Source organism: Suilimivivens sp. (assembly GCF_037359455.1).
In the GTDB taxonomy this organism is placed as follows: Bacteria; Bacillota; Clostridia; order Lachnospirales; family Lachnospiraceae; genus Suilimivivens; species Suilimivivens aceti.
The window spans coordinates 1-115,343 of record NZ_JAXXXI010000045.1 but is presented as its reverse complement, the minus strand read 5'-3'; the positions used below and the strand labels follow the sequence as shown (position 1 = coordinate 115,343).

Below are 115,343 nucleotides of genomic sequence, written 5' to 3'. Positions count from 1 at the left end.
AGAAGATATTGTCTATGCCCTGGATGCCATCCAGAATCCAATGAGCCTGTACGAGCCTGTTTTTACCGATGGTGGGGATACCCTTTATGTCATGGATCAGATCAGTGACAAGAAGAATAAAGAAGAGAACTGGGTGGAACATCTTTCCTTAAGTGAAGCCATGAAGCATCTGAATAAACGGGAAAATGAGATCATCTCCCTGCGTTTTTTTGAAGGAAAAACCCAGATGGAAGTGGCCGGCATGATCGGCATTTCTCAGGCGCAGGTGAGCCGCCTTGAGAAAAATGCCTTAAAGACCATGAAAAACTATCTGACTGCCTGAATCAGTTCCTTTTTCAGACGCTTCATAATTTTCTTCTCCAGCCTGGAAATATAAGACTGGGAAATACCAAGCATTTCAGCCACCTCCTTCTGGGTCAGCTCCTTCCCGGAAGGATCGCTTAAGCCAAACCTTAAATTAATGATCGTCTTTTCCCTGTCAGACAGCTTATCTACCGCTTTCAATAAAAGCTTTCGCTCCACCTCTGTTTCAATATCCCGGTAGATCACATCCTCATCCGTTCCAAGAATATCTGACAAAAGCAGTTCATTCCCATCCCAGTCCACATTCAGGGGCTCATCAATCGAAACCTCCAGCTTCGTCTTATTGTTTCTCCGGAGGTACATCAGAATCTCATTTTCAATACATCTTGACGCGTAGGTTGCCAGTTTGATATTTTTCTGCGGATTAAACGTATTGATGGATTTGATCAGGCCGATCGTACCAATGGAGATCAGATCCTCCACACCCACCCCGGTATTATCAAACTTCTTTGCAATATAAACAACAAGTCTTAAATTATGCTCGATCAGAATTGATTTGGCTTCATCCTCATACTCCGTGCCAAGGTCACTGATCACTGCATTCTCCTTATCCGCCTCAAGAGGCGGTGGCAGCACCTCACTTCCTCCGATATAGTGTACATCTCCCTGCCTTCCTGTAAGAAATCCTGCTTCTCTCCGATATATCTTAAACTGGAATCTTCCTGGCATTGCAACCTTAAAAACCATAACTGCTCCTCCTATAAAAACCACTGCTGTGGCAAAATCATCTGATATTTCTTCCTTCCGGACACACGCTCTCTGCACACGGCAATCATCACCTGCTTAAGGCGTCTTCTGCCCGTTTCCTCCTCCAGCTGTATTTCTTCTATTTCATAGGCATCCAGCATTCCTCTTTCTGTTCCTATACTGTGAAAGGGAATGATCCTGTATTTCTCAGGTCTTTTGCAGTGGCTCATTTTTTCAAAGCACACCTCATCCAGTACTGCCACCGGCTTTCTGCTGACGGGCTCAATCAGCCCGTTCCCGGTATCGATCAGTCCTGTTATGGCGAAATTCCCGTCATCCCCGGGAAGCCATACCCTGCAGAAATGTGTCTGCATTTTTCTCTGCTTCCAGTCCTGCAAAAAAGCCGCAAGTCCATATATTGCCATGCCCGAAAGCATAAGCAGATCTCCCTGTACTCTTATGCTGTTTTCCAGGAGAAGACGCTTTACAAGCAGCATGCCCCCACCCATGAAAAATGCAAAGGTGAAATAAAGCAGCAGCCCTGTAAGCAGTTCTTTTCCTTTCTGAAAAGGTGCTGTGATCTTCAGCATGAGCAGTGCTGTGATCACTTTTACAAAGATCCCGGAAAGCAGGCTTCCTGGCAGGCACAGGGTAATACAGTACATCCCTGCTCCTGCCGCTGCCCCGCCCATGACCCGAAAAAAAGTGGTAGATTTCCTAAGGGTCTTAAGGATCAGTCTCAGGATCAGAAAATCAGGCACCAGATTATGTAGAAAGATACTGTCAAGATACAGAACTTTTTGCAAGTGTCACCTCTCTTTCCATGGCACTTCATCATTATAATCATTCTGAAGTCCGGATTTTGTCAAAATCCGGACTTCACTCCCATAACTCATCGCAAAAGGAGCCGGGAAACATGTCCGTTTCTGCAAACGGTACACATTCTCCGGCTCCTTTATTCCTTTCCGTGATCACATACTGTAAAAGCTTCTGGCTGCCTTCACAAGCATTCTGATATCCTTCGTTCCTGCTGTTTCCACGCTGGAATGCATGGCAAGCTGTGCCAGCCCGATATCCACACAGGGAATGGAAACCTGTCCTGCAGAAATATTACCAAGAGTAGAGCCACCGGCAATATCAGAACGGTTACAGTATACACTGACAGGCACATCGGCATCCCTGCATACCCTTCTCATGACAGCTTCCGAATATGCATCCGTGGTATATTTCTGCCCTCCATGATACTTGATCACAATGCCTCCATTCAGATATGGCCTGTTTCCCGGATCTGCCTTTTCCGGGTGAGCCGGATGCATGGCATGGGCATTGTCTGCGGAGATCATGAAGCTGTCGGCAAGAAGCTGCAGATAAGTGCTTTCAGAAGGATCATACTCTTCACTGATCCGCCGCAGGGTATCCCTCAGAAATGTAGAAGCTGCACCCTGCTTGGTAAGGCTTCCCACCTCCTCATTATCAAAAAGCGCATAAACATTTATATAATCCTTACTATCACCCTTCAGAAACCCCTTAAGGCTTCCATATGCACAGGCAAGATCATCCAGTCTTGGAGAAATGATCAGTTCCTTCGAAGCTCCTGCAAGTCTTCCTTTTTCCCTGACATATAAGAACAATTCCTTCCCAAGAATATCTTCCCTCTTCACGCCGGCATACTGTGCCACCTTGTCCATCAGGATATCGCCAGCCTTCTTTTCCTTTCCTTCCTCTACGGCAAGAAGCGGCTGCAGATCAGTCTGGGGATTATAGGTCAGCTTGTCATTCATGCCACGGTTCATATGAATAGCCACATTGGGGATCACAAGCAGATCCTCATCCACATTCACTGTTTTGGAAAGAAGCTGATCCTCTTTCTGATAGACAATCCTTCCAGCTACAGAAAGACACCTGTCTAACCACGTGGCATGGATCATGCCTCCATATGGCTCCACATTCAGTCTGACATAACCGCCCTCGGTCTTCATCTCCCCTTCACATTTTACCTTAAAGGTGGGAGAATCACTGTGAGATGCCATAATGTGGAAGCCCTTTGGTTTCCCCTCCGGCAGGGTAAATGCTATCAGAGAGGAACCATTCCGCTTCACATAATACCGGTTTTGTTCCGGATCCTTTCTTAATCTTTCTGTAAGACCATAGCCTTCCTTTTCCGAAAGTCCGACAAAGCCTTTCTTCTGCAGGCGCTTCTCTACATTTTCTACAGCATGGAAACAGCTCATGCTCTCTTCTATAAAGGTAAGGCACTCCTGTGCCTCTTTTAATTCTTCCTCATTCATACTCTTTCTCCCATAATAATTGATAAGAGCTGTATATCTGATGATATACAGCTCCTGTGCTTACTTATCTCTTTTATTTCTTCTGCAGGAATCCTGGAATATCTAACGGCTTGTTCTCTACCTTGCTTCTGATATCACCGGGATTGATGATTCCCTGTGCCGGCTTTCTTACAGGTGTCTGTACCTGTCCCTGCATGGGATTCTCAGCCGGAGCTGTGAAAGGTCTGCTCTTCAGATTCACATTCGGGGTAACCGGCTTCACATATTTATTTGCGTAGGTTCCCATATTGGACATTGTCTTGTTATTAGGCAGTGTCTCATCAACCAGACCAGTCGCAATAACAGTAACCTTGCAGGAATCTGTCTTGCTTGCATCATACATGGCACCAAAGATAATATTCACATCATCTCCTGCAAGCTCCTGAACATAGCTTGCTGCATCGGATGCATCTGCCAAGGTAATATCTCCGGATACATTAATGATCACATGGGTAGCACCGGAAATAGTTGTCTCAAGCAGCGGGCTCTCTACTGCCATCTTGACAGCTTCGCTTGCCTTATCATCTCCCTTGCCTTCACCAATACCGATGTGGGCAATACCCTTGTCCTTCATAACTGTCTGCACATCCGCAAAGTCCAGATTGATAACAGCAGGAACATTGATCAGGTCTGTAATACCCTGCACTGCCTGCTGAAGCACCTCATCTGCCTTCTTAAGGGCATCCGGCATGGTTGTCCGTCTGTCTACGATCTCAAGAAGCTTGTCATTGGGAATGATGATCAGTGTATCTACATTATCTTTAATTCTCTCAATACCACTTATGGCATTGACCATACGTGCCTTTGCTTCGAAACGGAAGGGCTTGGTAACAACGCCTACAGTAAGGATACCCATATCCTTGGCAAGCTTGGCCACTACCGGTGCTGCACCGGTTCCGGTTCCGCCTCCCATACCACAGGTTACAAATACCATATCTGCACCCTTCAGCGCTGCGGATATCTCTTCGCTGCTCTCCTCAGCTGCCTTCTCACCGATCTCAGGCTTGGCTCCTGCACCAAGTCCTTTGGTCAGCTTCTCGCCGATCTGCAGGAGCTTTGGTGCCTTGCAAAGCTGTAAGGCCTGCTTATCGGTGTTGATCCCGATAAATTCTACTCCTGTAATATTCTCTTCTACCATTCTATTAACAGCGTTATTGCCTGCACCGCCTACACCGACTACAATAATGCGGGCAGCAGACTCAGCGTCGTTTGTCTTAATCTCCAGCAAGGTGCTTCCTCCTTCATCATTCCCTAAAAACTCATATAGATTATCATATAATTTTTCCAGTGATTAATCAACCACTAATTTCAGTTTTTCATAAACTTTTTAAAGCCTGTACGTTCTTTTATTCTGTCTTAGAATCCGGCTCAAAAGTTATCGTTTTCGTCTCTTCTGTATAGTTTTCCATGCGCAGTGTTCCACTCTTTCCGGTCAGCTCCGGCAGGATATACTGTAGCTCCATCACCTTTTCCTCCAGATTGCCGCTGTTACCAAAAGCTGCCTTTACATTTTCAAAATAAAGGGTCAGGGAGTTGTCCGAACCAAAGAAAATCCGGTCTACTATAAGATTATATTTGTTCACAAGCTGGGTTATGCTTAAAATCTCACTGAAAATCTCAGGATTTTCCACAGGAAGTGCCTGATAAAGAACCACATGGTCAAATGTAAGTCCCGTGACCATGGGAATACCCTTTGTTTTTTCAGGAGAGCTTTCCACTACGATCCCATCCTTATCAAAGTACAGATATCTGTCCAAATACTCCACATATCCGGCCAGTGCCTTTTCATAAACTTCTATTTTTACCGTATGAGGATCCAGAACAGAAACGTCCATTTTTTCTACAAACGGAATCCCCTCTATGCTCTTATCCCTGTACTTCAGTGACAGGATCAGGGAATTATTCCCATACCTTCCGCTCATGACCATATTCATGATCTCTTCATTGCTGTAATGGACATTACCCTCCACATAAACATTGGTAACCGTATAATTGGCCGTGATATACCAATAGGCTGCTGCCGTAATGCCGGCAAGCAGGACAAGAACCACAAGCAGAATGATCCCCCATACCGGGAAGCTGCCCTTCTCTCTTTTCCGCTTTTTCGGCTTTTTCCCTGCCTCACCCTCCAGTACACGGAATCTTGGCAGGGACATTGTTGTCATAGGTATATTCGCTTTTTTCTGCTGTTTTCTTTTCTTCGTGACTTTTCCTGCCATAATCCTATCCACACACAATATTGATTCCCAGATCCTGCAGATCTCTGCAGATATCCTCATAGCCTCTTTCTATAAAGTGCCTGCCTGTCACTGTAGTTTCCCCCTGTGCCATACAGCCTGCGATCACAAGTCCTGCACCGCCCCGCAGCTCTCCTGCATTTACCAGGCATCCCCGCAGATTTTCCACACCACAGATTCCTGCCATATCACCTTCCGTCCGGATACAGGCTCCCATTTTGCAAAGCTCACTTGCTATCCGGAAACGGTCTTCAAAGATCTTCTCTTCTATTACACTTTTTCCTTCTGCCTTTGACAGAACTGCCATCAGGGGCGACTGCAGATCTGTGGGAAAGCCAGGATATACTTCTGTCCGGATACAGGAAACCGGCTTTTTCACAGGATCTGTCATCACTGTGATCCCCTCTCTGGTGATCATGACCTCTGCTCCCATTTCCCTGGCCAGCCAGATCACGCAGTTCATCTGCATGGCAGGTGCTTCTCTTAAGAAAACATGACCACCGGCTCCAAGGGCTGCCAGCAGATACGTACCTGCCACGATCCGGTCTGCCGGCACCCGGAAACGGGTTCCATGCAGCTTTCTGCCACCTTCGATCAGGATCACACATCCACCGGCACCCTCGATCATGGCGCCGCTTTTACATAAAAACTGACAAAGTGCAACGATCTCCGGCTCTCTGGCTGCATTCTGCAGCACCGTGATCCCCCTTGCCATAACAGCTGTCAATATCACGTTTTCTGTTGCTCCCACACTCGGAAAAGGAAGCGTGATCACATTCCCTGTGAGGTTCCCGGCTCTTGCTGTAAATGCCCCGTCCTTCTCCTCAATATCCACTCCCATTCTGGCCAGCGCTTTCAGATGAATATCAATAGGACGTCTTCCTATCACACATCCCCCGGGATATTCCATGGTAACCTCATGGAATCTTCCAAGCATGGCGCCAAGAAGCATCAGGGACGAGCGCATCCCCGTAACTGATTCCCCTTCCATCATCTCCTTGGATACGTCTCTTGCATCAATCAAAAGTGTACGATCTGCTCTGCTTACCCGGCAGCCGATCTTCTCAAGGAGTTTCTGCATACGGAATACATCCGATATCCTGGGACAATTTTCAATAATACTGATATCTTCTATTAAAAGTGCGGCTGCCATAACCGGCAATACCGCATTTTTAGATCCCTGTATTTTTGTCTCCCCGAAAAGAGCATTTCCTCCTCTTATATGAACAGCATCCAAATTTCATCCACCCTTTGCAGATTAGACCTATTCTACTATATGCTCTTTTTCAGGAAAAGTGTCTGTACGCCTTTACAGATCCTTCAGCTTGATTCCTTTGCCTACACTCAGGACAAGTCCCATTTCGATCAGAAGGAACAGAACTGAGGAGCCTCCGTAGCTGATAAACGGAAGTGAAATACCGGTATTGGGGATCGTATTGGTAACAACAGCAATATTCAGGATCACCTGGATCGCAATATGTCCCATCACACCAACGACCAGCATCGCACCAAACAGATCCGGCGCATTATTGGCAATGACCATAAATCTCCAGATCAGCAGGATGAAAAGCACGATAACAGTAGTCGCACCAAACAGCCCCAGTTCTTCACAGATGATAGAAAAGATCATATCATTCTGTGCCTCCGGAAGAAAGCCAAGCTTCTGCATACTCTGTCCAAGTCCCTTTCCCCAGATACCCCCTGATCCAATGGCATAAAGTGCCTGCAGAGTCTGGAAGCCCTTGCCATCTGCATAGGCCTCCGGATCTAACCACGCCAGAATACGTCCTCCACGGAAGCTCATGTTATCTGAGCTGGCTGCATTAACGATCAGGAATACAACGAGTGCCGCTGCTGCTGCACCCGCCAGACCGATCAGGATAAATTTCTTATAATCCGGACTGGACACGAATACCATCAGTACCGCAATCCCGAAAATGATAATCGCAGAACTCAGGTTTTTGGTGATCAGATATACTTCACCACAAATCGGCAGTGGGGCTGCCAGCATGATCATAAAGCCCTTGGTCGTCCGTATCCCCTTGCCGATCTTGCACACAAGACTTGCCAGGAACAGGATCATGGCAAGCTTTGCCACCTCCGCAGGCTGCAGGGACATTCCTGCAATACGGATCCACCTCTTGGCACCGTTTGCCTCGTAGCCAAGGGGCGTCAGTACCAGCAGGATCATAAATGCCGACACCAGATAGCCAAGGGTAGCAAACCGTTCCCAGAAATGGTAGGGAATACTGGCAACAATTACCATCAGAACCAGTCCCATGAGCGTTGCCACAAGCTGCTTTTTCAGATAATAAGCGGAATCCCCAAAGTCCATGTTGGCTTCATAGGAACTGGTAGAATACAGCATGATCAGACCAAAGCCCAGCAAAAACAGCACTATAAACAACAGTGTATAATCAAAAAATGATTCCTGCTGCCCTTTTTTTCTTCTTCCAGCGTTTCTATCTGCCACTTAGCTTATTCTCCTATTTTATTCACAAGCTCTTTAAAAATCTTACCTCTTACCTCATAATTGGGGAACATACCCCAGCTTGCGCAGGCAGGGGACAGCAGCACAGCATCTCCCGGCTCTGCCTGTTGTCTGCAAACCTCAAATGCCTCCTCAAAGGTATCCGCCAGAATGATATTCTCCACGCCGTGTTTCTTTGCACACGCTGCTATCTTATCCCTTGTCTGACCGATCAGTACAAGTGCCTTGACTTTACCGTCAAAGGCCTCGATCCATTCATCGTATTCGCTCTGTTTATCATAGCCGCCGCCAATCAGCACTGTTGGCTTTGTCATGGCACGGATTCCCTGAATGGCCGCATCCGGGTTAGTACCCTTGGAATCGTTATAATAATCTACGCCTTCTTTGGCTGCCACGAATTCGATCCGGTGCTCTACCGCATGGAAATTTCTTACGGTATCCAGGATCACATCCATGGGAACCTTCATGGCACGGCTGATCACAATCGCTGCCATGACATTTTCCACATTACAGATCCCCACAAGGTTCAGCTCATGGATATTCAGAAGCTTCTCTTCTGCTCCGTTTTCCTTAAGGTAAATATCCTCCCCTTTCAGGTAAATGCCTTCCGGGAGTTCTCTTCTGGATGAAAAATAAACCACCTTTGCCGGACATTTTTCACCAAAGGCTCTGGTATAACCATCCTCATAGTTCAGCACACAGACCTGATCCTTTGTCTGGTTCATGGCTATCTTCTCTTTGGTTTCCACATAGCATTCCATGGTATGGTGTCTGTTCAGGTGATCCGGTGTAATGTTCAGGATTGCTGACACCTCCGGTGCAAAGGTCTTTGTCGTTTCCAGCTGGAAGCTGCTGATCTCTGCTACTGTCACAGATTTCTCTGTCGTGGAAAGCACCTCTGTGGTAAAGGGATTTCCGATATTTCCCACTATAAATACAGAATCATAATATGCCTTCATAATATCCCCTGTCAGGGTCGTTGTGGTCGTCTTGCCATTGGTGCCTGTAATGGCAACGATCTTTCCTTTGGCAAACTGACTTGCCAGCTCGATCTCACCGATCACCGGTACATTTTTCTTCTGAAATTCTTCAACCAGAGGGGAATCAATGGGAACTCCGGGGCTGATCACCAGAAGATCTATCTTTTCCTTCATCTCCTCCGGCACTTCTCCGAGCACGATCCGGATTCCTTCTACTCCTTCCAGCTTCTTTCTGATCTCTTCTATATCCAGTTTATCATTTCCGTCAAACAAAACAGGTCTGGCTCCAACCTGTAAAAGCAGCCTGGCTGCACCAATTCCACTGATACCGGTTCCAATCACAAGAACCTCTTTATCCTGTAACTCCATTTTCATTTCCTTTCTTTTCTGTTCCTGTCCATTACGGATTATTATAATCCATTTTCCCCAAATAAGGAAGAATATTTTCAAAAAGCTGCCTGACCACCGGTGCTGCGATCTGTCCGCCATAATAGACTCCCTGTGGATTATGGATGATGGCAAGCGCAAGCACCTCAGGATCATCTGCCGGTGCAAAGCCAAGAAAAGATGCAATATATCTCCCGCTTCCTCTAGGCAGTGTCTGGCTGGTTGCCGTTTTACCGCCGACTCTTGCTCCTTCCACATAACCGTTCTTACCAGAGCCACTCTCCACCACCTGTTCCAGGATCATCCGCATTGTAGCTGAGGTTTCTTCTGAAACTATATGTTCCGTCACCGGATAGGAGAAATTCTTTATTTGTGTCTTATCTTTATTCATGCTGCGCACCCCGAAATGAGGCGTGATCCGGTTTCCTCCATTTACAATGCTGCTCACCGTTGCGGCAAGCTGGATCGGTGTAATCTGAAAAGACTGTCCAAAGGATACGGTAGCCAGTTCCACAGCTTTCATATCCTCCTTTTTGTGCATGATCGTCCCTGCCTCTCCCGGCAGATCGATACCCGTTTTCTGCAATAGTCCAAACTGTTTAAAATAGTGATAATAACGGTCTACACCGATTCTTAGACCCACCGTAATAAAAACGGGATTACAACTGTTTTTTGTCCCATCAACGAACGTTTCTGATCCGTGACCGGTCGTCTTATGACACCTGATCCTCCGATCCTCTACCATAATATAACCAGGACAGAAAAAGGTATCCTCCACCGTTACTGCCCCTTCCTCCAGCCCTGCCGCAGCGGTGATGACCTTGAAGGTGGAACCGGGTTCATAAGTATCATTAATACAGCCATTCCGCCAGATTCCATTCAGGATCTCCTGCCTTTTTTCCTCTGATACACTTCCGTATTCCTCTCCAATCTCATAAGGGTGATTTAAGTCAAATTCCGGCACATCTGCCATGGCAAGGATCTCACCGTTCTTCGGATTCATCACAAGGATCGATACCCTGTCAGCTTCCTTTGTTTCCATTACCTGTCTGGCAAGCTGGTCTGCATAACTCTGAATATTCATATCAAGACTGATATAAAGATCATTTCCATCCACCGGCTCTACTCTGTTTTCCCCGGCTTCCTCGATCTCCACACCACCTGCATCCGTTACTGTCAGGATCGTGCCGTCAGTTCCCTTCAGGTAGTCTTCATATTTTACTTCAAGTCCGATGATCCCCTGATTGTCACCTCCTGTAAAGCCAAGCACCTTAGATGCCAGCTTTTCATATGGATAATATCTCTTATAATCTTCATCTACCTTCACACCATTAAGGTCATATTCCCGGATGCGGTCGCCCATTTCCTTATCTACATTGCTTTTGATCCTCTCTATGGAGGAATATTTTTCCACACGCCTTCTGACAGAATCAGCCGGCAGCTCCAGTTCCCTCGAAAGTACTTCTATCACCTTTTCAGGATCTGTAATCTGACTGTGGATCACAGAAATGGTGCACACTGTTTTATTGTCCGCAATGACCTTTCCACCAGCATCCAGAATCCTTCCCCTCGCTGCCTTGATGCTTCTTTCCCTTTCATGAAGCTCTCTTGCTTTTTCCGTATAATAAACGGAATCCGCCACCATCAGCCAGGTCAGCCTGCCAAGCAGCAGCAGAAAGATAAACAGGCAGGCAAAGAAAACTATAACGATCTTCTGCCGGTTAAAGGTCTTATTTTTCATTGTAGAAAACCTCATAGAAAAGGTATTATTATAATTTATTACCTGATCTATGAGGTTATTCCTCAGGTATGCTTTTGTTACTGCCCGGTATCTCCGGTATCACCTTCCGGATCTGCAGATGCTTCCGGGGACGGAGAGGCATCCGGCTCCTCTGCTTTCTCATCATAGCTGCCGCCAATGACTGCTCCGGTTACCGGATCTACCATATCACCGGTGTTGGGATCAACCGCATAACCCGTTGCAGGATCAATCGGGAAGGATTTCCATACTTCTTCCTTTTCTGTTTCTTCCTCTCCTTCGGTACCCGTGTCCTCACCGTTTTCTTCTCCGGTTCCTTCTTCTGTGGTGCCCCCGCCTTCTTCTGCCTCTTCTTCTGCTGCCGGTGCTGTCCGTATCTCGATCTGTAGCGCTTCCAGTTCTTCTCTTTCGCTGTCAGACAGCTCTTCTGTCATAAAGATTCCCATGTAAGGAAGAACCTCAGTCAGGATCCCTCTTACAATTCTTGTGGCAAACTTGGCATCATCCTGATACTGCACATTTGGTCTGTCTACCACAACATAAATAGCGATCTGCGGATCATCCGCCGGCGCATATCCCATAAAGGATACCACGTACTGTCCGTTTTTACGGGGCAGTGTCTCGGCTGTTCCTGTCTTACCGCCGATCATGTAGCCTGCCGGTCTTGCAGTTTTACCGGTACCATGCTCTCCTGTTACAACAGTATTGCAGTATTCCCTGATCATATCTGATGTATCTTCTGAGATCGTCTGCTTTAATACTCTTGGTTCAATATTCTGTACTGTAGCACCGGAAGGGCTTACGATCTTGCTGACCATGTGAGGTTCATAATAATATCCGCCATTGATCAGGGAGCAGAAGCCTGTGATCATCTGGATCATGGTCACATTAAAGGACTGTCCAAAGGTATTGGTCGCCATTTCCGTAGAGCCCATGGTATCCTTCGTATAAATCAGACTTGCTGTTCTTGCTTCTCCCTGAAGATCGATATTGGTCTTTAATCCAAAATTAAAAATATGCTGGAATTTAACAAAGGTATCGGTTCCCATTGCCTGTCCGATCTTCATCATGACCACGTTGCAGGATCTTTCAATTCCTTCCTGCACAGTCAGAAGACCATCACCATATCTGTTATGGCACCGGATCGGCCATCCACCAATTTCCAGACTTCCTTCACAGTTATAGGTCTCTGTTCCTGTGATCTTGCCGCTTTCCACTCCTGCCGCTACCGTAAAGGGCTTGGCTACAGATCCCGGCTCATAGGTGCTGCTGATACAGTAGTTCTTCCAGAGAGCATCCAGATGCTGGTACAGCATTTCCTCATCATCCAGTACATCCATATTCTCTTCTGTCAGGTACTCTCCGGTTTTATTTCCCTTCTCATCAAGTAACGGCATGCCCATAAGTGTGTCCGTATTTCTTGTATCATTCAGATCAAAATTCGGATAATTGGCCATGGCAAGGATCTCTCCGCTGTCCACCTTCATGATGATACAGCCTACATTTTCTGCGCCATTTCCCGGATGAAAATTATCCTTATATTCCTCATTGAATTTCAGCAGGTATTTCTCTACAATACTCTGGATGTTGGCATCTATGGTCGTCACCAGCGAATTGCCATCTTCTGCTGCGATCGTTTTTCTTTCCAGATCTGAGTCATCATTCAGGTAGCCATACTCTCTGCCCGGGATCCCGGAAAGAACATCATTGTAATATTCCTCCAATCCATAATTACCCCTGTTATCAGCTGTGGTAAATCCAATCACATCACAGGCAAGAGAATTGCCCGGATAAACCCTCTTATACTCTTCATCAAACCAGATTCCCTTGATCTGGGAACCCTCTTCATTCTGCATATCCAGGAAATCAGAGATCTCACTGTAGCTCAGACGCTTTGCCAGCACATGATACCTTGAGGTTTCCTTATTTTTTTCGATATAGTCCCTGATTGATGCCGTATCAATGCCAAATTCTCTCTGAAGAGCACTTAAGGTAGGTTCCAGGTACTCCTCTTTTTCCGATATGGCAACAGAATCCAGGATCACATTATAAACCTTTTCACTGGTAGCCAGCACACTTCCATTGGCATCCAGGATCGTTCCTCTTTTATAAGGGATCGTGGTACTGTCGTATCTCTGCTGGGACAGCACCTGCTTCTTATACTGTTCACCATTATCTCTGGAAATACGGTACAACTGGTAGAATAACCCGGCAAAAGCCAGCAGCACCGCAATAAACAGTACCACCAGCTTTTTCTGCATTTTAATTGTAAATTTACGATATGATTTTCCTCTTCCCATGAAGCTCCTGTTTAGTCGGGGATCTCTCCCTTCTGTATTACATAATCATTATCCTCACTGTTAAAGGCAATGATCTGACCTTCACCCGCATACTGCATTCCGAGCTCCTGAATCGCCTTCTGCTTCACCTCTTCCAGATTGGTGCTGCTGGAAATGCGGCTTAAACGCTCATCATTATCCAGCTTCAGGCTGTTCAGCTGGCTCTCCATGCGGGCAATATTCTTTACACTGTTTGTAATATCTGATTTCAGACTCAAATAACTGATCAGTACAAAGCCTACTGCCATCAGTGCCATGCCAAGGAAAAGCAGATAACCCACATTCATGTGCAGTGCCCGTTCCCGGTTGCGGCGTGTTGCATGATTTTTCCTGACAGGTCTGTTTCTCTCTGCAGGCACTGTCTGTAACTGTCTTGCGGTATTTCCATAAACGTACATACTGCTTTCAGCAGTACCACGATACACTCTCCCCGTATTCGGATTTCTTCTTCCGCCTGTTGCCATTTTTCCCCCCGTCGGCTCTGTCAGGAGCCTTTCCCCATTTAAGGCACAGCTCCTACGCCCTTTCAAAAATTCTCAGTTTTGCACTTTTCGCTCTTGAATTTCTCTCCAGTTCTTCCTCCCCCGGAAGAATCGGTTTATTCGTGATCACCTTTCCCTGGCTCACCTTCCCGCATACACAGACCGGAAATGATGGTGGACAGGTGCAGGGATTTTCTGCCTTTTTAAAAGCACTTTTTACAATGCGGTCTTCCAGAGAATGAAAGGTAATGATACAGAGCCTTCCTCCCGGATTTAAAAGCCCGATCAGCTCCTCCAGCGAATCCCGCAGCACCTCAAGTTCTTTATTGCATTCGATCCGGATCGCCTGATAGGTTCTCTTCGAAGGGTGTCCTCCTTCTGCCCTCATCTTCGCCGGGATCGCTGCTTTTATGATCTCATTGAGCTGCCCTGTGGTTTCAATGGGAGACTGCTGCCTCGCCGCCACGATATGCTTTGCTATGTTCTTGGCAAATTTATCTTCTCCATAGTCCCGGATCACCCGGAACAGCTCCATTTCGCTGTATCCATTGACAATATCTCTCGCTGTCAGAGTCTGACGCTTGTCCATCCTCATATCGAGCGGTGCATCATAGCGATAGGAGAATCCTCTCTCTTCTGTATCCAGCTGATAGGATGACACTCCAAGATCCAGCATCATGCCATCTATCTTCTCAATCTGCAGAGACTGCAGAATGCTCTTCGTGTTTCTGTAATTGCTTCTGACAATAATAACCCTGTCACCGAACTCCTTCAGTCTTTCTCCTGCAGCAGTGATTGCTGCTTCATCCTGATCAATACCAATCAGCTGTCCTCTGTCTGAAAGTCTGCTGGCAATTTCATAAGAATGTCCGCCACCTCCAAGAGTTCCATCTACATAAACGCCATCCGGTCTTATATTCAAACCGTCAATAGTTTCCTGAAGCAGGACGGAAGTATGATTAAATTTCATAGCCGTTTCTCCTATAACCCGATTCCAAGTTCTACCATGTGTGTGGAAATCTCGTCCATATCCTGATAAGTAACGGTGCCTTCCCATCTGTCCTTACTCCAGATTTCAATTCTGCTTCCCACACCGATCAGTACTGTATCTTTGGTGATGCCGGCAAAATCCCTAAGGACAGAAGGAAGCAGGATTCTTCCCTGCTTGTCCACTTCTACACTGGCTGCTCCTGCCAGGAAAAATCTGGTAAATTGTCTGACCTCTTTATCTATCATGGGCAGTGATCGAAGCTTCTCTGCAAAGACCTGCCACTCGGAATTGTCAAAAACGAACAGACAGCCATCCATCCCCTTTGTCACAACAAATTCATCTCCGAGAACCTCTCTGAATTTGGCGGGAATGATCAGTCTGCCTTTTGCATCTATTGTATGGTTGTACTCACCCATAAACATATGCATTCACCCGTCAGCCTAAAAATCTACCACTTCGCACCACTTCGATACACTTTAAACCACTTTCTACCACTTTTATGAACATTCTACCCCATTCAAGAGCATTATTCAATAGAAAAAAAGCAAAAATGTGATCCTGCCATATGCCGCAAAGCCGCATAAATACTGGGTTTTCAAGATATTGTGGCACAAAAAGAAGACAGCCACCACATGTGGTAGCTGCCTTCTTCCTGTTTCCAAAATTTTCTTAATTTTTCCTAAGTTTTTTCTTAAATGTTATAATGCCGGACTTTATGACCAGTCTGATTCCTAGACATTAAATCTAAACAGGATAACATCTCCATCTTTTACCACATAGTCCTTGCCTTCCATACCGACAAGTCCTTTCTCTCTCGCTGCTGCAAGGCTTCCCATTTCCAGCAGATCCTTGTAATTGACAACCTCTGCCTTGATAAAGCCTCTCTCAAAATCACTGTGGATCTTACCGGCTGCCTGAGGTGCCTTGGTACCCACTTTAATAGTCCATGCTCTTGTTTCATCCTCTCCTGCTGTCAGGAAGCTGTGCAGACCAAGCAGATGGTAGCTTGCCTTAATCAGCTTTTCAAGTCCGGATTCCTTTAAACCAAGATCTTCAAGGAACATGGCCTTCTCATCATCATCCAGTTCAGAGATCTCTTCCTCGATCTGCGCACAGATTACAAATACCTCACTGCCTGTTTCCTTCGCAAATTCTCGTACCTGTGCAACACCCTTATTGTCAGCACCGTCATTGGCAAGATCCTCTTCTGCCACATTAGCTGCAAAGATCACAGGCTTATAAGTGAGCAGATTGTAGGAAGCCAGCAGCGCCAGTTCATCCTCATCCTCTGTCTCATAGCTTCTTGCAAGCCTGCCTTCCTCCAAATGTGCCTTCAGTGACTCAAGGAGTGCTGCTTCCTTGGCGAGAGACTTGTCCATTCTCGCCTGCTTGCCTGTCTTGGCGATCCTTCTCTCCAGAATCTCAATATCAGAAAAGATCAGCTCCAGATTGATAGTTTCAATGTCACGGAGGGGATCAATGCTTCCGTCAACATGGATGACATTGGGATCCTCAAAGCATCTTACCACATGTACGATCGCATCCACTTCCCTGATGTTTGACAGGAACTGGTTGCCAAGTCCCTCACCCTTGCTGGCTCCCTTTACCAGTCCGGCAATATCTACGAATTCAATCACTGCAGGTGTTACCTTCTTGGAATGATACATGTCTCCAAGGAGCTTCAGTCTCTCATCCGGTACGGCTACAATTCCCACATTGGGGTCAATGGTACAGAACGGATAGTTTGCTGACTCTGCGCCTGCCTTGGTCAGTGAATTAAATAAAGTACTTTTTCCTACATTCGGTAAGCCGACGATTCCTAATTTCATATTTATCTTATCTCCTTTAAAAGTATTGATTTTACAAGCTTTTCATGCCTACGAATTATGCAGATGTTACAATTGGTGTTACATTTTTATAATAAATATAAGGATTTTTATAGAATTATATAACCTTCAACGCACCTGCTACAAGCTCAATTTCTTTGTGCTTTTCGTCCTCAGTGATATGGACATATAAATTCATGGTGATTCCGATATTAGAATGTCCCCATATCTTTTGAAGTGTCTTTGGCATCATACCTGCCTCAATACATCTTGTGGCGAATGTATGTCTGAGAACATGCATCGAAAATCTCTTAATGCCAACTTTATCGCAAAGCTTGAACAGCGCTGTATCATAAGTGCTGTTCTTTACCGGCTCTCCTTTTCTGCAAAGGAATACCTGATCTGCCCACTCCATAGGAATCACTTTTATCTTACTGTTTTTCTCTTTCTGAGCCTTCAGAATTCTAATTGCTTCATCTTCCTTAGCAAAGTCTAACATATTATAAAGAGTGATTCTAGTCTGATAAATCGTTGTAGTCTTGTACCCTTCATCTGCCATATCTGAAAAAATCTTCTGACAATGAATAGGTTTCACATCAACGAGAAGCATTTTCCCAATAACTTTGCTAATATTTCTATGATAGCGTTCTCGATAGTTACGTACCGTATTAGGTCGAACTGTTTTCTCTTTAATAGAAATCCAGTATTCAAACCAAGCATCCACCATCATGGTATTCGCCTCTGTTATACTGCTATGCTCATCTATATACTTTGCCTCATCAAGCCACTTCCTACATTCTTGCAGCTTTTTAAAACGCTTAACCCTCCTTTTGCCTAGCTTATCAACAAAACCTGCATTATATAAACCGTTTTTTTGCTGGGTAATACCCACACCCAGATCTTTACCTTTTAAATCTTTTCCCATAATAAGCCCCTTTCAAAAAAAGAAGCCTAAATACAGTACGAAATATTATACCATAGATAAGCTTCTTTGTGTTGCATTTTTTATTCAAGTTCTATGTTAGCCTCTAAGAACTGCTCAAACGCTCGCCTTTTCACTAATTTCTTTCGTCCAACATAGAGTACAAAAGGACAAGATGGTTTTCTCAGTAAATCTGCAATTCTATTTTGTCCTATATTACTTAATAAAGCAGCTTCATCTATAGTCAGAAGGATCTTCTCGCTAATTTTTATTTCTTCTTTATTCGCCATGTTGTTACCTCACTAATTTTAATTTTTAGATAACAGCTGCGATTTAGTTCTCCCATTTTTCTGTTTTACATTAAACAGCTTATACTATATATAGAAGGAGTTGATTTACATTGAGATACAGAAGCAGAACCGCTTCAAAAACCTGTTACATAAGATTCATTCTAAACTGGAAGATATGTTATTTTCCATTCTACAACACACACCAGACAGATTCATACCAAAATCCCTTATACGTTGGTTTGAGAAATACACCAACAAACGATTAGCACAACTGAAAAGCGATGTGATCCGTAAACGCTGGCAGACCATCGAATTAGAAAAGGCTGTTGATAATATCCATAAAAAGCAGCAGTCATAAAAATAAGAGGTTTCTCTTCTATATTATATAGTAGATTTACCTCTTTTTGTTTGAACATCTGTTCTCTTTATGTTATACTGTTATTGTGTAATTGAAAAGAAAGCAGGATGTGATTTTCCGAGTTATGCCCTCTAGTATTACGAAAGAGGGATGATGCCAATGAACACATTAGAAGTGCTTACTCTTTTATTAGTTGTTTTTGCGGCTCTATCTTACATAGATAACCATAACGACAAAAAGAAATAGCATCCTCCGACCAAAGTGAATGCTATTTCATAGTTGCAACTGAGGGCAAAATCGGATATTGCATCCGATTCGCTTTCTAAGTAGATTATACAATGGGGTGCTTGAGAAATCAAGTACCCTTTTTAATTGTCTTCTGTTTCATCTTGCATATAACGATTTTCATAAGATAATTCTGGCTTTAAGTCAACTTTCCATTCTATCAAGTCTTGTGGCTGACATTGTAAAAGCTGGCATATATCCTCTATCGTTTTTGTTGATACATCACCACTAGCGAATACTCTTCCTTTTTCTACATTCTCTGGCTTTTCATTGTATTCCTTTATTTTACGTTCAATATCCTCCCATGAATCACCACTACACATTTTCATTTTAGTATATATTCCTTGTGGAATTAAGCCTTTTTGCCTTATGATATATGTTGTTATTTTTTTGTCCTTTAACTTCTGCATCAGTTTATTGTAATTTATCATTAACATTTTTTCCATTCACTTTTGATTTGTGCAGGCATCAATATCTAAAATGCCACCTCACCTAAATTCGCAAATATTGGATAAAGAACGGTTAATTGGAGCATATACTACAACTTAGTCTTCCTAATATGGAAGATCACACCGCTCTTTGGATAAATCCATTCGTCCTTGACTGCGATGTCATAGAGTCCCGCTCTCTGAATACAGGCACCGGCATTGGCGCTGCTCTCCTTATTCAGATAAGAATACATCGCCACATCTATACCGTTTTTATATTTCAGCTTGATATGAGGTTCTCTGGTAGGATCCACCAGTGTGACTTCAAAAATGGAATTCCATACCCTGGGCATCTTGAAATAAATGCTTACCAGATGCTCGTTATCGACATCATTCCTGTCAAAATCGAGTTTGAACTTCAGAATAAATCCGTTACTCTTGCGCTCCACCTCGAACTTGGCATCCTCTTCGTTGTCTCCGCTGTTGTCGATACGTAAGATCGGCATGAACAGATCATTAATCACATTCCGTACTTTGTCTGCAGGAATACTGTTAATGAAGTCCACAGCTTCCGGCTCCACCACCAGATCCTCATTAAAAATACTCTTCGTGAAATCCGCATCGTGTCCGGTCTCGAGCAAACCTCCGTCCAAGCTCTTCTTGTCATAGGCAAACCCCAGGCAGATCATATCGCCGATATAATTTTCATCCACACCGCCCAGATATTTTACGTTAAATTTCAATTCCTCATCAATTAGATAGTATTTCCCGTCAGCGGCTCCCGGAAAACCGGCTTTCACATATTCCTCCGTAAGTTCCGGCTCCAAATTAATGGTGTAATCAAACATTTTCCGGATACGGGCACCTCTGGCACTGTCAAAATATTTCTCCATGTTGCTGGAAAGCATATCCACGGCATCCGCATCCTTCACCATGGATGTTATCGTGGATTTCAAAAATGTCTTCTTATCCTCATCACTGAAGGAATCCAGAATCTCCGGCTCACCCATCAGTGTCTTGGTGATCTGCTGGGAGGTTTCTCTGGCATAGGCATCCTGCGTCAACTTGTTATTCAGAATATCAAACAGCAGAAATGCTGCCAGCACACCGATCAGATTGCCTACGATATTGTCGATCAGATCATCAATGGTATAGCCGTTTTTCAACGCAAGATACGTATAGCCGACAAATACCAGCAACAGTGCAATTAATATAAGCACCATCGTGGCAGATAACGTGTCCATCACACTTTTTTTCTTCTTTTGTCTCTGATTATCCATGAATATCTCCTCTCGTAAATACACCCTCATAAATTGCAGGTCGTTTCCGGTAATATGCCCAGAACCGGTCACCATAATCGTAATGCCACCATTCCGACGGCAGGTTGGTAAAGCCTGCATCCGTCATGGCATAATAAAGCATACGCCGGTTATCCCGGATCTGCTCCTGCTCTGTGTTCTGCACATGTTCCGGTATCTCGAAATAGTCTGCGCACGTCTTGTCCGTAAAAGCATCGAATCCGCATCCCATGGGAAGTTCCCTGTTCTCCGGATCCAGAATCGTCAGGTCAATGGCTCCGCCCGTGGTATGTGCCGGAGGCACATTTTTGTCAGGAACCGGATCCGAAACAAACTTACAGATCACAGCTTTTCTCTCTGCTTCCGTTTTATTTTCCAGTGCGAAATCCCGAATGATATCCGCCGAGTATTTTTCAAAAAGTTCATGCTGCAGCTCAAACGGTCTCCAGGCATCCCAGATACGGAACCGGTAGCCCATGGGGAGATTGCCCGCTGCTGCACGTAATCTCTCATGCATTTCCTGCCGGACGAAACATTGTCTCTCGGCATGTTCCATTTTAAGCACCGGATACAACATTTTCACATCCCAGAGGTCATTGCTTTTTAATTCTATAAACGCAGAATCCGTGAATGCACTTTCCACATAGCGCTGTGGATCCGCAATCTTCGGTATCGGCCGCATTGTATCAGCCTCCTTTGACACTGTTTCATTCTTAATTATAATACCCCTTTCCCACCATAAATAGCAAGGGTACGATACATTTTCACAGCCCTCTTTATCCTTCAGATATTAATGCCTTCCCGATCACATCATATCTATCAGAATTAATCTGCTCCAGCAGGCATTTATATGGATCCTTCCAAACATGACAATCTTTCTGCCATACCGCCATGAGTCAATGATGCGTCTTCATGCAAATATTCAGACGGTCAATACTTTTACCATTTTTTCTACTTTTTTTGCATCCACCATTTCATATGCATTCTTTTGACCTGCGGCATAAGAAAAATCCACTTCCTGCTGTGAGGCAGTCACATCCACGCACCATTTTCGACAAGATGTATGTACCTGCTCCACTTTCGTATATTCCATCAAATCAATTACATTTTCGGCATTCACGCCGCTTCCTGCCAAAAATGTGATTTCGTTTCCATATTGGCTTTGCAACCATTGTAATTGTTTTCTTCCCGTCCATACATCCGGTGCACCACCACTGGTAAGAATCCGATCTGTACCAAGAGAGATCAAGGTTTCCACCGCATGCTCCTGCTGTACAACACAATCAAATGCCCGGTGAAATACTGCTTCTTTTCCCTTCTCATGAATAAGCGCAAGCATTTCTTTCGTCCGCATAACATCCAGCGTATGATCTGCTTTCAAAAAGCCAAAAGCAATCCCATCCGCCCCGTGATCCAAAAGCATGCGTGCATCCAAAAGCATGGTCTTATATTCTTCTTCCGAATAACAAAAGCCACCCCCTCTTGGCCGAACCATAGTCACAACAGAAATATCACATTGCTCCTTTGCGCAGAGCAAATTTGCAAGAGACGGAGTCAATCCGCCCAAATACAGCGCACTGTTAAGCTCCACACGATTCGCACCATTTTCCCAGGCTGTTTTCACATCTTCAAAGCTGCCACAGCAAATTTCCAGCAATCCTTTCAAAAGAACTCCTCCTTATATTCCTTTTATTTCTTTTCACTCACAATATCAACTTTACAGGTGAAATATCGATCTGTAAAGCATGTTTTCTCCTCCGGGAACAGCTGCTCGACTGAGTAAAAACACAAAAGCCATGTCACCGTACAGGACACCACTCTTATGTCCCATGCAGCGCATGGCCTTTGTGTGATATAAGATTTTAGAAGTTAGGTAATAAGCAATTTGATTTATAAGGCTGCCAGTGCCCTGCCAAGTGTCCTGCAGCTTGCGATCGCATCATCATCCGGGGTTTCCTGGCAGATCACGCCTTCGCCGCCTACAACAGCTGCGCCGGCTGCCTTGCATCTCTCTTCCCAGTCACGCATCCACTGGCCGTCTCCCCAGCCGTAGGAACCAAACAGGCCTACGCTCTTGCCGGCAAGGCTTCCTTCCAGTTCACACATGAAGGGCTCCATTTCCATTTCTTCCAGAACTTCTGCTCCCATGGCAGGGCATCCAAGGGCAAATCCCTTCATGCTCTGCAGATCGGCTGCGGATGCATCACTGACATTGATGATCTCTGCCTTGCTGCCGGCTTCCTGCACACCCTCTGCTACGGCTGCTGCCATAGCTGCTGTATTTCCACCCTGTGACCAGAATACGATTTTTACTGTTTCCATTGTTATGATTCTCCTCTCTTTTTTATGCCGGAACGATTCCAAGCGGTCTCTGATACAGCCTGATGATCTCCGGTATGCTGCGTCCTTCCTTCAGAAGACAAAGCAGATGATGTTCTGCAAAGGAATACCAGCGGAAGGTTCTCTGTTTCTGTGAAACATTATAGTACACCTTCCAGTACCCATTGCAGAGGTAACTGCCTCCCTTATGTAAGATAAAGCCTTCCACATCCTCTACCGGATATCCAAGCAGGATTCCCATTTCATGTGGAAAATCTTTCATACTCCTGCTGTAGGACTGGTATCTTCTGCGGAAACGGGCCAAAACCGCTGACAGGCTGATGCCCTCATGTCCTGCCCGCACACTGTCATAATCCGCTTTATACCCGGCCTTTACCAGCCATGCTTTTCTGTCCGGCTCTCCGAGCATCCTCTTCAGCCATTCCCGGTGATAAAGCAGGATAACCAGCCGTCCCTCTTCCTTCAGAAGAAGATACATACTGATGCTGCTGTCCTTCAGAAGCTCCCGTAACTGAAAAAGCTGTCCTTCAGGAATGATCAGCAGATTGGATACCTTAAGACCAGCGATCACAGGAGCACACTGTATGATCATCTGCACCTCCAGTCCCTCTGTTTCCATATGCTTTATCAGTTCCCATGTTTCTCTGCTCAATTCCTGCTCTCCCGAGTAAAAATTTCTCCACGGCTTTTAATAGTTAGTTTTGGCTAACTATTCTTTTCAGAAAACGGCCAGAACCTCTTCTGGCCGTCCTCATGAAAAGTATGTCGGGCATTAATGGTTTGGTTAGTTACCACTAACTATTCTATCTGCAAGACATCCTTTTGTCAACTAATATTTTCTTCTGTTTTTGATTTCTTCATAAAGCACCTTGTAATTCTCATATCTGACCCGGCTGATATCGCCTCTTTCAAGGGCATCCTTTACCCCGCAGACCGGCTCGCTGATATGGGAACAGCCTGTAAATTTACAGTATTTCTCATAAGGTGTAAATTCCGGATAAAACCCCTGTAGATCTTCCTTTTCCATCTCTCCAAGATTAAGGGATGTAAATCCCGGTGTATCAAAAATAAAGGTATCCTCGGAAAGTGCGAAGAGCTCTGCATGTCTCGTTGTATGCTTTCCTCTTTCAATCTTTCTGCTGATCTCGCCGGTTTCCATATTTGCCTGCGGATAAAGAGCATTAATGATCGTGGACTTGCCAACGCCACTTGGCCCTGCCACCACTGTGGTTTTGCCCTGCAGCCTCTCTCTGATCGTATCTATGCCTTCCTGCAGCTTTCCGCTGACAAAAAGCACTTCATAACCGCTTTTTCCATAAGCCTCGATCAGTTCCTGCTTTTCCTCTTCAGTGGCAATATCCTGCTTGTTAAAGCAGATCAGACAGGGAAGGGACTGCTCCTCCATGGTGATCAGAAAACGATCCAGAAGATTATAATTGGGATCCGGCTTCACGATAGCAAAGATCACAAGTGCCTGATCCACATTGGCGGATGCCGGACGGATCAGTGTGTTTTTCCTTGGCAGGATCTCTGTGATATTACCGATCATTTTTTCCACGTCCACCGGCACCATCTCTACCAGATCTCCTACAAGCGGCTTTTTCTGCTCCTTCCGGAATATTCCCTTGGCCTTGCATTCAAACAATCCTAATGCTGTATAAACATAATAGAAGCCTGCAATTCCTTTGACGATCTTTCCCTGCATGCCCTACTCCTGTACAAAGTTTACTGCACGGCGGATCTCTTTATTCTCTGTCGATCCTTCCGTGGTTGTGACACTGCCGTCCTCATTTGTGATCGTGGAACCTTCTATCGTGTTCTGATACTGGAAAAGAATATAACCGGTACTGGTCTTGATCCCGGTAATATTCTGCTGTGCAATAGGGAATGAAGATGTCTGCGTACTCATCAGCTGTGTCCCGTCATCTGCCATCAGTGTCACTGTCACCGTTGTTCCCGATTTGTAATTAGGATCCTCCGCACTGGTTGGCGGTGTAATACTGTCTGTAAAACGGTAGGTTGCCTGCGCAGGGCCTGCACTGACATGAATATCTACCCTGGTACCCGCATCTACATAGGTTCCTGCAGAATAGCTCTGATAGCATACAAGTCCAAGATAATCTGTGTTATTGTTCGTAACCTCTGTTACACTGCCAAGCTGGAGACCGGCTTCCACCAGAATACTCATGGCCTCATCTTCACTTTTTCCCATCACATCCGGTACTGAAATCTTGGCATTTTCAATGCCTGTACTGATGCAGATCGTAACTGTAGCCCCGGAAAAAGCTTTACTTCCCCCTTCCGGTGACTGGCTGATGACATTTCCCTTCTGGATATACTGGTCAGCTGCAGATGTCTTCGATACCTGGAAGCCCTTCTGCTCCAGATTGGAAACTGCCTCCGCCTCTGAAAGTCCGACTACCTTTGGAACCTCGATCCCTTCTGATCCTGCACTGACTGTCAGTACGATGTTGGTTCCTTCATCTACCATTTCCCCTGCATTCGCACTGGCCTTGATGACAATGCCCTGCGCATACTGGGTATTTTCTTCATACTGGATCTCAGGTGTGAGGTTTATATTGAGCAGGGCAACCTTTACATCATCAATGTTCTTTCCAACGACATCGATCATTTCTACCTGCTTCTTTTCCTCTGTCACCTCTTCTTCACTGTCCTGGCCTCCTGTATGGAACAGACCGATCGCCCGTCCTGCCAGAAAGAGTATGATACAGCCGATGATAACGGCTGCCACGATCGCAAGGATCGTAGTCAGTCTTTCCATACCAGAAGTGGTTTCTTCTTCCTCATCATCCTCTTCCAGCTCTTCATCAATTTCATAGTCCTCATCAGGTTCATACTTTCTCCTGCTGTGATAAACGTCCTCCCGCTCCTTCTTTGGCGGCTGGGGCTGTGGCTTTGGCTTACGCTTTACCTGCTTCTTGCCGGAAGGCTGCTGTTTTTTCTTCTGTCCGGAGGGCTGCTGTTTTTTCTGCACATTTCTGCGCACCTCCTCTTCCTTACGAAGATGCATGGCTTCCTCAATGGAAGCGCCGGACTGCTTCTTGATCTGTGAATAATCCTTATCTGAGATCATTCTTGTGGATGCTTCCTCATCTGCATTGACCTGCTTGACAAAATTTTCATCAGGAGTCATCAGGGAACGCTTCAGATCCGTGATCAGCTCACCCATGGACTGGTAACGTCTGTCCGGACTTTTCTGACAGCATTTGAATACGATCTGCTCTACACTGACAGGGATCTCTGGTACGAAATCTCTTGGAGAAGGCAGATCCTCCTGAATATGTTTAATGGCGATCGCCACTGTAGTTTCCCCGTTAAAGGGCACTCTGCCCGTCAGCATTTCAAAAATCGTGATTCCAAGGGAATAGATATCACTCCGTTCATCTGAATATCCACCTCTTGCCTGCTCCGGTGAGGTATAATGTACCGATCCCATCACATTGGAGGTAATAGTATTACTGGTTGCTGCCTTGGCAATACCAAAATCTGTTACCTTTACCTTGCCTTCCTTGGAGATCATAATATTCTGGGGTTTGATATCCCTGTGGATGATATGATTGTTATGGGCAGCTTCGATACCCATGCTCACCTGGATGGCAATACTGACTGCCTCCTTCACCGACAGTCTGGCCTTTTTCTCGATATACTTTTTGAGGGTGATCCCCTCTACAAGCTCCATGACAATATAATAAATACCGTCCTCTTCACCGACATCATATACATTCACGATATTGGGATGCATCAGGCCTGCTGCTGCCTGTGCTTCTATTCTGAATTTGGATACGAAATTGGCATTCTCACTGAATTCCTGCTTTAATACCTTCACTGCAATAAACCGGTTCAGCTTATGATCCTTTGCCTTGTAGACATCGGACATACCACCTGTACCGATCTTTTCCAGTATTTCGTATCTGTCTCCTATCATCATTCCTATCTTAATCATGTTTACCTCTCCATGCTTCGTGGGTCTTTAATCTTCGTTCTCTCTGGCGAACGCATCAATCAGAATTACCGCTATGTTATCTCTGCCGCCGTTCTGGTTGGCCGCATCGATCAGTCTCTCTGCTCTTTCCTCAATCGTACCCGGAGTCTTCAGTATCCTGCCGATCTCTTCATCCTCTAACATATTGGTCAGTCCGTCAGAGCACATAAGTATCAGATCTCCACTCTTCAGTTCTTCATGAAAGAAGTCAATCTCTATGGTATCTCTTGCACCAATTGCTCTGGTAATAATATTCTTATCCGGATGGTTTCTTGCTGCCTCTCTGTCAAGGCCTCCCATCCTGACCATTTCCTCCACCAGGGAATGATCCCTTGTAATCTGTCTTACTTCCTCATTAATGATATAAAGTCTGCTGTCACCTACATTTGCTACCTGCAGATATTTACCAAGAACGGTCGCTGCTACTACTGTAGTTCCCATACCATACAGGCTTTCATCTTCACGTGCTTTTCGTCTCACCTGATCATTGGCGATCCGGATTGCCCTGCTTAAAATACGGATGGGGCTCTGTTCAAAGCAGCCTTTGATCTCCCGTACCATGGTTTCCACTGTACACTTGGAAGCATAATCACCCGCCTGATGACCTCCCATACCATCTGCAACGATATAAACGTTCTTCAGGTTGCCTACAGCTTCATCTGATGAATATACAAAATCCTGATTCAATTTTCTTTTTCTGCCGATATCCGTTACAGAAAAGGACTTGATCACTTTCCTACCTCCTGTGGTGTCTCTTCTATATGTCTGCGCCGCAGCTGTCCGCAGGCACCATCAATATCTCTGCCCAGTTCTCTCCTAATTGTAGCATTATTTCCGGAGAGTTCAAGCGTCTTTTTAAACCGCAGAACGGCCTTCTCCTCTGACTGTACATAGTTTCTTTCCTTGATCGGGTTCACCGGGATCAGATTCACATGGCAGTTTAAGGGACTGATCAGGGCGATCAGTTCTCTGGCATCCTCCGGGGTATCATTCACCCCGCCTACCAGACTGTATTCAAAGGTAATCCGTCTTCCTGTCTGTTTAAAGTAATAGGCACAGGCCTCCATCAGCTCCTTTATGGAGTATTTATTAGCAATGGGCATAAGCTTTCTTCTCTTCTCATCTGTCGTCGCATGCAGGGAAAGTGCCAGTGTGATCTGCAGCTTTTCATCTGCAAGCTCCCTGATCTTTTCTACAATGCCACAGGTGGACACAGTCACATTTCTCTGACTGATGTTCAGTCCCTCTTCTGCTGTCAGAAGCTGCAGGAACCGGAGCAGATTGTTATAATTATCAAGAGGTTCCCCTGTTCCCATCACAACTACATTGGAAACCCTCTCACCTGTGATTCTCGTAATGGCATAGATCTGATCCAGCATCTCAGAGGGCAGGAGATTCCGCTCGAGGCCATCCAGGGTGGAAGCACAGAACCGGCATCCCATCCGGCACCCCACCTGTGAAGAAATGCAGACGCTGTTTCCATGCTTATAACGCATGAAAACGCTCTCTACTACATTGCCGTCAGGCAGTCCGAACAGATATTTCCTTGTTCCATCAATCTTTGAGATCTGTTCCCTGACGCAGATCAGGGAAGTATAGGTAAATCTCTCCCGGCATTTTTCCTTCAGTGCTGCCGGGATATTGGTCATTTCCTCATAATCCTCTGCCAGCTTCTGGTGCATCCACTGATATAGCTGTCCTGCCCTGAATTTCTTTTCTCCCATGGCTTCCATCTCAGCCGTCAGTTCCGGAAGTGTAAGTGACTTGATATCTGTTTTTTTCTCCGTTAAAAGACCTGACTGTTCCATCATGTCTGTTTATTCTCCTGTTTTTTCAGTCTGGCAATAAAAAAACCGTCCGTCTCATGTACTCCGGGAATAAGCTGTAACATGCCATCTTTTCCCTCTTCCTTCAGTACCTCTGGCAGATACGGGGAAAGGGATTCCAGCCCGAAAGGGAACTGCCTGGTAAGCCACACTGCATTTTCTTCATTTTCTCCCTGGTTGATGGTACAGGTACTGTAAAGAAGTATGCCGCCGGGCTTTACATAGGAAACGGCGTTTTTGAGGATCTCACGCTGCAGCGCCTTAAGGCTCTCAAGTCCCTCTTTTTTCGCATGATAGCGGATATCCGGCTTCTTTCCCATAATACCAAGTCCGGAGCAGGGAAGGTCTGCCAGTACCACGTCATAGACTTCTTTATCTTCCTCGCAGAAGATCCTGGCGTCTCCTTCTGAGACTTCCATATTCTGTATTTTCATTCTCTGCTGGTTTTCACGGATCAGTGCTGTCTTCTCCTCACTGATATCCCTGGAGACCACCAGTCCTGTCCCTTTCAGCTTCTGTGCTGCATGGATGCTCTTACCTCCCGGTGCTGCGCAGAGATCAAGGATCCTGTCACCCTCCCGGATCCCGGCACATTCACAAACCAGCATACTGCTCACATCCTGCACCTGGAACAAGCCTTCCTCAAAGCCAGGGAGTGCCAAAAGCCCTTCTGCTCCTTCGATACAGTACGCATAAGGTAAATAAGGATGTGCCGACATCTTACAGCCGGTCTTTTCAATGGCTGAGATCAGCCTTTCCTTTTCAGATGCAGAAAGATCCTCTTTCAGTCTGATCGTCACAGGCTTTGTCTGCAGAAATGCTTCCAGCATCCTTCGTGTCTTCTCTTCTCCCTGCTCTTTCAGAAGCTTTTCAACAAGCCATGCAGGCATGGAAAACTTCACGGAAAGTGCCTTTACCAGATCCTTCTCTTCCTCCGGGAAATAGATCTGTTCTTTATTTCTGGCAATATTACGCAGTACCCCATTAACAAAGCCGGAAAGCTGGCGGAAGCCTCTTTTTCCTGCAAGCTTTACCGCTTCATTGCACACAGCCCGGTCCGGTACACTGTCCATGAACAGAAGCTGATATACACTGCTGCGCAGCAGATTTCGTATAAATGGTTTCATTTTGACTGTGGGCACTTTGGAGAACTGATCCAGCACATAATCGATCTGGATACATCTCTCCACGGTTCCCTCTACCAGCCGTTTTAAGAACGCCTTATCCCGGCTGTCTCTATAATTATATTTCTGAAGCACACTGCGGATCACCAGATGACAGTAGCTTCCTTCTTCCATAATCTCTGACAGCATATCCACTGCCAGCTCTCTTATATTTTCCAATCCGGTATGCCTTCCTAATCTCTGTCCCTTCTGCGGTTACTCAGCATCAGCAGTCGCAGCAGCTGTAAAACAGAAGAAGCTGCCGCAGCCACATAGGTGAGTGCTGCTGCCGTCAGTACATTTCTGCAGTCCCCAATCTCATCCGAAGACAGCATGCCATAATCACGAAGCATGGAAAGCGCCCTTCTTGACGCATTGAACTCTACCGGCAGTGTTACGATCTGGAACAGCACCGCCAGGGAAAAGATCCATACACCGAGCATGGCTAATGAAAAATAATCGCCATTTGGAAGCCGGAAGCCGATTCCAAGGATCAGTCCAAGGATAACGATAGGAAGACCAAGCTTTGAACCAAGATTTGCCGCCGGTACCAGAAGGGATCTCAGCTTCAGCGGCAGATATCCCTTTTGATGCTGCACAGCATGACCGCATTCATGGGCTGCCACACCGATCGCCGCTACCGAATGGGAATCATATACCGCATCGGAAAGCCGCAGAACCTTTTTTGACGGATCATAATGATCTGTCAGATCTCCGCTGATATGCTGGATCGATACGTCATGGATCCCCGACATGGCAAGGATCCTCGCCGCTGCCTCTGCACCGGTCATTCCGCTTCTGCTTCTGATCTTCGCATACTTTCTGTAGGTATTATTGACGTTGCTGCTTGCCAGCATACAAATAACAGCACCAATGATTACCAGAATATAAGTTGGGTCAAAACCATAATAATAGCCCATATTTCATCTCTCCTTTTTCTGATCAGTGTAATGCTTCTCCCACTTTTACCTCATAGCCCCTCATAAACTCCGCACAGCTCATCCGTTTCTTTCCCTCAGGCTGCAGGGATCTGATCCTCAGGGCACCCTCTCCTGTTGCCAGCGTAAAGGATTCCTTATCCATGGCGATCACTGTGCCGGGAACCGGATTTTCTGCATTTGCACATTCTGACACCACATCAGCTTCCCAGATTTTCAGTATCTTTCCTTTATAATGGGTAAAAGCACTGGGCCAGGGATTCAAGCCCCGGATCAGTCTTTCAATGGTCACGGCAGACTTCGCAAAATCGATGTTTCCCATATCCTTTGTGATCTTTCCTGCATAGGTTGCCAGTTCTTCCTTCTGTACCACAGGAGTAAGCTCTCCAGCCTCGATCTTTGGCAGAACTTCCACGATCAGCTCTGCCCCAGTTTCCATCAATCTGTCAAACAGGCTGCCGCCGGTTTCCTTTTCATCAAGGACAACTTCCTTCTGCAGAAGAATATCTCCGGTATCCATTCCCTTTGCCATCTGCATGATGGTCACTCCGGTCTTCTCTTCCCCGTTGATCACACACCACTGGATCGGCGCTGCTCCCCGGTAAGCCGGAAGGAGGGAGGCATGGATATTGATACAGCCAAGCCTTGGCATATTTAAAATTTCTTCTGATAACAGCTGTCCGAAAGCTGCCACTACGAAGATATCTGCCGGATACTTCCTAAGTTCCTCTACGGCATCCTTTTCTTTGATTTTCAAAGGCTGCAGCACCGGAATACCATAGGACAGGGCGCATTCCTTCACCGGTGAATACTGCACCTCCCGGCCTCTTCCTTTCTGTCTGTCAGGCTGTGTCACTACTGCCGTCACTTCGTGTCCGGCTTTCAGGATCGCCTCAAGCGGCGCTACCGCAAAATCCGGTGTTCCCATATAAATAATCTTCATCCGAACCTCTCCTTACATTACTGCTCCGGGCTTTCTGTGCTCATCAGTTCGCCCTCTACCTTTTCCACATAAAGGTGACCGTCCAGATGATCGATCTCATGGCAGAAAGCTCTTGCCAGCAGCTCTGTTCCTTCAATTTCAAAGGGCTTCATCTCTTCATCATAAGCTCTGACCTTTACATAATTCGGTCTTGTTACCACGCCGGTCTTGCCTGGCAGGGAAAGGCAGCCTTCATTGCCGGTCTGTTCTCCGCTTGTCTCGATAATAACCGGATTGATCAGCAGGATCGGATCCTCTCCTGTTACGTCAATGACTACGATCCGCTTCAGGATTCCCACCTGAGGCGCTGCCAGTCCGACTCCGTCTGCATCATACATGGTCTCAAACATGTCTTCGATCAGCTCCGCGATTCTTTCCGTTACCTCTGTGACCGGCTTACAGGTCTTGTTTAAAACCGGATCACCCATTTCCCTGATATTTCTGATTGCCATTCCTCTCCATCCCTTCTGTCGTCAATATGTGTTTACCGGGTCAAAATCAAACTGTACAAATGCGCTGTTTCCCGGCAGATTTTTTCTGTAGTTTTCTGTCAGCTCCTTATAGATCAGCAGTTTCTGATAATCCTTTTCCTTACAGTATATCACAAAACGATATATATCATTTATTTTGGAGACTGCAGCTTTCGACGGTCCGATAACAGAACCATCTGATCTGCCACTTTCTTCCTGATAGTTTCTGAGGATCCTGCCTGTTTCTTCTGCTGCCGCGAGAGCCTGCCCTTCCTCCTTTGAAGTAAACAGGATCGCCAGCAGATGCTCTGCCGGGGGATATCCCATAAGCTCACGATATCCCATTTCCTCTTCATAAAAAGCCTCGTAGTCCTGGTTTGCAGCAAGGGTAATGCTGTAATGATCCGGCTGATAGGTCTGTATCACTACCTCTCCCTTCCTTACCCCTCTCCCGGCTCTGCCTGCCGCCTGGGTCAGAAGCTGAAAGGTTCTCTCCCCGCAGTGATAATCACTGTCATTTAAGGAAAGATCCGCTGCCAGCACGCCCATCAGCGTCACCTTTGGGAAATCATGTCCCTTTACGATCATCTGGGTTCCAAGGAGAATATCTGCTTCCTCCCCGGCAAAGGAAGAAAGAATCTCCTCATAGCTTCCTTTTCTCCGGGTCGTATCTGCATCCATACGGAGCACTCCTGCCCCCGGAAATCTCTTCCTGATCTGATCCTCGATCTGCTGGGTTCCCGCCTTAAAGCCCAGGATATAGGGCGATCCACAGGACGGGCACTTCTTTGGCTCCTGCATTTCATATCCGCAGTAATGACATACTAATTTTCCACCTCTGTGCTGTGAAAGAGATACATCACAGTGGGGACACTTCATCACGAGTCCGCAGGATCTGCAGGACACAAAGCCTGCATAGCCTCTCCGGTTCAGGAACAGCATGATCTGTTCCTTTCTGGATAGTCTGTCCTCTATCAGCTCCTGCAGCTTTCTGCTGAAAATAGAGCGGTTGCCCTCCTTCAGCTCTTTTCTGAGATCCACGACTGAAACATCTGCCAGCCTGCCGCCTGTCAGTCTCCTTGTCAGGGTAAAGAGCTCATATTCGCCCTTTTTTGCCCTGCTGTAAGCCTCCAGGGAAGGTGTGGCAGAGCCAAGCACAAGACTGGCTCCTTTAAGAGAAGCAAGGTACTCTGCGGTTTCCCTTGCATGATATCTTGGCATGGTCTCACTTTTATAGCTCGGCTCGTGTTCCTCATCGATCACGATCATGCCAAGCTTTTCAAAAGGTACAAACAGAGCTGATCTTGGCCCTATGATCACATCAATCTCACCTTTTCTTGCCCGCTCACACTGGTCGTACCTCTCCCCCTCGGAAAGGCTGGAGTTTAAGACCGATACCCGGTCTCCAAAACGTTTGTAGAAACGAAGCAGGGTCTGATAGGTCAGGGCAATTTCAGGGATCAGCATGATACACTGTCTTCCTCTTTTTACCGTTTCCTCTATGAGGGAAAGATATACCTCTGTTTTGCCGCTTCCGGTAATACCATGGATCAGGTAGGTTTTACAGATCCCCGCATCCCTGTCAGCGATCACTGTATCTACGATCGCCTGCTGCTCGTTGCTGAGTTTTTTTTCTTCCCTCCTGCCGGCTTCCAGTCGTACCGGATTACGATAATAGCTCTCTGTCTCTACTGTAATCACCTGCTGTGAGATCAGGCTTTTTATAGTCGATGGTGCTATATGGAGTTTTCCTGTCACCAGTTCATAAGGAAGCTTTTTTTCTTCTGTCAGCGCTGCCAAAAACCTTGTCTTTCCCGTCTGATGCTTCCTTATGCTCTCTGCAAGAAGTGAACGGATCTCTTCCCCGGTCATCTGCCGTACGATCGTTTTCTTTTCCTTCGCCTTTACTTCCCTCTTCACAGGAAGCACTGTCTTCAGGGCAGCGATCATAGTGGAGCCATAGGTTTCTTTCAGAAAGACTGCCAGCTTCAGCGCATCCTCTGACGGAGAAACCTTCTGCTTTGACAGGCTGTAGATCTCTTTCATTTTTTCTTCGTCAAACTCTGCCTGATCTGTGATCTCCACCACATAACCGGCCGAAAGACGGTTTCCCCTTCCAAAGGGCACCATCACACTGGTTCCCACAAGCACCGTCTCTCTTAAGGCCTCCGGTATTTTATATTGAAAGGTCCGATCTACCTTTTCATGGGAAATGTCAATAATGACATCCGCATATTTCTTTTCCTTCATGCCATTCTCCCGGAAGGGTCAGCTCCTGTCTGCCCTCTCCTGCAGGATCTCTGCAATCAGGACTCTTTCATCCATAGGATACTTGACCCCTTTGATCTCCTGATAATCCTCATGTCCCTTTCCAGCAAGAACGATAATATCTCCCGGCTGTCCATGATCGATCGCATAAGCGATCGCCTCCTTCCGGTCGCAGATTTCAATATATTTTCCATCTGTTTTATCAATCCCTGTCTTAATATCAGCCATGATTGCAAGCGGTTCTTCAAATCTTGGATTATCCGAAGTAATGATCGTTAAATCAGCCAGCCTTCCGCTGACCTCTCCCATCTCATACCGGCGGAGTCTGGAGCGGTTACCGCCACAGCCAAATACACAGACAAGTCTTGCTGGATGATATTCCTTCAGGGTGGAAAGAAGACTGTTCAGACTCATGGCATTGTGCGCATAATCAATGAGCAGGGTAAATTTGTCAGAAACCGGCACCATCTCGATCCTGCCCTTTACATGAGCCTTCAGAAGTGCCTCTTTGATCTTCGGGATCTCTACCCTGAAATGTCTGCAGACAGCGATCGCTGTCAGTGCATTATACACACTGAATCTGCCTGGTGTCGGTACCTCCACCTCGAAGTCCATCTTTCCTTTTACATGGAAATCAACCCCAAGCTCTCCCGGCTTGTCAATCAGCTTCAGATCCTCCGCATAAAGATCTGCTGTCTTGTCAAAGCCATAGGTTTCCAGATCACAGGTATGCCCCTTAAGTACTGCCTCCATGTGTTCGTCATCCTTATTGACGATCCCATGACGGCACTGTTTGAACAAAAGTCCCTTGCATGCCTGGTATTCTTCAAAGCTCGCATGCTCGTTCGGTCCGATATGATCAGGCTCAAGATTGGTAAAAATACCTACTTCAAAAACAAAGCCCTGGGTTCTGTGGAGCTTGAGTCCCTGGGATGCCACTTCCATGACTACAATCTCTATGCCTGCATCCACCATCCTCCGGAAGGTTTCCTGCAGAACGAAGGATTCCGGCGTGGTGTTTTTGGACGGAATATGGGTATCCCCTATGATCGTTTCGATCGTTCCGATCAGTCCCACTTTATATCCTGCACTCTCCAGAATAGATTTGATCAGATAAGTACTCGTCGTCTTACCCTTGGTTCCCGTGATGCCGATGACCTTCAGCTGGTCTGCAGGGTGCCCGAAATATGCTGCAGCGATAAATGCCATGGCATATCTGGTATCCTCCACCCTGATCACGGTTACATCACTGTCCTTTGGTATCTCTGCGTCCTTCTGCACGACCAGTACAGAAACGCCTTTCTCAAGAGCCTCTGGTATATAGCTGTGTCCGTCTGTATTGTATCCGCAGATACAGATGAACAGACATCCTTCTTTTATCTTTCTGGAGTCGTATACAACCTCATTTACACATTTGTCCACATTGCCCCTGACACACTCATAAGACAGTCCTGCCAGCAGGTCTCTGCAGCAATACTCTTTTTCCGTCATTTTCATTCTCCTTTTTTGCCAGCTATCCTTATAATAAAATAGCATGACTGCCATGTTTTTTCAACTGTGGGGTTGTTTTCTGACGCACTGCAGACTTATCCATTACAGACAAAGCAAAACCCCCGGGGGATACCGGGGGTTTGCTTTTCTTATGAGGGGGGAGATAGTGAGTTGTTCAACTATCTTGGTTATTATAATACCCAGTAAATGTGTACAAATTGTGACTACTTCCTAATAAAAGTATAAAATCAAAATTAAGAAAAAATAAATAGGTTCTCCACTGTCACCTTCTGCATCAGTTCTTCCGCAAATTCTTTGGAAAACACGCCGTTCTCTGCTGTTGTTGCATTCGCTGCCGAAATCGCTGCCGCCTTCACAAGTGCCGTCTTTGCATCTTCTCCTGCAAGCACAGACATGGCAAGGGATGCCACTGCGGTATCACCGCAGCCAACCGTATTGACTGCCTTGATCTTCGGCGGTCTTGCCGCGATCCTTTCTGTTTCTGATATATAAAGAAGTCCTTTTTCTCCCATGGAAACGACTACGCTGTGGACACCTTCCCGGCAAAGCATAAGTGCAGCCTCCGTGATCTCTTCCCTGTTCCTTAAGCTTCTTCCTGTAAGATATTCCAGTTCCTTTGTGTTTGGCTTGATCAGGAAGGGTTTTCCTTTGATTCCTTCCCGGAGGCTTTCCTTACTGGTATCAAGGATCACCTTTTTTCCAAAGGAGGAAGCCTTTTCGATCAGCTCCCTGTATATATCCGGGCTGATGCCAGGAGGCACACTGCCGCTCATTACCACTAGCTCCGTATCTGCAAGTGCCTTCTCATAATCTTCCCGGAATCTAGAAAGCTCCGTTTCTGTGACCACCGGACCAGGCTCCAGGATTTCTGTCACATAACCGTCCCCGGTGATCAGGTTGGTATTGGTTCTGGTGCTTTCGGAAATCTGTGTAAAGGCACATTCTGCCGAAAACTGTCTGACTCCGTTTTCGATAAAAATACCTGTATGTCCCCCAAGGAATCCCATGGCTCTCACCGGAAATCCATAACCGGCCAGCACCCTCGTGACATTAATTCCCTTTCCTCCCGGAAGATTTCTGACCCTGTCCATACGATTAACCTGTCCAGGGCACATCCGTTCCCCGAAGCAGGTTTTATCTAAAGCCGGATTGAGTGTTATTGTTGTGATCATACATTTCCCTCCCTAACAGTAATACTGCATGACGATCTGGATACTTTCCCGTCCCATATACCGGTTGATCTCCGGATAATAGACCATACTGACCGTAAGCCCTTCAAAGCTCCTGCTGCCACTGTACAACGCCTCCTTTTCATGCTCTCCGTACGTTTCACTAAGGAACCTGTCCAGCTTCTCCATATCTCCAAAATAGATCATATCATATCCACTGCCGCTTTCATCTGCAATTCTGAATTTTCCAACATTTCTGTTCTTACCCAGAATCTTCCCGGATAACAGGCGTACATTTTTCTGCGCAAATACGGGTTTTGGATTTCCTGCTCCAAAAGGTTCTAAAAGCGACAGCTCCTTTACAAAATGATTATCGGCATAGGATAACGGCATCGGAACATCTATATGTACAACTTCTCTGAAATCCTCCTCTGTCAGGGTGGAATTTTCATTCAGCCTTTTCCTGAGCTCATTTAAATCTCCCTCACCTGCCAGGGAAAATCCGGCTGCCATCTTATGGCCGCCAAATTTCGTAAACAGCTCCCGGCACTTTGACAGCTCCTCATACATGGAATAAGCTTCGATGGATCGTCCGCTTCCCTTGATCCCTTCCTCTGCCCTTGTCGCAACCAGTACAGGCTTATGATATTTTTCCTTCAGCCTTCCTGCTATGATCCCTGCAATGCTTTCATGACAGTCCGGCAGATATACCACAAGCACCGGATCCTGCTCTCTGCCTTCCGCCTCCAGCATACGGACTGCTTCACTGACACCATCCTCTGTCATCTGTTTACGGCTGTCATTCAGGCTTTTCAGGTCATAGGCCTCTGTTACTGCTTTTTTGAAATCCGTCTCCTCAAATAATCTGAGTGCCCTGTCAGCACTGTCCAGCCTTCCTGTCGCATTCAGACAGGGTCCAAGGATAAAGCCTGCGTGATAAGGAGACAGCTCCTTATCCATCAGGTCATTGACCTGCAAAAGAGCCAGAAGCCCCGGATTCTCCGTTTCCTTCATCTGCTGCATGCCATACTTCACAATGATACGGTTCTCGTCACGAAGCTCCATCACATCACAGACCGTAGCCAGTGCTGCGAAAGGAAGGAGCTCTTTCTGCAGGGACTTTTTCTTTTCTTCCTCTCCTGACTTTTCACAGAGGGCTTCTATCAGCTTATAGGCGATAAGGGCACCGCAGATTCCCTTAAAATGGCTGGTATCCGCACTCTGCTTGGGATCCACCACCACATCTGCCGGTGGCAGATGATATTCCTTATTCCCGTTTTCTTCTGTATAGGGCACCTCATGGTGATCTGTCACAATCACGGTCATTCCATAATCTCTGGCAAGACTGATCTCTTCAAAAGCCGCGATGCCATTGTCACAGGTGAGGATCGTGTCCACCTCATCCTCTCTGGCATTTTCGATCAGGCTGATGTTTAGCCCGTAGCCATCCCGGATCCGGTGTGGAATCACACGATCCGCCTTTCCGGAAAGTGCCTGGATCCCACGGCATAGAATATAGGTACTGCAGATCCCGTCTACATCATAATCTCCGATCACACGGATCTTTTTTCCCTCCCGGATCTTTAAAAGCAGCAATTCTGCCGCTTTCTCCATTCCATACAAGGCAAAAGGTGAGGGTCTGTCAGCCAGAGTCCCCTTCAGGAACAGACGGATCTCCTCATCTTCTGTCAGATCCCGGTTTCTCATGATCCTGGCAAGCACCGGTGTAATCCCATATTTCTGTGCAATCGCGTTAAAATCAGCCTTTTTGGCTGCCACCATCCATTTTTCCACGTCTTCTCCTTACTCCTCAGAAAGGAAAAGGCAGGGACATTCTTCCATTCAGAATATCCTTGCCTTTTCAGATCTATTTCAGATTCTTTTATTTATTCTTTTTAGCGAAACACTTTCTCAGCACTAACCACAGGGAACCTGCGATGCATACAGAAGAATAAGCACCACAGAGGATACCTACCATCAGCGGCAATGCAAATTCCTTCACGCTTGTCACGCCAAAGATATAGAGCATGGCAACCATGATAAAGGTGGTCAGGGAAGTAAAGATACTTCTTGACAGAGTCTGTGTGATACTGGTATCTACAATAGGCTCAAGACCATCCTTCTGGCTCATGCTTCTCATATTCTCACGGACACGGTCGAAGATAACGATGGTCGCATTGATGGAATAACCTACGATGGTCAGCATGCAGGCAATAAATGTAGTACCTACAGATACCTTTGCTACCGCATAGAAGGTCAGCACAACCAGCACATCATGGAGCAGACAGAGTACGGAGCTTGCACCAAAACGTACATCCTTGAAACGAAGCCATACATAGATCAGCATAAATACTGCTGCTACCAGCACAGCTACGATGGATTCCTGCTTCATTTCATTACTGATGGTGGAGCTGATGGTTTCCGCTGTGATCTTCTCTCCGTCAACCTCAAAATTATCTGTCATGGCATCCTTAAAGGACTCACGCTCTTCCTGTGTCAGGGATCTTGTTTTGAAAATAACCTCATTGGTTCCGTCGATTTTCTGTGTCTGTACATTACCGTCACCGGTAATATCCTCGATCAGCGGAACTACCCTGGAATCAATATCTGCAAGGCTCATATCCTCATTGAAGGTGACACTTGTAGAAGTACCGCCAACGAACTCAAGGCTGTAATTCAGAGGGTTTCCTGTCTGTGCCTTATTCACGCCCATAAAGACGAAGCCTGCAATGATCACGGCAAGGGAAGCGGTAAAGAAAACTGCCTTCTTCTTTGTGAACTGAACTGCCTTTCTCTCTCTTGCTACGCCATACAGCTTCGGATTTGTAAGCCCAAGGGCAAAGAATGCTTTCATGATCAGCTTAGTCACTACCATGGCTGTAAACATGGATAATACAATACCAAGTGCCAGTGTATAGGCGAATCCCTTAACAGTACCGGAACCCATCACTGCCAGCACTGCTGCAGCGATCAGGGTGGTGATATTTCCATCGATGATAGCAGACTGAGCTTTCTTGAAGCCAATATCGATCGCTGTCTTTACCGTTCTGCCCTCTGCCAACTCCTCGCGGATTCTGGCAAAGATAATAACGTTGGCATCTACTGCCATACCTACTGAAAGAATAATACCTGCGATACCGGGCAGGGTTAATGTAATATCAAAACCATTCAGAAGAATGATGATCAGCTCTACATAAAGCGTCAGTGCAAGACTGGCTGCCACACCGGAAATGTAATAAATCGCGATCATGAATACAACAATGATAGCAAAACCGATCAGACCTGCCTTGATGCTGGTAGCGATTGCTTCTCCACCAAGCTGTGCACCTACCACCTTGGAATGAAGCTCCTCCAGCTCAACCTTCAGACCACCGATACGGATAGTGGACGCAAGCTGCTCTGCGCTTTCATAATCAAAGTTACCACTGATCTGCGCCTTACCATCTGTCAGGGCTGCCTGTACCCTTGGAGCACTGATGATCTGTCCATCATAATAGATACCAAGCGTTTCGCCCTTCTTGTATGCTCTTGTAGTTGCATCTGCAAACTTTTTGGTTCCCTCCGTTGTCATGGTAAGATCAACAACAACCTCAGAATTGTTCATATTGTCTGTAGCAGTCGCTGCCTGGGCATCCTTGACATCCGTACCGGAAAGAGGTGCACTGCCCTCTGCCACGATCGTATCAATATCCTTGGTCAGCATATAAACCACATTGCCGCTTGCATCCATGGTTGCCTGATAGTTGGCATTGCCATCCTCATCTGTTTCGTAGATGAAATACAGGGAACCGGGTTTGCCAAGCTCTGCCAGAATGGCATTGGCATCTGTTACACCGGGGATCTCGATATTGATCCTGTCATCCCCCTCCTGATACACAACAGCTTCTGTACTGTAATTCTCTACACGCTTCTGCAGCTTGTAGATCGTATCTGCCATATCCTCGCTGCTCGGCTTTTCTTCGCCTACTGCCTGATAGGTGATGCTCACACCGCCTGCCAGATCAAGACCAAGCTTAATGTCTGATGCAGAACCGGATCTGTCTGTTCCGATCCCTTCTGTTGCTGTGTATCCGAGACCGCCAAGAAGCAGCACCAGAACGATCAGCACAATGATTGCTCTACTCTTTTTCATTTTTATTCTCCTTCTTCTTCGGCCAGCGCCGCTTTTATCATGATCGCACACTCTATGCGCTTTCTCTGCAATTCACATCCGATATCATAGGCATCGTTGATGCTTCCATGGAAATTGTAGGAGTTTGCGGCACAGCCGCCGCTGCAGTAGAACTTGGCAAAGCATTTCCTACATTTGTCCTTCGCATAAACATTGCATGTCTTAAACTCGTCACGGATGTCGGTTCTTGTAATACCCTCATCCACATTTCCCATTAGAAACTCCTCATGACCCACAAACTGATGACAGGGATAAAAATCACCCCAGGGTGTCACAGCCAGATACTCGGTGCCTGACCCACAGCCTGACAGCCTCTTGGCCACGCAGGGACCACCCTTCAGATCTATCATGAAATGGAAGAAATTCACACCTCTTCCTTCCTTCTTTCTCTTCAGAAGTTCTCTGGCCAGTTCATCGTACTCTTCGAGAATAGCCGGAATATCCTCTTCCGTAATGGCATAGCTTTCCTCCGGTGCTGCCACAACAGGCTCCACGGAGATCTGTTCAAAGCCAAGATCTGCCAGATGCTTCACATCCTCTGCAAAATCCAGATTATTATGGGTAAAGGTTCCTCTGACATAATAGTTCATCTGGTTTCTGCTCTCTGCCAGCTTCTTAAACTTGGGAACAATAGTATCATAGCTTCCCTGTCCGCCTCTGTGAGGACGCATCAGATCATTGATCTCCTTACGTCCGTCGATACTGAGTACCACATTGGACATCTCCTGATTCAGGAAATCCATGATCTCATCATTTAACAGGATACCGTTGGTCGTCAGGGTAAAGCGGAACTTCTTGTTATTCGGTTTCTCAAGGCTCCTGCCATAAGCTACCAGATCCTTCACGACCTGCCAGTTCATCAGTGGCTCCCCGCCAAAGAAGTCTACCTCCAGGTTGACACGGTTTCCAGAATTTGCCACCAGAAAATCCAGTGCCTTCTTACCGACCTCATAGCTCATCAATGCTCTTCTTCCATGATACTCCCCTTCCTCTGCAAAGCAATATCTGCAGGCAAGGTTACAGTCATGGGCAATATGGAGACAGAGTGCCTTTACAACAGTCTGTCTGCCCTTAAAGTCAGTAATATACTTCTCGTAAATATCCTCTGTATAAAGTAATCCCGCATCCTTCAGTTCAAGAACCTCTAAAAGAGCTTCCCTGATATCAGCCTCTTCATATTGATCCTTCAGGGCAGAAAGGACTGTATCCTCCAGTTCTTCTCCCTCTCTGGACGTACAAAGAGCCTCTTCTACAGCCGGGATCACATCATAGACTACGTCATCTACCACGTGGACAGATCCGCTGTTCACATCCAGTACGATGTTGTAGCCATTGTTTTTGTATTGATGTATCACGTTTCTGTTTCCTTTCCTGTGCGATATTGTGTAAACTTGAAAACGTAGAATAAGCAGCGATGATCCACCGCTGCTTACATACCTTATCTACTTGTTGATAAATACCGCACCTTCACTCCGCTTTTCAGAGATTATTTTGCATGCTCACAGCTCTGGTTTCCCACAGTACAGCTTGTTTTGCAAGCTGACTGGCAGGATGTCTGGCACTCGCCGCAGCCGCCCTTCTTCATAGATTCCTTTAAGTCTCTCGTTGTTAATGTCTTAATACGCTTCATAATCTTATCTCCTTAAAAGCAAATTTCTCTTTCCAAACCGGTATCAATATACCGACATTATTTGATATTATAGCATAGGTCATTCCTTGCTGACAAGAGGAATCTCTTCTGCCTTTTCCTTTTTCTGATCTGGCAGTGTCATCAGCACATTGACGATCCTGTTCTGCCTGATATCTCCTGTCTTCAGGATGATCCCGTCCGGCAGTGTGATCGTCTCCCCGATCTCAGGCAATCTGTCAAGACTCTCGATCAGCAGGCCACCAATGGAATCATAGTCCTCTGAATGCAGCTCTGTACCAAGCTCATCATTGATATCATCCAGCTTCATGCTGCCTTCTACCAAATAGGTTCTTTCTCCCTTTTTCTGGATCTGCTCTTCTTCATCCTCATCATATTCATCCCGGATCTCCCCGACGATCTCTTCCAAAAGATCCTCCAGAGTGATCATGCCGACAGTTGCACCGTACTCATCCAGCACAAAAGCCACATTGATCCGCTTTTCCCGCATTTCCAGCATCAGATCAGCTGTCTTTTTGAATTCATATGTATAATAGGCTTCCCTGATGATATCTTTAATATGGAAATTGCTTCTCTCTTCCACCAGGATAAAGTCCTTGATATTGATCAGACCAATGATATTGTCCTTATCCCCACTGAAAACGGGAATTCTCGTATACATACATTCCCGGAACAGTGCCATCACCTCTTCATAGCCTGCGTCCTCGCTGATGCTTGCCATATCGATCCTTGGGATCATGATATCCTTGGCTACCGTATCTGAAAAATCAAATACATTATAGATCAGCTCTCTTTCCTCTGATTCGATCACACCGTCCTCATGACTGACTTCCACATAGGTACGCAGTTCCTTCTCCGTCATAGCGGTATGTAGATCCTTATCCATATGGAACAGCTTTTTCATTCCCTCTGTAATGGCATCCACCACGAAGATCACCGGTGTCATTACCTTCATCAGTCCCGATATGACCGGTGCATAAAAAAGAGTCAGGCTCTCTGAATAAGCCGCAGCTGCATTTTTAGGCATGATTTCACCTAGGAACAGGATAAAAACCGTCAGGATTCCTGTTGCGATTCCTACCGTCAGATTAATTTTGATTGCAAGGGTAGTAGCCAGTGATGAAGCTGTCAGATTCACGATATTATTACCGATCAGAATGGCGCTCAGCATCTTTCCATACTGTTCCAGAACAGAAAGGGCTGTTTTCGCACGTTTGTTGCCTTCCTCTGCCATTGCCTTAAGACGCACCCTGTTCACCGTAGTCAGTGCTGTCTCTGCAGAAGAAAAGAATGCAGAAAGCATGATAAGAATTAAAATAATAATCAGTTGTATGACACCATCGGTATCCAAAATTTAAATCACTCCTTGTTTTTAATATAATGAATAAAATATACAATACAGAGGTATTACCTGTCAAGTTCACTCATATCATTTAAGTATAAAGATTATGTAATTTCTGAAACAGGAGGCTCTTATGTTCCCTACGAAAAATCCTGGCAGCCGCCTTACCTTTATCCTAAAGGATCTGCTTCTTTCCTATCTGCTGACCGCGCTCCTTCTCCTTTTGCTTTCCCTGCTGCTCTACCGCTTTTCTCTCAGCGAAAAGACAGTCACCCTGTGCATCACCGGCATCTATATCCTTGTTACATTTCTTGCCGGATTCCTCGCGGGTAAAAAAGAAGGCTGCCGGAAGTTTCTTTTTGGTCTTCTTCTCGGCGGTCTTTATTTTTTCATCCTGCTTCTGATCTCCCTGATTGTCAATCACTCGCTGCAGGGCTTTTCCGGGCATTTCTTTACTGTTCTCCTGCTCTGCTGCGGCAGTGGCATGCTGGGTGGCATGCTAAGCTGATGTACCTTCCCTGTCCTTCATTTTTAAAACAGGACTCCGTACCATATTGACCACTAAAGGGATCACCATGATAAACCATACAATGGGCTCAGCCACAATGATGCCATAATATCCGATCGCTGGTGCCAGAAGCAATGCGATCAGCACTTTGCCAATCATTTCAAGGGAGCTGGAGATCACCGGTGTCCTGTTATCTCCAAAGCCCTGCATGCTGTTCCTGAACAGACATATCACAGTCGGTACATAATAAAATGGGGTATTCACACGGAGATACAGCGACGCTGTATCAATAATATCCTTCTTCTGTGTAGCCGTGACCGTACGGATCAGCCATGGTGCCACTGTATAGGCACTGATGATCACCCCGGTGCACCAGACAAATGTAACAAGAACCGTATCTCTAATCCCCTGCCTGATCCTGGAGTATTTTCCAGCTCCAAGGTTCTGTCCGCAATAGGTTGCCAGTGTCGTACCCATTACCGAAAACGGCAGCATATATATAGAAGAGATTTTTCTTGCCGCCGTATGGGCAACAATGATATCTGTACCAAAGGTATTGATACTTGTCTGCAGTGCCATTGTACCGATACCTACCAGTGACGTCATAAATCCCATGGAAAGTCCCGCTCCGAAAAGCTTCTTATATAATATCATATCAGGTTTAAAATCTTCCTTCTTAAGCGTAAGCTGCGGATACTTTCTTCTCATGTAGAGAAAACACAGAAACGCTGAAACCGCCTGTGCGATCACAGTTGCATAGGCCGCCCCTTCCACACCGGTATGGAGGCACAGGATAAATCCATAATCCATGGCAATGTTCAGGAACGCTGCGAGGATCAGGAACAAAAGCGGTGTAAAGGAATCCCCGATCGCACGGAGCATGGCTGCGCAGATGTTATAAAGAGTTGCTGCAAGAAGCCCTGCTATGACGATCCCGATATATCCCCTTGCTGCTGCAAAAAGCTCCGGTGAAATATTCAGGAGCTTTAACAGTCCACTCATATTCAGGAGACACAGTCCGCTTAAAACAACTGCACAGCAGGAGCCAAGCAGGATCGTTCCCCCCATAGCCTTCTTCATCTGCCTTTCGTCCTTTGCACCAAAGCAGGTGGCGATCACAATGGCAAACCCGTTGGTCAGTCCATTCAGAAAAGACAGCAGCATATCGCTGAGTGTTGTTGTGGCACCAACCGCAGCCAGCGCTTCATCCCCCAGTGTCTGTCCCACTATCCTTGTATCTGCCAGACTGTAGAATAGCTGAAAAAGCTGTCCCACAAAAAGAGGCACAGCAAAAAGCAGGATCAACCGGATCGGTTTCCCTTTTGTCAGATCTTTCATAATAAGCTTCCCTTACTGATGCTTTACTACCGCTCTTGCGATCACATCAAAAACTTCCTTCAAAACATGAAACAACACCATAATAACCGAAACCAGCGAAAATCCAAGGATCACTGCCGTTACGGAGAGCATCATTTCCTCATGGCTGTAATGCCTGCTCGGTATATAATTCTTGCACTTCTCTGTCACACAGGCGATCGCACACAGAATCCCCGCTGACAAAAATGTCCTGATGACCCAGTACCACCTATAAAAGGTCACATGGATCGTCAGCGTCCCCAGAATGCCGATCACAAAGAAGGCCACGATCCTTCCCGTCTGTCTGAACTGATAGGTCATCGCCAGAATCTGCATTTCTGTCACCGCTTCCCCATATTTCTGAACCGCCAGATACTGGATCAGTTTCTTTCCTATTAATTTGGTCTCCTCTCCGTCCTGCACAGATAGATAAGCAACCCCAAAAACCCCTGACAGAAAAAGGATCCACAGAAAAAAAGCAATCAGTGGATGAGATTTTTTCTTTTCCATAAATAATACCCGCTATATCTCTTTAACTAAAACCCGTTAAAATACTCTTCTGAATTTATGATGTCAGATTTAAGTATAACACATCTGTCAGGTAAATGGAAACAGGGACAAATTTAAGGTGTTTTTATCAATAACTGTTTTTCAAAATCCATTGACATAGTATTGATAACTACATATAATGTTTGTAACATGTTACAGATACCGATATTTATCTCTGTACTCATCAGCATTATATAGAAAGTGAAGGATAATCCTATGTTTCAGATTGTAGTTGATTCTGCCGCCAATATTCCTGCGGAGCTTGTAAAAAAATATGATATCAGAGTCATCTCCTTTGTCAACTATGTAAATGGTCAGCCTCTGACCTGCTTTGATCCTGACCTCACCATGGAGCAGGAACGTGTCAAAGGAAAAGAGTATTATGATGCTCTCCGTGCCGGTGCCGAGATCAAGACCGGCCTGATCAGCAGCGGTAATTTCGAGGAATGCTTCCGCAGCATTATGGAAAATAATGAGGATGTCCTTTATTTTTCTCTCAGCAAAAATATCAGTGGTACTTATAACTCTGCAAGGCTTGCAGCAAAGGAGCTGATGGAGAATCCTCCCATGGGGCGCAGGATCCGTATGATCGATTCCTTAAATGCTTCCCTTGCACAGGGTATCCTTGCTATCTATGCCAGTGAGATGAGAAGACAGGGAATGGATTTTGACACTATCGCCGATACGCTTGAAGCTTATCCTGCCAGAATGAACGGTGTCTTTACCGTAGGTGATCTGAAGTATCTCGCAAAAACAGGCCGGCTCAGCGGCTCTACTGCCCTGATCGGCAACATCCTCAGCATCAAGCCGATTCTCCGTGGCAATAAAGACGGCTACATTGTCCAGTATAAGAAATGCCGTGGCAGAAAGGCCGCTTTAAATACACTGGTTTCCCTTGTCTGCGAAACCATTATTGATCCAGAAGAGCAGATCATCGGTATCGCCCATGCTGATTCCTATGAGGATTCCCTTTACGTCATGGAAGAGATCCAGAAACGGATCCAGGTAAGGGAATTCATCAATACCTCCTATGACTACTGTACCGGAAGTCATGTAGGTCCGGATACCATCGCCCTGTTTTATATGGCAAAGGACAGAGAGCTGCTGTAGGATCTTTGTCTTATAGATAACCTTCAGGGCTGCCATGCCACCCTTGCCGTCCTCTCCTGGTTAATTTTGAAAGAATTATGAGTGAGATTCCTTCAATAATTTCAACACAACAGTTTACTTTATTTTCAAAATATATTAGAATTATGTCGTATGTAATCAAGAAGTTTTATCAAAAATAAAGGAGAGACATAACATGAGCATTTCACCATTACAGAAAGCCAGATATGAGTATGCTCCCAAGCTTCCGGGCATGCTCAGACACGGCATTGCAGATATCTGCGTAAAGGAAGGCGAAGAAACACAGAGTGTTGCTGATCAGGAGAAGATCAAGGCACTGTTCCCCAACACTTACGGCAAGAAGGAAATCACCTTTGAAAAGGGTCAGAATACTTCCGAAATGAAGAAGCAGATCGTTGGCGTTATCCTTTCCGGCGGACAGGCTCCTGGCGGACATAACGTTGTATGCGGTTTATATGATGCTTTAAAGGCAACCAACAAGGAGAACGAACTTTATGGCTTCAAGGGTGGTCCGAGCGGACTGATCGAGGATGATTATATCGTTATGACTGACGAATATATCAACCAGTTCAGAAATACCGGCGGCTTCGATATCATCGGATCCGGCAGAACCAAGCTTGAGACCAATGAGCAGTTTGCTATCGCTGCTGATGTATGTAAGAAGCACGGCATCACTGCTATCGTTATCATCGGTGGTGATGATTCTAATACCAACGCTGCTGTTCTTGCAGAGTACTTTGCAGCACACAACACCGGTGTTCAGGTGATCGGTTGCCCGAAGACCATCGACGGTGACTTAAAGAATGAAGATATCGAATGCTCCTTCGGTTTCGATACTGCAACCAAGACTTACAGTGAGATCATCGGTAACATCGAAAGAGATGCAAACTCCGCTAAGAAGTACTGGCATTTTGTTAAGGTTATGGGGCGTAGTGCTTCCCACGTTGCTCTTGAATGCGCACTTGAGACACAGCCCAACATCTGTCTGATCTCTGAAGAGGTTGCAGAGAAGAAGATGTCCCTTTCCGCAATTGCTGATTATATTGCTGATTCCGTAGCTGCAAGAGCTGCAAAGGGCATGAACTTCGGTGTTGCTATCATCCCTGAGGGTGTTGTTGAATTCGTACCTGAATTCTCCGTACTGATCCAGGAGATCAACGAGCTTCTTGCAGGAAGCAAGGCTGATGCCTTCAATGCACTTCCTACATGGGAAGAGAAATATGCTTTCATCGAGAAAGGTTTAACCAAGGAATCCATGGAAGTATTCGCTATCCTTCCTCAGGCTATCCAGCAGCAGTTATTCCTTGAGAGAGATCCTCACGGAAACGTTCAGGTTTCCCTGATCGAGTCCGAGAAGTTATTCTCCGCTCTTGTAAAAGATAAATTAGCAGCAAGAAAAGCAGCCGGAACCTACAATGGTAAGTTCAGTCCCCTTCATCACTTCTTAGGTTATGAAGGAAGATGTGCTTTCCCTTCAAACTTTGACTCCGACTACTGCTACTCCTTAGGATACAATGCATTCATGCTCATCCAGTATGGTTACAATGGCTACTTATCCAAGGTTTCCAACCTTTCTGCTCCCGCAAGTGAGTGGGTTGCAGGTGGTATGCCGATCACCAAGATGATGAACATCGAAAGAAGACATGGCGAAGACAAGCCCGTTATCAAGAAGGCTCTTGTTGAGCTTGACGGTGCACCTTTCAAGTACTTCGAAGCTCACCGTGAAGAGTGGTCTGAAAATACCTGCTTCAAATATCCTGGTGCTATCCAGTACTACGGACCGGCTGAGGTATGTGACATCACAACAGTAACCCTTGCTCTTGAGCAGGCTAAATAAAAAAGCTATAACAAAACCCTTCAGAGAATCCCGACACACTTCATCGGATTTCTGAAGGGTTTTATTTACCCATTACGACTTCTGTTTTTCTCTCACATTTCTGTTTCTTCGTATAACTCTCCATACAATCAAAAGCACTGCCATGATAAGTATCAGCCACACAAAATAACAGATGCCAAGGAAGGTCGGGCAAATGTGGCATAAACTGCATTTACCGGCTTGCGGTGTCTGACTCACCTGTTTGTACGCAATTGCATAAGCAGAAAATCTGTCTGTATGGATCGTTACTGTATCCGGTGCATCATCCATATCGGTTAAAAGGGTATATTCCCCCTCGTGGGAACGGATAATGAAAAACTCTCTGGCAATGCTTTGCAGCTTCTGAGGAATACCGATCACTACCTCGATCGGTTCTACCGTTCCTGTAACAGCATTCCAGTCAGCTTCTCCTATTTTAACAAACAGAGAAATATCAACATACATTCCCAGTACCAGATCAGGTATTTCCTTATGGTACTCCTTTATACCGTTCTCGATCGCACTCTTATCCTTCTCTGGAACATTGCCGGAAATATCTTTCACCTCTACCCGGATTTCTATGTTTTCTCCAGCAGCTGCACTTTGGAGCTGCGCCGGTGTCAGCACTGCACTCACTACTGCAGCAGTATCAGACACTCCTGCCGTATACTCCTGTTCCTCACAGACAACCATTACAGTGACTGTGCCTTCTCCAATTTTCAGGGCAGTACTTGTATCTGCCATGCCCTTCACATTTCCTGTCGGCACAGCTTCACCCGATGTGTCCACCTTGCCGCCGGCTGTCATTTCCGGTACAAGTAATATGTCTTTTATGCCCGGCTGTTCTGATATACCAGGCTTGTCTGCCGGCTTCTCCAATGATCCGGATATATCCGGACTGCCAGCAGGCTTGTTCTCCGGCTTGTTCTCCAGCTTGTTCTCCGTTTTTTCTGGCTGCGCTGGTGGTAATGGTGTTTCTGTTCCGCCGCCTCCCGGTTTCTCCGGTTCCGGCTTCTTTATCGTCCGGTCAAAGCCGCAGTCATTGCAGATGGTATCCCTGTCATCGTCATATACATGGCTATGCTTTTTTCCCAATGCATCACAACGGCTGCATACTTTCCAATGTCCGTCTGTATCGTATACGTAATCTCCGCTAAAACTATGTCCTTTTGCCGGCAGTACCACATCCTGCGATGTGATTTCTGTCGTACAACTGCTGTCGGCATACCATCTTCCACAGTCACAGACATAATAGGCTTTGTTTCCCTTGGCAAGACACGTTGGTTCTACAGCCTGCACCAGAACCGCACTGTGAGTATGTATCCTTACAGTGATTTTCTTTTCTGCCCGGTTTCCGGCATTATCCATAGCTTTCACGATAATATCCGCACCGGCTGCCGGAAGCTTCTCTGTGGGTATGCTGAATTTGACCTCTGTTCTAATGCTTGTGGTAAAATCCTCCTGTACTACACACTCTGCACTATTTCCGATCTGATAAGCTGCCGAAGCCAGTCCCGCGGAAATAGCATTCTCCTTGTCATCCTTTACCGTCACGATGACTGTCGGCGCTTTCTCATATTCTTTTTCCGGACTTTCACTGCCATTTACCAAAAATGTGATCTCCGGTGCATTATCCTCCACGATAACACCATGGATGCCACTGCCATCCGTGCCTATCATCTTCGTATCCGACACATTTCCTGCATGATCCCTGGCAGTAATCATGATTTTCCCCTTAAAATCCGGGTTGATATAGATCACTGCCTTATAACCGGCATGATTCTCCACGGAAGCTTTTTTTACCGATGGCTGACCTGCTGTACTGCTATCTTCCGGTATTAGTTTATACTCCACACTCTCTATTCCACTTCCCGTTTCTTCGACAGGAATCGTAATTTCAAGACTGTCTTTTCGGATAAGCCAGTTCCAGAGATTTTTATATCCCTCATTGAAGGCTGCATCACCAATCACAGGCTTTATCGTATCAAGCTGTACGGTCATGGTGTCTGTCACCGTTTCATTTCCGGCTGCATCCACTGCCTTGAAGGTGTAGGTGTGCCATCCCTCGACACAGGCATAATCCCTTGTTATGGTTGTTCCCCCTTCTGTAATAACACCCTTGATCTCTTCATACCCACTATCATCCACCTTACCATACAGGCTTTTGACTCCCTTGTTATCGGAATAAGATAAAACAATGCGGATCTGATCCGTATTATACCAGCCCTTTGGATTCGGGCTGACATTACTCTTTACTGACGCAGCAAGCTTTGGCTTTTGTACATCCTTAAAATAACCATAGCAGATTTTGTCTCCATATTCCGCTGCCCCGATCTTCGTATAGGCTGTTCCTGTATAACCGGCATTATCATACCATCCACAGAACACATATCCTTCCTGTGATGGAACCGGCATAGTCAGCTCCTGTCCATGGACATAGCTTTTATACATGTCTTCCGGCTCATAAACGCTGCCATCCGGCAGGGACAGATTATAATACACACGATAGGAATTCGGTATCCACTTTGCAAAAAGCGTTGTGTCTGTCATAAGCTGCGACTGGGTATCAAAATTAAATTTCCGGCTGTCTGTACATCCCGCATCCCCATACCAGCCTCCGAAGGTGTAACCCTCACGGACAGGTTCCTGCGGCTCCGTGACCGCACACTGCACAGCCGCCCCTGGAGTAAGACCATTGTAGGTCGTCCATATAAGCTGAGGCTCCACGCTGCTTCCACCCTGACTGTCAAAGGTGATCTGTCTGACATAAAAAGTCTTTTGCTCACAGGCAGTGCTGTCATTGTATGCCTTCTTATAATATTGGATCTGCTTTGTTCCAGTGCTTTTTACAGTGTAGACCGCTTGCTTCTTTTTCAGCTTTGATGAACTGTAGATTCCCTGATAAGCCGGTAGCTCTGCCAGTACCTCCGTCTGTGCCGTTCCGGTAAGCTTTCCTCCTGATGGTCCATAGGTAAGAGAAACACCCATGGACAGTCCTGCGGACAAGGGCTGTGCCTTGTTTGGTCCAGTAAATTCCAGATGATGGACATCATCCTTTTTTATCTGCTCTGAAAAACCATCCCGTATATTTCCCTTCCGGTCTGTCACCTTATAATATAAATAACAGGTTCCATAATAGTCTGACAAAGAAATCGTATATTCACCCGCTTTAACCGCGGCTGCGTCAAGGTCGACCATTCCTGTTGCCGGTTTTTTAGAAGTATCTGTCACCCATTGATACGCTGCACTCTGAACGCCGCTGGGTGTGCCTCCCTCGGTTCCTGCCATATCCGCAAATGTAAGCTTTACTGAAACATTGGGATCCAGATACCATCCGCTTGTTCCATTGCGCGTTCCATTGACTGTACAGCCAACTGTTGGTGCTGTCACATCCATATCCGTCATTTCCACACGGTATTCTTCGCTGACATTTCCCGCATTATCCGTAAGCCTTACCACATAGCTTCCGTTTTTCTTTACGGTAAAGCTGTTTCCTGTGAAGGTTGTCCAGGTGCTCTCTCGCGGCATCCTGTACTCTCCGGTACGGATACCGCTGCCACCATATCCTGTAATATTTCCCTTCTTATCATAAACAGCCGTATGGTTATCTGTAACACCAATCAGTTCTATTGTTCCCGGCTTGTCACCGGCAGCTGTAAAAGATGCCAGTTTCGGTGCCTCATTGTCGATTCTGGTCACAAGCACCTCTGCTGCCGCAGAGTTCCCGAATTTATCCATTACCATAAATTCATAGACACCGTTTTTCGTCACAGTACAGCTTCCGACGGTCATATTCTCAGTCACTGTACCCTTCGGTGTGTAGACAAACGCAAGCGCTCCCGCACCTGTGCCGCTTCCCTGTGCCGCTTTCCATGTAAGTGTGGCATTTTTTGTCCACGAAGCCGGATTTCCCGTTACTGTAATGGAAGGAAGGGCTGCTGCAGTTGCCTTCTTTATCACATGATAAGGTCCTGACTTCACGGTTTCCGATACATTTCCAGCTCCGTCTGTCACCCTTACATGCAGGTACTTTTCAGTCTTTGACGTCTCTGCTGCGGTATATTGTGCCTGATAGCTGCCATCTGCAACCGCAGTCAGTATCTTCCATGTAGAAGGAGAAGGAGTCCCTGTCGTATTCGTCCATGCATACTCCACCTTTGCCACACCGCTGCCACCGGTATCCTCCGGAAGTACCGCAATGGTCAGCTCATTGTATACCCTGTCCGCTTCGGTGCTGCTGCCGCTGCGAAGCGTCACGGTCGGTTTTTTACTATCTATTTTTTTAACCTCAATGGTCTTGGATATCACATTCCCATAGGTATCCGTCAGCGTAACGGTATAGCTTCCATTTTCTGTGACATACAGATTAGCTGAGCCATTGGAGGATGTAATACTTTTCACTTCCTTCTTTGGTCCGTCAAAGGTAAGCGTTGTCCCTGTGCTCTGGGCACCCGCATACTGCACCACGATATATTTACCAGACTTCCACACATCGGCTGCGTCCGCTGATGCTGCCGTTCTGTCAGCCCTCACCGACACATCCGTGATTGCAGGATTCATAAAGGTAAAGGCCGGATACTGATGGGTCGATGCACCCGATGCTGCCGTGGCGAGCACATGCAGATACCAGGTCTGTGTCTGCCCCGCGGTTCCTCTGCTCTCTGTGAGCTGCGTACCGCTTGTGATGGTCTGCCAGCCATAGCCTGGCAGTGCAGCATCCTTCGTCCATACATACTGAAGGGAGTCTGCTCCTTTGGCTGTGATCGTTGCCTTATGACGAGGCAGACTGCCGCTGGTATCCGCCCTAACGGTCAGTACCGGTTTCGTGGCATCCACCTGGATATTGGTATTGCCGCCCGAAAAGGTCTGGCTCGTACCGGATAGATGGCACATATCCTTAATGCTGCCAATACTACTGATGCTGTTGACCTTCAGTGCGTCCGCACGATCTAAGCTGACATCAGAGGATACCTTCCCTGTAAAATAAAGCACATTCGTATCCGCACCACCGGCATAGGACAGGGTTCCCACATTCGTAGAGATCGTAAGGCTGCTGCTTAAGCTGCTATTCTGCCTGTCCACAATCTCGTCAAAAACCAGCGCTACGGTGATCGGATCTCCCGGAAGATAGGTGCCTCCTGCCATCGGTGCAACGCCAAGGAGAGCCGGCTCCTTCTCGTCATTGACCATCACAAAGCTTTGCAGGCCGTCCACGTACCATATATCACTATCCGCACCAGTCGCACCAAAATAGGCGTAGCAGGTCTGATCCACCCCAAGCTTCACCCAGGTTTTGCCATTGTAACCATGCGCCGTACCGGAGCTGTTTTTGGGATAGCCTGCTCCTTCCCCTCCTCTCGTTCTGGTGTCAGGAAAAGAATAGATGCCTGCTGCTTTTCCTTTCGGCTGCAGAAAATTACATGCCCAGAGCTGCCCCTTTACTCCTGCGACAGCTGTATCCTCTTTTCTATTCTCTGTATCATAATTTCTATCTTCTAATGGTTCGGTTCCCAGATAGGCGTGTTCATAGCCGTCAATCTCTTCATATGCCTTCAGCACATACCGGTAATACCACCCGCTGGCTGTGGACCTTAGATACTCCTGCTGCCGTATATCCGTATAGTAGCCGGAAAAAGAACTGCTGGTATTATAGTTTGTATCCTTTTTGCGGTTTGTAAGAAAGCTCACATTGTTTCTTTTTCCACCCTGTGAATCATCTGTATCCGCAATCCGTTTTCCCTTTGTTCCGGATGTCTCAGCGACATGTGTGATCGTTTTTTCTGTTGTATAAACCGACCGGTCCACAGTATAGCTGCTGTCTTTTGGCATTGTCCGCTGCATCGAGCGGCGTGTCTGGTCAATCGTTCCGCCGCCTCCCACGCGGTAGATCTCCAGCGAATAGGTTCTGTCGGCATTGGAATACTTTGTTCCCGCTTTACTCTGATAAGCATTTGTCACACCAAGCTCCGTCACCGTCACGGTCTTTGACGTTTCCCCTGCCTCAAAGTAGACAGCCCCCTGCTGATGAGTAAAATGTGTACCACCCACCGCCGAACCGTTTACCGTACGGTAATATACCATCTGCAATTTATCCGTTCCATTGCTTCTTGTGATCGTAAAGGTTGCTTTGCCACCACTGCCTGATACATTGCTCACGGAAAATGTACCGTACTTAGGAATTCCGAAGCCGAATTTTTCCGCTTCACTGTAATACACCTTCTCTTTGCCGTCAGCCGTAACCTTCGCATATGCCCGCGCATAGTATTCCACGCCGGCATTCAGACCTGTGGCTTTCACATTCAGATTTCTATTTTTTGTTGTAACGACTGAAGCAGTTGTTTTGCTGCCGTTATGAAAGTCCACCGTCGGAGCAGGCATAACGCCCCATACAAAGCCGGTTTCCTTAATTGTATCTCCACCGGTATGTGCCAGAACCGCTTTCAGATCGAAGCTGTCCTTGCTTCCTGCAACTTCGGTAAGCGCACCAAGCTTTAATTCCAATGGCTTTGCAGTCACCGTGATTACATAATTATTAATGGTCGTATTTCCTGCGGCATCGGATGCTGTTACTTTGATTGTCTTTTTCCCCGGAAGAGCTGCGATATCCTTCAGTATGGTGTAAGTCAAAGGCTTCTCTGCAAGCCTGTGGTTATCCGTCACAGAGAGTGCCTCACCAAACAGCTTCTCCACCGTCTCCTGCTGCTCATCCTCCACCACAGTGACCGGCGTATAGGTGAGCACCGGTGCCGTCTTGTCGATATTATCCACCCATACCGGATAAAGGAAGGACATATCACTGCCCTTTAACTTATAGCTTATCGTAAAGGTGTATTTTTTGTTTACTGTCGCTGTCTTCGTTGCTCCATCTGTAACCTTTACATCCGTGATTCCCAGCTTCAGCATATCCTCAGCCTTTACCGTTATCATCACGTCACGATTGGTGAGTATATCCGGCGACAGCGTATGGCTGACCTTCGGGCCAAGACCCACGCCCTGATTAAAATAAAAGCTGAAGCTGTCTGTTGCCTTGATTTCTTCTGTTTTCGGATCCTTAAGAATTCCGGTAATTTTATATACACCGCCAGGCGAGTTAAGGGGCATGCTTAAGGCAATCTGCTCCTGTGACTTAGCCTTTCCAAAGCAGGCATCCAGTGCATTTCCTGTCTCTGTCTGTGTCAGTGTATACTCTGTCGCATATTCTTTGTTTCCTTTCTGCCGGATTGTCACAAGAGACTGTACGGTAACCGTTTTACCTTTTGTGGATGTATCCTGAAGCTCCAGGGAAAATTTTTCAATGTTGGGATCTGCTGCACCACCGTCCAGCACAAGCTGCATCCAGTCTATTCTTACAATCCAGCTTCGCGGTGCCACCGTTACAGATATGACATTCTTTCCCTTTTTTAATTTTTCAAGGGGGATCTCCAATACAGTCGTATTCCACGTATTGTCCGTGCCAGACAGATAACCGATCGTCTCTTTATTATATTTTTTACCAGATTGATTTGTCTGATCCATCGGCAGATATATATCATCATTGAGATACACATAATCTGTCTCACCGTCATCCTCATCCACATCATAAGCCTTCACAGCCAGATAGGCACTCTGCGTAGGAAGCTCGTCCAGTGTAAAAGCCAGCTCGATGGGATGTTTTTTGTTTGAAAAACCCATGTTCTCATCAATGTCGCCATCTGCCTTCCCCGTATGGCTGTTGTTCTCGTTATCTGTCGTAACCATCAGGGTCTGTGGATGTGGTGTAAGAGCCGGAGCTTTGGCAGGTGCCCGCCGGGGCTGGTCTGTATCCCAGACAGCAGCAGGCATGGCATTCTCTTCCGGCGGCTCCACACCGTAGTCCTCCACCAGATCCTCCAGTGTCAGAAGCTCCGGCAGCTCATCCTCCTCCATCCGCTGCTGTATCATCTCCGGATAGTGATACGGACATTCCAGATCCATACAGTCCGTCTCCGTATCTCGTATATGCTCCAGCCCCTCCAGACGTTGGATAAGCTCCGCCAGACGCTCCTCCTCTTCCCCGGAAAGTGTTTCTTTATTCTCTGTATCATCTGTTTTATTTTCTGCAAGCCATGCGTCCAGCTTCTCCCTTGCTTCGGCAAGCTGCTCCGGATCTATCATATCCTTATTTTTCTCACCTGAGGAGAGATAGGTAAGGGGATCCGGCAGCTTCTCTAACAATGCAAGCAGTTCTGCAAACTCCTGTCCTCCTATGGCTGCAATTGTCACACTGATCTGCGGAAGGCTGACACCATCCGCTACCCTGTATTCTTCCGGAATAACCGGAATATAAACATAATGATTTCCCAATGCGGAAGAGTCAAAGCTGTCCGCTGTGTTGTTTTCCCATGTCACATGAATGGAAGTCTCCCGCATGCTTTTTACAGGGGGAATCGTTTCTACCGGTGCCGGTTGTTCTTCCTCCGCCGGTTTTTCCTCCTCCGCCGGTTCTTCTTCTGTCTCCTGTGTTACATCCCCGGTGGACTCCTCCACACTGTTTGTTTCCAACATTACAGTAAGGGTATCAGGAAATACGATTTCACTTTCCTGTGCACCGACCGGCAAAAGCTGCACTGCGACCGATTCATCCAGATCTCCAAAGCCCGTGATCACTTCCTGTGTTTTTATTTCTTCATTGGCAGTTGCAAACACGGAAAGATCAATGCTTGTAAATACCAGTGCTGCTGTCAGAACCAGTGCTGTGATACGCGCAGCTTTTTCTCCGGCCTTAAGCTTATGTATCTTCATAATGCTCACCTTCCCATTTTATCTTCTGAAAGCTTTTTCTGTCTTTTCAGCTAAAGTATATCGGAATTACTTTTTGTTATGGTCATCATTGCGGATTTGGCAGCTTTTTGTTCGGATTTGGTCACCCCCTGTTTCGTTGACTCATCCTGCCTTCTTTGCTACACTATAGGTGTAATCGCAAAACGATAAACCGGGAGGGGGATCATGCCTTGCAGATTGCTTTATGTGATGACGAAATAACGAACCATGAAAAGACCAGGGAGCTTATCAGACAATATAAACAGATACATTCTGACCGGACTCTTTCCTTATCTTCTTTTGCATCAGGAAAAGAACTTATAAACCATGTAGATGAACACGGTGGCTTTGACCTCTATATTCTGGACTGTATTATGCCGGAGATGAATGGTATTGAGCTTGGCGCTGCCCTGAGAATGCGTGATGATACGGGATTCCTGATCTACCTCACCACCTCTCCTGACTTTGCGCTGGATTCTTACCGGGTAGATGCCTTTGATTATCTGTTAAAGCCTGTCGAGAGCGAACTGTTTTTCCAAAGCCTTGACAAGGCTTACCGCTCCTTTTCACAGATCATGCAAAAGACCGTTGCCATCAAGACCACGGACAGTATCCGTATGATCCCCATCACAGACATACGGTATGCAGAGCGCATAGATAAACATATCGATTATCATCTGGCAGATAATACTGTGATACACAGCACCAGCTTCAACGGTTCTTTCCAAAATGCTGTATCTGAGCTGCTTTCGCACAAAAGAATGCTTCTGGTAGGTTCCTCCTTTGTCGTCAATTTATTCCATGTTACAGAGGTTACAAGATCAGACCTGCTGCTGACCGGAGATCTTCGTGTTCCGGTTCCCCGCCGTATGTACGAAACAGTCAAGAAGGAGTGGGCGGACTTTTGGCTGAATGGAGGCAGATACTATGCTTTTTGAGGATAATATTATTTTTTTGATCTTAAAAGTTATGATCACCTGCGCAGGTACCTTTGGCATGATGGGCTCCACCACGAAGTTCCGCTATGTGAAAGAGAAGCCCATACGTATCATGATTTTTGCTTCTTACTTCATTTATGTCATAATTTCATCCTACGCAATCATCTATTTTTTCAGCTACCAGCATTTACTGCGGGTATTTATCCTGACAATATCCTTTCCCGCCATCCTTCTGCTGCATAATATGTCTGACGAGCCATTTCCACGGCTTGTATTCATCCGTGCAACACACATACTTGTTTCTATATATATCGCAGCCACCATCACACTCATAAATACTGCGCTGCACGGAACGGAGCTCTCAGATATCCTGATGCGTCTGCTCGCCTATCTGCTTGTCATCCTGTTTGATTTTCATTTCATGCGCCGCATCTATCTGGATTTTATTACAGAGATCCGAAAAGGCTGGGGAATCCTTTCCCTGATTCCCTGTGCGCTGATCATCCTTGCCGTAGCACTTGCTTTTTATCCGGAGCATTATAGTAAACGCCCCACAAGTATCATACTGATCTATCTGCTCGGTGTTGTCATTGTCATTCTTTACACTGCGATCGGCGTATTTCTTTCTATGCAGTATCACAGGCAGGAAATCGATCAGAACAGGAAAATCCTTGAGCTGCAGGTACAAAATATACAAAGAAAGGCTGCCGACATGGAAAAACTTGCAAAGCAGACAAAAATCATCCGGCACGACACCCGTCACATACTTTCCACTATCGCATCCCTTGCTGAGAGCGGAGATATGCAGGCGATCCTTGACTTTACCGGTATCGCCGGACAGAAGCCTGATATGCCTGAAGCCTTCCATTACTGCACAGATGCCCTTTTGGATACAACACTTTATTCTTATCTTAAATCCGCAGAGGAATCCGGTATCCTGCTTCAAACCTCCGTCACTGTCCCGGATATTCTTCCGGTTGACTCTGCCGGACTTGCCATCTGCTTTGCTAATGCGCTTGGAAATGCCATAGAATGCTGTGAAAAGCTGCCAAAGGAGAAACGAAAAATTATTTTTAAATGCATTGGGAAACCCAGAATGATGTTTGAGATCGAAAATCCTCAGCCGGACAGGATAACCTTTGGCAGAAATGGTCTTCCTCTTTTACCGGAGGGCGGTATGGAAGCCCATATCCGTTCCATCGTGGCATTCTGTGAAAAATATGATGCCTTTTACACCTTTACGGCTGAAAACGGTTGGTTTAAGGTTATGGTCTCATTATGATAATGTTCAAAATGGAGGAATACTATGATTTTTGATGATAATGCGGCTTACCAGACCTACCGTATCTTTGTCGCCATATTTGGCACGCTCGGCATGGTCGTTGCCACTTCTCCGATGAAAAAAAACTATAAAAGGAACCTGCTGTTTTTAGGCGGATATGCCATTTATACAATTGTGTTCACCTTTTTTTCCATGCATTTTTGGGGATTTCTGTCTTTTCTCAGAAGCGTTATCCTTACTATTTCTCTGCCGGGTGTGATCATGATCTATATGACCGCAGACACCTCCGTCTCAAAGCATATCTTCAAATGCCTGTCGCAGCTCCTGCTCTCACTCTACCTTCTTATCAGTGTGACACTGCTCAACACGCTGTTTAAAGGCACGCTTCTGTCAAATGCAATACTTCTTCTGTCTGCCTATCTTGCTGCGATTGCCTTGGAATTTTTTGTTCTGAGAAGAGTTTTTCCGGATATAGCCGGGATCAATACCCAGGGCTTTGGAATTCTCGCATTGATCCCTATCGCCTTTTTTCTCTTTGTAATGACGCTTGCTCTCTATCCGGTTCATTACACACAAAACCCGGCTTTTCCACTTCTGTTCTACCTCTCAGGTGCTGTCATCGCCATCATTTATTATGCTGTTTTTCAATATCTGCGGACTCAGTATCAGTATCAGATAGATGAACAGAACCGTGAGATTTTGAAAATCCAGATACAGGGCATAAAAAAACATGTTGAAGATACGAAACGGAACGCCAAAGAAGTAAAGCTTATCTGGCAGGATACTCACAAGATGCTGTCCGGTATCGCTTCTCTTGCTAAAGAAGGAAATGCTAAGGCCATCCTTGAGCTTGTATCCGAATCAACTGAGCTGAACCGGCAGAGCACTCCCACCTATTACTGCAGTGATCCCATATTAAATGCTACCCTCACTGCTTATCTTGGGCAGGCCCTGGATTTGGGCATTACCATAGAGCACCATCTTGCGATTCCGGAAAACCTCCCTGTTGATTCCGCCGAGCTTTCCATCTGTTTTGCCAATGCTCTGGAAAATGCCACAAAAGCATGTGCAGAGCTTCCGGAGAATGAGAGAAAAATTATCATCCGCTGTATCTACAAGCCTGCCTTTATGTTTGAGATTGCAAACCCTTACAAAGGACAGATCACCCTGGGAAGAAACGGACTCCCCACCTCCACCAGAACAGGTCATGGAACTGGCACACGCTCCATCATAGCTTTCTGTGAAAAGCATAATGCTTTTTATGATTTTTCCACAGAGGGCGGCTGGTTTAAGCTCGTGATTACTCTGTAAGCTGTATCCCAGACGGCTTATGCAGACCTTTAATGCCTCCGACACGATGACAGATAATGTACTATGAAAATATGTCAATTCTGGATTCGTGGCTTCAGCGCAGCCAAACCTCCAGATTTCAAATACTTTTTTTCTTCCATCGAATTTCTTTGCTCCTCATCTTCATCGCACTTAGAATTTTATCCCTTTACATACGGTATCAGTGTAAACTGGAACCGGAATAATACATCATCAAATCGGTACTGCTCCAATACAACTGGTCCACAACTATTAGAACCAATGCAATTCATTGTGGGAATCCGAATCAACAATGCTCAGATGTTACTGGAAACAACAACTTATTCCGTCAATGAGATTTCTAAAATTGTTGGATATGATAACCAGCTTTATTTCAGCCGGCTTTTCCACAAGCTGAAAGGATATTCACCAAGAGAATACCGAAAGATTTATTTTCAATAGACATTGCCGATCTTCCATGATATTCTCTGTTTGTAACGCCCTCCAAAATTGGTGTTTCATAACCATGGCATCCATTTGTATGTTACCGGATCAGCTTCATCTCCTCGATCACCCAGTAATCCTCTTCCATATGGTACTCTGTTCCACAATACGGACAGTTCCGCTGACGCACTGCATCAAAGCTGGCTCCGCAGCTGTGACAGTTAACCGAAGTAACTGAAAAACCCGGCACCTCCCTGTGCGCGACATTCCTGCAGATTGTTACATCGATCAGGTCACCTGTCTTTTTGATCTTTCCCTGTTCTTCGCTGTAATTGATCCACCAGGTACGGATAGTCAGCTTGAGATCATCTCCCTGTCTTTTCACATTCCTAAGACACATGCCATTCGTATAGGTCATTTCCAGAATATTTTGAAAACGTGCATCCCGCTCTTTTCCCCGGTACGCTGTCAGGTTCTGCGGTTCTTTTGCAAACACCACCATACGGATCAGTGCAACCAGCTGTCCTTCAAATTTATCATAAGAGAAATTCGGATCATACTCTGTCATCATTCTCTTAATTTTGCTCTTGGATGAAAGAAAAGGAATCAATGGCAGATGCTTCATTCCATCTCTCTGAAACAGAGATGTCAGCATAAGAACCGCCGATGCCATCCATCCAAAGATTCCTCCTCCGATCAGTGCTGCCAGGTAAGCTGTAAACAGCGCTGCAGGCAGATTTCCATTGCTGGAAATCAGGGAACCCGGAATACAGATCAGCAGCACAATCCCCATAGACGCACCGATCACGATACGCTGCTGGGTAATATTTTTCGAAATAGAATCACTTCTGATAAAATATGTATTGATCACTCTCGGGAAAAGATCCTTTACCCGGAACTGGGTCTTACAATATGGGCACCCGCTACCAAGCTGCTCTACCGAACTGACACAGCCACAATTCGGACAGGTTACCATCAGATGTGCCATCTCCCGTTCATTTGGGGAATGCGCTATGATCTCATACATCACCTGCTCTACATTTCGCTGATACAGCACTTCCGTCCCTCTTATAAACTGCAGCTCCCTGCTGATATTTTCATAAGACATATCTGTCGTATACCATGCAGATTTTCTGGACACTGTCGCTGTTCCAAAGCTTTTTCCTCTGGCCGGATAAACCCGGTTACGCATATGGATCCTCTTTTCATCAAGACGCTCTTTCTGCAGCTTCAGATAATACAGGGTATCCCCGTCACAGCTTACCGGTTCCTCTTCCTTTTCGTACCAGTGGTTCAGCTGAAGTGCCATCCGGTCAAAAATCCCACGCCCCTTATCCCACGCTGGGACATATTCCCGGAAGTCCTTTACTTCCTTATAAAAACGTTTCAGGAAAGGAATCCCCAGTATACATAAGACCACCCCTGTGCCAAGCAGGAGCTGTCTGATCAGAAACGACCAGTCTGTTGTCGCACAGGATGCTAACAATGAACCTGTCATCAGCAGAGATGCTCCCTTTATCAGATTCGCAGTATCTGCCTGCCTGACTTCCTCCTTACGGCTCTTCATTGTCAAATCTCCTAAAAGTGACATATATCCCCTTTCCAATAGTCAATTCACCTTTTCCCTGAATCCGGGTTTTCCGCATCTGAATCTATGATATTTTCAAAAAGAATACTATGACTTCTTAAAATACTTCATCTGTTCTTCCAAAGCAGCAGATACCTTTTTAATCATTCCGGTATCTTCCGAAATTCTGTCAATAGATTCCGCTATACTTGACACATTCGCCGTTACTTCCTCATTGCTTGCAGCATTTTCTTCACTGATCGCACTGAGTTCAGTTATATTATTTATAATAGTCTGCTTCAATTCCTCCAGGTTCTTTGTTTTTTCTGCAATAGTTCCCGCAGTAGCGACATTAGCCTCAATAATCTGGCTCAGGGTATCAAAACCGGTCTTAGCACTTCCGATATCTGCCTGCTCCTTTTCTGCCAGCGTACGCATCCGTTCTGTCAGCTCTACAGATTTATTGGATTTCTCGAGAATGTCATCCACAATATTTTTAATTGCAGCCGCACCCTGGCTGCTCTGGTCTGCGAGCTGTTTGATCTCTGTAGCAACCACAGCGAAGCCTCTGCCTGCCTGCCCAGCTCTTGCAGCTTCAATGGACGCATTCAATGACAACAGATTCGTCTGTGAAGTAATATCGGAAATCAGTTCCACTGCTTTACTAATGGACGCAATAGCCTCATTTGTCGCCTTTACCTGTACTATCATCTCTTCAATAATAGCCGAAGATGTATGAGAGCTTGTCAGTACCAGATTCATGGATTCTGAAGCATTACGGTTTGCGTGATCCATTTTATCGGAGTTCTCATTCAATGTCACCGTCTCGGAATGGATTGCAGTCACATTGTTCCCCATTTCCATCATACTGGTATTAACAGACTGTACATTTTCTGCGAGTGATACAGCTGTTTTAGACAGCTCATCAATGGCCTGTCTGATCTGGTTTGCTCCCTTACTGCTTGCAGACGCCAGCACATTTAACGATTCCATATTGTTGTCCAGCTGCATTGCGTGCCCATCCACCTCTGTGACAATACTGTTCAATTTATCCTTTAGAGCTGCAGATGCCCGGATCAGAGTCGTCACTTCACGAATTACAGATTTTACTTCCAGATTGCCGGACAGATCTCCATTTGCTACACAGTCAATATATTCTGCTGTCGCCAATAATGGTTTCCGTATCTTGAACGACAGATAAACCAATATTGCAGTAAAAAGAACGATCATACATCCAGCGAGCAGAACCAGGCTTCTCAACATACCGGATATTGCATTTCGGACTGCGCTTTCCCGTTCTCCGGAGAAAGCCATTCCCAAAATCTCCCCATCGTCTGACCGAACCGGCATATAATAGACATAATACCTTTCTCCGTTAATTTTCACTCCGTCTGCCATATAATCATTACCGGCTTTAACGGTTTCCCATACCTTAGGATCTGCCTTGGTTCCTTCAATCCGTTTTCCATCTTCGTCCACAATGGAAGTAATAAACCTCTCATCCCCCATGAACAGTGTCTGTTCAATGTGCTCCTCCTGCAGGGAGTCTATGAACTGATAGCTTATGTCATCCTTTTCCAAAATATCCTCACGGATATCCCATGTAAAATACTGTTCCACCGATGTGGAACAAGCCTTCAGCCGCAGATAGGTACTGTCAATCAACTCATTTTTCATTTTAGCTGATGCATACACTGTCAGGGCAACAATCGCTGCAATCATCGGAATACAGCCGATCATAAGGATTACCTGCAAATACCCCATTTTCTTTTTCATTTTAATACCTCCCATATCATTTTCATTGCTCCAAAAGATATTAAAATTATATCATTGCCACGATGAAAAATCCATACAGGTGGTCAGTCACTTCAGGGTTATTTCATGAAGGCTTTCATGAATTATTCACAGACAAATCTAACGGATCTTCTCAGCATCCCACTCCATTACGGATCCGGTCGCTGCATCAATCGTGAATTCATATTCCGTTCCACCGTAGATGATCTTTCCTTCATATTCCGGACGTCCGTCATCGTAATCAAGCTTCCATTCGTAGATATCTTTGTCCGTTGCACCACTTACACGGTCAAGAGCTGTTTTCTTTGCATCTGCCTCACTGACCGTAACGTTATTGCTATTTGCTCCCACCGTTTTTTCTTCATATGCAGAGCTTATGATCTCTCCGGTGTCTGCCGCAATCTCATAATCATATTTTGCACCACCTGCATACCATTCAATATCATATACCTGCCGTCCGTCTTCATAGTCAAGCTTTGACTTGGTGATCGTTGCATCCGCCGCTTTCACTCCGGCATGCTTCAGTGCGATCTTCTGTGCTTCTGCTTCATCCACGGTTCCGATACCTGTTGCGTTCTGTGCCGGAGCAGGGGCTGAGGTCTGTTCCTTAGCAGGGGAAGCGGAGTCTGCCGCCTCCGTCTGTGTCCCGGAAGCCTGCGCATTCTGCTCCTGGCTGCTCATTTCCATGACAGCTCCTGTCTCTGCATTGATCGTGTAGGCGTAGGCATACTCTCCTGAAGTAAATTCCACCTTATAGCAGGCCACTCCCGCCACCTCACTTAAGGTCGTGGCTGAAATGTCTGCATCTGCCGCTTCAATATCCGCTGCTTTTAACGCCGCTTCCTGTGCCTCCTCCATAGGGATCATCTGTGTCTGCTCCTTCGTCTGCTCCTGGCTGCTTGGCTGCGGAATGCTGGCTGCCGCATTATCTCTGCATCCGGTCAGGGTCACTGCAAGTGCAAATGCCGCTCCGGTAAAAATCCATTTCTTTCTCATACTCTTTCTTATCCTCCATATCAGATTGGAATGCGTAAAGTGTAGCTGATATCCTGCCAGATTACAAGTGAAATTTTTGTGTGCAGGGGAAATTTATAAAAATTTAATAAATATAGTAACACTTGCAATACCGTAAATTGCACCGCCCATGCCTCTTTTTACGGATTCCCTGATTGTCTCCATTTTGTATAACAAAAGGCAGCCCACTATGGACTACCCTGATAAAAATAAAAAGCAGCAAATCATTTGCTATGTGTAGTGATATTCTATGGAATCAGTACTGTGTATTCATTTATAGAAGCGGATTCCTATCAAAATATATACCAAGATTACTGTTTCTCTCCAGTGAATGTCTTTCTTCTTTAATGTACCTCCAGGATCCCGGATGGCTCTTTGGCATGTCCTCTGCGGCAAGATTTTTTATGTAGGGTATAAACCTTTCCTCTTTTCCAATAAACATTTGTTGAAACTTATCAGCATACTTCTCCTTTTCTGCATCTGTCAGATTATTTTTATTATATAAAACATGATCCAAATTGCATGACATAAAATAGCACTCATAAGGGATATTTTCTATTTCCTTTTCTCCCAGCAGAAAATTCATTAATTCTTTTTTATGTATATTTCTGGCTTTTACTCTTTCCGGATATTTACAGGAAATTTCAGTTTCAGAATATACAAATTCTTCTGTATCTCCTTCCATGATATGGGATTCATCAATATACGTTCCATCTGTATCAAAGATTTGAATGATTTGAAAAACATTGCTTTTCTTTAATTTTGCATAGTCCATATATTTTTTCACAATTTTATAAATTTCTTCTTTTACTTTTTCTTTTGTTATGTTCTCATCTGACGTAATGTCGCCTCTTGTAAATTCAAATTGTATATCTCTGTGACGATATATTTTTTTGAAGATATTTTCTAACGCAGTTTTATCTGTTTTCCCTTCCACCACAAAAATAACAGCTTTATCCATCATCTGCATTACTCTCCTTTTACTCTATTCCTTTGGTGACGATTCATTAAGCAGCTGTAAAAGGTCTTCCGGCAGGTCGATCTCTTCGTCATCCTTTTCTATACTTCCTGCCCTTTTGAATGCATAATTCATATCCTGCAGTTCTCTGTTATCATATAGTCGTTCTTTTTGACCTCCCAGCACAATGGATCTGATATAAAAATCACGCTTATTATGGTTTTTTTCAATCCCCTTTAAAGAAATATAACGATTGCTCGGATTTATTGTAGAACAGATGATATTTTTCTTATCAAGTCTCTCTAATACTCTTAAGTTATGTGACGTAAAAATCAATTGACCCTTTGCACCATCCGCCAGTAAGCCAACCAATTCTCCTAATAAATACTCAAAGATTCCTGCATCTAATTCATCTACCACCAGGCAGATTCTTTCATCATTGTATAGGGAAATCAAATAATTTAGCAAAGAAATAATTCTTTTAATTCCCTCTGATTCATACTTCGTCAGAAATTTTTTGCCACCCCTGATGGAATAGACTTCGGCTTTGACCATTTTCTTTCCATCTTTACCTGTTTCCTCTTCTACTTTTTCCATTTTAATTTTCAAATCAGGGACAATCGCTGTCAAAGCAATATTAATTGCTTCCACACTTTTTCTTAAACGTTCATATAATTCTTCTGGGAACTCCCCTCTGCCATTCACAAAAAGTGGTAAGCATCCCTGCAATATTTCATTTTCTGTCTCTTCATGAATATTCACCGGAATAAATTCATTATCATAATTCGCTCCTAACTGATTTACTTTCACCACTTGGAACCGAAACGTTGCAAAACTATATAATGCTTCTATAATTTTTTGAAAAGTCTGCTCTTCCTCGTTGATTTTATCGGCATCCTGCGCAGACAATGCTTTCATAAACATCTCATTAAAATATATGGAAGTACTATTCTGTGCACAGACAATTGCCATACTTTGTATCGTTTTCAATGCCTTCGGAACTGGAACACCTACGTTTAATGATTTTATTTGTGCTGTCACATTTTCTATCACATTATCCATATTATAAAATGGATTATGAAATTCAAATATTCTCTCAGAATTCCAGCTTTTTCCTCTGCTCCAGTACCTGATTTCCTCTGATTCAATTTCGATTTTCTTTTCTTTTGTCAATTGTTTCAGACGTACTTTGTACTGTGCCCTGTATATCTTCTCATCACATTGAATATAAAAAAGTGCAGTCAAATTTACCGGGGTCTCACAGTCAAACATTCCCCCATACGTATCATAATCAATTTTTCTGCCACTTAAAACATGTTGCATAATGTCAAGGGCCTCTATTACTGCCGTTTTTCCCGAACCATTCTGCCCATAAATCCCATTGATATCTTCTCTTTCTATATTCCCCCGGTATTGCACATTAGCATAATTTACTAACCTTACATCTCCATAATTCACATTCTTGAAATTTTCTATCTGTATCTCAATAATTCTTACAATACTTTTTGAATTCATCGTCTACCTCCAATGCAAGATTTCAATTATAGCAATACATATTATATATTAATTCCGACAAAATGTCCAGTTTCACTTTTATTATATGCTGACCATATATTATTATTCACATTCTGCCAATTAACTCTAACTCCTCTACTGTAAATGGATTTTTCATTATCTACATCTCCCTGCTATTCTTTTTAACTTTATTCTGATCCTGCGGATCTCTGACTTGTTTTTCCGAAACTTCACATTGCTTTGTGCAAAGACGCTCTTTCAACGATGTACGTCCCTGCTGCAGCTTCTGCTTATCTTCTTTACGATTAAATTTTTCCACACCATTGTTAAGCACATTGTCAATCATGTTATAATTCTGCTCTTCCATTTCCTCGATCTTAGCAAGCGGCTTGTACTCTGCCAGTTTTGCAAGCAGCTCTTTGGCTCTCTGCTCACTGTTCTCATCGGTGCCTTCTTCTATGGAAGTCTGCAAAAAATTCTGCAAATGTCCGATGTTTCCATTGCGTATATCTTCTGCGATCCTTTGCACCTGCGCTTCCTGATCCGATACCGTATCCCCATACTCATAAGGATCCATGTCATAGGATAACCGATCAAGTTCTCCCGCAAGTGCCTGTATTTTCTGCTCTTTCGTTTCCCGGTCATTGACCTCTTTCTCCGGGAATGCCTCTACCAGCTTTTTAATAGCGTCCTGCACGCTCGGATGATCTCTCACATCCGGCATATAGTTGAGAAAATCTACATCAATCGTCTTTCCGGTAAGAAGATCCACCTGGTCATCCTCCAGGCAGTCGGTTCCCTCTACATGAAGATTCACTCCGATTGCCGGAACTCCATTTAACCGTGCCGGATCCAGTTTCCGGTAAATCCGGATAGCATCTTCAATGGTTGGAATATCCTCATAATATGCTCCGATGTCATGAAATTCTCCACATTCTGCCACAGTAAATGTGACCGTAAGATCTTCTGCTTTTTCTTCCAGTTCATGCAGAAATTGTGGCAGACCGGTAAATCCGAACGTATCCACAAAATGTGCGCTGTTTTCTCTGTTTTCATGCAGTACCACAATGTCACTGACAGAAAGAGAATGTGCCTTGTAGTCTGCCGGGTGATCAATATTGAACTTCGTATAGATGGCTCCCAGTGTTTCCCCCTGCGTCCTTCCCCGGAATTCAGACAATTCCCCCATATACACCTGTTCATAATTCTCCGGCACTATGGTATCAAAATTATACTTGGTGATCCCCATACGTTTCAGACTTTCCGTTCCTTCAAAGCGGAACTTATCCAGTTCAGGATTCTTCTTTAACTGGTAAATGCCATACTTATCCATACTTCCATGAAGTAACTGTGCAGCTTTTCGTGCATCAGAAGCTTCATGCTGTTCCTGTGATTTATTGATTTCTGTCTCCGAATCCTGCAATGCATCAATCTCTTTCTGCGCATCCATCATAGTAAGCTCCACATCCTTGTCTGTAAGTTCCTGTACTTTTTGTTTTTCTGTCTGATTATCTGTCATAGATTACCTCCATTTTTGCATGATAAAAGGCAGCCCACAATGGACTGCCTTGATAAAAGAAAAAGCAGCAAATCATTTACTGATCTACTGCCTGATTCTTTGGTATTTACTTGTTACTTATACCAATACCGATTTATTTTCTTTAATAATTTTTTCAATCTCTGCAATGCTTTTTTTCGTTGCAAGCGAAATTTGCTCTAAAGAAAACTTATTTTCATACATATTTATAATGATCTCAACCTTTGTATCATCTACAATTCCCTGACTCAGATTACACATAACGCTCACATCCTCTCTAAATTCACTGCTGATTGGGATATTATACTCATGTTCTATGATATCCAGTTTTCCCTGCTCTTTCAATTCGCTTGAGAGAAGTGCACCAATCAAACGATGCATTTCATATTTTTCCTTATGTTCTGGAATATCATTCGTAATTCCAACTAAACGATATTCAACAGATTCAAATGCGGAATACCTGTTTTATGTCATCATAATTCGTGTTTACAAAATCTCTCTTTTTTTGAAGAGACAAGCACCTTACACTATTAAAGCAGTCTTAGTAACTGCACCAGCTCATGTGACTCCTGTTCTTTTGAAGTGGTTTGTCTGGTATCAAACTGTGAAAATCTGTTATTATTATAGTATTTCAACAGTTTATCGTCATTATTTGTCTCAAGGAATACCACCATTCCTCCACCCATATACTGCATTTCTTCGATAACCGACCATGCCAGTTCCAGCATCTCTGCTCCGGTAATTCTATTGTTTCGACCTTCAGCAAAATTCTTGCCAAGCTGTGCGATCAAATATGCTGACATTGTATATGTCTGTGATTTTTCATCCAGCTCACTTATTCGCAGTAATTTTCTTTTTACTGTGTTGCTTACTGTTTCACCTCTCACGGTCAAAGGCTTCAATGCTATACTAAAATAGCCTATCAGTTCTCCCTCATCATTGGAAAAGACCAAATATGTAACGGACTGATTCTTTTTGGTAAACTCTATTGCATTTTTCTTCAAAAAATATTCAACATCCGGGTTCTTTGGACATGAAAAATCGGAGAGCATTCTGACAAGCGCAGGCTCTCCGACCTCTTCATCAGTTCCTAAAGCTAAATACTCACGAATGTTAATCATCGTATAATTATCTCTGACCGACATCCGCTTTCTTCCTCTTTTCCATGAATTTTCTCAACTCTGCTTCTCCTTTTATCTGTCTCGCAGATACTGGAGTGCGCACCGGGCGATTATTGGCAGAATTCTCTATCGCATCGACAAACATCTCTACCTGCTTCTGACCGGATATGATAAAATTCTTCGTGATACTAGAAGTTGCCATATAAACACCTCCTTTATTAGTATGGCTGTTCTTCTGCCTATTACTCAATGTAATTTGCATTCTTTTCTACCTTTATTCTATTATGGAAATATCCGCTTTGCAACACAAAAATTATGAAAATTATATTACTTCCTCCTTCCTCTTGTCTTATCCACTGCATCCCTTCCTGCAGGTGTCCCGGACACCCTTGCCTTCATTTCGGAGAGTCTCCCCTTTAATGAAGTCCGTTCCGCTGGTCGGTCTGCAAGTTTTCTTTCCGGTTCTTCTTCCTGCCCTCCTCGTCCATGCCAATCGCATCATTCCCCTTTTCATCCATATTCAAAAGAGCGTTCAGTGCTGTCAGACGATCCAACTTCTCACTAAGCTCCGCTTCCTGTGCAAATGGTTTATTTACCTCTGCTTTCGCAGTTTCAAGCTGATGTTCCACATTGGAAAGTTTCGTCTGTGCTTCCTCAAGCTGTGCCGGCATTGCTTCCAGTGCATTGTTGATACGGGTGATATTGCCGAGCGGATCAGCGTCGACTTCCATCGGATGGCTCATGGCACCTCTTTTAATTTTTCATAGTAGAATTTTTCATGTGCTTCGCTGATAAAAATAATGTTCTCTGCACCTAACGCTGTACTGTTCATGTTCTTTTCCTCCTTGATGTCAAACGGATATTCGCAATCCGCTTTGCTACTTGCTCATAACACTATCTGTTGCTGCCGCACCATATAGTGTTAAATAATTGACTATAACAGAAAAGGACGAACTCATCTTCTAAAATGAATTCGTCCTTTAAGGCACAGTTATTAGGTTGTTTCAATACATCTCATAGGTTATTCAGTATGATTGGGTATTTTTTTGATGTACTTTTGATGTACTAACCCTCATTTGATGTACTATTTCAGGAAGAAAAACCCTTTTATTCTTCTGCAAAAAGTTTCTGCTTCCGCTCAATCATCTCATCAATCTTTTCGATATAAAGCCCTACATCCTTGACATTATCGCACCGTTCGATCCTTCCGTCGGGGAATACACGCTTGGTGATGCTACCGGCACCTAATGCCACGATGGTCTGTTTCTCCTCCATGATCAGGATATTATAGATGCCAAACCTGCCTTCTCTTGCATATCCCACATTTTCAAAGTTGCCAGACATATTTTTCTGACGGTAGAGATAATAGGGAACCATCCCCATTTCCCTGGCTCCGTTTTCGGCAATCTTCATTGTCTCATCTGTATTGTGAAGTGCCTCGATCCCGTTTTCCTCAATCCACTGATTCAGCCGTGATGCCCGTTTGATGGCAAGAGAATGTACTGTCAGGGAATCCGGATTCAGCTTCTTCACCTCTTCTATAGTTCTCCTGACGTCCTCTTCATCCTCTCCCGGAAGTCCGAGGATCAGATCCATATTGATATTGGTAAAGCCCTTTTCCCTGGCAAGATAAAAGGCTTCCTTTACCTGTTCTACCGTATGCTGTCTGCCGATCAGTCTCAGGGTCTCCTCCTTCATGGTCTGTGGATTGACAGAGATCCTGGTCACGCCGTATTTTATTAATACCTCAAGCTTATCTGCCATAATACTGTCGGCTCTTCCGGCCTCCACAGTAAATTCCTTCACCTGTGAAAAATCCAATGTTTTCTTCAGGAAAGAAAGAAGTCTCTCCAGTTCCTCTGCTGACAGTGTAGTTGGTGTTCCGCCGCCAATATAAACTGTGTCCAGTACCTTGTCCTTATAGATCTCTGCCGTAAAGGTAATTTCCTTTTCCACTGCTTCCAGATATTCATTGACTCTCTTTTTCCAGGATACGATCGGGAAGGACGTAAAAGAACAATACAGGCATGTAGTCGGGCAGAAGGGGATCCCGATATACAGGCTGTAGCCGTCCTGATAGTGGATCGTGGAAAGAAGCTCCTTTTCCCTCTCTGCAATCTCCAGGGAAAGCCCTGCCTTTTCCTCACTGACCAGATAGGTATCCTTCATATAGGAGAGGATCTCTTCCTCATTCCTTCCTTCAAGCAGCATTGTCATGGGAATTTTCGTTGGCCGGATCCCAGTCAGCGTCCCCCAGGGAAGCTGCTTTCCCGTATATTCGGAGAGTGCGACATAGATCAGCTTCTTTAAACGGTTCTTTACCTCTGTTCTGTCAGGTGCATCTGAAATCACTACCTTTTTTGCATGAAAAGAAGAGGAACCTCCTCCTGCCTGGATCAGCACCAGGACGATCTCCTCTTCCCCGATCTGCAGGGAAAGATCCGGGTACCCATCGGATGAACTTCCGGGTTCCCCTTCTCCCTCTGCATGGACTCTGACCTCACACTCCGGATAAAAAGCCTTTACCAGTGAGTGGATATCATATTCAAAGCCCACCTTATTTAATGTTATTTCGATTACATTCTGTTCCATAGGTTCTGTTATCATCTTCCCTTTTTATTCTACCGTTACTACCTTAGCCAGGTTTCTCGGCTTATCTACATCAAGTCCCTTATCCAGGGAAACATAATATGCAATGAGCTGCAGCACGATGGATACAGGCATTACCATAAACTCATCCTTCATCACAGGCAGCCGGAAAATACGGCTCCAGATCTTCTCCTGTTCCAGTTCTTCCTGTCCCTTGATCAGAAGAATCACCCTGGCTCCTCTTGACTGTACTTCCTTGATATTGGACAGCTCCTTGCTCTTTAATTTATCCTGCGTCACTACCGCGATCACAGGTGTTTCCTCCGTGATCAGAGCGATGGTTCCATGCTTCAGCTCCCCGGACGCATAAGCTTCCGAATGGATATAGGAAATCTCCTTCAGCTTCAGGGATCCTTCCAGTAAAATGGAGTAGTCAAGACCGCGTCCAATCATGAACACATCCCTTGCATTCAACATGGTATCTGCGATATGATGGATTTCTTCCTTGCTTTTCAGTACCTCTTCCATAACTGCAGGTACTCTCTGAAGCTCCTCCATGTATTCCTTCATCTGCTCATCACTCCAGAGCTTTCTGGCTATAGCCATTCTTGCAGTCAGAAGGTACAGCACGGCAAGCTGGGTCGTATAGGCCTTGGTGCTTGCCACTGCGATCTCCGGACCTGCATTGGTATAGATCACATATTCACTGGCTCTTGCAATGGATGCACCCTTTACATTAACAATGGAAATACTGGGTGATCCACACTTTCTGGCAAACTTCAATGCTTCCAGCGTGTCAATCGTCTCTCCTGACTGGGAAATAGCGATCACCAGCGTTGTTTCATCCACAATAGGATCATTATACATAAACTCGGAAGCCATGACTACATCCACATGAATACCGATCAGTGACTGGATCAGGCTCTTTCCTACCAGTCCCGCATGCATGGCTGTTCCGCATGCGATCACACAGATCCTTCTGCAGGATGCAAGCATCTCATCCGGGATTCCCTCTGCTGTAAAATCCGGTTTTCCATCTTTGATTCTTGGCTTCACTGTTTCACCAATCACCCTTGGCTGCTCCATGATCTCCTTTTCCATATAAAAAGGATAACCACCCTTATCGCTGCGGCTGATATCCCAGTCCACTGTCAGCCAGTCGATCCTTGCCTTATCGCCAGAAAGATCATACATCTCAATTCCATCCCCGGAAAGGCACACCACATGAAACTCAGGTACAACAAAATACTGTGTTGTAAAAGGCACTATCGCTGCCACATCGGAGGACAGTATCGCACCATCCTCTGTATTGGCTGCTACGATCGGACTTACATTCCTGACCGCAAAGATCTTACCGGGAATATCATCAAACATGATCGACAGCGCAAAGGTTCCCTTCAGCTTCAGCACCGTCTTCCTGATTGCTGCATAAGGATCTCCTGTATAAAAATGGGAAAGCACAGCCGCCACCACCTCGCTGTCTGTCTGAGAGGTCAGTTTTCCGTCCAGCTCATACCTCTCGATCAGCTGTCTGTAGTTCTCTATAATCCCATTATGGGTAATCGTCACATCTTTAAAATGATGGGGATGGGCATTTTCATCACTCACACCCCCATGGGTTGCCCATCTTGTATGGCCGATTCCGCAGTGACCTGTGACATCATTTTTTGCACAGAGTTCCCTGAGGTCATGCACTCTGCCCGCCTTCTTAAAGATTCTTACCGGACCCCCTTTCTCCGGGAACAGCGCAATCCCTGCACTGTCATAGCCTCTGTACTCCAGAAGCTCCAGCGCATCCAGCATGATCTCACTGGCCTCTCTTTTTCCTGTATATCCAATAATCCCACACATATATCATCTTCCTCATCTTTCTCTATTTTTCCGGCCTCTCTTCATTATATTCAAAAGCTCACCCTTATAGCCGGTTATCTGTTCTGATTTAAGATCCACAGTCACTTACAACTGCATTCCTCATTTTCTTCGTTGTATCGTATTTGTTTTGCAGTTACCCGCATATTTGCCGATACATCACGCAGCGAAGAGCTACGGAAGGGCACCCGCCGAATTTTCGATAACCCTTCTCCTCGTCGTCCCGTTTCCGGGCACTGGCGCTAAATGAGGAAGATGATAACAGTATCCTATTCATTTTTCAAGGAACAGACCTTCATCAAAAATGTCCGGGCAAAACGCTTACAAGCCTTTTGGCCGGACATTTCCTACATATTATACACAACTTACCATATCTTGTAAAGCCACCTACTCGTAGACAGCATACTCTCCATACTCTTCCCAGATATTACAGATCCATGTTTTTCCCTGGTTAAAGATGATCTCCTGATCATTTTCGTCATAGAATTTCGCAGGAGTAGCATCTCCGTCATATCTCTTCCAGGTGCCCTTAATCACCTTTCCACCTGTAAATACGATGGCATCACCTTCTCCATGCACTCCAAAAGCAAGATAGTCATGATCATCCCTGACCTCGCCATGGCAGTACTGGAACACCACATTGGACACTGCAAACTGGCTTCCATCGATCTCATCCACCTGCTTTTTTCCATCCTGATAACGATAATACAACCCATCGTCTTCATGATATTCGAAATAAGGATTATAGGCTCCATAACCACCTTTGTTTCCTTCTGTACCGCCGGGCATGATCTTCACTGCTGTTTCTGCATCTTCATAGCCGGTCTCTGCCTTTACCCCATCTGCTGCAAAGGTAAAGGGCGGTACATAAGCATCATCATACTCCCACGTATAGCCCAGTCTGTCTGCTGCCTTCTTCATGCCATCAATAAACAGATAGCCGGTAAATTCTGTTGCATATCCAGGTCTTGAAACTCTGTCATAGGCCTCTGGTGCCGGATTATAAATACCTTCCACCGGTGCACTGATATTCTGTACAGTATCCCTGTTGATCAGCTCTTCCACATAAGGTCTTGCCAGTCCCCAGTTACAGTAGATTGCCTCGTAACCCATAGCCACATAAACGAAATAGTCACGGCTGCTGCGGATGGGTCCGATCCTGTCAAGGTCATCAAAATCCTCAAACACAGCCATCAGTCTGGTAATTCTTCCTTCTACAGGTGCTTCATAGACGATACTGGCTTTGGAAATACCGTACTGCGGCATTGCCGGTGAATTATTCGGAATCATGACTGCGATCGGCCTTCTGTTTGCAACAGCCTCATCCTTCCATTCGCCGGTAAGATAGCTCTGCATCTTTCCATCTTTTATTTCCCTCTCTACAGGGATCACCCCTGCACCAGCTTCTTCCTCTGGCGTCTCCACCTCTTCTGTCGTTTCTTCTGCTGCCGGTGTTTCTATAGGTGTTACCGCCAGATTCTGTTTTTCTTCCTTCTTACTGCCGCATCCTGCCAGCAGCCCTGCTGTCATAGCCGCAGCAAGCAGTGTGATGATCACTCTCTTTTTCATGGATCCTTCCTTTCTTTCGCCTATACAAAGGCATTATTTTCTTTTTCGTAACCAATTGTTGTCATCATGCCATGTCCCGGATATACTCTGGTTTCATCCGGCAGGGTAAACAGCTTCTCCTTCACAGATCTGACCAGTGCACTCATGCTGCCGGTCGGGAAATCTGTTCTTCCCACGGATTCCTGAAACAGGGTATCTCCACTGATCAGGATCTGATCTTCTTCAAAATAATAACAGCAACTGCCACCGGTATGTCCCGGTGTGGCAATAACCCTTCCCCGGATTCCTGCGAACTCAAATTCCTCTCCATCCCGGAACAGATGATCCGGTGTAATGCCGCAGCTTCTTCCTACTGCTGCAGAAACATTTAAGGCCGGATCCTGGCAAAGCTTTTCTTCTCCTTCGTAAGCATATACCTCCGCGCCTGATCTTTCCCTCAGCTCTTCCACTCCCCAGATATGGTCAAAATGACCATGGGTCAGGAGGATCGCTTTAATCTGAAATTCTTTTTCCTGCAATGTCTCATAAAGGAAGCTCCCCTTATCTGCCGGGTCAAAAAATATGACTTCTCTGCTGTCCTCCCTGTGTATATAGTAACAGTTGGTCTGACAGACACCAAGTGTCAGACACTCTACCTTCAGATTTCCCATACTTTTCCTTTCTTTCTATGATTTTAACCGGTAGTTCTCTCAATATCAATAACGCTGTCAATGCTGCGGATCTTGTCCGTGATCCGGATCAGTTCCTCTCTTCCGCTGATCTCAAAGGAAATCAGCATGGTGGCAAGTCCCTGTTTGCTTGTCCTTGTATTGACAGAAAGAATATCAATATTTTTCTCGGTCAGGGCACGGCTGATATCTGCCAGCAGGCCATTTCTGTTATTGGCATAAATCTTGATCTCTGCCAGATATTTTCCTGTTTCCTTATCCGGCGTATCCTCCCACTCGGCATCGATCAGTCTCTCTCTTTCAATCTCCGGCAGATTCAGGATATTGATACAATCTGTTCTGTGGATGGAAATGCCTCTTCCTCTGGTAACAAAACCGATGATCTCATCTCCGGGTACCGGTGAACAGCACTTAGAAAACCGTACTGCCAGATCATGGATTCCTTTGACAATGATCCCATTGCCGGAACGCATTTTAGCCGACTCATTCTGGGCGTTCTGACTATTCTCCTTGATCTGCTCAATCACCTGCTCATTGGTCAGTACTGTCTTATGGTCATTCTCATAGAATTCCATCATCTTATTGATGATCTGGCCTTCCTTCAGACCACCATGACCGATAGCCGCCAGTACGGCATCCCAGTCCCGGAAGCCGTATTTGCGCATGATAGCTTCCATATAATCCGGCTTAAGCAGATTCTGGATATTGATGCCTCTTGCCCTGCAATAGGTATTCAGAAGCTCCTTGCCCTTTACGATATTTTCTTCCTTAAATTCATTTTTAAACCACTGATTGATCTTACTCTTGGCCTGAGTGCTCTTTACGACATTCAGCCAGTCACGGCTCGGTCCCTTGGAATTCTGGGATGTTAAAATTTCGATCCGGTCACCGTTCTGGATCTCATAATCAATAGTCACCAGCTTACCGTTTACCCTGGCTCCTATCATCTTATTCCCGACCGCACTGTGGATACTGTAGGCAAAATCGATCGGTGTGGAGCCAGCTGGCAGGTTCTTTACTTCTCCTGTAGGTGTAAAGCAGTAAACACTGTCTGAAAACAAGTCCAGATCACTCTTTAAGAGGTTCATGAATTCCTTATTATCAGACATATCCCGCTGCCATTCCAGGATCTGACGCAGCCAGGTCAGCTTCTCTTCCTCGGAAACATCTGCCTTTTTACCATCAGATGCTTCCTTATATTTCCAATGGGCAGCAATACCATATTCTGCTGCCTTGTGCATTTCAAAGGTACGGATCTGTATTTCGAAAGGCTGTCCATTGGAACCGATCAGTGTGGTATGCAATGACTGATACATATTTTCCTTTGGCATGGCAATATAATCCTTAAAACGTCCTGGAATGGGTTTATACATCTCATGGATCACACCAAGCGCCGCATAGCAGTCCTTTACCGTATCTACAATGATCCTGACAGCAAACAGATCATAGATCTGGTCAATTGTCTTGTTCTGATTCTTCATTTTTTTGTAGATACTGAAAAAGTGCTTGACTCTTCCATCAATCTGCGCCTTAATTCCAGCATTCTTTATATGCTCACTGACTTCGTCAACAATGCTTTGGATATATTTCTCCCGGACACTCTTTCTGACTGCGATCTTGTCTACCAGGTCATAATATGCCTCCGGCTCCAGATATTTCAGAGAAAGGTCATCCAGCTCTACCTTTATTTTGGAAATACCGAGTCTCTGTGCAATGGGTGCGTAAATTTCCAGCGTTTCTCTGGCAATCCTCTGCTGGCTCTCCGGCTTCTGATACTGAAGTGTCCGCATATTGTGAAGACGGTCTGCCAGCTTGATCAGGATCACACGGATATCCTTGGCCATGGCAAGAAACATCTTCCGGAGGTTCTCTGCCTGCATCTCCAGACGATCCGGTTTGTCTCCGTCCCGCATGAACTGCAGCTTCTGCAGCTTGGTCACACCATCTACAAGAAGTGCCACCTCATCTCCGAACTGCTCCCGGATCTCATCCTCTGTCATAACAGTGTCTTCTACCACATCATGTAAAAGACCGGCCGCAATGGTTTCCTTGTCCATCTCGAGATCCGCCAGTATGATTGCCACATACAGGGGATGAATGATATAAGGCTCACCGGACTTTCTGAGCTGATCCTTATGTGCCTCGGAAGCTACCTTATACGCCTTTTCGATCAGTGAAATATCATCCGAAGGGTGATATTTTTTTACACGGAGGATCAGATCCTCATAAAGCTGCTCCGGGCTTTGATATTGTATGGACTCTATTCTGCCGTCATCCAGCACAAGTTCCTTTTTCTCTGACATACACGCACACCTCTGTCGCTCTGTGTTCCCTTTTAGCATATTCTTAATTATTATATATTTTTTCTGTTCTGACGTCAATTGCCCGATAGACAGGAGGAACGTAAAAAAGCGGATCATCCATTTGGACAATCCGCTCTTTGTAAACTCGCAAATCCGTGCTGACGCACTTGTTACATCATTCCGCCCATTCCGGCTCCGCCTGCAGGCATTGCAGGAGTTTCTTCCTTAATGTTCGCAACAACTGATTCTGTTGTCAGTAAGGTAGATGCTACGCTGTTTGCATTCTGCAGTGCGCTTCTTGTAACCTTGGCAGGATCAAGAATACCAGCACTTACCATATCTACATACTCTTCCTTCAGAGCATCAAATCCAACACCAACCTCGGACTCTCTTACCTTGTTGATAATAACGCTTCCTTCCAGACCGGCATTTGCTGCGATGTGGAACAGAGGAGCTTCCAGTGCCTTCAAAACGATCTGTGCACCTGTCTTCTCATCACCCTCCAATGTATCAGCCAGTTTTGCAACTTCCTTGGATGCGTGGATATAAGCAGAACCACCACCACAGATGATACCTTCTTCTACAGCTGCTCTTGTTGCTGCCAGTGCATCCTCAAGACGAAGCTTAGCTTCCTTCATTTCTGTTTCAGTAGCAGCACCTACACGGATAACAGCTACGCCGCCTGCCAGCTTGGCAAGTCTTTCCTGTAATTTCTCTCTGTCGAAATCAGATGTGGTCTCTTCGATCTGACCCTTGATCTGATTGATTCTTGCTGCGATTGCTTCCTTATCGCCTTCACCGTCAACGATAACAGTATTCTCTTTCTGAACCTTAACAGATTTTGCACGGCCAAGCTGATCCATCGTAGTATCCTTCAGTTCAAGACCAAGCTCGGAGCTGATTACCTGACCACCTGTAAGGATTGCGATATCCTCCAGCATAGCTTTTCTTCTGTCGCCATATCCGGGAGCCTTGACAGCTACTACATTGAAAGTACCACGCAGCTTGTTGACGATCAGAGTTGTCAATGCTTCACCCTCTACGTCCTCAGCAATGATCAGCAGCTTTGCACCTGACTGAACGATCTGCTCCAGTAAAGGAAGGATCTCCTGAATATTGGAAATCTTCTTATCTGTGATCAGGATGTAAGGATTGTCAAGAACTGCTTCCATCTTATCCATATCTGTTGCCATATATGCGGAAATATATCCTCTGTCGAACTGCATACCTTCTACAAGGTCGAGCTCTGTCTGCATGGTCTTGCTTTCCTCGATTGTGATAACACCATCTCCGGAAACCTTTTCCATAGCATCTGCTACGAGCTGTCCTACTGTCTCATCACCAGCAGAAATAGCTGCTACTCTTGCGATATGCTCTTTTCCGTTTACCTTGGAGCTCATCTTCCTGATTGCCTCTACAGCAGTCTCAGTGGCCTTCTTCATACCTTTTCTTAAGATGATCGGGTTAGCGCCTGCTGCCAGGTTCTTCATTCCGGCGTTTACCATAGCCTGTGCCAGAACAGTTGCTGTTGTAGTACCATCACCTGCTACGTCATTGGTCTTGGTTGCTACTTCCTTAACAAGCTGTGCACCCATGTTCTCGAATGCATCTTCCAGCTCGATTTCCTTTGCAATGGTAACACCATCATTGGTAATTAACGGAGCACCAAAGGACTTGTCAAGAACAACGTTTCTTCCTTTCGGTCCAAGGGTTACTCTTACTGTATCTGCTAACTGATTTACGCCTGCTTCCAGAGCGGCACGTGCTTCTGCACCATATTTGATTTCCTTTGCCATAATATATCGGCCTCCTTTAACTTTTTCTTTTTTCAATAAGATTACTGGATCACTGCAAGAATATCATTCTGCTTTACGATGATATATTCATCCTCATCAAGCTTTACTTCTGTTCCTGCATATTTGGAATAGATAACCTGATCTCCAACCTTAACTTCCATCTTAACTTCCTTGCCTTCAACTACTCCGCCAGGACCTACGGCAATAACCTCAGCCTGCTGTGGCTTCTCCTTGCTCTGTCCTGGTAAAACGATACCGGATTTGGTAGTTTCTTCTGCCACTAACTGCTTTAAAACAACTCTGTCTCCTAAAGGTACTAATTTCATATGAACTGCCTCCTTAAATTATGTTAACTTAATCATTTTCTTTGTTCTGTTAGCACTCATTTAATTTGAGTGCTAATCACTAAAACCTATATTAATTTTATATGCCTCTGTTTGCAAGCAGTATTACAGTTCGTTTTTAACATCTTTTCTCTTATTATCTCGTTTTTTCTCTTTTTTTCTTTCATTTTCTTATTTTCGTGTCACAGAAATGATTTAATAAATAGTTTATAATTTCCTCTGTCTGAATGCTGTATTCCCCATGCTTAAGCTGCAAAGTGCATCATACTGTCCGTACATTTTCTGTACCTCATTCTCCAGAATATAATAATGCCTGACGTAGGGAATGAGCAGGATCAGCAGGGCAATCTGTCCGTAGGATGCTACCTTTCCTGCCGGAATTTCCTCTACTGCAGAAAGAATCTCATAGATCAGATCTTCATTTAAAGTTGTCATATCCCTCTCCTATCCGCTTCTGTTTTCCTGTATGTATAACAACAGAAAAACGGTATGGCCCCTGCCATACCGTATCCCATATCCTTTCAGAAATGCTTATCTGATATCCGCTTTACTTAGCCTGCTTCAGCCCTTTTCTGAGGCGTTCCTGATATCCCCTCGCATTCTTCACTTCAAATTTGTTATTGAACATTTCGTACTCTGCATCAGAAAGTCTGTCTTCCAGCTTTTCTTCAATATTTGTCTTGATCACATACCCGATCGCTACTGAAGGTGCCAGGATCCTGTCCTCATAGGTATCACAGGCTCTCTGCACTGCTTCCATATATGATTCGGCCTCTTCCTCGGTTGCCATGGGGATAAGTACCCCGAAAGCATCTCCGTCAATCCTTCCGATTATGTAATCCGGACCTGCCTGATTCTTCAGGATCGCCGCCACAGTCTGGATCAGTCTGTCACTTTCCTCATCTCCAAAGTGGTCATTGACAAATTTCCAGTCATTGATGTTCACATTCAGCACGGCGATCGGTACTGCCTCCGACCGGTCAATTGCTTCCATTCTGGTGAGAAAATAATTTCTGTGGTAAACACCTGTCAGCGGATCATCCGTTTCATTCTGGCTGATCTGGCGGCGTCTTTCCTTCAGAAGCCGCTCAAGCTCCTCAAGATAAATACTGGTCTCCCTGCGTTTGTAGGCCTCCTCGCCAAGCTCCTCCAGAAGAGCAACGGTTCTGTCTATCATATCAGAAATCTGTCCACTGTTTTCTGCAGACACGATTTCTTTAATATAAAGATGTCCGATCGTACGGTCCTGTACCCTGATCTTCCGCCCGGGATCATTGACAACATCCGGATAAAACCCCAAAAAGCTGTCCCCGATCACGATCTCCTTTTCTCCGTGTCTTGCCGTCAGAAGGATATTGATCTCCAGCACATCTGCAAGACTCTGCAGATACTCCCTGACGGTATCCATATCGTATAAATGGGAAAATGAATAATTCTTGATATTCTCCCTGATCCTTCTGTCATAAGGTATTGAATGATATCCCATAAGCTGTTCTCTCCCGTAAATCTAATCCCTTTCGTCAAGTATACCGTTTTTGAGATATTTTATCAAGCAATTCTCCAATGAATTTTATGTCCTGCTGACTGATATATCCTACCTTATGATAGGAAAAAGCATTCTCACCCTGACGCACCTCATAACCTCTGTACATCACATCATAAAAACCATAAAAAACAGCCGCTGTGTCTGTAAGGATCTCATTTTCCCAGCTGTCCTTCCTCTTGACCCCACGATAATACAACTTCAGGTGCGTGGCCTCGTGAGCCAGTACAGCAACAAGTGTATCCACCTGATAGGTCTTCTGGATCTCCAGCCTGATCGTGGTAAAGGCAAGATCTGTTTCGATCTCACCTGCCCGGTCTGTCACCGGTGTATGCTGGATCACCAGCTTAATATAGCTGCCGTCCATGCCAAGATGCTCACAGATATCACACAAAAGCTCCTTCAATGCTTCTTCATCTTCTCTATCCTGCTGTAGGCTTTGGATCAGCTCCTTTGGCGGTGTATAGGGTGCAAACGGCTCCTTTTCCTTCTTCACAAGCTGATCCACACAGCTTTCCAAAAGCTCATGGGGCACCTGCTTAAAAGCCGCCTTCGGAACCGGTGCCTGCTTCATGATAAAGCGTTTGACCACAAAATAAATAAAGCCAAATATTGTCAGTACCCGACAGATATTGCTGAATGTCAGATACGGAAGTAACTCATTCAGTCTGTTCACTCCTACTTTCCTCTTTTCCTGCGGCTGTCATAAGTTACATTTTCAGAAAGATTACAATACTCCCCGGTTCTTGTATAGGAATCCGTCAGATGACTGGTATGGAGCATTCTGCCAAGAGCTTCATCCTCCCATGGCTTCCATTCCTTATCCTTCTTTTCCTTTCCATCCTCTGAATGCCCCGGCATGCCGCCCTCTCCAGCCATTTTCCCATCGGCAGGACTGTCTGGCATTTCTTTCTGCCTGCCAAGTATCTTCTGGATCTTCTGTGGGAATTCCCGGACCGGCTCTGTTATATGCTCTTTCACAAAATTCTGGAATGCCGCTTTTATATTCTGGAAAGCAGCCATAAGATGGAGAGACTGCCCTCCTGTCTCCGCTGTCTGTCCCTCATCTCCAAGAGAATTCCAGAACTCCTTAAGGATCCCTGTGCGGGTATTTTCCCCGGGAGTTTCCTTTTTAACCGTATGAGTGATCTGACAGGTATCCCCGTCCCTTGAATATGTGGATTCCCTCTTCCGGTAAACTGTGTTTTCTGTATTGGCTCCGTCCGGCTTGGTTCTGTCTGCCTGGCTGTCATTTTCCTTTGCTGCTTCCTTATTTTTATAAAGATAGTTATCCTGATAACCCTTTCCGGAAAACCCGGTATAATCATTACGGATCCTCATAAGACCACCTCCCGTCATGTACCTCTTTTCTGCCTTTTCTACTTGAATATTAGCACAGAAATCATGTCCCTGTCACCTGAAACATGACTGCTTTCCCTCGTCTTCTCTTTGTAATCTTTGCAATATCTTAACACCTGAAAATTGCCAGTGCCCTGTAATCGGAGTATAATATTCTTATGGGAAAATTACTGATGATGAAAAGCAGAAAACTATTAAAAAATATTCTGATCACACTGGGACTGACGGCACTGGCCACAAGCATTGCTTTCTGGTTCTTTCACCATGTACCCGAAAATCCAGCCAATATTGCCCTTGTTTACATCACGGCTCTGGTTCTGATAGCACGCTTTACAGATGGTTATCTCTACGGTGTACTGGCATCCCTTGCCGGGGTTATCTTTGTAAACTATCTGTTCACCTATCCTTATTTTGAGCTGAACTTTACACTGACCGGTTATCCCGTTACCTTTTTATTCATGCTGATCATTTCCATAACGATCAGTGCCATGACGTCCCAGATCAAAGATCAGAGCCGGATTCTTGTGGAACGCGAAAAGCTGCTTATGGATGCTGAAAAGGAAAAAATGCGGGCCAATCTGCTGCGAAGCGTATCCCATGATCTGCGCACACCTCTTACCGGCATTATCGGAAACAGCTCCACCTACATAGAAAACTATGATACCCTTTCTGAAGAAGAAAAGCTGAAGCTAGTAAGCCACATCAATGATGACTCCAACTGGCTCCTTAATATGGTAGAAAACCTCCTGTCCGTTACCAGGATCGATGAACGCTCCATGAAGATCGCTACTTCCCTGGAATCGGTAGAGGAGGTCTGTGCGGAGGCGATCCGCAGGCTGAAAAAGCGACTGCCCTCTGCTGATATCCATGTCAGCGTCCCGGAGGAATATCTGCTGATCCCCATGGATGCCATGCTGATCGAGCAGGTCATCATCAATCTTCTTGAAAATGCAGTTGTCCACTCAAAAAGCACTCTGCCCATAGAACTGACCGTCACAGATGACGGTTCCCTTGTTACCTTTCGTGTCAGGGATTATGGTATTGGTATTCCACCAGAACGTCTGGACACTATTTTTAACGGTTCACCCTATACCCCTGAAAATCAGGGAGATACCTACCGTGGTATGGGAATCGGTCTTTCCATCTGCAAGACGATCATAACTGCCCACAGCGGCACAATCGGTGTATGCAACAATGAAAACGGCTGCACCTTTACCTTTACCCTTCCCAAGGAAAGAACAGAAAACGAGTAAAGAATTTTATGAGAAAGGATTTTTCAAAATGACACTGAAATCATCAATTCTTCTGATTGAAGATGAAGAGAATATCCGTTCCTTTATTGCCACTACACTAAAAAATCAGGGATATAAGATCACTACTGCTTCTACCGGCAGGGAAGGACTGCATCTGTCCGCCTCCCTCTGTCCTGATATTATCCTGTTAGATCTCGGGCTCCCGGATCTTGACGGCATGGATGTGATAAAACAGCTCCGCGACTGGGGATCCACTCCTATCATCGTGATCTCTGCCAGAAGCCATGAGCAGGAAAAGGCCAAAGCTCTTGACCTTGGTGCTGATGACTATATCACCAAGCCCTTTGGCACAGTCGAGCTCCTTGCCAGGATCCGCACCTCCCTGCGTCACAGCAGCCAGTCTGGCTCTGACAGCACAATCCATACACCTGTTTACCATCATGGAAACCTGACTCTCGACTTTGAAAAGCACCTTGTCACCCTGAACGGGGAAATGGTACACCTGACCCAGATTGAATTCAAGCTGCTCGGACTCCTTGCCATGAACAGCGGTAAGGTTCTTACCTATTCCTATATCATGGAAAAGATCTGGGGTCCCTACATAGACAATAATAACCAGATTCTCCGGGTAAACATGGCAAATATCCGTCGTAAGATAGAAGAAAATCCTGCTGCCCCGGAGCATGTCTTTACAGAGATCGGCATTGGATACAGAATGGCAGAGTGTGATTAGCACCTGCAGGCTCATGTGGATTCAGACTTTTGACCCTGGCATCGTAATGTGCTATGATATAAATTGCATGGAATCATGCAGAAAGGTATGGAAACCATCATGTTAAAACAAGTTGCTATTTTTGCTGAAAATAAAAAAGGAACCTTTCAGGACATCACCCAGATCCTTCAGAATGCCAATATCAATATTCTTGGCTCTGTTACCAACGACGGACCTGAATACGGGATCATGCGGCTGATCGTATCCGACACGGAAAAGGCTCTCGCCTCCCTGAAAGAGGGTGGCTATCTCTGCCGTTCCAATGATGTTATTGGCGTAGAGCTGGAAGATAAAGTAGGTAATCTGAACCAGCTTCTTCTTTCTCTGGAGGCGGGTAATATCAATGTTGACTATATTTATCTGTGCTTTAACAGAGATACCGGCAAACCTGTCCTGATCCTTCATACCAATGAGATCTTCGAGGTTGAAGAATATCTGAAGGGCAAAGGCTTCATACTTGCTTAAAGTAGAGCTGTACCAAAATATACGACGCAGCAAATTAATCCCAGATGAATCTGTGACTTCTCTGTCAGGTGTTCATCTGGGATTTTATTTTTCTTTCCGTCTGCTATAATTTTGAAAGTATGCTTTCTGCCTCTTCTCTGATCTGCGGAAAATTCTTTGGAAAATCCTGCCCGCTTCTATGCTCTCCAATCATTTTCTCCATCCAGACCATGTGATACCATCTGTCGAATTTGTATCCACAGTTATGAAATTCTCCGACTATGTCATACCCCAGATGTCTGTGAAATTCCACACTGTTTTTAGTCAGATACTCATCCTCTTCCTCCGGATAGGCAATACAGGCATTCAGATTCAGGATTCCCTGCAGCTTCAATACCTCCTCCAGTGCATGGTGCAGTTTTCCGCCAATTCCCATTTTCCTGCAGCTCTGATCCACATAAATAGATGTTTCCACACACCAGTCATAGGCCTCCCTGTCGTGAAAGACACCTACATAGGCATACCCTGCAATCTGACCGTCTACTTCTGCTGCCAGATATGGGTATTTCTCCAGCACATGGCAGATCCTTTCCCGGAATTCCAAAAGAGAAGGAACCACATACTCAAAAGTGATCGCAGTATGTTCTACATAAGGTGCATAAATGGCAAGCAGCTTCTCTGCATCCTCTGGCGAGGCTATCCGGATGTTTACCTTTTTTTCTTCCATAATATTGTCTCCTCCATCCGTTTTCATCCGTTTTTTTCCAATATGCACCTGTATTTTCTGTCTGTCAACAAGGATTTCTGTGCCAAGTCATCTGGTTCTAGCTCAGACACCCGTCAACAATATGCACGATCCGCTGGGCACTTTTGGCTACGTTCAGATCGTGAGTGATCATCACGACTATATTTCCTTTTTGAGACAGAAGTTTGCATCCCTGAACACACCGGTTCAGATCAAAACCGTCAGAGGAATCGGTTATCGTCTGGAGGTCTCAAAATGGTCCGAAAATTACAGCGTCGCTTTATCCTGATCACCATGGTCAGTGTCATTTCCATTTTTATATTGATCCTGGCAGTTCTCAATATTTCTGTCAGCTATTCTGCCATGCAGCGTGGCTATGACACCCTACAGGACTATGCCATGCGGGATACAGCAGACGGCATAAAAGCTCTGGATACTCCTGACAGAAACTGGTTTGATAACATGCGCGTTCTCTATGTTGCCTATGATTCTAAAGGAAATATCGAGGACTTTTCTGCTGGCGGCAATCCAGACATGACAGAAGCTGTTCTCTTGTCCATGGCCTCCAGTGCATTACAGCAGTCTAAAGAAAAAGGACGGCTTGGCTCCTACCTCTATCTGCTTTCCGAGACAGAAGATGGCACCTGCCTATACTTCCTTGACTATGGCATGGAAAAATCCATGTCTCTGCGGCTGCTGCGGATCTGCCTTTATGTTGGACTCCTTGGCATTGTCCTGATCTTTATTCCGGTCTTTTTCCTGTCCAGATGGATCACCAAGCCTGTGCAGACCACCTTTGACAAGCAGAAGCAGTTTATTGCCGATGCTTCCCATGGAGACAAAAAAATACTTCTGGTCCGCAATACAGGAAATGGAATCCCTGCAGAGGACCAGAAGCATATTTTCGAACGTTTCTACAGAAGTGAAGCCTCCCGGAACCGGAAATACGGCGGCTACGGCCTTGGCCTTGCCATTGCAAGCTCTATTGTCACCGTCCACAAAGGACAGCTTACCGTAAAGAGTGATGAAGCTACCTATACTGCCTTCACAGCCACGTTTTTGTGAAGGCAGGCTGTTACCTTGTCAAAATGATCAAGTACATACTGTCCAATGATCGGATCATACATTTTGCCAAGATTTTTCTCTATTTCCTGATAACAGACATCGAATCCCAGCGCCTTCCGATATCTGCGGTTCGATGTCATGGCATCAATGGAATCACAGATTGCAATGATCCTGGCTCCTACCGGGATCTTCTCTCCTTTCAGGCCATCCGGATAGCCCTTCCCGTCAAATCTCTCATGATGATGCAGTACGATATCACTGAACTCTGACAGACTTTGGGACTTGCTGAGGATGCCTGCTCCAATGGCGGAATGGGTCTTCATGATCTCAAATTCCTCATCTGTCAGCCTGCCCTCCTTGTTCAGGATGGCATCCGGTATCCCGATCTTTCCGATATCATGCAGATGCGCCGCAATATGGATCTTCCGTATACCCTTCTTTTTCAGCCCGATCAGTTCACATACCTTCAGCGCCATTTCACTGACTCTCTGTGAATGTCCGGCTGTGTAGGCATCCTTAGCATCCAGTGCCCCTGTGATGCACTCTATGATCTCACGGTACACTTCTTCCTCGTCATCTGTACCTTCGCAGTAATGACATTCTTCCATATCTTTATCCTTTCTGTGTCTATCAGCATTCCTGCTGCTTTTCAGTTTCCTCTCTGATATCTTGCATTATATTCCCGGTTGATCTCTGCGATCTCCTTTTCACCATCAATATATGGCTGATAAAGTTCAAACGGACTTCCACCGCCAAGCCAGCAGCTCGAACAATTCTCACAGCCACCACCACAATCGAGTGACTCCTTTATGATCTGCTCTCTTTCTTCCTTCGTGGTATCTTTGATCAGAATGCTCTTCATACAAATCCCTTTCCTTTCTGTTCCTATTATAAGAATCTCCCCTCTTTTTTACAATATGATTTGCCATTCCATGTTCTTTTTTCCTATTCTTGTGCAATGCTTCCAAATCTATTGTCCTTTCGTCTGGAACTTGCTATGCTCCCATATAGAAGAGAGTTAAATTCTCAGAAAGCAATTTGGTAAATAGTCAAGAAGTATTTTGAAATGCTTTTCATATAAATGGGTAACTTTAATAGACCTACGGCTTGTTTTTCAAAAAAGACGTAAGTTAGGAATTCGATATGGATTACCTACTCTTTTCCGGAGAGTAGAGTTGGCCTTTGTCCAGCAGACCAAAGAGCAGACGTATAAATTTACGGGAAGTCAACGCGAGTGCTCGTTTATGCTGATGTGTTCTTGTTTCAGCATATTTCTTCTCATAGAAAGCTCGATATTCAGGACAGTGCCTTATAACACTTCCAGTAGCTTCTATGATGTAGTAGCGCAGATATCTGTTGCCAGCTTTGCTCATGTGTTTGTCCTCAGCGACAAAGTCACCGGAGTCATTATCGTTCCAAACGATGCCGCAGTATTTGGCAAGAGCATTGGCATTAGGAAAAGCCTTTATGGAACCCATTTCAGCTAAGATACCAGCGGAATAAACTTTACCGATTCCAGGTATGGAATTCAGTACAGTATACTCGTCAGGGTTTAATCCCTGAACTGTTTGAAGAATTGCTTTATCAATCGCTTTCAGCTCTCTTTCAAAGGAACTGATGCAGTTAAAGGAAGACGCGATTGAAATAGTAAGTGGCTCATAAAGACATTTATCGAGTCTGTATGAGTTGCGCGCTGCAGCCTGTAGAATTTTGGCTGTTTCTTCTGGATCAGCAATACGACCTTTGCTTTTTGAATTGATAAAAGAGACAAGGTCTTCTAACGAAGAGTTCACGATATCTTCATTGGTTGTGTACTCAGTAAGAATGGCTTCAGCAGTTGCACCATATTTGTTAGCGAATGGATGTTTTCCATCGCGAAGTAAAGCGTATTCACTGAACTTCAGATAAATGTTGTTTAGCATGTAGGTCTTTTCGCTTGCAATACATTCAGTGATATGCATGCGGTGTCTGGTAAGGCGCTGCAAAGCAAGGTATTGGGAACCACGCCACGGCTTGATTGCAATACGTCCGACACGGGCGAAATCAGCAATCACATAAGAGTCAATGCCATCATTCTTTCCAATGTCATTAAAAGACTTTTTATAGTTCTTAACTTCCTTGGGATTAAGGCAATAAACTCTGACAGAGAATGGAGCTAGTAAGTCGCTGGCAGAAAGATAATTCGCCAGATGCACTCCATAGAAGCCGGTAGCTTCCATACCGATAACAACGTATTTGAACTGATGGTTGTGTTCTAACACATCAGAAATCATCTGTTCAATAAGTCCCGCACCTTCTTGAGTGTTCTCTACAGGTTTCATTTTGATGTAGAACTGCTCATTAAAATCAAGTGCAGAGACGACATGAACACGGGATGCAATATCAATCCCGACAAACAGTGTTGTAAGGTAATCAATATGTTCTTTCACGGATCATCACCACCTTTCAATACAGAATGAAGAAAAGTAATCATGGTTTATCCCAGATCACTACGCCACCCTAAACCTCGCGTTATGAGCATTACCTGGCAGAAATACCCTGCTGGTGGCTAGATACCAGGATGCAGCATTTGTGTAATAAGTCTTAGCGTAGCATTAGGGCTGCATGCTTTCTTGGCAATAGTAAAAACTTTGCTGGAGTGATGAAGCAGTGACCATAGCTACAGTTCTTATAGAACTTATTGTAACATCTGGGACCATGACTATAAAGTAACTTATTAACTATGTGGGTATAAAAGGATGTCCAACAATTCATCCATACCTACATCATAAAAAATAAGTCTATAGCCTCTGAATGAGAGGTCTATAAACTTATAATACGAGGTGTGTATCCATATGAAAATTATTAAAACAAAAGATTATGAACATATGAGCCGTGTCACAGCTAATCTTTTGTCAGCACAGGTTATTATGAAGCCTGACTGCGTTCTTGGACTGGCTACCGGCTCCACTCCCGTTGGTGCCTACAAACAGCTTGTCCAGTGGTTCCAGAAGGGAGATCTTGATTTTTCTGAGGTTACTTCAGTCAATCTGGATGAATATAAAGGTCTTTCCCCTGAAAATGATCAGAGCTACCGCTACTTTATGAATCATAACTTATTTGATCATATCAATATTAGAAAAGACCATACTTTCGTACCGAATGGACTTGAGCCTGATGCTGAAAAGGCCTGTGATGATTACAATAAGATCATCCATGACCTTGGTGGCATAGATCTTCAGCTTCTCGGTCTTGGAAACAACGGACATATCGGCTTTAACGAGCCTTCGTCCTCATTTGAAAAGGAAACCTTCTTTGGATCTATCACTCCACAGGTACCAGCTTCCGTACTACAGCTCCACAGCGACGTTACTGTTGTCGGAGATGAAGCCGCACTTTCAATGCTCCCCCATTGACGTTGAAAATGAAGCACAGCTTATTGCTTACCAGTTATTTTTTGTAACTTCCCTTTATCCGCCGCAAGGCGGACCACACACAAAAAGGAGGATCTTCACTTTCACGGCTACGTAGGCAGTGATATCAGTGACCACGACCTTGAAGGCATCCGGAAGATGGCTGCCTATGAATTAAAAAGCGGTATCACAGCAATCTGCCCTGCTACCATCAATCCTGCCAGAGCGCTTGGCATAGAAAAAGCACACGGTCAGATTACTGAGGGTGCGCTTTCCAATCTGCTGATCCTGGATCAGGATCTGAACATTAAAGATATTATTTTCGAGGGTCAGGTACTCAGCCTGTAGTTTCCTCATTTATCAGCCCTTCTGCAAAGCTGAGAATTGCCTGTACATAATCGTTTGTTGCTGCCAGGGAGCAGACCGCATGGTCTGCTCCCTGTACTGTCAGGCGCTTTTTTCTGCTCCTGCAGGCACCGTACAGGCTTTCACACATAACATAGGGTACGACACTGTCCTTATCCCCATGGATAAAAAGAACCGGCAGCTTACCTGTTTCTACCCCTTCTATCGCTGAGGTTTCTTCCATATTAAAATGTCCGTACATTCTGGCTCCAAGCCTCACCAGTGGATACGTTGGCCACATGGGAAAATGCAGCTCTCTGATATTCTTCTTTATAATATCCTCCGGTGAGGTATAACCACAGTCTGCTATGATCCCTTTTACATTTACAGGCAGCTCTTCTGTCTCTGCCATCATCACCGTAGCTGCTCCCATGGACACCCCGGCAAGAAGTATTGTCTTTTCCTGGAAACGCTCTGCCAGATGCTCTGCCCATTTTCTGACATCCTTTTTCTCCCGGATACCAAAGGTAATGGTTCTGTCACTGCTTTCCCCATGAGAACGCTGCTCTGCCACAAAGAGTGAATATCCTTCCTTCCGAAACAACTGGAAAAATCCAAAGCCATCCCACTGATAGCCTCCATGATAACCATGAAAGAACAGGATCAGGGGCTTTCCTGTCTCTCCCTCATACAGCCTTCCCTGCAGGGTCAGATCATCCTCTGCCCGGATCGTAAGCTTCTCAAAGGGCATTCTGTCCATTAAAAGGCAGCTTTCCTTAAGCCGCTCTGTCCACGGTGCATACATCCGGCTCTCCGGCAGCTTTCCCGGTGCCAGTCTCTTCTTCTGCGGATAGCAGAAAATAATCCTGTACAGCACATAAGATGCCAGAATACCTGCCACTGCCGGCAGCAGGATCAGTATCAATGTCAATATTCCAGCCGTCATGGCTCTGCCCATTTTCAGACCTCCCTGCTTCCTGCTTTTTCTTTGTTCTTTTTATTTTATCAGTTTCTTTTCTCATTATCAATCTATTGTAGGCATAAAGTACTATGATGTTAAATATTCTCCCGGTAAAAACGCAGTAAAAAAGTGAAGTTTTGGTTGATTTTGTCGGCTAAATATGTATAATTATTAGCAGGATATTTTATGATATTACTATATTAAAGAAAGAGGTCAGAAAAATGGCAGAAATCGATTTAAGCAAGTATGGCATTTCCGGAGTTACGGAAATCGTTCACAATCCTTCTTACGAAATGTTATTCGAGGAAGAAACCAAACCTGAACTGGAAGGTTACGAAAAAGGTCAGGTCAGCGAACTTGGCGCTGTTAATGTAATGACCGGTATCTATACAGGTCGTTCCCCTAAAGACAAATACATCGTTGTAGATGAGAATTCCAAGGATACTGTATGGTGGACATCCGATGAGTACAAGAACGACAACCATCCTATGACAGAGGCTACATGGGCAGCTGTTAAGGATATCGCTAAGAAAGAGCTCTCCAACAAGAGACTTTTCGTAGTAGATGCTTTCTGTGGCGCTAATAAGGATACCCGTATGGCAATCCGTTTCATTGTTGAGGTTGCTTGGCAGGCTCACTTTGTTACCAATATGTTCATCAAGCCTACAGCTGAAGAGCTGAAGGACTTCGAGCCTGATTTCGTTGTTTACAACGCTTCCAAGGCTAAGGTTGAGAACTTCAAGGAGCTCGGTCTGAACTCCGAAACCTGCGTTGCTTTCAATATCACAAGCCGCGAGCAGGTTATTGTTAATACATGGTACGGCGGAGAAATGAAGAAGGGTATGTTCTCTATGATGAACTACTATCTGCCTCTGAAGGGCATGGCTTCCATGCACTGCTCTGCCAACACAGATATGGATGGCAAGAACACAGCTATCTTCTTCGGTCTTTCCGGAACAGGTAAGACAACCCTTTCCACAGATCCTAAGCGTCTCCTGATCGGTGATGACGAGCACGGCTGGGATGACAACGGCGTATTCAACTTCGAAGGTGGATGCTACGCTAAGGTTATCAACCTGGATAAGGATTCTGAGCCTGATATCTACAATGCAATCAAGCGCAACGCTCTTCTTGAGAATGTAACTCTTGATGCTGCAGGCAAAATTGATTTCGCAGATAAGAGCGTAACCGAGAATACTCGTGTATCTTATCCTATCAATCATATTAAAAACATTGTACGTCCTATCTCTTCCGCACCGGCAGCTAAGAACGTAATCTTCCTGTCCGCAGATGCTTTCGGCGTACTTCCTCCGGTATCTGCTCTGACACCTGATCAGACACAGTACTATTTCCTGTCAGGATTCACAGCTAAGCTGGCTGGTACAGAGCGTGGAATCACAGAGCCTACTCCTACCTTCTCTGCTTGCTTTGGACAGGCATTCCTTGAGCTGCATCCTACAAAGTATGCAGAAGAGCTCGTTAAGAAGATGGAGAAGAGCGGCGCTAAGGCTTATCTTGTAAACACAGGATGGAACGGAACTGGCAAGCGTATCTCCATTAAGGATACCCGTGGAATCATTGATGCAATCCTTAACGGTGACATCGTAAACGCTCCTACCAAGAAGATCCCTTACTTCAACTTCGAAGTACCTACAGCTCTTCCTGGAGTAGATCCTGCTATCCTTGATCCTCGTGATACTTATGCAGATGCTTCCGAATGGGAAACAAAGGCTAAGGATCTTGCACAGAGATTCATCAAGAACTTCGCTAAATACGAAGGAAACGATGCTGGTAAGGCACTTGTTGCTGCAGGTCCTCAGTTATAATTGATCCGCTGATAAAGCGTATTCTAATGAAAAGAACCGGATGTGGTTTTCCACATCCGGTTTTCTTTTTTATTCTTTCGGAATACAGATCTCTTCTATCGTCCTGACCCATTCTTCCTTATGACAGGCCAGAAGCTCTTCATGCTTCATATTAAATTCGTGCAGCACCGGCTTCGCAAAATGCTGATAGTAACGTTTTCTGTACTTTTCTCCCATCTGCAGGGCATATATGATATGGATCTCTCCATGCTTTGGTGAAATATGATCTGACAGGGGTGTTATCATATCCGATGCAAACTGCCTCTCCACACTTTCTCTGCTGATAAAGGAAAGACACTTTCCCTCCGGTGTCTTCATCATATTCACGAAGGTTTTCTCATACCCACTTCCATTTTCCATGATTTTCTTCATTTTCTTCTGCATGAATTTCTGCTTGAACTGCCCATCATGGATAAAGGGATAAAGAAGCGGCATGGCAATCTTACAAAGCAGTTTTGTTTTGAAGGCACCTGCCTGATCCAGATCTGAGCCGCCAAGAATGCCATAATCCATCTGGATATTTTCTCTGGCAGCCAACAGCCCTACGAAAGAACCACCAAGAGAGCAGCCATAAACAGCCCTTATATGACCACCATGCTTTTCCTTAATATAGTTTTCAATCTTTGTCGTTTCCTCCAGCATGGAAGGAAATTCAGTGTCCTCGGTGTCATCAAAGCCATCATAGGATACACAACATACATAAAAGTTCTTCTGCAGTGGCTCAATCACATGCCCGAAATTGGATCTCCAATAACAGCACGTACCCGGCAGCAACAGGATCGCAGGCTTCTGCTTATCTCCAAACTCATATACTTTCATCTCACACTGTCCTTCTTTCGTTCTGAAATTACTCTGTATCCTTATTGTAGCATTTCTGCACAGGAACGAAATGAGAGATTTTCTCAGTATGATTTCCTATGGCACGCAAAAAGGCGTCTGCCATAAGCAGACGCCTCATGTTATCTTTAGTAGTTGTTATCTTTTCAGATTCCGATTCTTTAGGCCTTTCCGTTAGAACCAAGAACATTAACGATCTTGTGAGCAACCATTTCCTTAACAGCCTGTCTTGCGGGCTTTAAGTACTGACGAGGATCGAAATGATCAGGATGCTCTGCAAAATACTTACGGATAGTACCTGTCATAGCAAGACGAATATCGGAGTCGATATTGATCTTACATACAGCAAGCTGAGCTGCCTTACGAAGCTGCTCTTCCGGAATACCTACTGCATCAGGCATATTTCCACCGTACTGGTTAACCATCTTAACGAATTCCTGAGGAACGGAAGATGAACCATGAAGAACGATCGGGAATCCAGGAAGTCTCTTAATGCACTCCTCAAGAACGTCGAAACGAAGCGGAGGGGGAACAAGAATACCATCAGCATTTCTTGTACACTGATCAGCTGTAAACTTGTATGCACCATGAGAAGTACCGATTGCGATTGCAAGAGAGTCACAGCCTGTTCTATCAACGAACTCTTCTACTTCTTCAGGACGTGTATAAGCTTCATTACCAGACTCTACACAAACTTCATCTTCGATACCAGCCAGAGTACCAAGCTCTGCCTCTACTACAACGCCGTGAGCATGTGCATACTCAACAACCTGCTTGGTCAGTGCAATGTTTTCCTCAAAAGACTTGGAAGAAGCATCGATCATAACGGATGTGAATCCACCATCGATACAGGATTTACATAATTCAAAGGAATCACCATGATCCAAGTGAAGTGCGATCGGGATCTGAGGGTTCTCGATAACTGCTGCCTCAACTAACTTAACCAGATAAGTGTGGTTAGCGTAAGCACGAGCTCCCTTGGATACCTGAAGGATAACAGGGCTGTTCAGTTCGCCTGCTGCTTCAGTAATACCCTGAACGATTTCCATGTTGTTTACGTTGAAAGCACCGATTGCGTATCCGCCGTCATATGCCTTCTTGAACATTTCTGTTGTTGTTACTAATGACATAACTTTACATCCTTTCTATTGAATTTTTTATAGCTTTTTATCTTGCTAAAATCCAACTCCTATTTTAACAGCCAACCCTCCGAAAAACAACATTTTTATTATAAATTTTCATTTTCTTCGGGATTTTATTCCTTTCTTCCCTGTTTTCTTACACCTGAAGGCTGAATTTCCCGTTTTCTGCTCCTTCTTTCTGCAGGAAAAGCCGGATATTTTGATAAAGTTTCTCAAAATCAGCATCCATTTCCACAGGTTCTGTACCGGTATCTGTCTCTTCCTTTCCAGCTGTCGTCTCTTCTGTCCTGTCTGTCTGATCTGCGCTGCCTGCGGCTTCCTGCACCTGATCTGTTTCTCTGTCCTGCCTGTCCGCTACTTCCTGTGCCCGCTTCTCCTGCTCCTCCCCCTCTGTAGGGAGATCATGATATTCTGCTGATTTTGTAAATCTGGCATGGGCATCTGCGATCAGGCACACCTCATTATTTAACTGGTTCATCAGCTCAACTTTTTTATGCTTCGGAATATAGGGATTGTTTGCAATCTCCTTGGCCCTGGCTGCGAAATTCCCCATCCGGTTCATTTTCAGCTTTTCCACATCTTCCTTTGTCCTGCAGTTTTTCAGCTGTTTCTCATACTGCTTCTTTTCTGCCTGTGCACGCTCATATTCTGCCAGGGCTTCCGGATCCTTTTCCTTCAGCCTCTGGATCTCTTCTTCCGTCAGCGTACCTCCGCTTTTCAGCTTGGTATAAATCTGGCTGTAGCTGTCAGATTCCCGGATCTTGTCCATCTGATCCTGATAATTCTGCCATTCCCGCTCTTCTGCAGTCAGTTCCTTATCCTCTTTCTTTCCGGCTGCCATATCTGTCTTTTTCTTCTGCCATTTCTGATCCAGCATCTGCAGCTGCACCTGGCTGCGTATGGTTCCTGTAAGCATATCTCTCCCTCCCTGTCTCTCTGCTGTTCCTCATTTCAGGCTTCTGCACTGAATGTCGGCATGGCATCCAGTACCTCCTGCAATGGACTCCAGCCTGTCAGATCAAAATCGTCCTCTGTATCCATATCCTTTTCATCTGATTCCTTAAAAGGGTTTTTCGTCTGCTTCTTCTTTGCTTTCTCCGCTTCGTCTATGGTATTTGGCAGTCTGCTGTAGGCTCCTGATCTGCGGAATTCTGTGGAAACATTGCTGACAGCAGCTGTCAGGTATTCCTTTGCCGGATCTTTGTCAGAAATACTGCTGTAAGCAGTTGATACGATCGCATCTGCCTCTTCTTTACTTTTCGCTCTCTTAAGCTGTTCCTTCAGCCCCTCTGCCATCTGCTGTACCCTGACTGCTGTCAGATACAGCTCTGTATTATACCGCCTAAGGAAATCCATTTCCTCTCCGGTCAGCTTCTTACCGGCTTTCAGCTTTGCTATGATCCTGGCCTCCATGCGTCTCTTTTCATCCTCTGACATTTCAGTCTTGGATTCTGTTTCTGTCAGCATCTGGAACACGTAGCCAGCCAGCTCCCTTTTGGAAGAAATTACTGTTTTTTCCTGTTTATTCTGCATCAGCACTTCCATCTGCCATCTCTCCTTCTCCTGACGGAATCTCCATCACAATCTCATACCGCTCCGGTCCTGCTGCCTGTCCACCGTTTTCTGACATGGATCTCCCTTCTGTTTTTTTCTCATCCTCAGTCAGCGCCTTTTTGTATTTCTTATGCTTCTTCGCAAGCATCCCTGCCTGCTTTGCCATCTGATACAGGTCACTGGAATAATCAAGCAGCGTCTGTTCATCCTTTGGTGGTACATGTCCGCCCTTTGCAATCCTTCTGGCTATTTCCATCGCTTTGGTCTGATCATTTGTTCTATCCTGCATGGTCTTTGATGATCTCTCCGCTGCCTGTTGATCCTTCTTCATAATCCACTCTGCATTCATCTCATCCTGCAGTTCCTGCCACTGATCCCGGAGCTTTTCCAGCGCCTCTCTGGCTTCATCTGAAATGGAAATCCTGACCCCGTCTTCCTCAATATACCCATCCCGGACTGCATGTACATATTTCGTATAATCTGCCGTCAGGGAAACCTTTTTTGTCTGCTGCCCCTGCTGGTTCTGCTCCTTATCTGTCACCTTCTGCAGATAAACAGAAGACGCCCCCACAACCTGCATATCACTCTCTCCCCATATTTAGATATGTTTTCTGTCTGTCATTCCTGCTGCCTGTTATGTCGGCAGTTTTCTTTTCCTGATTCCTGTCTTTGCCTGTTATGTCGGCAGTTTACACATTCTGATAACCACCGCAATAAGGACATCTGCTGGAATATCCTGTTGCAGCCTGATAACTTGCACTGCAGTTTTTGCAGGTCACTGCCACCATTTTCAGCTTTTCAGGCTCAAGGGGCTTATCATCCATCAGCTCTGCTTCACCTGGAATCACCTCATCCCTTACAGATGCCGGATCAAAGTTGAATTTTCCCTGATATTCATAAATGGTAATGGTCATACCAATGGGATATTCTCCACTTCCTCTTGCAAAGCCTGTAGGGATCACTGCCTCCCGTTCCACCTGATCTACATCAAAATAACGTACCTTCGTGTTCACCGGATATCTGCCATTTACCGTATAAGAGGTATTCTCCACATAACCGTAGATCTTAGCCTCGTATCTGATTCCATGGGTTCTGATCTTCCGCTTACGTGAATAACTGATCAGAACGGCAATGATGAATCCGGCTCCAAGTACCACAAATAATAGTGGTATCGCCACGAATGCCATAAATGGCATACCTGTAAGCCTGGCCATACTTCCCATAATAAGAGCAATCGTTCCTCCTATCGCCGCAAAAAATGCTCCTATAACAATCAGAATTTTCTGTGCTGCATTCATAGCTTCCCATCTTCTTTCCTACTGTCCTGTTCTGATCTTATGTACCATCCCCATAAAATCCTTCTCTTTGAGAATGGCGATTCCCTGTGCTTCATCTCCGAGAACAATCAGATTATCTCCCGGTTCTATCCGGAAAATTTTTCTGGCCTTTGCAGGAATCACGATCTGTCCCTTGTCTCCTACCTTTACCATGCCAAAGATATGCTTTCCCTTTGGCGGCACACCAACTCCAAACTCATTTTCATCCTTTTCATAGTTCACAAGATCATCCAGCGATACCTGAAAAATATCAGCCAGCTTCTTGCATTTCTGAATATCCGGAACAGCTTCTCCCGTCTCATATTTGGACAGGGTCTGTCTGCTGATGCCTACCTTCTCTGCCAGTTCTTCCTGAGACAGTCCGTTCAGCTTCCGGAGAGAAATCAGATTCTCCTGAAACATCCTTTATACTCCCTGATCTACTGCAGCACCCTTCACATCATCTTCCACCAGGCTCATCTTATTCATCAGAGTCTTAATAGCCTGCTGTGCATCGGATACTGTATTTCCTGCATTTTCCATTTCCTTAGCAGCCTCCAGAATATCCTCTGTGAGCTTCTCCTGCTCCTTCCTGTCCTCTTTTCTGGCTTCGATCTGCTCTTCCAGCTCTTCCTTCTTCTCTTTTGCCTCTTCGGCCTTCTTCTTTTCCTCTTCCAGCTTTTCGTCGATATGCTGCTTACCCTCGGCGATCAGATCTCCAAGGATTTCATCACTGGCCGCTTCCAGCACGGAATCTGCCTGCTCTCTGGCCTTTACCATGGGATCGGATTTCAGCTGCTCAATCTTTGACTGTCTGACCACTGCATTCTCCATCTGGATCTCATCTTCTGTATCAGAAATCAGCTCTGCATAGGACTTTACCTGCTCATCCAGATTTTTCACCTCGTCACTGTCTGCTGCATAGCCCTGTTCTAACAGCTTTTCTCTCTGATCCTGCAGATCCTTCATAGCCGCCCTATTTTCGCCGCTCTCCTTCTGCAGAGTACGGACCTTTTCCCTGCGCTCGTTCAGATCGTCATCTATCTTCTTATCACCAGAAAAAGCATCCCCAATGATCTTCATGGCTTTCTTCTGCGCCTGTGCCTTTTTGGCTGCAATGGAATCTGAGGCCATGGCTGTGCCACGTCCGTCAATGGTTTTATTTTCTTCACTATGTTTTCTTTGAACCGCGTTATTTCCCATATAAAAGGAAATGTTCTTTACTCTCATGCCCAATTTCTCCCACAACCTGCGTTCTGCAACTTCAACCTTTTCATAAAAAAAGGAAATGTTCCTGTTAAAGATATCGGATCATTTCCTGTTTCTGTTAATGCCAGTTTTCATCTTTGCAGTCCAAGGAGACACCAGCGCACACCCGGAATCCTTTTGACGATCTCATACAAAAGCAGACCACCAAAGAAAGCTGCCAGCCCTGTCAGAACATACAGCAGGATACCTGGAAGATTCGTATAGGTATACAGTGCATATGAGCAGGCAGATAACGGCAGATAATGAAACACATAGAGTCCAAAGCTTTTCTGCTTCAGGAGCTGCCATACCCTGCTTTCTCTGTCAGCAAAGCGTTTCATGCCTCCTATCACTGCAAGGCACATCAGCCATCCATACAGTACTGCCAGAGGACTGTTTACGTAAGGCTCCACCGCATAATTTTTCCCATAATATACACAGGTGTAGAGGATCCCTGCCACAAATGCTGCAAGGAGCAGGGGCAGCCAGTATTTCTCCAGTTCCTTTATCACCTTTTCCTGAGTAAACACATAATACCCGGTCAGAAATGCCATTCCGTAAATACCAAAACGGTATACACAGATCACCGGCATATTCAGGATCTGTGCACTTCCATAGATAAGGATGCCAAGAAGCAGTGCTGTCAGAATCCCTGCTTTTTCTGCCAGGACAGACAGTCGTCCCTTTTCCAGCTTTCTGATCAGCAAAAGGATCATGGACAGGATCCACATGACCTGGATCGTCCAGAGTACCCCGATTCCTGATACGCAGAGGATCAGATATAAAACAGGCTCTGGAATGATTTCTGGTATATTGTCAAATGCGTGACTGATTGCCATATTAAAATACCCCTGTGCCCATCCAAATACCAGAACACCTATAGTAGAAGGCACTAACAGCTTCCTGGTTCTTGCCCGGATATATTCCTTCTCTGTATGCTTTTCCAGATAAAACCGGGAACACATGCCGCTCAGAATAAAAAGGATCACCATAAACCAGGGATACAGCAGATACTGCAGGGTATCCTGTCCATGAAAGGCTGTCACCGGCCCGATCACACCATCTGTTGCCACATGGTTAAACATATAGATCACATGGTACAGCACCACCAGAAGAATCGTCAGTGACCTTATATTATCTATGTATGATTTTCTCATGTTTTTCCTACCTTTGCTACTTATTTTAACTCATTATAGCAAAAGCAGATCTCACTATCTACCAACCTTTTCTGACATAAATCAACTCTTTTTGTTAAAAACAGTGGCACTTTTCCGGTTCAGATAAATATAAAAACCAACATTCAGAACAATCCACACTGCTGTGGAAATGGGTGCGGCAAGTCCGATTGCTGTCAGGCTGGCATCCGGCTGTATACTCATGATATAAGCCAGCGGCAGCCAGATGAAGTCCCGCTACCAGCACCAGAGATCATAAATCATCTTTATTCAATCTTAATACACCACAAGTGTCCTTTATTGACTCTTAAAGCCTCCTGCTATATGATAATAACATCAAAATCGATAAGGAGCTGCCTTTATGCCAAAGGAAATCATTCATCGAAGACGCCGCCTTTCGTCTTTTCAAATTATCATATTAGGTTTTGCCTTGGTCATCCTAATGGGATCACTGCTGTTAATGCTGCCGATTGCCACAATAACCGGGTGCGTAACTCCATTTAACGAAGCCTTATTTACTGCAACCTCTGCAGTCTGCGTGACAGGACTTATCATACAGGATACAGGAAGCTATTGGTCAGGCTTCGGACAGGCGGTCATTCTGACGCTGATCCAAATCGGAGGACTTGGCGTCATAACCGTGGCTGCCTCATTTGCACTGTTGTCTGGACGAAAAATCTCCCTTATGCAGCGCAGTACCATGCAGGATGCAATCTCAGCCCCAAAGGTCGGTGGAATCGTCCGACTGACTCGCTTCATCCTGTGGGGAACATTTTTGATTGAACTGCTAGGCGCACTTGCTATGCTGCCAGTGTTCTGCTACGACTATGGATGGCGTGGCATCTGGATGGCAGTGTTCCATTCCATATCCGCCTTTTGTAATGCCGGATTTGACATTCTTGGAACAAAAAGCAACCTCTATCCATCCCTCACCAGCTATGTGAGCAGTCCCTCAATCAATTTTACAATAATGCTGCTGATTGTGACTGGTGGCATTGGCTTTCTGACATGGGATGATATTTGGGAAAACAAGTGGCATTTTCGTCACTACCGAATGCAGAGCAAGGTGATCCTTGTTACTACAAGCCTTCTCATTGCTCTGCCTGCCGCGTTTTTCTTCTTCACAGATTTTTCCGCACTTCCCACAGAAAGACGCCTGCTAACGTCCCTTTTCCAGTCTGTCACACCGAGGACGGCGGGCTTTAACACGGTAGCTCTGCCTGCCATGTCTAGTGCATCACAGGGTTTGATGGTTCTTCTGATGCTTATTGGTGGCTCTCCTGGTTCTACGGCGGGCGGCATAAAAACCACAACTCTGGCAGTCCTGCTTGCCAATGCCGCCGCTACCTTCCGACAATGTGAAAACGCGCAATTATTTGGACGTAGAATTGATTGCAGCACCATTAAGACTGCCACAACCATTCTTACAATGTATCTTACCCTATTCTTTGGCGGAGCAGTCTTTATCAGTACATATGAGAATCTGCCGTTAGTCTCATGCCTTTTCGAAACGGCATCGGCGGTCGGAACAGTGGGATTAACGCTTGGTATTACACCACAGTTACATATCCCCTCGCAAATTGTGCTGATTACACTCATGTATCTTGGCAGGGTTGGTGGTCTTACGTTGATTTATGCGGCTCTTTCCGGGGAAAAAACAATCAATGCAAGGTTACCGCTCGAAAAGATCACTACCGGATAAGTAAAGGAGGATTTTCTTATGAAAAACATTTTATTAGTTGGAGCAGGCCGATTTGGACGGCATATCGCGATGCAGCTATCTCAGCTGGAGCATCAGATTATGACTGTCGATGCAAATGAAGAACGAATCAATGATGTACTGCCATTTACCACCAACGCACTGATCGGTGACAGCACAAATGCAGAATTTCTTCGTTCGCTTGGTATCGGAAATTTTGATGTCTGCATCGTTACGATCAGCAGTAATTTCCAAAATTCACTGGAAACAACCTCACTGCTGAAGGAGCTAGGTGCAAAGTGTGTGGTGTCACGCGCTGAACGGGATGTGCAGGCAAAATTCCTGCTTCGTAACGGTGCCGACCATGTAATCTATCCAGAAAAACAGATGGCAAAATGGGCAGCGATCCGATATACTTCCAATCATATTTTTGACTACATAGAGATTGACCAGCAACACGCTATTTTTGAAGTAGAAGTGCCGGAAGGCTGGATTGGAAAAAGCGTTGGTGAACTAGATATCCGCAGAAAATTTGGGATCAATATTCTCGGCATCAAGCACGCAGGAAAAACAGATGTTTCTATCATGCCTGATACGATATTATCCAGCGATGTATCAATTCTGGTCTTAGGCGAGTATAAGATGCTGCAAAAGTGCTTCCGGATATAAATACATTGGAACCCGATGTGCAGGATATCATTTTGACCGTTGGTAGATACCACATATTGGTGCTATAATATTAAAAAGGCGGTGAGAATGTGCAGAACACAATAAACAGGACGGCAAAGGATCATATTTTGGTATGCCTGTCCTCTTCTCCATCTAACGAACGCATTGTGCGCATAGCAGGCAGGATGGCACAGGCATTTTGTGGGAGCTTTACTGCACTTTATGTGCAGACACCAGGAGATGCTGCCATGAATACGGAAGATACATCACGTTTACAGGCTAATATGCATCTTGCGAAGCAGCTTGGTGCGGAGATCGTCACAACTCATGGAGAAGATGTGCCCACGCAGATTGCAGAATATGCACGTCTCTCCGGTGTAACCAAAATCGTAATTGGGCAAAGTGGCATACAGTGCCGCCATTTCTTTAGCAAACCAATACTGACAGAACGGCTCATTGCGCTGATCACGGCCGCTGATATTCATATCATTCCGGATGCGGAGGACTACAGGAATTCCCGCAGGAAACCATCTATCCCTATTTACCCGGCATTCCCGGCTACCCGTGATCTGCTTCTGACCGCCGGGATTTTGACGGCTGCAACGATCGTCGGATGGTTTTTTTTGCAGCTTGGCTTCGCAAATGCCAACATTATCATGGTCTACCTGTTGGGGGTGCTTCTGACTTCTGCTTTTACAAGCGGATATACCTGTGGCGTGCTATCCGCTTTTTTGAGTGTCATCCTGTTCAATTATTTTCTAACGGAACCCCGTCTGTCTTTAGCAGCCTATGGCAGTAAATACCCAATAACCTTTGTCGTCATGTTCACAGCAGCACTTTTGACCAGTACGCTTGCTGCAAAGCTAAAAGCTCATGCGCAGCTATCTGCGCGGGATGCCTACCGGGCGAAGCTCCTTTTTGATATGAACAGGCAGCTTCAAAAAGCTGAAACGCCAGAGGAAGTCTATCAAATGACTGCAACTCAGATACAAAAGCTGATGCAGCGGGACGTTCTGATCTGCCCAGCACAAGGTGATACGCTGCTTGATGGAATCGTTTACCCTGTAGATGGAAGCAGTCCGCACAGCATTTCAGAGGATGAACAGGAGCTGGATGTGATCCACTGGGTATGGCAAAACCGAAGACGAGCGGGAGCAACGACCGAAACATTTCCAAAGGCAAAACGACTGTATTTTGCTATTTGTACCTGGCAGCAGGTTTACGGAGTTATTGGGATCCTAATGGAAAAACAGACACAACCGGATGCATTTACATCCAGCATTCTTTTTTCTATTCTTGGTGAGTGCGCTCTGACTCTGGAAAGCCTGCGAAATGCTGATGAAAAAGAAAAAGCTGCGGTTCTTGCAAAGAACGAACAGCTTCGTGCCAACCTCCTTCGTTCCATTTCCCACGATCTGCGAACGCCTTTGACCTCGATTTCCGGAAATGCCGACACACTGTTGCACTGCTATGATGTACTGGATGATCAAACACGGAAACAGATTTTTTCGGACATTTACGACGATGCCCAATGGCTGATCGGGCTTGTTGAAAATTTGCTTTCTATCACGAAAATTGCGAATGGAAATGTTAAGCTGCATCTTTCTGATCAGGTTGTTGATGACATCATATCAGAAGCACTCCGGCATATCGACCGAAGATCGGCAGAACATCATATTACGATGAATTGCGGAGAAATACCCTTGTTGGTGCGTGTAGATGCAGGACTCATCATGCAGGTACTTATCAATCTGGTGAACAACGCGATCAAATATACTCCGGCAGGATCAACTATCCAAATCACAGCAATCCAGCGCGGAAATGTAGCTGAAATCTGTGTCAGTGATAACGGCACTGGTATACCAAATGAATTAAAAGAACGTGTTTTTGAAATGTTCTTTACTGGAAGTAATCCTACCAGTGACAGCCGACGCAGTCTTGGGCTTGGACTGTCCCTCTGTCAAGTCATCGTTCATGCGCATCATGGAAAAATGACGTTAAAAGACAATTTGCCGCATGGATGCATCTTTTCTTTTACAGTAGCACTTAGTGAGGTGAATCTGAATGAATAAACCGCTTGTCCTTGTTGTAGAAGATGATACGCCAGTGCGCAATCTGATCACAACAACACTAAAAACTCACGAATATCGGTATCTTTCATCGCAAAACGGTGCCAGCGCTGTGATGGAAGCATTGTCACATAATCCAGACATTGTACTGCTCGATCTTGGACTGCCAGATATAGATGGTGTGGAGATTATCCGAAAAATCCGGTCGTGGTCGAATATGCCAATCATCGTCATCAGTGCGCGAGCGGAAGATTCTGATAAAATTGAAGCATTGGATGCCGGAGCTGATGACTATCTCACCAAACCCTTCTCTGTAGATGAGCTGTTGGCACGGCTGCGGGTGACCCAGCGGAGACTTGCACTGATGAAAACAGACATTACACAGGAATCTCCAATTTTTACGAACGGTGCACTGAAAATTGACTACATGGCAGGCTGTGCATATCTTGATGGCACAGAACTGCACCTGACACCCATCGAATATAAGCTGCTGTGCCTGCTCTCCAAAAATATGGGCAAAGTTCTGACTCATACCTATATCACACAACAGATCTGGGGTAGCAGTTGGGATAATGACGTTGCTTCTCTGCGTGTATTTATGGCCACTCTTCGCAAAAAATTGGAACGTGGAAAAGACTCGCCTCAATACATACAAACGCACATCGGCATCGGATACCGAATGCTGCGGGTCGAATAAACAATTCCTAAACCCAAAAATCAGACTTCACGGGAATAGATTTTGATATCTTCAACTATTAATAATCTCAAAATTTTACACCTGCTTCTTAACATTAATTTTACAACAGGTATTGTATAATACCAATGTCAGCTGGTCAATAAATACGATAACAGAAGGGGGCAATAATAGCTTGAAGTGCAGAAAAATATCTCAAATCGCTTTACTCATCACAGGTATAGCCATGGTCAGCTACGGTGCGATCAGGGGAGAGGCAGCCATCGTGCTGGGAAAAGCAATAAAACTATGTCTGGAGTGTGTCGGAATTGGATAAGAAAAAGGAATTACTGTCAAAACAGACAGCCAGAATACGCGGATGGATACAGGCAGCTGCCACGCTGCTTACCAATATCCACCTCCCTAATTTGTTTATGGGAAAAATATACCAGGGCAAGGCAAAAACAATATGCGTACCGGGATTAAACTGTTATTCCTGCCCTGCTGCGGCAGGTGCATGTCCAATCGGTGCCTTCCAGGCAGTTGTCGGATCCTCCAGCTTTAAATTTTCGTACTACATAACCGGATTTTTTATTTTGCTCGGTGTGACACTTGGAAGATTTATATGTGGTTTTTTGTGCCCGTTTGGATGGTTCCAAGATTTGCTGCACAAAATCCCCGGCAGGAAATTCTCCACCGCCAGACTGAAGCCGTTAAGATACCTGAAATATATCATCCTTATTGTTTTCGTTATACTTCTGCCAATGCTCATAACGAACTCCGTAGGAATGAGCGATCCGTTCTTCTGTAAGTACATTTGTCCACAGGGTGTTCTGGAGGGGGCTATCCCGCTTTCCCTTGGAAATGCTGCCATACGGTCTGCACTGGGAAAACTTTTTTCTTTTAAATGCCTTATCCTGATCACAGTGGTTGTGCTGAGTATTATGTTTTACCGGCCCTTCTGTAAATGGCTTTGTCCTCTTGGCGCAATCTACTCATTGTTTAATAAGATCAGCTTTCTACGTATTAAGGTTGATAGCAGCAGATGTGTCGGATGTAACCAGTGTTCAAAGGCATGTAAAATGGATGTGGAGGTATGTAAGACTCCAGATCATCCGGAATGTATACGGTGCGGGGCATGTATAAAGGCTTGTCCAAAGGCTGCAATCTATTACAATTTAAAGGAGTAATTATTCATGAAAACAAAAAAGACATTTATTTCTATTTTTACACTCTGCATAGCATTATCTCTTATGGCATGTAATGAAAAAACCGCTGCAGATACAGAAAAACCGCAGGATACCCAGACCGAATCCGGCACAGGAGCTGCTGATGCTTCCAGCTCTCTGCTGAATGATCTGTATCAGCAGGAAAACCAGCTCTTTGCAGATCATGAGGATGTCTGGAACAGGGTCTTTGGCATGATGAGCAAAGACACTACTGATTCAGGTGGAAATTATGCTGATTTTCTTTCTGACACTATCGAAGCAAATAAGGCTTCCTTCACAGATGACGAACTGAAAATACTCACTGACGATATTGGAACGATACGGAAAATTGAGGAGCAGATAGCTGAAATTGAAAAAAAGAATACCTCATCCGGTGACACGGACCAGAATAACAATTCTGAAGCGGCATCTCCCTTCAAAAATTTCTCCGGTCAGGATTTTGATGGTAATTCTGTTGATGAAAGCCTGTTTTCCGGGAATTCAGTAACTGTTATCAATTTCTGGTTTTCCGGCTGCAAGCCCTGTGTTGCCGAGTTATCTACGCTTGATGAATTGAACAATGCGATCAGCCCAAAGGGAGGTGAGGTAGTAGGCATCAACACAGACACCTTCGATGGAAACGAAGCGGCTATAAAAGAAGCGGCAGCGATTCTCGAAAGCCAGGGTGCCACGTACCGCAATCTTTCCATTGACTCTGCTTCAGATGCAGGTAAATATGCCTCCGGTATTATGGCGTTTCCCACAACAATATTAGTTGACAGAAACGGTAATATCGTGGGTGAGCCATTGCTTGGGGGGATTGATAATCCAGACAGCTATGATGCCCTGATGAAGCAGATCCAATCCGTGATCGATGCTGACAATGGAGAGAAACAGGACTAAGATCAAAGATCTTAGTCCTTCACTCTGCGCTTCCGCCGCACCCTGTTGATATGCCGTTCATAATCTCCGCTTTTCAAAAGCTCTGCCAGTACATACTGTTCAAACAGCGGTACCGGACAGGAATAAAACCCAAGCTTTTCCTCAAAAGCATCCACAAGCTTTTCCGGAAGCACCATATATCCGATACGTACTGAGGGAGCAATGGTCTTTGAGAAGGTATTCATATAGATCACGTTCACACCCTTTGCCAGCGAAAAAAGAGAATCCTCCGGCTTGCTGGACACCGTCAGCTCCGAATCATAATTATCCTCCACGATCACTGCATCCCTCTGCGCCGCCCAGTACAGATATTCCCGTTTCTGGGAGATCCCGATGGTGATACCGCTGGGATAGCTGTGAAAGGGAGTCACATGAAGCACCCTCGCCTCTGTTCTGGCAAGTTCTGCAGACGGGATTCCGTCTGCAGAAAGAGTCAGTGGATCGCAGACAATCCCCATGGATTCGTAGACTCTCCTTATCTTTTCATAGGAAGGGTCTTCAATACCGAAAATACATCCCGCACCAAAAAACTGAGCCACCATCCCATAGAGATATTCCGCACCGGATCCGATAATGATCTGTCTTGGCTGCACCTGGATCCCGCGGCTCCTGCCAAGGTAAGAACAGATCGCTGTCCTGAGCTCCTGACACCCTCTGTTTGGTGATTTTACCAAAATCTCTTCACCATAATCCAGCAGCACCCTGCGCATGGTTCTAGCAAGCACACTGAATGGAAACTCTCCCACATGATGCATACTTAAGTGTGCCTTTGGCAGCTCCTTCTGCCGGATTTCCGGGTTCACCTGGAAATCCGCTTCCCGGTAGATCACATAATAGCCGCTCCGCTGTCTTGCTTCTATATATCCTTCATCATTTAACAGGTTCATGGTATGCTCTACGGTTACAAGACTTATCCCCGTTTCCGCCGCAATGATCCTTTTGGAAGGAAGTCTGCTGCCATAAGGGTATACTCCCGCCACGATGTCCTGCACAAAGTGATTATATAACTGGATATAAGCCTGCACCCCACTGTCTTTTGTAATTGAATAATTCATCTGGTCTTATTAGAAACTCCTTATTTGGTTATTTCGATATTACCAAAGTAATTGTATCCTTGATTCAACACTTTGTAAAGGAGTTCTCAAATGAAAAAATCAAACGCAAAAATCACAACTTTAAGACTTACTACCGCAGCTGTATTTATGGCAATGACCATTGCCTTAAGCTCCTTTGGTATTCCGGTTCCCGGCGGCCACCTGTACCTGTGCGACGTTGCCATCTGTCTCGGTGCCATTCTGTTAAACCCGTTAGAGGCCTTTATTGTAGGCGGTGTGGGATCCTTCCTTGGCGATATGCTTTTCTATCCCGCTCCCATGTTTGTTTCCCTTGCTACCCATGGGCTGCAGGCAGTTGTTATTTCCCTGATCTCCCATAAGACATTAAAGAATCGTCCCCAGCTTGCTTCCGGTATCGGCGTTACCGTAGGTGCAGTCATCATGGTAATCGGTTATACCCTTGGCAAGACCTTCGTATACAGTACCTTTGAGTACGCTATGATCAAGCTTCCCTATGAAATCGCACAGGGTGCGATCGGTGCCATCCTTGGTATGGTTCTTTGTTGGAAGTGCGGTATCCACAAGCTGTTCAACAATATGATCACAAGCAGAGAAAATTAGTCCTGTCCTATTATTCTCTGCCTTTCTGCAAACTGGCTCTCTGTCTTTTTCATGTGGAGCAGATGCCTTACACATTATCCTCTATTTGATTCGCTTTGTTCTATTAGCCATTTTCTTCTTTTTTTCATTTTTGGCTAATAGCATTATTTATCTAACAACCAATCCGCAATATCAATAACCTTGATTCCCTCATACTGGTATTCATCATGCCTGGTTCTGGCTATCACATACTTAGGGTATGCATCTTTAATCTGCAAAAGTGGAGCTACCTCTCTTTCAAAGGTCTTCTCTTCACTGATATTATCAGATACCTGAATATAGATTTTCTCACTCCGCTTCACTGCGACAAAATCTATTTCCTTCTTATATAATATGCCTACATAAACCTCATATCCTCTACGCAAAAGCTCAACCGCCACGATATTTTCCAATATCCGCCCGTAATCCATATTCTTTGTTCCAAGCTTCGCATAACGGAAAGTATGGTCGCTCAAATAGTATTTGTCGTTGCTCGATAAATACTTCTTCCCCTTAATATCATATCTCCTAACCTTATAGAATGCGAATGCATTGCACAGATATTGTATATAATTACCAACTGTCGTATGGTGTATCTTCTCATGCATGCTTCCAAGAGTATTCGTAATGTTACGCGCTGAAGAAAGATTCGACACATTATCCATAAGGAAATCCACAATTCTGTCCATCAGCTGCGTATTTCTTATCTTGTATTTTTTGCGAATATCACGCACTATCAGTGTATCAAACACATCAGCTATATAATCATACTTTGCTTCCTGATCTTTATAAAGATAGGAACCAGACATTCCACCCTCTAACACATACTTATCCAAAGCGTCGTAGCGGTCTTTCAAGCCAAAGTACTCCATATACTCACGAAAGGAAAACGGATATACTTTGATTTCAAACGTACGCCCTGTAAATAACGTAGCCAAATCCGAACTTAATAAAAAAGCATTTGAACCGGTAATATATATATCATACTTCTCGCTGGCATGAAGTCCATTGACTGCTTTCTCAAAATCTTCGCACATTTGCACTTCGTCAATAAAGACAAAATTCTCTTTACCTGCAACATAATGTGCGTTTACATAATCGTATAATGCGCGATAAGTCAGTAAATCGTCATAATCAGGCAGGTTAAAATTTATCTGTATAATGTTGCAATCCGCATTCTCCGATTCAATATATGCTCTAAATGCTTCTAACAGCTTTGACTTTCCGCTTCGTCTTACACCGGTAATAACCTTGATATCCGGAGTCCCAAGTACATTGATTAACTTATCCAAATACTGTCTACGCTCTATCAGCTTCATCTGCATCATCCTTTCACTAACAGTATGTACTTATTATACTGTTTCTATTAGCCAAAATCAACATTTTTTCATTTTTGGCTAACAGAATGAGGGATGTAGTTTGAATCATCTCTAACAATCAAATGATTCCCCATTCCCAAATTCTCATAATTCCATCCTTTAGGCGCTGAACTATCCAATCCAAATCGACCTGGTTGTCAACGTAATACTCTTTGTCCTGAAATGGGTGTTCATGGTTGTTTCGCATCCAGATGTAAGCGATGCCCTGAAGGAATCGTTTGCATGTCTATCTGTGACAACTATGATTCTTTCCAATGTGATTTAATTGTATTACATCCAAAATCTTTAAGTGATTCAGCAAATTAATAGTTTAGACAATCATCGAAATTTCTTTTAACGAATCAATACTCGGATACCCTCTGCCCGATTCCCACTTCGATATTGCTGTCCTTGAAACAAGCAGAGCTTGGCTGATTGGAAGGTAACATATACTACGAAAAATAGTAAGAATCGTGCTGTCACATAAGCGACACCTATCGTGTCATCAGCTAAAACACTAGGCTTTCACCCGCTAAAAACAATATTTCCTATCGTCTGCCTTCACCATCTGGCAGCAATGTAACAAAATAATAAATAATTCCAAATACAGCTATACTTCCCATCATAATGCCGATCATCTGATTTACACTTACCACATTTCCATGAAATACCGGATTGCAATCAAGAGTGTTTCTTATCGCTTCAACCATTTCATCCGGATAATGTTTTCTCTCCATCTCTCTGAACACTCCATAAAGCATATGATTCTTGATCAATGAAGTGGCATATGTACTCGGAAGATAAGACAGTGCCTTCTGAAGACCTGAACCAAAATTTGAAATTGGCATATAAGCTCCACATATAAAACCATAACCTGCGCTGACAATTGTACCCACAGCCGAAAGCTGTCCCTGTGTTGTCAATGGAAAGCTAATGATACTTG

Annotated in this window: 101 protein-coding genes and 3 pseudogenes (1 of these 104 running past the window's edge); 23 read left to right on the top strand and 81 right to left on the bottom strand. The window is 45.2% G+C overall.

The features are described 5' to 3' along the window. Positions 1–322, top strand: partial view of an RNA polymerase sporulation sigma factor SigG gene (gene sigG / locus WJQ40_RS09675; RefSeq protein ID WP_118797759.1) — the 3' portion only. The gene continues 458 nt to the left of window position 1, outside the view; only the last 322 of its 780 coding nucleotides appear in the window; its start codon lies off the left edge, out of view; its stop codon occupies positions 320–322. Here sigG and sigE read toward each other — a convergent pair. The 38 genes from sigE to WJQ40_RS09485 form a co-directional block, all read right to left on the bottom strand. Continuing rightward, positions 307–1,050 (bottom strand): RNA polymerase sporulation sigma factor SigE, encoded by a 744-nt coding sequence (gene sigE, locus WJQ40_RS09670; RefSeq protein ID WP_118797758.1) that lies wholly within the window; start codon positions 1,048–1,050, stop codon positions 307–309. The genes sigG and sigE overlap by 16 nt on opposite strands. An 11-nt stretch (positions 1,051–1,061) precedes the next feature. Continuing rightward, on the bottom strand, positions 1,062–1,856 hold the full coding sequence (locus tag WJQ40_RS09665; protein WP_262574073.1) for a sigma-E processing peptidase SpoIIGA: 795 nt from the start codon (positions 1,854–1,856) through the stop codon (positions 1,062–1,064). A gap of 165 nt (positions 1,857–2,021) precedes the next feature. Beyond that, complete coding sequence (locus WJQ40_RS09660; protein WP_337539691.1) at positions 2,022–3,338, bottom strand: M18 family aminopeptidase; 1,317 nt, start codon at positions 3,336–3,338, stop codon at positions 2,022–2,024. A 73-nt stretch (positions 3,339–3,411) separates the two neighbouring features. Then, positions 3,412–4,605 carry a cell division protein FtsZ gene (ftsZ, locus tag WJQ40_RS09655; RefSeq protein ID WP_118797755.1) on the bottom strand — a complete coding sequence of 398 codons (1,194 nt, stop codon included), beginning with the start codon at positions 4,603–4,605 and terminating at the stop codon, positions 3,412–3,414. A gap of 118 nt (positions 4,606–4,723) precedes the next feature. Beyond that, complete coding sequence (locus WJQ40_RS09650) at positions 4,724–5,596, bottom strand: FtsQ-type POTRA domain-containing protein (RefSeq protein ID WP_337539687.1); 873 nt, start codon at positions 5,594–5,596, stop codon at positions 4,724–4,726. A gap of 4 nt (positions 5,597–5,600) precedes the next feature. Then, positions 5,601–6,851: a UDP-N-acetylglucosamine 1-carboxyvinyltransferase gene (gene murA / locus WJQ40_RS09645; protein WP_337539684.1), complete on the bottom strand. Its 1,251-nt coding sequence runs from the start codon at positions 6,849–6,851 to the stop codon at positions 5,601–5,603. A 72-nt stretch (positions 6,852–6,923) separates the two neighbouring features. After that, positions 6,924–8,087: a putative peptidoglycan glycosyltransferase FtsW gene (locus WJQ40_RS09640; protein WP_337539681.1), complete on the bottom strand. Its 1,164-nt coding sequence runs from the start codon at positions 8,085–8,087 to the stop codon at positions 6,924–6,926. 5 nt (positions 8,088–8,092) lie between these two features. Next, positions 8,093–9,454, bottom strand: coding sequence for a UDP-N-acetylmuramoyl-L-alanine--D-glutamate ligase (gene murD / locus WJQ40_RS09635; protein ID WP_337539678.1), 1,362 nt, complete (start codon positions 9,452–9,454; stop codon positions 8,093–8,095). A 31-nt stretch (positions 9,455–9,485) separates the two neighbouring features. Continuing rightward, positions 9,486–11,213 (bottom strand): penicillin-binding transpeptidase domain-containing protein, encoded by a 1,728-nt coding sequence (locus tag WJQ40_RS09630; RefSeq protein ID WP_337404607.1) that lies wholly within the window; start codon positions 11,211–11,213, stop codon positions 9,486–9,488. A 77-nt stretch (positions 11,214–11,290) separates the two neighbouring features. Continuing rightward, positions 11,291–13,531, bottom strand: a complete 2,241-nt coding sequence (locus WJQ40_RS09625) for a penicillin-binding protein 2 (protein ID WP_337539676.1) — start codon at positions 13,529–13,531, stop codon at positions 11,291–11,293. 11 nt (positions 13,532–13,542) lie between these two features. Continuing rightward, entirely contained in the window at positions 13,543–14,034 is a 492-nt protein-coding gene (locus tag WJQ40_RS09620; RefSeq protein ID WP_118797914.1) for a cell division protein FtsL, read from the bottom strand. Positions 14,035–14,086: 52 nt separating this feature from the next. Beyond that, the gene (gene rsmH / locus WJQ40_RS09615) at positions 14,087–15,022 is read right to left on the bottom strand and encodes a 16S rRNA (cytosine(1402)-N(4))-methyltransferase RsmH (protein ID WP_118797750.1); all 936 of its coding nucleotides are present in this window, start codon (positions 15,020–15,022) and stop codon (positions 14,087–14,089) included. Between the two features lie 11 nt (positions 15,023–15,033). Further along, entirely contained in the window at positions 15,034–15,465 is a 432-nt protein-coding gene (gene mraZ, locus WJQ40_RS09610) for a division/cell wall cluster transcriptional repressor MraZ (RefSeq protein WP_118797749.1), read from the bottom strand. A gap of 309 nt (positions 15,466–15,774) precedes the next feature. Beyond that, a complete protein-coding gene (gene ychF, locus WJQ40_RS09605; RefSeq protein ID WP_118797748.1) occupies positions 15,775–16,872 on the bottom strand; it encodes a redox-regulated ATPase YchF in 1,098 nt (365 codons plus the stop codon). A gap of 115 nt (positions 16,873–16,987) precedes the next feature. Next, positions 16,988–17,794 (bottom strand): tyrosine-type recombinase/integrase, encoded by an 807-nt coding sequence (locus tag WJQ40_RS09600; RefSeq protein WP_337539671.1) that lies wholly within the window; start codon positions 17,792–17,794, stop codon positions 16,988–16,990. An 80-nt stretch (positions 17,795–17,874) separates the two neighbouring features. After that, positions 17,875–18,081: an excisionase gene (locus WJQ40_RS09595; RefSeq protein ID WP_262574086.1), complete on the bottom strand. Its 207-nt coding sequence runs from the start codon at positions 18,079–18,081 to the stop codon at positions 17,875–17,877. Positions 18,082–18,807: 726 nt separating this feature from the next. Further along, positions 18,808–19,155 carry a helix-turn-helix transcriptional regulator gene (locus tag WJQ40_RS09590; protein WP_337539667.1) on the bottom strand — a complete coding sequence of 116 codons (348 nt, stop codon included), beginning with the start codon at positions 19,153–19,155 and terminating at the stop codon, positions 18,808–18,810. A 107-nt stretch (positions 19,156–19,262) separates the two neighbouring features. Next, complete coding sequence (locus WJQ40_RS09585) at positions 19,263–20,432, bottom strand: hypothetical protein (protein WP_337404947.1); 1,170 nt, start codon at positions 20,430–20,432, stop codon at positions 19,263–19,265. Next, positions 20,425–21,132, bottom strand: coding sequence for a M15 family metallopeptidase (locus WJQ40_RS09580; RefSeq protein ID WP_337539664.1), 708 nt, complete (start codon positions 21,130–21,132; stop codon positions 20,425–20,427). Before WJQ40_RS09580 ends, WJQ40_RS09585 begins: the two co-directional genes overlap by 8 nt. A 240-nt stretch (positions 21,133–21,372) precedes the next feature. After that, positions 21,373–22,116: a copper homeostasis protein CutC gene (locus tag WJQ40_RS09575; protein WP_337539662.1), complete on the bottom strand. Its 744-nt coding sequence runs from the start codon at positions 22,114–22,116 to the stop codon at positions 21,373–21,375. 224 nt (positions 22,117–22,340) lie between these two features. Then, on the bottom strand, positions 22,341–22,772 hold the full coding sequence (locus WJQ40_RS09570; protein WP_337539659.1) for a flavodoxin: 432 nt from the start codon (positions 22,770–22,772) through the stop codon (positions 22,341–22,343). A 22-nt stretch (positions 22,773–22,794) separates the two neighbouring features. After that, on the bottom strand, positions 22,795–23,442 hold the full coding sequence (locus WJQ40_RS09565; RefSeq protein ID WP_337539657.1) for a DUF3793 family protein: 648 nt from the start codon (positions 23,440–23,442) through the stop codon (positions 22,795–22,797). Between the two features lie 177 nt (positions 23,443–23,619). Then, entirely contained in the window at positions 23,620–24,495 is an 876-nt protein-coding gene (rsgA, locus tag WJQ40_RS09560; protein ID WP_337539654.1) for a ribosome small subunit-dependent GTPase A, read from the bottom strand. Positions 24,496–24,498: 3 nt separating this feature from the next. After that, on the bottom strand, positions 24,499–26,754 hold the full coding sequence (pknB, locus tag WJQ40_RS09555) for a Stk1 family PASTA domain-containing Ser/Thr kinase (protein WP_337539652.1): 2,256 nt from the start codon (positions 26,752–26,754) through the stop codon (positions 24,499–24,501). A gap of 27 nt (positions 26,755–26,781) precedes the next feature. Next, complete coding sequence (locus WJQ40_RS09550) at positions 26,782–27,525, bottom strand: Stp1/IreP family PP2C-type Ser/Thr phosphatase (protein ID WP_317246625.1); 744 nt, start codon at positions 27,523–27,525, stop codon at positions 26,782–26,784. Then, a complete protein-coding gene (rlmN, locus tag WJQ40_RS09545; protein ID WP_337539647.1) occupies positions 27,522–28,604 on the bottom strand; it encodes a 23S rRNA (adenine(2503)-C(2))-methyltransferase RlmN in 1,083 nt (360 codons plus the stop codon). The genes WJQ40_RS09550 and rlmN overlap by 4 nt, the downstream gene beginning before the upstream one ends. After that, positions 28,601–29,962, bottom strand: a complete 1,362-nt coding sequence (gene rsmB, locus WJQ40_RS09540; RefSeq protein ID WP_337539645.1) for a 16S rRNA (cytosine(967)-C(5))-methyltransferase RsmB — start codon at positions 29,960–29,962, stop codon at positions 28,601–28,603. Before rsmB ends, rlmN begins: the two co-directional genes overlap by 4 nt. 14 nt (positions 29,963–29,976) lie before the next feature. Beyond that, positions 29,977–30,702, bottom strand: coding sequence for a zinc metallopeptidase (locus tag WJQ40_RS09535; protein WP_118797726.1), 726 nt, complete (start codon positions 30,700–30,702; stop codon positions 29,977–29,979). Positions 30,703–30,724: 22 nt separating this feature from the next. After that, positions 30,725–31,663, bottom strand: coding sequence for a methionyl-tRNA formyltransferase (gene fmt, locus WJQ40_RS09530; RefSeq protein ID WP_262574096.1), 939 nt, complete (start codon positions 31,661–31,663; stop codon positions 30,725–30,727). Between the two features lie 17 nt (positions 31,664–31,680). Continuing rightward, positions 31,681–32,154 (bottom strand): peptide deformylase, encoded by a 474-nt coding sequence (def, locus tag WJQ40_RS09525; protein ID WP_118797724.1) that lies wholly within the window; start codon positions 32,152–32,154, stop codon positions 31,681–31,683. A 21-nt stretch (positions 32,155–32,175) separates the two neighbouring features. Further along, positions 32,176–34,422 (bottom strand): primosomal protein N', encoded by a 2,247-nt coding sequence (gene priA / locus WJQ40_RS09520; protein WP_337539641.1) that lies wholly within the window; start codon positions 34,420–34,422, stop codon positions 32,176–32,178. A gap of 18 nt (positions 34,423–34,440) precedes the next feature. Beyond that, on the bottom strand, positions 34,441–35,931 hold the full coding sequence (locus tag WJQ40_RS09515; protein ID WP_337539638.1) for a UDP-N-acetylmuramoyl-L-alanyl-D-glutamate--2,6-diaminopimelate ligase: 1,491 nt from the start codon (positions 35,929–35,931) through the stop codon (positions 34,441–34,443). 254 nt (positions 35,932–36,185) lie between these two features. After that, positions 36,186–37,124 carry a 1-phosphofructokinase gene (gene pfkB / locus WJQ40_RS09510; protein WP_337539635.1) on the bottom strand — a complete coding sequence of 313 codons (939 nt, stop codon included), beginning with the start codon at positions 37,122–37,124 and terminating at the stop codon, positions 36,186–36,188. A 12-nt stretch (positions 37,125–37,136) separates the two neighbouring features. Beyond that, entirely contained in the window at positions 37,137–38,915 is a 1,779-nt protein-coding gene (gene recJ / locus WJQ40_RS09505) for a single-stranded-DNA-specific exonuclease RecJ (RefSeq protein ID WP_337539632.1), read from the bottom strand. A gap of 88 nt (positions 38,916–39,003) precedes the next feature. After that, entirely contained in the window at positions 39,004–41,253 is a 2,250-nt protein-coding gene (gene secD / locus WJQ40_RS09500) for a protein translocase subunit SecD (RefSeq protein ID WP_337404922.1), read from the bottom strand. Positions 41,254–41,255: 2 nt separating this feature from the next. Then, on the bottom strand, positions 41,256–42,647 hold the full coding sequence (gene scfB, locus WJQ40_RS09495; RefSeq protein WP_337539629.1) for a thioether cross-link-forming SCIFF peptide maturase: 1,392 nt from the start codon (positions 42,645–42,647) through the stop codon (positions 41,256–41,258). Between the two features lie 131 nt (positions 42,648–42,778). Then, positions 42,779–42,922 (bottom strand): six-cysteine ranthipeptide SCIFF, encoded by a 144-nt coding sequence (gene scfA / locus WJQ40_RS09490; RefSeq protein ID WP_118797717.1) that lies wholly within the window; start codon positions 42,920–42,922, stop codon positions 42,779–42,781. A 79-nt stretch (positions 42,923–43,001) separates the two neighbouring features. After that, complete coding sequence (locus tag WJQ40_RS09485; protein ID WP_337539625.1) at positions 43,002–44,291, bottom strand: hemolysin family protein; 1,290 nt, start codon at positions 44,289–44,291, stop codon at positions 43,002–43,004. A gap of 124 nt (positions 44,292–44,415) precedes the next feature. Here WJQ40_RS09485 and WJQ40_RS09480 point away from each other — a divergent pair, with 124 nt between their 5' ends. After that, positions 44,416–44,790 (top strand): TIGR04086 family membrane protein, encoded by a 375-nt coding sequence (locus WJQ40_RS09480; protein WP_337539623.1) that lies wholly within the window; start codon positions 44,416–44,418, stop codon positions 44,788–44,790. On the opposite strand, the gene WJQ40_RS09475 is transcribed toward WJQ40_RS09480, so the two are convergent. Together WJQ40_RS09475 and WJQ40_RS09470 are read right to left on the bottom strand one after the other, a co-directional pair. Then, positions 44,782–46,128 (bottom strand): MATE family efflux transporter, encoded by a 1,347-nt coding sequence (locus tag WJQ40_RS09475; RefSeq protein ID WP_337539621.1) that lies wholly within the window; start codon positions 46,126–46,128, stop codon positions 44,782–44,784. The two genes, WJQ40_RS09480 and WJQ40_RS09475, sit on opposite strands and share 9 nt — an antisense overlap. A gap of 12 nt (positions 46,129–46,140) precedes the next feature. Further along, positions 46,141–46,656: a hypothetical protein gene (locus WJQ40_RS09470; RefSeq protein WP_337539619.1), complete on the bottom strand. Its 516-nt coding sequence runs from the start codon at positions 46,654–46,656 to the stop codon at positions 46,141–46,143. 255 nt (positions 46,657–46,911) lie between these two features. On the opposite strand from WJQ40_RS09470, the gene WJQ40_RS09465 reads away from it, so the two are divergent. Together WJQ40_RS09465 and WJQ40_RS09460 are read left to right on the top strand one after the other, a co-directional pair. Further along, complete coding sequence (locus WJQ40_RS09465; RefSeq protein ID WP_337539618.1) at positions 46,912–47,805, top strand: DegV family protein; 894 nt, start codon at positions 46,912–46,914, stop codon at positions 47,803–47,805. A gap of 193 nt (positions 47,806–47,998) precedes the next feature. Next, positions 47,999–49,660 (top strand): diphosphate--fructose-6-phosphate 1-phosphotransferase, encoded by a 1,662-nt coding sequence (locus tag WJQ40_RS09460; protein WP_337539617.1) that lies wholly within the window; start codon positions 47,999–48,001, stop codon positions 49,658–49,660. 72 nt (positions 49,661–49,732) lie between these two features. On the opposite strand, the gene WJQ40_RS09455 is transcribed toward WJQ40_RS09460, so the two are convergent. Beyond that, a complete protein-coding gene (locus WJQ40_RS09455) occupies positions 49,733–58,438 on the bottom strand; it encodes an InlB B-repeat-containing protein (protein ID WP_337539615.1) in 8,706 nt (2,901 codons plus the stop codon). Between the two features lie 209 nt (positions 58,439–58,647). On the opposite strand from WJQ40_RS09455, the gene WJQ40_RS09450 reads away from it, so the two are divergent. The 4 genes and pseudogenes from WJQ40_RS09450 to WJQ40_RS09435 all read left to right on the top strand — a co-directional run. Next, the gene (locus WJQ40_RS09450) at positions 58,648–59,394 is read left to right on the top strand and encodes a LytTR family DNA-binding domain-containing protein (RefSeq protein WP_337539612.1); all 747 of its coding nucleotides are present in this window, start codon (positions 58,648–58,650) and stop codon (positions 59,392–59,394) included. Then, positions 59,384–60,676 carry a GHKL domain-containing protein gene (locus WJQ40_RS09445; RefSeq protein WP_337539609.1) on the top strand — a complete coding sequence of 431 codons (1,293 nt, stop codon included), beginning with the start codon at positions 59,384–59,386 and terminating at the stop codon, positions 60,674–60,676. Before WJQ40_RS09450 ends, WJQ40_RS09445 begins: the two co-directional genes overlap by 11 nt. A gap of 24 nt (positions 60,677–60,700) precedes the next feature. Further along, positions 60,701–61,987, top strand: a complete 1,287-nt coding sequence (locus WJQ40_RS09440) for a GHKL domain-containing protein (protein WP_337539606.1) — start codon at positions 60,701–60,703, stop codon at positions 61,985–61,987. A 276-nt stretch (positions 61,988–62,263) separates the two neighbouring features. Next, positions 62,264–62,446: pseudogene (locus WJQ40_RS09435) on the top strand (helix-turn-helix domain-containing protein); the annotation flags it as partial. 82 nt (positions 62,447–62,528) lie between these two features. On the opposite strand, the gene WJQ40_RS09430 reads toward WJQ40_RS09435, so the two are convergent. From WJQ40_RS09430 to WJQ40_RS09330, 21 genes are all read right to left on the bottom strand, one after another. Further along, positions 62,529–63,995 (bottom strand): hypothetical protein, encoded by a 1,467-nt coding sequence (locus WJQ40_RS09430; protein WP_337539603.1) that lies wholly within the window; start codon positions 63,993–63,995, stop codon positions 62,529–62,531. Positions 63,996–64,103: 108 nt separating this feature from the next. Beyond that, the gene (locus tag WJQ40_RS09425) at positions 64,104–65,771 is read right to left on the bottom strand and encodes a methyl-accepting chemotaxis protein (RefSeq protein ID WP_337539601.1); all 1,668 of its coding nucleotides are present in this window, start codon (positions 65,769–65,771) and stop codon (positions 64,104–64,106) included. A 138-nt stretch (positions 65,772–65,909) separates the two neighbouring features. After that, the gene (locus tag WJQ40_RS09420) at positions 65,910–66,785 is read right to left on the bottom strand and encodes a PepSY domain-containing protein (protein ID WP_337539598.1); all 876 of its coding nucleotides are present in this window, start codon (positions 66,783–66,785) and stop codon (positions 65,910–65,912) included. A 292-nt stretch (positions 66,786–67,077) separates the two neighbouring features. Continuing rightward, positions 67,078–67,767, bottom strand: coding sequence for a hypothetical protein (locus tag WJQ40_RS09415; protein ID WP_337539595.1), 690 nt, complete (start codon positions 67,765–67,767; stop codon positions 67,078–67,080). A 21-nt stretch (positions 67,768–67,788) separates the two neighbouring features. Further along, positions 67,789–69,276 (bottom strand): AAA family ATPase, encoded by a 1,488-nt coding sequence (locus WJQ40_RS09410; RefSeq protein ID WP_337539593.1) that lies wholly within the window; start codon positions 69,274–69,276, stop codon positions 67,789–67,791. 160 nt (positions 69,277–69,436) lie between these two features. After that, a complete protein-coding gene (locus WJQ40_RS09405) occupies positions 69,437–70,795 on the bottom strand; it encodes a YodL domain-containing protein (protein ID WP_337539592.1) in 1,359 nt (452 codons plus the stop codon). 117 nt (positions 70,796–70,912) lie between these two features. Beyond that, the gene (locus WJQ40_RS09400; RefSeq protein ID WP_337539590.1) at positions 70,913–71,194 is read right to left on the bottom strand and encodes a hypothetical protein; all 282 of its coding nucleotides are present in this window, start codon (positions 71,192–71,194) and stop codon (positions 70,913–70,915) included. A gap of 149 nt (positions 71,195–71,343) precedes the next feature. Continuing rightward, positions 71,344–71,958, bottom strand: a complete 615-nt coding sequence (locus WJQ40_RS09395; protein ID WP_117471368.1) for a GNAT family acetyltransferase — start codon at positions 71,956–71,958, stop codon at positions 71,344–71,346. Then, positions 71,942–72,136, bottom strand: a complete 195-nt coding sequence (locus WJQ40_RS09390; RefSeq protein WP_117471369.1) for a hypothetical protein — start codon at positions 72,134–72,136, stop codon at positions 71,942–71,944. Before WJQ40_RS09390 ends, WJQ40_RS09395 begins: the two co-directional genes overlap by 17 nt. Before the next feature lie 214 nt (positions 72,137–72,350). After that, positions 72,351–72,677 carry a hypothetical protein gene (locus WJQ40_RS09385; protein WP_337539585.1) on the bottom strand — a complete coding sequence of 109 codons (327 nt, stop codon included), beginning with the start codon at positions 72,675–72,677 and terminating at the stop codon, positions 72,351–72,353. Between the two features lie 364 nt (positions 72,678–73,041). Next, positions 73,042–74,526, bottom strand: coding sequence for a coproporphyrinogen dehydrogenase HemZ (gene hemZ, locus WJQ40_RS09380; RefSeq protein ID WP_337539581.1), 1,485 nt, complete (start codon positions 74,524–74,526; stop codon positions 73,042–73,044). A 24-nt stretch (positions 74,527–74,550) separates the two neighbouring features. Further along, positions 74,551–76,374 (bottom strand): glutamine--fructose-6-phosphate transaminase (isomerizing), encoded by a 1,824-nt coding sequence (glmS, locus tag WJQ40_RS09375; protein WP_337539579.1) that lies wholly within the window; start codon positions 76,372–76,374, stop codon positions 74,551–74,553. A gap of 405 nt (positions 76,375–76,779) precedes the next feature. Beyond that, complete coding sequence (locus WJQ40_RS09370; RefSeq protein WP_337539576.1) at positions 76,780–77,961, bottom strand: DUF3048 domain-containing protein; 1,182 nt, start codon at positions 77,959–77,961, stop codon at positions 76,780–76,782. 20 nt (positions 77,962–77,981) lie between these two features. Then, a complete protein-coding gene (locus WJQ40_RS09365) occupies positions 77,982–78,611 on the bottom strand; it encodes an MBL fold metallo-hydrolase (protein WP_262574128.1) in 630 nt (209 codons plus the stop codon). Between the two features lie 23 nt (positions 78,612–78,634). Continuing rightward, positions 78,635–80,932, bottom strand: coding sequence for a bifunctional (p)ppGpp synthetase/guanosine-3',5'-bis(diphosphate) 3'-pyrophosphohydrolase (locus WJQ40_RS09360; RefSeq protein ID WP_262574130.1), 2,298 nt, complete (start codon positions 80,930–80,932; stop codon positions 78,635–78,637). Between the two features lie 170 nt (positions 80,933–81,102). After that, entirely contained in the window at positions 81,103–82,728 is a 1,626-nt protein-coding gene (gene groL, locus WJQ40_RS09355; RefSeq protein WP_118799458.1) for a chaperonin GroEL, read from the bottom strand. A gap of 41 nt (positions 82,729–82,769) precedes the next feature. Then, a complete protein-coding gene (locus WJQ40_RS09350; protein ID WP_118799456.1) occupies positions 82,770–83,054 on the bottom strand; it encodes a co-chaperone GroES in 285 nt (94 codons plus the stop codon). 225 nt (positions 83,055–83,279) lie between these two features. Then, positions 83,280–83,507, bottom strand: coding sequence for an MGMT family protein (locus WJQ40_RS09345; protein ID WP_337539571.1), 228 nt, complete (start codon positions 83,505–83,507; stop codon positions 83,280–83,282). 112 nt (positions 83,508–83,619) lie between these two features. Then, entirely contained in the window at positions 83,620–84,558 is a 939-nt protein-coding gene (locus WJQ40_RS09340) for a GGDEF domain-containing protein (RefSeq protein WP_337539568.1), read from the bottom strand. 34 nt (positions 84,559–84,592) lie between these two features. Then, positions 84,593–85,291 carry a hypothetical protein gene (locus WJQ40_RS09335; protein WP_337539565.1) on the bottom strand — a complete coding sequence of 233 codons (699 nt, stop codon included), beginning with the start codon at positions 85,289–85,291 and terminating at the stop codon, positions 84,593–84,595. A gap of 2 nt (positions 85,292–85,293) precedes the next feature. Continuing rightward, positions 85,294–85,956, bottom strand: coding sequence for a hypothetical protein (locus WJQ40_RS09330; RefSeq protein WP_337539563.1), 663 nt, complete (start codon positions 85,954–85,956; stop codon positions 85,294–85,296). Between the two features lie 176 nt (positions 85,957–86,132). Here WJQ40_RS09330 and WJQ40_RS09325 point away from each other — a divergent pair, with 176 nt between their 5' ends. From WJQ40_RS09325 to WJQ40_RS09315, 3 genes are all read left to right on the top strand, one after another. Next, positions 86,133–87,227, top strand: coding sequence for a DUF4118 domain-containing protein (locus tag WJQ40_RS09325; protein ID WP_262574141.1), 1,095 nt, complete (start codon positions 86,133–86,135; stop codon positions 87,225–87,227). A 28-nt stretch (positions 87,228–87,255) separates the two neighbouring features. Next, positions 87,256–87,960 carry a response regulator gene (locus WJQ40_RS09320; protein ID WP_118799447.1) on the top strand — a complete coding sequence of 235 codons (705 nt, stop codon included), beginning with the start codon at positions 87,256–87,258 and terminating at the stop codon, positions 87,958–87,960. Between the two features lie 99 nt (positions 87,961–88,059). Next, the gene (locus tag WJQ40_RS09315) at positions 88,060–88,464 is read left to right on the top strand and encodes an amino acid-binding protein (protein WP_118799481.1); all 405 of its coding nucleotides are present in this window, start codon (positions 88,060–88,062) and stop codon (positions 88,462–88,464) included. Positions 88,465–88,567: 103 nt separating this feature from the next. Here the strand turns inward: WJQ40_RS09315 and WJQ40_RS09310 are convergent, their stop codons facing one another. Continuing rightward, positions 88,568–89,170 (bottom strand): N-acetyltransferase family protein, encoded by a 603-nt coding sequence (locus WJQ40_RS09310; protein ID WP_337539559.1) that lies wholly within the window; start codon positions 89,168–89,170, stop codon positions 88,568–88,570. Positions 89,171–89,443: 273 nt separating this feature from the next. On the opposite strand from WJQ40_RS09310, the gene WJQ40_RS09305 reads away from it, so the two are divergent. Further along, entirely contained in the window at positions 89,444–90,253 is an 810-nt protein-coding gene (locus tag WJQ40_RS09305) for a sensor histidine kinase (protein ID WP_337539557.1), read from the top strand. Here the strand turns inward: WJQ40_RS09305 and WJQ40_RS09300 are convergent. The 3 genes from WJQ40_RS09300 to WJQ40_RS09290 all read right to left on the bottom strand — a co-directional run bounded on the left by WJQ40_RS09300 (position 90,223) and on the right by WJQ40_RS09290 (position 92,682). After that, entirely contained in the window at positions 90,223–90,861 is a 639-nt protein-coding gene (locus WJQ40_RS09300; RefSeq protein WP_262574146.1) for an HD-GYP domain-containing protein, read from the bottom strand. The genes WJQ40_RS09305 and WJQ40_RS09300 overlap by 31 nt on opposite strands. Before the next feature lie 41 nt (positions 90,862–90,902). Next, the gene (locus WJQ40_RS09295; protein WP_118799441.1) at positions 90,903–91,115 is read right to left on the bottom strand and encodes a hypothetical protein; all 213 of its coding nucleotides are present in this window, start codon (positions 91,113–91,115) and stop codon (positions 90,903–90,905) included. 286 nt (positions 91,116–91,401) lie between these two features. Beyond that, on the bottom strand, positions 91,402–92,682 hold the full coding sequence (locus tag WJQ40_RS09290) for an IS110 family transposase (protein WP_262574511.1): 1,281 nt from the start codon (positions 92,680–92,682) through the stop codon (positions 91,402–91,404). A gap of 405 nt (positions 92,683–93,087) precedes the next feature. Between WJQ40_RS09290 and WJQ40_RS09285 the strand changes: the two genes are divergently transcribed. Then, positions 93,088–93,648, top strand: coding sequence for a glucosamine-6-phosphate deaminase (locus tag WJQ40_RS09285; protein ID WP_337403236.1), 561 nt, complete (start codon positions 93,088–93,090; stop codon positions 93,646–93,648). A 156-nt stretch (positions 93,649–93,804) separates the two neighbouring features. After that, entirely contained in the window at positions 93,805–93,993 is a 189-nt protein-coding gene (locus WJQ40_RS09280) for an amidohydrolase family protein (RefSeq protein WP_337539553.1), read from the top strand. On the opposite strand, the gene WJQ40_RS09275 is transcribed toward WJQ40_RS09280, so the two are convergent. Further along, positions 93,983–94,948 (bottom strand): alpha/beta hydrolase, encoded by a 966-nt coding sequence (locus WJQ40_RS09275; protein ID WP_337539552.1) that lies wholly within the window; start codon positions 94,946–94,948, stop codon positions 93,983–93,985. The two genes, WJQ40_RS09280 and WJQ40_RS09275, sit on opposite strands and share 11 nt — an antisense overlap. 224 nt (positions 94,949–95,172) lie before the next feature. Here WJQ40_RS09275 and pckA point away from each other — a divergent pair, with 224 nt between their 5' ends. Continuing rightward, positions 95,173–96,777 (top strand): phosphoenolpyruvate carboxykinase (ATP), encoded by a 1,605-nt coding sequence (gene pckA, locus WJQ40_RS09270; RefSeq protein ID WP_118799437.1) that lies wholly within the window; start codon positions 95,173–95,175, stop codon positions 96,775–96,777. A gap of 69 nt (positions 96,778–96,846) precedes the next feature. Here the strand turns inward: pckA and WJQ40_RS09265 are convergent, their stop codons facing one another. From WJQ40_RS09265 to WJQ40_RS09220, 10 genes are all read right to left on the bottom strand, one after another. Then, the gene (locus WJQ40_RS09265) at positions 96,847–97,635 is read right to left on the bottom strand and encodes an alpha/beta hydrolase (RefSeq protein ID WP_337539549.1); all 789 of its coding nucleotides are present in this window, start codon (positions 97,633–97,635) and stop codon (positions 96,847–96,849) included. A gap of 179 nt (positions 97,636–97,814) precedes the next feature. Next, positions 97,815–98,783 (bottom strand): class II fructose-1,6-bisphosphate aldolase, encoded by a 969-nt coding sequence (fba, locus tag WJQ40_RS09260; RefSeq protein ID WP_118799436.1) that lies wholly within the window; start codon positions 98,781–98,783, stop codon positions 97,815–97,817. 148 nt (positions 98,784–98,931) lie between these two features. Then, complete coding sequence (locus WJQ40_RS09255) at positions 98,932–99,711, bottom strand: hypothetical protein (protein WP_118799435.1); 780 nt, start codon at positions 99,709–99,711, stop codon at positions 98,932–98,934. A 35-nt stretch (positions 99,712–99,746) separates the two neighbouring features. After that, complete coding sequence (locus WJQ40_RS09250; protein WP_337539545.1) at positions 99,747–100,340, bottom strand: hypothetical protein; 594 nt, start codon at positions 100,338–100,340, stop codon at positions 99,747–99,749. Then, entirely contained in the window at positions 100,318–100,929 is a 612-nt protein-coding gene (locus WJQ40_RS09245; RefSeq protein ID WP_118799433.1) for a hypothetical protein, read from the bottom strand. The genes WJQ40_RS09250 and WJQ40_RS09245 overlap by 23 nt, the downstream gene beginning before the upstream one ends. Positions 100,930–101,038: 109 nt before the next feature. Continuing rightward, positions 101,039–101,647 (bottom strand): hypothetical protein, encoded by a 609-nt coding sequence (locus WJQ40_RS09240; protein ID WP_337539541.1) that lies wholly within the window; start codon positions 101,645–101,647, stop codon positions 101,039–101,041. 18 nt (positions 101,648–101,665) lie between these two features. Next, on the bottom strand, positions 101,666–102,088 hold the full coding sequence (locus WJQ40_RS09235) for a helix-turn-helix domain-containing protein (protein ID WP_337539540.1): 423 nt from the start codon (positions 102,086–102,088) through the stop codon (positions 101,666–101,668). Positions 102,089–102,091: 3 nt separating this feature from the next. Beyond that, positions 102,092–102,895: a hypothetical protein gene (locus tag WJQ40_RS09230; RefSeq protein ID WP_337539538.1), complete on the bottom strand. Its 804-nt coding sequence runs from the start codon at positions 102,893–102,895 to the stop codon at positions 102,092–102,094. A gap of 110 nt (positions 102,896–103,005) precedes the next feature. Beyond that, positions 103,006–104,070 carry an acyltransferase gene (locus tag WJQ40_RS09225; protein WP_337539536.1) on the bottom strand — a complete coding sequence of 355 codons (1,065 nt, stop codon included), beginning with the start codon at positions 104,068–104,070 and terminating at the stop codon, positions 103,006–103,008. 81 nt (positions 104,071–104,151) lie between these two features. Further along, positions 104,152–104,292 carry a hypothetical protein gene (locus WJQ40_RS09220; RefSeq protein ID WP_337539534.1) on the bottom strand — a complete coding sequence of 47 codons (141 nt, stop codon included), beginning with the start codon at positions 104,290–104,292 and terminating at the stop codon, positions 104,152–104,154. Between the two features lie 157 nt (positions 104,293–104,449). Here WJQ40_RS09220 and WJQ40_RS09215 point away from each other — a divergent pair, with 157 nt between their 5' ends. The 7 genes from WJQ40_RS09215 to WJQ40_RS09185 all read left to right on the top strand — a co-directional run bounded on the left by WJQ40_RS09215 (position 104,450) and on the right by WJQ40_RS09185 (position 111,309). Next, positions 104,450–105,790 carry a potassium transporter TrkG gene (locus tag WJQ40_RS09215; RefSeq protein ID WP_262575919.1) on the top strand — a complete coding sequence of 447 codons (1,341 nt, stop codon included), beginning with the start codon at positions 104,450–104,452 and terminating at the stop codon, positions 105,788–105,790. An 18-nt stretch (positions 105,791–105,808) separates the two neighbouring features. Beyond that, positions 105,809–106,456: a TrkA family potassium uptake protein gene (locus WJQ40_RS09210; protein WP_118799666.1), complete on the top strand. Its 648-nt coding sequence runs from the start codon at positions 105,809–105,811 to the stop codon at positions 106,454–106,456. Positions 106,457–106,641: 185 nt separating this feature from the next. Beyond that, entirely contained in the window at positions 106,642–108,528 is a 1,887-nt protein-coding gene (locus WJQ40_RS09205; protein ID WP_337539531.1) for a DUF4118 domain-containing protein, read from the top strand. Further along, positions 108,521–109,222 (top strand): response regulator transcription factor, encoded by a 702-nt coding sequence (locus tag WJQ40_RS09200; protein WP_262575916.1) that lies wholly within the window; start codon positions 108,521–108,523, stop codon positions 109,220–109,222. The genes WJQ40_RS09205 and WJQ40_RS09200 overlap by 8 nt, the downstream gene beginning before the upstream one ends. A gap of 172 nt (positions 109,223–109,394) precedes the next feature. Further along, positions 109,395–109,535 carry a CD1871A family CXXC motif-containing protein gene (locus WJQ40_RS09195; RefSeq protein WP_262575915.1) on the top strand — a complete coding sequence of 47 codons (141 nt, stop codon included), beginning with the start codon at positions 109,395–109,397 and terminating at the stop codon, positions 109,533–109,535. Further along, on the top strand, positions 109,528–110,388 hold the full coding sequence (locus WJQ40_RS09190; protein WP_337539527.1) for a 4Fe-4S binding protein: 861 nt from the start codon (positions 109,528–109,530) through the stop codon (positions 110,386–110,388). The genes WJQ40_RS09195 and WJQ40_RS09190 overlap by 8 nt, the downstream gene beginning before the upstream one ends. Positions 110,389–110,394: 6 nt before the next feature. Then, the gene (locus WJQ40_RS09185; RefSeq protein WP_337539524.1) at positions 110,395–111,309 is read left to right on the top strand and encodes a TlpA disulfide reductase family protein; all 915 of its coding nucleotides are present in this window, start codon (positions 110,395–110,397) and stop codon (positions 111,307–111,309) included. Between the two features lie 11 nt (positions 111,310–111,320). Here the strand turns inward: WJQ40_RS09185 and WJQ40_RS09180 are convergent, their stop codons facing one another. Then, a complete protein-coding gene (locus WJQ40_RS09180) occupies positions 111,321–112,403 on the bottom strand; it encodes a PLP-dependent aminotransferase family protein (RefSeq protein WP_337539521.1) in 1,083 nt (360 codons plus the stop codon). Between the two features lie 90 nt (positions 112,404–112,493). Here WJQ40_RS09180 and WJQ40_RS09175 point away from each other — a divergent pair, with 90 nt between their 5' ends. Next, positions 112,494–113,024 carry an ECF transporter S component gene (locus tag WJQ40_RS09175; protein WP_262575911.1) on the top strand — a complete coding sequence of 177 codons (531 nt, stop codon included), beginning with the start codon at positions 112,494–112,496 and terminating at the stop codon, positions 113,022–113,024. Positions 113,025–113,167: 143 nt separating this feature from the next. On the opposite strand, the gene WJQ40_RS09170 is transcribed toward WJQ40_RS09175, so the two are convergent. From WJQ40_RS09170 to WJQ40_RS09160, 3 genes and pseudogenes are all read right to left on the bottom strand, one after another. After that, positions 113,168–114,361: an ATP-binding protein gene (locus WJQ40_RS09170; RefSeq protein ID WP_337539518.1), complete on the bottom strand. Its 1,194-nt coding sequence runs from the start codon at positions 114,359–114,361 to the stop codon at positions 113,168–113,170. A 382-nt stretch (positions 114,362–114,743) separates the two neighbouring features. Beyond that, positions 114,744–114,872 (bottom strand): annotated as a pseudogene (locus WJQ40_RS09165) (helix-turn-helix transcriptional regulator); the annotation flags it as partial. 76 nt (positions 114,873–114,948) lie between these two features. Then, positions 114,949–115,343: pseudogene (locus WJQ40_RS09160) on the bottom strand (ABC transporter permease); the annotation flags it as partial.

Coding starts and splice junctions, on each gene's coding strand:
- WJQ40_RS09460 (WP_337539617.1), top strand. CDS start 47,999: ATGAGCATTTCACCATTACAGAAAGCCAGATATGAGTATGCTCCCAAG.
- WJQ40_RS09570 (WP_337539659.1), bottom strand. CDS start 22,772: ATGGAAACAGTAAAAATCGTATTCTGGTCACAGGGTGGAAATACAGCA.
- WJQ40_RS09420 (WP_337539598.1), bottom strand. CDS start 66,785: ATGAGAAAGAAATGGATTTTTACCGGAGCGGCATTTGCACTTGCAGTG.
- WJQ40_RS09250 (WP_337539545.1), bottom strand. CDS start 100,340: ATGGAAGTGCTGATGCAGAATAAACAGGAAAAAACAGTAATTTCTTCC.
- WJQ40_RS09385 (WP_337539585.1), bottom strand. CDS start 72,677: ATGAGCCATCCGATGGAAGTCGACGCTGATCCGCTCGGCAATATCACC.
- pknB (WP_337539652.1), bottom strand. CDS start 26,754: ATGATTAAGATAGGAATGATGATAGGAGACAGATACGAAATACTGGAA.
- WJQ40_RS09370 (WP_337539576.1), bottom strand. CDS start 77,961: ATGAAAAAGAGAGTGATCATCACACTGCTTGCTGCGGCTATGACAGCA.
- WJQ40_RS09430 (WP_337539603.1), bottom strand. CDS start 63,995: ATGAAGAGCCGTAAGGAGGAAGTCAGGCAGGCAGATACTGCGAATCTG.
- WJQ40_RS09475 (WP_337539621.1), bottom strand. CDS start 46,128: ATGAAAGATCTGACAAAAGGGAAACCGATCCGGTTGATCCTGCTTTTT.
- WJQ40_RS09440 (WP_337539606.1), top strand. CDS start 60,701: ATGATTTTTGATGATAATGCGGCTTACCAGACCTACCGTATCTTTGTC.
- WJQ40_RS09220 (WP_337539534.1), bottom strand. CDS start 104,292: ATGAGTATACAGCCGGATGCCAGCCTGACAGCAATCGGACTTGCCGCA.
- WJQ40_RS09515 (WP_337539638.1), bottom strand. CDS start 35,931: ATGACGGAAAAAGAGTATTGCTGCAGAGACCTGCTGGCAGGACTGTCT.
- WJQ40_RS09255 (WP_118799435.1), bottom strand. CDS start 99,711: ATGCTTACAGGAACCATACGCAGCCAGGTGCAGCTGCAGATGCTGGAT.
- WJQ40_RS09585 (WP_337404947.1), bottom strand. CDS start 20,432: ATGGATAATCAGAGACAAAAGAAGAAAAAAAGTGTGATGGACACGTTA.
- WJQ40_RS09410 (WP_337539593.1), bottom strand. CDS start 69,276: ATGAATTCAAAAAGTATTGTAAGAATTATTGAGATACAGATAGAAAAT.
- WJQ40_RS09300 (WP_262574146.1), bottom strand. CDS start 90,861: ATGGAAGAATGTCATTACTGCGAAGGTACAGATGACGAGGAAGAAGTG.
- fba (WP_118799436.1), bottom strand. CDS start 98,783: ATGTCATTAGTAACAACAACAGAAATGTTCAAGAAGGCATATGACGGC.
- WJQ40_RS09330 (WP_337539563.1), bottom strand. CDS start 85,956: ATGAGGATCCGTAATGATTATACCGGGTTTTCCGGAAAGGGTTATCAG.
- WJQ40_RS09200 (WP_262575916.1), top strand. CDS start 108,521: ATGAATAAACCGCTTGTCCTTGTTGTAGAAGATGATACGCCAGTGCGC.
- WJQ40_RS09305 (WP_337539557.1), top strand. CDS start 89,444: ATGGTCCGAAAATTACAGCGTCGCTTTATCCTGATCACCATGGTCAGT.
- WJQ40_RS09280 (WP_337539553.1), top strand. CDS start 93,805: ATGGCTGCCTATGAATTAAAAAGCGGTATCACAGCAATCTGCCCTGCT.
- WJQ40_RS09360 (WP_262574130.1), bottom strand. CDS start 80,932: ATGTCAGAGAAAAAGGAACTTGTGCTGGATGACGGCAGAATAGAGTCC.
- WJQ40_RS09240 (WP_337539541.1), bottom strand. CDS start 101,647: ATGAATGCAGCACAGAAAATTCTGATTGTTATAGGAGCATTTTTTGCG.
- WJQ40_RS09215 (WP_262575919.1), top strand. CDS start 104,450: ATGCCAAAGGAAATCATTCATCGAAGACGCCGCCTTTCGTCTTTTCAA.
- WJQ40_RS09230 (WP_337539538.1), bottom strand. CDS start 102,895: ATGAGAGTAAAGAACATTTCCTTTTATATGGGAAATAACGCGGTTCAA.
- pfkB (WP_337539635.1), bottom strand. CDS start 37,124: ATGATCACAACAATAACACTCAATCCGGCTTTAGATAAAACCTGCTTC.
- def (WP_118797724.1), bottom strand. CDS start 32,154: ATGGCAATCAGAAATATCAGGGAAATGGGTGATCCGGTTTTAAACAAG.
- WJQ40_RS09535 (WP_118797726.1), bottom strand. CDS start 30,702: ATGGGCTATTATTATGGTTTTGACCCAACTTATATTCTGGTAATCATT.
- hemZ (WP_337539581.1), bottom strand. CDS start 74,526: ATGGAACAGAATGTAATCGAAATAACATTAAATAAGGTGGGCTTTGAA.
- WJQ40_RS09365 (WP_262574128.1), bottom strand. CDS start 78,611: ATGGGAAATCTGAAGGTAGAGTGTCTGACACTTGGTGTCTGTCAGACC.
- mraZ (WP_118797749.1), bottom strand. CDS start 15,465: ATGTTTATGGGTGAGTACAACCATACAATAGATGCAAAAGGCAGACTG.
- groL (WP_118799458.1), bottom strand. CDS start 82,728: ATGGCAAAGGAAATCAAATATGGTGCAGAAGCACGTGCCGCTCTGGAA.
- WJQ40_RS09285 (WP_337403236.1), top strand. CDS start 93,088: ATGAAAATTATTAAAACAAAAGATTATGAACATATGAGCCGTGTCACA.
- pckA (WP_118799437.1), top strand. CDS start 95,173: ATGGCAGAAATCGATTTAAGCAAGTATGGCATTTCCGGAGTTACGGAA.
- rlmN (WP_337539647.1), bottom strand. CDS start 28,604: ATGATGGAACAGTCAGGTCTTTTAACGGAGAAAAAAACAGATATCAAG.
- priA (WP_337539641.1), bottom strand. CDS start 34,422: ATGAAGGAAAAGAAATATGCGGATGTCATTATTGACATTTCCCATGAA.
- WJQ40_RS09390 (WP_117471369.1), bottom strand. CDS start 72,136: ATGGCAACTTCTAGTATCACGAAGAATTTTATCATATCCGGTCAGAAG.
- WJQ40_RS09205 (WP_337539531.1), top strand. CDS start 106,642: ATGGCACAGGCATTTTGTGGGAGCTTTACTGCACTTTATGTGCAGACA.
- WJQ40_RS09400 (WP_337539590.1), bottom strand. CDS start 71,194: ATGCATCGTTTGATTGGTGCACTTCTCTCAAGCGAATTGAAAGAGCAG.
- rsgA (WP_337539654.1), bottom strand. CDS start 24,495: ATGCAGGGAAAGATCGTCAAAGGAATTGCAGGCTTCTATTATGTTTAT.
- ychF (WP_118797748.1), bottom strand. CDS start 16,872: ATGAAATTAGGAATCGTCGGCTTACCGAATGTAGGAAAAAGTACTTTA.
- scfA (WP_118797717.1), bottom strand. CDS start 42,922: ATGAAGCGTATTAAGACATTAACAACGAGAGACTTAAAGGAATCTATG.
- WJQ40_RS09425 (WP_337539601.1), bottom strand. CDS start 65,771: ATGAAAAAGAAAATGGGGTATTTGCAGGTAATCCTTATGATCGGCTGT.
- rsmH (WP_118797750.1), bottom strand. CDS start 15,022: ATGAAATTTAATCATACTTCCGTCCTGCTTCAGGAAACTATTGACGGT.
- WJQ40_RS09580 (WP_337539664.1), bottom strand. CDS start 21,132: ATGCGGCCGATACCGAAGATTGCGGATCCACAGCGCTATGTGGAAAGT.
- WJQ40_RS09235 (WP_337539540.1), bottom strand. CDS start 102,088: ATGTTTCAGGAGAATCTGATTTCTCTCCGGAAGCTGAACGGACTGTCT.
- fmt (WP_262574096.1), bottom strand. CDS start 31,663: ATGAAGATTATTTATATGGGAACACCGGATTTTGCGGTAGCGCCGCTT.
- WJQ40_RS09620 (WP_118797914.1), bottom strand. CDS start 14,034: ATGGCAACAGGCGGAAGAAGAAATCCGAATACGGGGAGAGTGTATCGT.
- WJQ40_RS09170 (WP_337539518.1), bottom strand. CDS start 114,361: ATGAAGCTGATAGAGCGTAGACAGTATTTGGATAAGTTAATCAATGTA.
- WJQ40_RS09345 (WP_337539571.1), bottom strand. CDS start 83,507: ATGACAACTTTAAATGAAGATCTGATCTATGAGATTCTTTCTGCAGTA.
- murD (WP_337539678.1), bottom strand. CDS start 9,454: ATGGAGTTACAGGATAAAGAGGTTCTTGTGATTGGAACCGGTATCAGT.
- WJQ40_RS09405 (WP_337539592.1), bottom strand. CDS start 70,795: ATGACAGATAATCAGACAGAAAAACAAAAAGTACAGGAACTTACAGAC.
- WJQ40_RS09660 (WP_337539691.1), bottom strand. CDS start 3,338: ATGAATGAGGAAGAATTAAAAGAGGCACAGGAGTGCCTTACCTTTATA.
- glmS (WP_337539579.1), bottom strand. CDS start 76,374: ATGTGTGGGATTATTGGATATACAGGAAAAAGAGAGGCCAGTGAGATC.
- WJQ40_RS09325 (WP_262574141.1), top strand. CDS start 86,133: ATGGGAAAATTACTGATGATGAAAAGCAGAAAACTATTAAAAAATATT.
- sigE (WP_118797758.1), bottom strand. CDS start 1,050: ATGGTTTTTAAGGTTGCAATGCCAGGAAGATTCCAGTTTAAGATATAT.
- WJQ40_RS09275 (WP_337539552.1), bottom strand. CDS start 94,948: ATGGGCAGAGCCATGACGGCTGGAATATTGACATTGATACTGATCCTG.
- WJQ40_RS09415 (WP_337539595.1), bottom strand. CDS start 67,767: ATGATGGATAAAGCTGTTATTTTTGTGGTGGAAGGGAAAACAGATAAA.
- WJQ40_RS09480 (WP_337539623.1), top strand. CDS start 44,416: ATGTTCCCTACGAAAAATCCTGGCAGCCGCCTTACCTTTATCCTAAAG.
- WJQ40_RS09350 (WP_118799456.1), bottom strand. CDS start 83,054: ATGAAATTAGTACCTTTAGGAGACAGAGTTGTTTTAAAGCAGTTAGTG.
- WJQ40_RS09395 (WP_117471368.1), bottom strand. CDS start 71,958: ATGTCGGTCAGAGATAATTATACGATGATTAACATTCGTGAGTATTTA.
- WJQ40_RS09465 (WP_337539618.1), top strand. CDS start 46,912: ATGTTTCAGATTGTAGTTGATTCTGCCGCCAATATTCCTGCGGAGCTT.
- WJQ40_RS09185 (WP_337539524.1), top strand. CDS start 110,395: ATGAAAACAAAAAAGACATTTATTTCTATTTTTACACTCTGCATAGCA.
- WJQ40_RS09650 (WP_337539687.1), bottom strand. CDS start 5,596: ATGGCAGGAAAAGTCACGAAGAAAAGAAAACAGCAGAAAAAAGCGAAT.
- secD (WP_337404922.1), bottom strand. CDS start 41,253: ATGAAAAAGAGTAGAGCAATCATTGTGCTGATCGTTCTGGTGCTGCTT.
- WJQ40_RS09210 (WP_118799666.1), top strand. CDS start 105,809: ATGAAAAACATTTTATTAGTTGGAGCAGGCCGATTTGGACGGCATATC.
- WJQ40_RS09600 (WP_337539671.1), bottom strand. CDS start 17,794: ATGGGAAAAGATTTAAAAGGTAAAGATCTGGGTGTGGGTATTACCCAG.
- WJQ40_RS09320 (WP_118799447.1), top strand. CDS start 87,256: ATGACACTGAAATCATCAATTCTTCTGATTGAAGATGAAGAGAATATC.
- WJQ40_RS09295 (WP_118799441.1), bottom strand. CDS start 91,115: ATGAAGAGCATTCTGATCAAAGATACCACGAAGGAAGAAAGAGAGCAG.
- WJQ40_RS09625 (WP_337539676.1), bottom strand. CDS start 13,531: ATGGGAAGAGGAAAATCATATCGTAAATTTACAATTAAAATGCAGAAA.
- WJQ40_RS09340 (WP_337539568.1), bottom strand. CDS start 84,558: ATGGGATATCATTCAATACCTTATGACAGAAGGATCAGGGAGAATATC.
- WJQ40_RS09595 (WP_262574086.1), bottom strand. CDS start 18,081: ATGGCGAATAAAGAAGAAATAAAAATTAGCGAGAAGATCCTTCTGACT.
- WJQ40_RS09245 (WP_118799433.1), bottom strand. CDS start 100,929: ATGCAGGTTGTGGGGGCGTCTTCTGTTTATCTGCAGAAGGTGACAGAT.
- WJQ40_RS09470 (WP_337539619.1), bottom strand. CDS start 46,656: ATGGAAAAGAAAAAATCTCATCCACTGATTGCTTTTTTTCTGTGGATC.
- WJQ40_RS09315 (WP_118799481.1), top strand. CDS start 88,060: ATGTTAAAACAAGTTGCTATTTTTGCTGAAAATAAAAAAGGAACCTTT.
- WJQ40_RS09310 (WP_337539559.1), bottom strand. CDS start 89,170: ATGGAAGAAAAAAAGGTAAACATCCGGATAGCCTCGCCAGAGGATGCA.
- WJQ40_RS09445 (WP_337539609.1), top strand. CDS start 59,384: ATGCTTTTTGAGGATAATATTATTTTTTTGATCTTAAAAGTTATGATC.
- WJQ40_RS09225 (WP_337539536.1), bottom strand. CDS start 104,070: ATGAGAAAATCATACATAGATAATATAAGGTCACTGACGATTCTTCTG.
- WJQ40_RS09265 (WP_337539549.1), bottom strand. CDS start 97,635: ATGAAAGTATATGAGTTTGGAGATAAGCAGAAGCCTGCGATCCTGTTG.
- WJQ40_RS09455 (WP_337539615.1), bottom strand. CDS start 58,438: ATGAAGATACATAAGCTTAAGGCCGGAGAAAAAGCTGCGCGTATCACA.
- WJQ40_RS09175 (WP_262575911.1), top strand. CDS start 112,494: ATGAAAAAATCAAACGCAAAAATCACAACTTTAAGACTTACTACCGCA.
- WJQ40_RS09630 (WP_337404607.1), bottom strand. CDS start 11,213: ATGAAAAATAAGACCTTTAACCGGCAGAAGATCGTTATAGTTTTCTTT.
- WJQ40_RS09180 (WP_337539521.1), bottom strand. CDS start 112,403: ATGAATTATTCAATTACAAAAGACAGTGGGGTGCAGGCTTATATCCAG.
- WJQ40_RS09590 (WP_337539667.1), bottom strand. CDS start 19,155: ATGATAAATTACAATAAACTGATGCAGAAGTTAAAGGACAAAAAAATA.